This window comes from Mycobacterium sp. IDUB_37 (assembly GCF_055419245.1).
The window spans coordinates 57,374-168,809 of sequence record NZ_JBVAXG010000013.1; the positions used below are offsets into that span (position 1 = coordinate 57,374).

The following is a 111,436-nucleotide window of genomic DNA, read 5'->3' on the forward strand; positions in this document are numbered from 1 at the left end:
CCGCGTCCAGCATCGGTGCTGAACCGGCGCCGGTGAACATGAGTAAGGAATTGATTTCCGGCGGCAGCACCGCGAAATTCACCACGCTTGGTCCTCCTGCGTTCGACCTCGGCGCCCCAGCGGCGACCGGTTTCCACAGTTTTGCCAGAAACGGCATGGTGGGTCGCGAGTAGTCGACTACCTCAATTCGGTGGGCAGCCTAGTTGCGACGGTCGGGACGCGGGCGTTGGAGTGATTGTGAGAGGCCCCGTCAAGCCGCCGACGCGCGCTCAGCGGCCGGTGACCACTTTGGCCGAACGCGCTTTCAGCATTGCGCTTGATCGACATCCCATTCAGTGAATTTCCAACCATCGGTGGGGTTGCCGACCAGCGTTACGTAGCCAACATTGGGCAGTGGTTTGTTGTCGAACAATGACGGGTCGGCATTGCGGGCGTTCATCAATGACCAGAGCATGATTGCTTCGCTGTGTGAGAACGCGATTGGTTTGTGTGCTCCGCTGTCATAGATATGTTTGACGGCATCGCTGATCGTGCGTTGAATTCATTGCCGTCCAATGAGCCGAGAATTCGCGCGGTGCGATCCCCCTGGAGCCACCGGTGTGGGGCCGCCATCATGGCGTCGAAGGCCGTCGAAGACGGTTGGCCCTCGTATTTGCCGGCGCTCAATTGCGCGCAAGCCGGGCAACACGCTGACCTGTTCGCTGAGCGCTAGCGCGATCGGTTTGGCGGTCTGCTGGGTGCGGACCATGGTGGAGGCAAAGATTGCATCGAAGTTGTTGAGACCGAACACCTTTGCGACGGGCGCTGCCTGACACCGGCCCATCGCGTCGAGATCTGGTCCGAGCACCGAGGTGTCGAGCACACCGGACGAGTTGCTCGTGGCTTTGCCGTGCCTAAACAAAGCCAAGGTGATGTTCGGCAGCGGGCTTGCAGTCGCCGGCCCTGAGCCCATTAGGCATGACGCGAGGAGTGCGAGCGCAACGACACCACGGAGTACCGCAAGGGACTTTGTTCGCGGGTACACAGGAGCAGTGTAAAAGTGTCGCCGGTGCGGGGCGAATTGACGTCTGCCCGCCCTGAAGAACGAAATTCAGGGCGCCAATCGCCGAAAATCAAAAGTACGTCAGGCAAAGAGTCAAACCCCTGCGACGGTGATCTCCGGTGCCTCCGCAAGCCAATTCGGCGAATCACCTCGCCCGGCAGGCCAACGCAACTCCGACCATGTAGGAGTTGTCTATGAACAGCCCCTGCATCCCATCTGACCTGCAGTTTTGCTGTTATTTTTTTACTTTGATCGCGGATCGGCAATCAGCGCACCACCCGAGGCGGAACAAATGAAGACCAACGCATTAGCTGCCGTAATTTCCCTCATATCCGGATTGGGGCTTTGCGTAACGCCCCCGACTGCCGGGGCCGAGGCCCCGCCGATGAACGGAACCTATCGCTACGCAGACGAGGACGGCGACTTCGGCACGTGGGTCATCAGTACTTCGTGCACGCCAGGCTGCGTCGCGCATGTGACGACTTCACTAGGCCGAGGGTTCGATGCGGCACTGGTCGATGGTCGCTACACCAACACGCGGACTGTGGCGGAGGGCGTGACGTGCACCGCGTACGGCTGGGAGGGCATTGGGACCCAAACCAGCACCCACGCGGTGACCGTTACCCAGTGGTGGGACCCGGCGACGATGGCGGGCGAAGTGGACTTCTTGGACACCAACGCGCCTTGCGGCGTCCACGAGGACCCGCGTGACAGGTTCACACTTACGAGAATCGGCTAGCGCCTGGCTCGCGGGGAGTTGGACATCTCTCGGCCGGGGCACCAGCCATCCTGGTTAGAGATCGAAGGCGGAACCAATCGGTCACGATGTGACACGTCTGTGCTGATCAAGTGGTGCCCCCGGCAGGATTCGAACCTGCGGCCTTCTGCTCCGGAGGCAGACGCTCTATCCCCTGAGCTACGGGGGCGCACGAAAACCATCTTGCGCCATGGGCATCAAACAGCCTCGCCAGACTAGCGCATCCCGGTGACCGCCCGGGCATCGGTAATGGATTCGAGGCGCAAGCACCCCAGCCAATAGGATGGACGCTCGTGACCCCCGCCGACCTCGCTGAGCTGCTCAGAATCACCGCCACCGCGGTGTTGGCCGAGCACGACCTCGACGTGTCCGCGCTGCCTTCGACGGTCACTGTGGAGCGGCCGCGCATCCCCGAGCACGGCGATTACGCGTCCAACCTGGCCCTGCAATTGGGCAAGAAGGTCGGCGCCAACCCGCGCGAGCTGGCCGGATGGCTCGCCTCGGCGCTGGCGCAGACCGACGGGATCGCTTCAGCCGAAGTGGCCGGCCCGGGCTTCATCAACCTGCGCCTGGAGACCTCGGCTCAGGCCAAGATCGTCAACAGCGTCATCGACGCAGGCGCCGGATTCGGCCACTCGCAGATCCTGGCCCAGAAGGTCAACCTGGAATTCGTCTCAGCCAACCCGACCGGGCCCATTCACATCGGGGGCACCCGCTGGGCGGCCGTGGGCGACGCGCTGGGCCGGTTGCTGACCACGCAGGGCGCCGACGTGGTCAGGGAGTACTACTTCAACGATCACGGCGCGCAGATCGACCGATTCGCCAGCTCCCTGGTGGCCGCGGCGAAGGGCGAAACCGCCCCCGAAGACGGTTACGCGGGCACCTACATCAGCGATATCGCCACCCAGATACTGCAAAAGGCGCCGGACGCCTTGAGCCTGCCTGACGGCCAGATGCACGAGACATTCCGCGAAATCGGCGTCGACCTGATGTTCACCCACATCAAGGAGTCGTTGCACGAGTTCGGCACCGACTTCGACGTCTATACCCACGAAGACTCGATGCACACCAGCGGCCGCGTGGACCAGGCCATCGAAAAGCTGCGCGATAGCGGCAACATCTACGAGAAAGATGGCGCAAGTTGGTTGCGCAGCAGCGCTTTCGGTGACGATAAAGACCGCGTCGTGGTCAAGAGTGACGGCAAACCGGCCTACATCGCCGGCGACCTCGCCTACTACCTTGACAAGCGGGAACGCGGCTTTGACCTCTGCATCTACATGCTGGGGGCCGACCACCACGGCTACATCGCCCGACTCAAGGCCGCGGCCGCCGCATTCGGCGAGGACCCGGCCACCGTCGAGGTGCTGATCGGGCAGATGGTTAACCTGGTACGCGACGGCCAACCGGTCCGGATGAGCAAGCGGGCGGGCACTGTGATCACGCTCGATGACCTCGTCGAGGCGATCGGCGTGGACGCCGCGCGCTACAGCTTGATCCGTTCGTCGGTGGACACCCCTATCGACATCGACCTGGCGCTGTGGTCGTCAGCGTCGAATGAAAACCCGGTCTATTACGTGCAATACGCACACGCGCGGCTTTCGGCGCTGGCCCGCAACGCCGCCGAACTGGGGCTCGTCCCCGACACTGGGCACCTCGAGTTGCTCAGCCACGACAAAGAGGGCACGCTGCTGCGCACCATCGGCGAATTTCCGCGGGTGCTCAAAACCGCTGCGGCACTGCGTGAACCGCACCGGGTATGTCGCTATCTGGAAGACCTTGCCGGCGACTACCACCGGTTCTACGACTCGTGCCGGGTATTGCCGCAAGGCGACGAACATCCCACCGACCTGCATACCGCCCGATTGGCTCTGTGCCAGGCCACCCGGCAGGTCATCGCCAACGGACTGGCCATCCTCGGAGTCACCGCCCCGGAGAGAATGTGAACGTTCATCCCGCCGGACCCCGGCACGCTGAAGACACCCGGCAGGCCAGCAGTCCGCCGCGCCCGCAGTCCGCTGAAGAGTTACTACTGTTGGCGCCGAATGTATGGCCCCGCAACACTACTCGCGACGAAGCCGGAGTGGCCACCATTGCCGGTGTCGCGCTGACCGACCTCGCCCGCGATTACGGGACTCCGCTGTTCGTCATCGACGAGGACGACTTCCGCTCCCGTTGCAAAGAGACCGCGGCGGCGTTCGGCGGCGGCGCCAATGTGCATTACGCGTCGAAGGCATTCCTGTGCAGTGAAGTCGCGCGGTGGATCGAACAAGAAGGCTTGTCGCTCGACGTGTGTTCCGGTGGCGAGTTGGCCGTTGCGCTGCACGCCAATTTTCCGCCAGAGCGAATCGCGTTGCACGGCAACAACAAATCGGTCGCCGAACTGACAGCCGCGGTGAAAGCGGGAGTCGGGCACGTTGTTCTGGACTCGCTGATCGAGATCGAGCGACTGGACGCGATCGCCGGTGCGGCCGGAGTTGTCCAGGATGTCCTCGTGCGCCTGACCGTCGGCGTGGAAGCACACACCCACGAGTTCATCTCCACTGCGCACGAAGATCAGAAGTTCGGACTGTCGGTGGCCAGCGGCGCGGCGATGGCCGCGGTACGACGGGTGTTCGCCGCAGACCACCTGCGACTGGTCGGCCTGCACAGCCACATCGGCTCGCAGATCTTCGATGTCGCCGGATTTGAGATCGCCGCCCAGCGGGTTATCGGCCTGTTGCGCGAGATCGTCGCGGAGTTCGGAGTCGAAAAGACGGCGCAGGTATCCATCGTTGATCTTGGTGGTGGGCTTGGTATTTCGTACCTCGCGCCGGACGATCCGCCGCCGATCGCCGAACTTGCGGAGAAGCTCACCGCCATCGTCAACAGAGAATCTGCGGCCGTCGGCCTGCCGGCCCCGCGACTGGTTGTCGAACCCGGGCGGGCCATCGCCGGGCCGGGCACCATCACGCTCTACGAAGTCGGCACGGTCAAGGACGTCGACGTCAGTGCCACCGCGCACCGTCGCTACGTCAGTGTCGATGGCGGTATGAGCGACAACATCCGGACCGCGCTGTACGACGCGCAATACGACGTGCGGCTGGTATCGCGACTCAGCGATGCACCGGCCACCGGGGCCCGCCTGGTCGGCAAGCATTGCGAGAGCGGCGACATCATCGTCCGCGATGCGTGGGTGCCCGACGACGTAGCGCCGGGTGACCTGGTGGCGGTGGCCGCGACCGGTGCCTACTGCTATTCCCTGTCGAGCCGTTACAACATGATCTGCCGTCCCGCCGTGGTAGCGGTGCGCGCGGGGGAGTCCCGCTTGGTGCTGCGCCGCGAGACGGTCGACGATCTGCTGAGTTTGGAAGTGAGGTGACCCGTGTCCAATAACAACCAGCGCGACAGCGCAATCGGTGTAGCGGTACTCGGTTTTGGCGTGGTCGGCAGCGAAGTCGTCCGCATCATCGAGGAGAGCGCGGAGGATCTGGCGGGCCGTATCGGCGCCCCCCTGGTGCTGCGCGGCATCGGGGTGCGCCGCGTTGCCGCCGACCGTGGTGTGCCAATTGAACTGCTCACCGACAACGTCGATGAGCTCGTTTCACGCGACGACGTCGACATCGTCGTCGAGGTGATGGGACCTGTCGAACCGGCGCGCCAGGCCATCCTTGCCGCACTGAAGCACGGCAAATCTGTTGTCACCGCCAACAAGGCGCTGATGTCCATCGCCAGTGGGGAATTGGCTGCGGCTGCTGAACGCGAGGCCGTCGACCTGTACTTCGAGGCCGCCGTCGCCGGCGCGATCCCGGTCATTCGTCCACTGACCCAGTCGCTGGCCGGCGACAAGGTGCTGCGGGTCGCCGGCATCGTCAACGGCACCACTAACTACATCCTCACCGAAATGGGCAGCACCGGAGCGACTTACGACAGCGCCCTGGCCGACGCGAGCGCGCTTGGCTACGCCGAGGCAGATCCCACCGCGGATGTCGAGGGTTATGACGCCGCCGCGAAGGCCGCGATCCTGGCCTCGATCGCCTTCCACACCCGGGTGACGGCTGACGATGTCTACCGCGAAGGCATCACCAATATCACCCCGGCTGACTTTGAGTCCGCCAGATCCCTGGACTGCACCATCAAACTGCTGTCGATCTGCGAGCGGATCACCACTGACGAAGGGCAGCAACGGGTTTCGGCGCGCGTCTATCCCGCGCTGGTGCCCCTGTCGCATCCGCTGGCCACCGTGAACGGCGCGTTCAACGCCGTGGTGGTCGAGGCCGAGGCGGCCGGTCGGCTGATGTTCTACGGCCAGGGCGCCGGCGGTGCACCCACCGCGTCGGCGGTGACCGGCGATCTGGTCATGGCCGCGCGTAACCGGGTGCTCGGCAGCCGAGGTCCCCGCGAATCCAAATATGCTCAACTTCCGGTGGCGCCAATGGGTTTCATCGAGACGCGGTACTACGTCAGCATGAATGTGGCCGACAGGCCGGGCGTTCTGTCGGCGGTTGCGGCGGAATTCGCCAAGCGCGAGGTGAGCATCGCCGAGGTGCGCCAAGAAGGTGTGGTGGGCGAGGGCGGTCAACGCGTGGGCGCCCGAATCGTCGTGGTCACGCACCGGGCGACCGACGCCGCGCTGTCGGAAACCGTTGAAGCGCTTGCCGACCTGGATGTCGTCGAGAGTGTCGCAAGCGTGTTGCGACTGGAAGGAACCGACGAATGAGCGCCCCTCGGACAGCAGTTCACCAGCCCTGGCCGGGCCTCATAGCGGCATACCGGGACAGGCTGCCGGTCGGCGACGATTGGACGCCGGTCACTCTGCTCGAGGGTGGCACACCGCTCATCGCGGCGCCCCGTCTGTCGGAAAAGACCGGTTGCACAATCCATCTCAAGGTGGAGGGCCTCAATCCCACCGGCTCTTTCAAGGACCGCGGCATGACGATGGCCGTCACCGACGCGCTGGCCCGCGGGCAGCGGGCGGTGTTGTGTGCGTCGACGGGAAACACTTCGGCATCTGCTGCGGCGTATGCGGCGCGCGCCGGCATCACCTGCGCGGTGTTGATCCCGCAGGGCAAGATTGCGATGGGCAAGCTGGCGCAGGCGGTCATGCACGGCGCCAAGATCATCCAAATCGACGGCAATTTCGACGATTGTCTGGAACTCGCTCGCAAGATGACCGCTGATTTTCCGACGATCGCGTTGGTCAACTCGGTTAACCCGGTGCGGATCGAAGGTCAGAAGACGGCAGCGTTCGAGATCGTTGACGCCCTCGGTACCGCGCCTGATGTGCATGCGCTTCCAGTTGGGAACGCCGGCAACATCACGGCGTACTGGAAGGGCTACACCGAATATCACCGCGACGGGCTGATCGAGCAGTTGCCCCGGATGCTGGGCACGCAGGCCGCCGGAGCGGCACCCCTGGTGCTCGGCGAGCCGGTGCCTAACCCGGAGACGATCGCGACGGCGATCCGCATCGGCGCTCCTGCTTCGTGGACCTCGGCGGTCGAGGCTCAGCAGCAGTCGAATGGACGCTTCCTTGCCGCCACCGACGACGAGATCCTGGCGGCATATCACCTGGTCGCCAGCCTCGAAGGGGTCTTCGTCGAGCCGGCGTCGGCGGCCAGCATCGCCGGTCTGCTCAAGTCCGTCGATGACGGGTGGGTACCGCGCGGATCGACGGTGGTGTGCACCGTGACCGGCAATGGACTCAAGGACCCCGACACCGCACTCAAGGACATGCCGAAGGTCGAGGCGCTGCCCGTCGACCCGGTCCTGGTCGTCGAGCAACTGGGGCTCGGGTAACAGTGGCGTTCGCAAGCGCGGCGGAGCCGGGCGCCGCGGGACGCCACGAAACGGGTCCGGCGTTCGCAAGCGCGGCGGAGCCGGGCGCCGCGGGACGCCACCACACGGGTCCGGTGTTCCAGACGCTGCCATCGGGGCTGATCGCTACCGCCGTGGTCGCGGCGTCCAGCGCCAACCTCGGGCCGGGCTTCGACAGCCTCGGCCTTGCCTTGCATCTGTGCGACGAGATCGTCGTCGAGACAACGGATTCCGGCCTGGTGGTAATTGTCGAAGGCGAAGGTGCCGGCCAGGTGCCAGTGGGGCCTGAACATCTCGTCGTGCGCGCCATCCAACGCGGATTACAGGCGGCGGGTGTCAGTGTCGCCGGCCTGGTGGTCCGGTGCCGTAATGACATCCCGCACTCCCGTGGTCTCGGCTCCTCCGCAGCGGCCGTGGTGAGTGGCCTGGCTGCGGTCAATGGTCTTGTTGCGCAAGTGGATTCCACTTTGCTGAGCGAAACTCAGTTGGTTCAACTGGCGTCGGAGTTCGAAGGTCATCCCGACAATGCCGCGGCTGCCGTGCTGGGTGGTGCGGTGGTTTCCTGGGTTGACCGCAGCACCGTTCGTCCCGATTACGGCGCAGTTCAGTTGGACCTGCATCCCGACATCCATCTATTCGCTGCGGTTCCCGAGGAGCGGTCCTCGACTGCGGAGACGCGGGTGTTGTTGCCCGCCCAGGTTAGCCACGAGGACGCGCGGTTCAATCTCAGCAGGTCTGCGTTGCTGGTGGTGGCCCTTACCCAGCGGCCGGACCTGTTGATGGCTGCGACCGAAGATGTACTGCATCAACCCCAGCGTGCACCGGCAATGCCGGCCTCAGCGGAATATTTGCGGCTGCTGCGACGTCATAACGTAGCGGCGACGCTTTCCGGGGCTGGTCCTTCGCTGATTGCGCTGAGTATCGAGCCGGAGTTGCCCGCCGAAGCGGTGGAGTACGGAACCGCAAACGGATTCATCATCAGGAAGATGGCTGTCGGCGAAGGAGTTCGCTGGAGGCCAGGCGTCACCGTCCCCGGCTGATCCACAGCGTGACGGGGGTTTGCTTGCTTCCGGCCAGGAAGCGGGTTATTCTCGGACCCGTCCAGCAATTGCAGCATCTGCATCTGCACAAACTGCGTTGACGCTGGGACAAACACCAATTCTTCTCGTGGACGAGGTTCGCTGTTCCGTCGCCGACACCGGCGATCACCGTTACAGAGTCGATGATTGGGCGCATTCGGCGATTTGCTGATTGCTTGTCCGATGCAGGTACCCCCCGTTTGACGTGATCAGCGGGGCAAGAAAGGAAATCCGTGACTGATACGGACCTCTTCACGGCTGGCGAAAGCACCGACGCCGACAGGCCGTCGGATGCCGTGAACCCAAACACTTCTGGCGCTGCCGGCGCCAAATCCAATGCGCCGGCGACCTCGCTGGCGACCATGGTGCTTCCCGAACTGCGTGCACTGGCCAGCCAAGCCGGCGTCAAGGGCACGTCGGGCATGCGTAAGAGCGAACTGATTGCCGCGATCCAAGAAAGCCGCGGCAAGTCTGTCACCGAGAAGGCCAACGGCGCGGCACCGCAAGACGCCGACAAGGCCGTCCAGAAAGACGACGCTCGCCAGAAAGACGAAGCGCCCCAGAAAGACCCCCAGAACGACCCCCAGAAAGAGAAGGCCGAAGCGCCGGTCCAGAAGGACACAGTCGAGGCGCCCGCGCGGCAGGATGTCGCGAAAGAGCCCCCCGCCGAAGCGCCTTCAGCCCAAGAGGGCGCCGGCCAAGAGGCCAAGAACGGCGTCGCCAGCGAAGAGCGGCCGCGCCGAGAGCGGCGCGGTGCGTCCCGGCAAGCCGGGTCCGCGGCCAACGCCGACGAAACCGACAGCAACGAACAGAAGAACGAGCAGGACCAGAAGAGAGAATCCAGGGCCGAAGAGCGCTCGGCGGACTCGGGTAGCGACCAAGGCGGTGACCAGCAGGGTGGTGGTCAACAGCGTCGCAACAGAGACAACAACAGCAACAACAGCAACAACAGCAACAACAGCAACAACGCCAACGACGACGAGGACGGCGATGGTCGCCAGGGTCGTCGGGGACGCAGGTTCCGCGACCGCAGGCGCCGTGGCGAGCGGACGGGCGAAGGCGGCGGGGGCGGCGGCGAAGCCGAACTGCGCGAAGACGATGTCGTCCAGCCGGTAGCCGGAATCCTGGACGTGCTGGACAACTACGCCTTCGTGCGCACTTCCGGCTACCTGGCCGGCCCGCACGACGTCTACGTGTCCATGAACATGGTGCGTAAGAATGGTTTGCGCCGCGGCGACGCGGTGACCGGAGCCGTCCGGGTGCCCCGAGAAGGGGACGGCGGCGACAAGAACCCGCGGCAGAAATTCAACCCGCTGGTCCGTCTGGACAGCGTCAACGGCGGACCGGTCGAGGATGCCAGGAAGCGTCCCGATTTCCAGAAGTTGACCCCGTTGTACCCCAACCAGCGGCTCCGGCTGGAGACCACGCCGGACCGGCTGACCACCCGCATCATCGACCTGATCATGCCCATCGGTAAGGGTCAGCGCGCGCTGATCGTTTCGCCGCCGAAGGCTGGTAAGACGACGATTCTGCAGGACATCGCCAACGCGATCACCCGCAACAACCCGGAATGCCACCTCATGGTGGTGTTGGTCGATGAGCGGCCCGAAGAAGTGACCGACATGACGCGTTCGGTCAAAGGTGAGGTTATTGCCTCGACCTTCGACCGGCCGCCGACGGACCACACGGCAGTCGCCGAGCTGGCCATCGAGCGTGCCAAGCGGCTTGTGGAGCAGGGTAAAGACGTGGTGGTGCTGCTCGACTCGATCACTCGATTGGGCCGCGCCTACAACAACGCCTCGCCCGCGTCGGGCCGAATCCTGTCCGGTGGTGTCGACTCGACGGCGCTGTACCCGCCCAAGCGTTTCCTGGGCGCCGCCCGCAACATCGAGGAAGGCGGGTCGCTGACCATCATCGCCACCGCGATGGTCGAGACCGGCTCCACCGGTGACACGGTCATCTTCGAGGAGTTCAAGGGCACCGGCAACGCCGAGCTGAAGCTGGACCGCAAGATCTCGGAGCGGCGGGTCTTCCCGGCCGTCGACGTGAACCCTTCGGGCACCCGCAAGGACGAGCTGTTGCTGTCGCCGGACGAGTTCGGCATCGTGCACAAGCTGCGCCGCGTGTTGTCGGGCCTGGATTCTCACCAGGCCATCGATCTGCTGATGTCGCAGCTGCGCAAGACGAAGACGAACTACGAGTTCCTGGTCCAGGTGTCGAAGACGACACCGGGCAACATGGACCACGACTAGTGGCGATCACAAGCGCGGTCAAAGGCCGGGCGCAGCGGGTCGTCACCATCTAGACCATCCAGACCAGCTGGCACAAGGAATACCAGCGCCCAACCCGCTGTTTTGGGTAGGCAGTAGTTGACCTGGCATAATAGGCGCTCGACTTCAGGCCCCGGGGGCACCAGCGGCCACGATCGAAGAGGACATCATGAAAACTGACATTCATCCCGCCTACGACGAGACCACGGTGGTCTGCGGTTGCGGGAACTCCTTCACTACCCGCAGCACCAAGCCGGGCGGCCGCATCGTGGCTGAGGTCTGCTCGCAGTGCCACCCGTTCTACACGGGTAAGCAGAAGATCCTCGACAGCGGCGGCCGGGTCGCCCGCTTCGAGAAGCGCTACGGCAAGCGCAACTCCGGAGCGGACAAAGCCGCAGCTGACAAATAGCTGGCTATCCGACGCCCGAACTGTGCATTAATGGCACAGGCCGGGCGTCGGTTCGCGTTCGGGGCCAAGACCGATAGCGGCGACTCGCAATGAGACTCGCGTAGGAATGAGGTGAGTGACATGACGCAGCCGGCAAAGACGATTGACGTCCTGCTCGCCGAGCACGCAGAGCTCGAGCAGGCGCTGTCCAATCCCGAATTGCACAGCAATCCCGACGAAGCCCGCAGGGTCGGACGGCGGTTCGCCAGGTTGGCCCCGATTGTGTCGACGCATCGAAAGCTGATCTCGGCCAGCGAGGACCTCGCTACCGCCCGTGAGCTGGCAGTCGACGACGCGTCGTTCGCTGACGAGATCGTCGAACTGGAGGCCCGGGTCGCCGAACTGGACACCCAACTCACCGACATGCTGGCGCCACGCGACCCGCACGACGCCGACGACATCCTGCTCGAAGTGAAGTCCGGCGAGGGGGGCGAGGAATCGGCACTGTTCGCCGCCGACCTGGCCAGGATGTATATCCGTTACGCCGAGCGACACGGCTGGACGGTCACGTTGCTTGGTGAAACCACCTCGGATCTCGGTGGCTACAAGGACGCGACGCTGGCCATCGCGTGCAAGGGCGATTCCATCGACGGTGTCTGGTCGCGGATGAAGTTCGAGGGCGGCGTGCACCGCGTGCAGCGCGTTCCGGTGACGGAATCGCAAGGGCGCGTGCATACTTCGGCAGCCGGCGTGCTGGTCTACCCGGAGCCCGAGGAGGTCGGCGAGGTGCAGATCGACGAATCGGATCTGCGCATCGACGTCTACCGGTCATCGGGCAAGGGCGGCCAGGGCGTCAATACCACTGACTCCGCGGTCCGAATCACCCACTTGCCCAGCGGCATCGTCGTCACCTGTCAGAACGAACGCTCGCAGCTGCAGAACAAAGCCCGCGCCATGCAGGTTCTGGCCGCGCGGCTGCAGGTGTTGGCGGAGGAACAAGCGCTTTCCGACGCATCGGCAGATCGCGCTAGCCAGATCCGCACGGTGGACCGCAGCGAACGGATTCGCACCTACAACTTCCCCGAGAATCGGATCACCGATCACCGCATCGGATTCAAATCGCACAACCTCGATCAGGTTCTCGACGGCGACCTGGACGCACTCTTCGACGCGTTGGGCGAAGCCGATAAACAGTCCCGGTTGCAACAAGCGACGTGATGACACTGCGGCAGGCGATCGACTCCGCTGCGGTGCAACTGGCTGAAGCGGGAATCGACTCCGCGCGTTTCGACGCCGAGCAGTTGGCGGCCCACGTGGCGGGCATCGACCGTGGTCGGCTGATCATGATCGAGGCGCCTGGCGAGGAGTTCTTCGGGCGATACCACGACGCCGTCGCCGCGCGTTCGCAGCGGGTGCCGCTGCAGCATTTGATCGGGACGACCGCGTTCGGGCCGGTGCTGCTGAATGTCGGCCCGGGTGTGTTCATTCCGCGTCCGGAAACCGAGGTCATGTTGGAATGGGCCACCGCACAATCACTTACCGGGCAACCGGTGATTGTGGATTTGTGCACCGGGTCGGGCGCGTTGGCCGTCGCACTGGCTCACCATTGGCCGGCCGCGCGGGTGATCGGCGTCGACGACTCGCAGACGGCGCTTGACTACGCGCGCCGTAACGCCCAGAACACCACGGTTGAACTGGTTGAGGCTGACGTCACCGAACTTGCCGGCCGGGCCGGATGGCCCGAACTCGACGGACTGGTGGATCTCGTCGTCGCCAATCCGCCCTACATACCGGCCAGCGCCGTACTGGAACCTGAAGTCGCACAACATGATCCGCATCATGCGTTGTTTGGCGGACCGGATGGCATGGCGGTGATCGTCGACGTGGTCGGACTGGCTGGGCGATGGTTGCGTCCGGGTGGCTATTTCGCTGTCGAGCATGACGACACCACATCCGCGGCGACCGTCGAAATGATCGCCAACACAGGTTTGTTCGACGATATCGTGGCCCGGAAGGATCTGACCGGACGGCCGAGATTCGTGACGGCACAGAGGAGCGAGCGGCGCCAATGACAGACGTATTCGACTGTGCCGACCCGGACCAGCGTGCCCGCGGAATCACCTCCGCGGTCGGAGCGCTCAAGGCCGGCCGGCTGGTTGTGATGCCGACGGACACCGTCTACGGCATCGGTGCCGATGCGTTCGACAGCACCGCGGTGGATGCTCTACTTGCGGCCAAGGGCCGCGGCCGCGACATGCCGGTGGGCGTGCTCGTCGGTTCCTGGCACACGATCGAAGGTCTCGTGTACGGAATGCCCGACGGGGCGCGCGAACTGGTTCGCGCCTTCTGGCCGGGAGCGCTGAGCCTGGTGGTCATGCAGGCGCCGTCGCTGCAATGGGACCTCGGCGATGCGCACGGCACCGTGATGCTGCGGATGCCGCTGCACCCGGTTGCCATCGAGTTGCTGCGCGAGGTCGGACCAATGGCCGTGTCCAGCGCCAACGTCTCCGGTCAGCCCGCCGCGGTCGACGCCGACGAAGCACGCCGCCAGCTGGGCAATCTCGTCGATGTCTACCTCGACGGCGGAACCGCCGCCCAGCAGGCGGCATCAACGATCGTCGACCTGAGTGGAAATTCGCCACGCATCCTGCGTGAGGGTCCGGTGCCCACCGGGCGCATCGCTGAGGTGCTCGGCGTGGATGCGGCCGGCTTGATCGCCTGAGACGAGACTCAGGTTGGTGAAGTACGGTCTCGAGGTGTCTAGCGATGTGGCCAGCCTTGCCGGTGGCTTGCTCGCACTCTCGCCCCGTAGCGCCGGCGTCCCGTTGCGCGAGCTGGCTCTGGTCGGACTGACCGCCGCGATCATCACCTATTTCGCGACCGGACCGGTGCGCGTGCTCGCCACCCGATTGGGTGCCGTCGCGTACCCGCGGGAACGCGATGTGCACGTGACGCCGACCCCACGAATGGGCGGGCTGGCGATGTTCACCGGTGTGGCCGCCGCCGTCTTTCTCGCCTCCCAGCTCCCGGCCCTCACGCGTGGGTTCGTCTACTCCACCGGCATGCCCGCAGTACTGGTAGCGGGCGCGGTGATCATGGGTATCGGCCTGATCGACGACCGATGGGGTTTGGACGCTTTGACCAAGTTCGCTGGTCAGATCACCGCAGCGAGCGTGCTGGTGACCATGGGTGTGGCCTGGAGTGTTCTCTACATCCCGTTCGGCGGCGTGGGCACCATCGTGTTGGACCAGGCTTCCTCGATCCTGCTGACGCTGGCGCTGACCGTATCGATCGTCAACGCGATGAACTTCGTCGACGGCCTGGACGGGCTGGCCGCCGGGCTCGGCCTCATCACCGCGCTCGCGATCTGCATGTTCTCGGTGGGTCTACTTCGCGACCACGGCGGCGACGTGCTGTATTACCCGCCCGCGGTGATCTCGGTGGTCCTTGCGGGCGCCTGTCTGGGCTTCCTGCCGCACAACTTCCACCGGGCCAGGATCTTCATGGGAGATTCCGGTTCGATGCTGATCGGCCTGATGCTGGCCGCTGCGTCCACGACGGCTGCCGGGCCTATTTCGCAGAACGCGTACGGCGCCCGAGACGTGTTTGCTCTGCTGTCGCCCTTCCTGTTGGTGGTAGCGGTCATGTTCGTGCCGATGCTCGACTTATTGCTGGCGATCGTGCGGCGCACCCGTGCGGGCCGCAGTGCCTTCACGCCCGACAAGATGCACCTGCACCATCGACTCCTACAGATCGGTCATTCGCATCGTCGCGTGGTCCTACTGATCTATCTATGGGTGGGCATCGTCGCCTTCGGCGCGGCGAGCACGATCTTTTTCGACCCTCGGCATACGGCGGCGGTGATGCTGGGCGCCATTGCGGTAGCCGGCGTAGCAACCGTGATTCCGCTCTTGCGCCGCGGCGATGACTATGACGACGACGGCTACGACGACGACTAACCGGGGTCTACGACAGTCGGTAGTAGTGGCGTCTACTATATGGTACGGTGCTGGTAGAACCCCGAAATAAACCTCGCGGGTTGCCGGCCCCCCGGCCCGTCGGATGTGTTTTCGAGCGTGCCGACACAAGAGCGACACAGGGAGCTACCCCTTGGGTAAGTCCAGCGCGACGCTTGCGATACGCTCGGCGGGCTACGAATCAGCAAGTGATGTGGTTCACGCTTCATCAACCCGGATTGAGGTGCTGCAGTGACGACACCAGCGCAGGACGCGCCGTTGGTGTTTCCCGCTGTTGCGTTCCGTCCCGTACGCCTGTTCGTCATCAGCCTGGTCTTGACCGCGCTGGCGACTGGGATCGCCGCCTACGCCGGTCGTCCACTCATCGGGGCGTTTTTCGGGATTGGGTTGCTCTTGGGTTTGCTCAACGCTCTGTTGGTGCGGCACTCGGTGGAGTCGATCACCTCGCGTGAGCACCCGATGAAGAGCTCGATGGCCATCAACTCCGCTTCGCGGGTTGCGGTCATCACCATTGTTGCGCTGATCATTGCTTTCGTTTTCAAGCCCGCGGGCTTGGGTGTGCTGTTTGGCTTGGCGCTCTTCCAGGTGGTGCTGGTGTTGTCGACGGCGCTGCCGGTCTGGAAGAAGCTGCGGACGGGCGAGCCGGATGTGGCACCCGTTGAGGGTGAAGGCGCAGGCGCTGTACTGACCGGTTCGGAAGGCACTGAAGGGAGGAGCGCCGGCGATGACTGAGTCGATCCTGGCCGCGGCGATAGAGGTCGGTGAGCACCACAAGGCGACCTGGCTGGGTCTGACCGTTAACACCGACACCATCTACGCGACGGCAATCGCTGCGGCGATCGTGATCGCGCTGGCCTTCTGGCTGAAGTCGAAGGTCACCTCGACCGATGTGCCGGGCGGAGTCCAGCTTTTCTTCGAGGCGATCACCATCCAGATGCGCGATCAGGTGGAGGCTGCCATCGGAATGCGCGTCGCACCTTTCGTGCTGCCGCTCGCGGTGACCATCTTCGTGTTCATCCTGATCTCCAACTGGCTGTCCGTGCTGCCACTGCAGTACACCGAAAAGGACGGCAAGACCACCGAGTTGCTCTCTTCGGCGGCCGCCGACATCAACTATGTGCTCGCGCTCGCGCTGTTCGTGTTCGTCTGCTACCACGCGGCGGGAATCTGGCGCCGGGGCATCATCGGGCACCCGATCAAGGTGCTCAAGGGCCACGTGACGCTCCTCGCCCCGATCAACATCGTCGAGGAAATCGCGAAGCCAATTTCGCTGTCGCTCCGGCTCTTCGGCAACATCTTTGCCGGTGGCATCATGGTGGCGCTCATCGCAATGTTCCCGCCCTACATCTTGTGGGCGCCGAATGCGATCTGGAAAGCGTTCGACTTGTTCGTCGGTGCGATACAGGCCTTCATCTTCGCGCTGCTGACGATCCTGTACTTCAGCCAATCGATGGAACTCGACGAAGACCACCACTAAGAACTTCCCGAACTCGTAAACACAATTATCAAGGAGGATAACGATGGCTCTTGACCCGCAAATCATTCAAGGCGCTCTCATCGGCGGCGGCCTGATCATGGGCGGCGGCGCTATCGGCGCCGGTATCGGCGACGGTATTGCCGGTAACGCGCTGATCTCCGGTGTCGCTCGGCAGCCCGAGGCGCAGGGTCGGCTCTTCACGCCGTTCTTCATCACCGTCGGTCTGGTCGAGGCGGCCTACTTCATCAACCTGGCGTTCATGGCGTTGTTCGTCTTCGCCACGCCGGGCGCGTCCTAACCAGTCGTTATGGGTGACACGACCCTGAGCGTCTTGGCATCCAGCCAGGTAGTCGCTGAAGGCAACAACTTCCTGGTTCCTAACGGCACCTTCTTCTTCGTGCTGGCCATCTTCCTGTTGGTGCTGGGCGTCATCGGCACGTTCGTCGTGCCGCCGATCCTCAAGGTGCTGCGGGAACGTGACGCCATGGTCGCCAAGACGCAGGCTGACAACAAGAAGTCAGCCGAGCAGTTCGCTGCCGCCGAAGCCGACTACGAAGAGGCCATGAAGGAAGCCCGCGTCCAGGCCGGTTCATTCCGTGACAAGGCCCGGACGGAGGGCCGGAAGGTCATCGACGACGCCCGTGCCCACGCTGATCAACAAGTGGCACAGACGCTAGCCGCGGCCAACGAGCAATTGAAGCGGGAGAGGGACTCCGTGGAAATGGATCTGCGTGCCAACGTGGGAAAGATGTCGGCGACTCTGGCCAGTCGGATTCTCGGCGTAGATGTCATCCCCTCAGCTGCGACAAGGTAACTATTAATGTCGACATTTATCGGACAGCTCGTCGGGTTCGCGGCGATCGTGTTGCTGGTCTGGCGGTATGTCATTCCGCCGGTGCGCAATATGATGACCACCCGGCAGGAGACTGTGCGTCAACAGTTGAAAGATTCGGACACGGCAGCCAAACGGCTCACCGAATCGACGACCGCGCACAGCAAGGCCGTGCAAACTGCGAAGGATGAGGCGAAGCGTCTCGTCGAAGAGGCCAAGGCCGACGCCGAGCGCATCGCCGAGCAACTGCAGGCCCAGGCTGAATCCGACGGAGAGCGCATCAAGGCGCAGGGGACTCGCCAGGTGGAGTTGTTGCGGACGCAGCTGACTCGTCAGCTCCGTCTGGAACTCGGCCACGAATCCGTGCGCCAGGCAAGCGAATTGGTGCGCAACTATGTTGCCGACGACGACCAGCAGTCGGCCACGGTCGACCGGTTCCTCGACGAGCTCGATGACATGGCGCCGGAGCCGGCGGACGTCGAGTACCCGGTGCTGGCAAAGATGCGATCGTCGAGCCGGCGGGCACTGAACAATCTGGTCGACCGCTTCGACACCGTGGCCAAGGATCTCGACAACAGTGGTCTGACCAAGGTGGCGGACGAGCTGGTGTCGGTGGCCAAGCTGTTCAACAGTGAGTCCGTCGTGACCCGGTATCTGACGCTGCCGGCCGAAGATTCAGCGCCTCGCGTAAAGCTTCTCGACCGTCTGCTCGAAGGAAAGGTCGGCGATGCGACGCTCGACCTGTTGCGGACCGCCGTCTCGGAGCGGTGGTCGGCGGACTCCGATGTGGTCGACGCGATAGAGCACGTGTCGCGCCAAGCGCTGCTCGCGGTCGCGGAGGGCGATGACCAGATCGATGAGGTCGAAGATCAGCTGTTCCGCTTCTCGCGCGTGATCGATACGCAACCGCGGCTTGCCGTTCTGCTGGGTGACCACACCACCCCCGCCGAAGGGCGGGTGGGGTTGCTGCGCAAGGTGCTGGACGGCTCGAGCGGCCGCGTCAATCCCGTTGCCGCCGCGCTGTTGTCGCACACCATCGAGCTGTTGAGGGGCCAACCGGCCAACGAGGCCGTGCTGTTCCTGGCCGAAGTTGCTGTTGCGCGCCGCGGCGAAGTTGTCGCCCAGGTCAGTGCCGCGGCCGAGCTGCGCGACGCCCAGCGCACCCGTCTCGGCGAGGTGCTGAGTCGTATCTATGGGCATCCGGTGGCGATCCAGCTGCAGATTGATGCCGAACTCCTTGGTGGCCTTCTGATCTCCGTGGCTGACGAGGTAATCGACGGCTCGCTCAAGTCGCGTTTGGCCGCCGCCGAGTCTCAGTTACCTGATTAACAACACGAACTAGTCAGCACAACCTCCGAACTAGGAAGACGAAAAGCCATGGCCGACTTGACAATCTCCGCCGATGACATTCAGAGCGCAATCGAAGAGTACGTAGAGTCCTTCACCGCCGACACCTCCCGCGAGGAGGTCGGCACCGTGATCGACGCCGGGGACGGCATCGCGCACGTCGAAGGTCTGCCGTCGGTGATGACCCAAGAACTGCTCGAGTTCCCGGGCGGAGTGCTCGGCGTCGCCCTCAACCTGGATGAGCACAGCATCGGCGCGGTCATCCTCGGTGACTTTGAGAAGATCGCAGAGGGTCAGCAGGTCAAGCGGACCGGCGACGTGCTGTCGGTGCCGGTCGGCGACGGGTTCCTGGGCCGCGTGGTCAACCCGCTCGGCCAGCCGATCGACGGTGGCGGCGACATCGACACCGACATCCGGCGCGCGCTCGAGTTGCAGGCGCCTTCAGTGGTCGAGCGGCAGAGCGTGAAGGAGCCGCTGCAGACCGGCATCAAGGCCATCGACGCGATGACGCCCATCGGGCGTGGTCAGCGTCAGCTGATCATCGGCGACCGCAAGACCGGCAAGACCGCCGTCTGCGTCGACACCATCCTCAACCAGCGGCAGAACTGGGAAACCGGCGACGAGAAGAAGCAGGTCCGCTGCGTCTACGTGGCGATCGGCCAGAAGGGCACCACCATCGCTTCGGTCCGGCGCGCGCTGGACGAAGGCGGCGCGATGGACTACACCACCATCGTCGCGGCGCCGGCTTCCGACGCCGCCGGCTTCAAATGGCTTGCGCCCTACACGGGTTCGGCGATTGCGCAGCACTGGATGTACGAGGGCAAGCACGTGCTGATCGTCTTCGACGACTTGACCAAGCAGGCCGAGGCGTACCGGGCCATTTCGCTGCTGCTGCGCCGTCCGCCCGGCCGCGAGGCCTACCCCGGCGACGTGTTCTACCTGCACTCCCGGCTGCTGGAGCGCTGCGGAAAACTGTCCGAAGAACTCGGTGGCGGCTCGCTGACCGGCCTGCCGATCATCGAGACCAAGGCCAACGACATCTCGGCCTACATCCCGACCAACGTCATCTCCATCACCGACGGACAGTGCTTCCTGGAGAGCGACCTGTTCAACCAGGGTGTCCGGCCTGCCATCAACGTCGGTGTGTCGGTGTCCCGCGTCGGCGGCGCGGCGCAGATCAAGGCCATGAAAGAGGTGGCCGGATCGCTGCGTCTGGATCTGTCGCAGTATCGCGAGCTGGAATCCTTCGCGGCGTTCGCGTCCGACCTGGACGAGACGTCGAAGAAGCAGCTGCAGCGTGGCGAACGCCTGGTGGAGCTGCTCAAGCAACCGCAGTTCTCGCCGCTGCCCGTTGAGCAACAGGTGGTTTCGATCTTCCTGGGCACCGGCGGACACCTGGACTCGGTGCCGGTCGAGGACATCAAGCGGTTCGAGGCCGAACTGCTGGACCACATGAAGGCCTCTGAGGAGGGCTTCCTCAAGAACATTCGTGAGAGTCAGAAACTCGGCGAAGAGGACGAGGAGAAGCTGGTCGACATCATCGACCACTTCAAGAAGGGCTTCGCGGCCAGCGATGGCGAGTCGGTGGTTCGCGACGAGCACGCCGAGCCCCTCGACGAGGACGATTTGTCCAAGGAATCGGTGAAGGTCAAGAAGGACAAACCCAAGAAGGATTCCAAGGACGACAAGAAGAAGGACAAGAAGTAGCTAACGATGGCTGCCACACTCCGCGAACTACGCGGCCGAATCAAATCGGCGGGGTCGATCAAGAAGATCACCAAAGCGCAGGAACTGATCGCGACGTCGCGTATCGGAAAGGCGCAGACTCGGCTGCAATCGGCCCGACCTTACGCCTTCCAGATCACCTCGATGCTTCTTACCTTGTCTTCCGAAGCGGCGCTGGATCATCCGCTCCTCGTGGAGCGGCCGGAACCGAAGCGGGCCGGCGTCTTGGTGGTGTCCTCCGACCGTGGTCTGTGTGGCGCCTACAACTCGAGCATCTTCCGTCGCTCTGAGGAGCTCTTCGCCCTCTTGCGAGATGAGGGCAAGGAGCCGGTGCTGTACACGGTGGGACGCAAGGCCCAGAACTACTTCTCGTTCCGAAACTGGGACATCAGGGAGTCGTGGACCGGATTCTCCGAGCAGCCGAAGTATGAGAATGCGGCGGAGATCGGGGACGCCTTGGTCGACGCGTTCATGGCGGGTAGCGACGACGACGAGAACAACGCCGACGGCGTGCAGGGCGTCGACGAATTGCACATCGTCTATTCGGAATTCAAGTCGATGATGTCTCAGCAAGCCGCAGCCCACCGAATTGCGCCCCTGGTGGTGGAGTACGTCGAGGAAGACACCGGACCGCACACCTTGTACTCGTTCGAGCCGGATGCAACAACGCTGTTCGACGCGCTGCTGCCGCGGTACCTGACCACCCGTGTGTACGCGGCGCTGCTCGAGTCGGCGGCATCGGAGCTGGCGTCGCGCCAGCGCGCGATGAAGTCGGCCACTGACAATGCCGACGACCTCATCAAGGACCTGACGTTGCAAGCCAACCGTGAGCGGCAGGCCCAGATCACCCAAGAGATCAGCGAAATCGTCGGCGGCGCAAACGCGCTCGCTGACGCCTCCAAATAGGCCCCACGAGGAAGCGAAAGAGTAGATGGCTGCTACATCAGAAACGACTGAGAAGAAGTCGGCAAGCTCCGACACCAACGGCCGAGTGGTTCGGATCACCGGTCCTGTCGTCGACATCGAGTTTCCCCGGGGTTCCGTCCCAGACCTGTTCAACGCGCTGCACGCCGACATCCCGTTCGAGTCACTCAAGAAGACTCTGACGCTGGAGGTCGCGCAGCACCTTGGTGACAACCTGGTCCGGGCGATCTCGATGCAGCCCACCGATGGCCTGGTGCGCGGCACCGAGGTCACCGACACCGGCAACTCGATCTCGGTGCCGGTCGGGGAGAAGGTGAAGGGCCACGTCTTCAACGCACTCGGCGTCTGTCTCGACAAGCCCGGCTACGGAGAAGACTTCGAGCACTGGTCGATTCACCGCAAGCCGCCGAAATTCGAAGACCTCGAACCCCGTACCGAGATGCTGGAGACCGGCCTCAAGGTCGTCGACCTGCTGACTCCCTACGTGCGTGGTGGCAAGATCGCACTGTTCGGTGGTGCCGGCGTCGGCAAGACCGTGCTGATCCAGGAGATGATCAACCGTATTGCCCGAAACTTCGGTGGCACTTCGGTTTTCGCCGGCGTGGGGGAGCGTACCCGTGAGGGCAACGACCTCTGGGTCGAACTGAAGGAAGCCGACGTGCTCAAGGACACCGCTCTGGTGTTCGGTCAGATGGACGAGCCGCCCGGCACCCGTATGCGGGTCGCGCTGTCCGCGCTGACCATGGCGGAGTGGTTCCGCGACGAGGCCGGCCAGGACGTGCTGCTGTTCATCGACAACATCTTCCGGTTCACCCAGGCCGGCTCGGAGGTATCCACGCTGCTCGGACGTATGCCGTCCGCGGTGGGCTACCAGCCCACGCTGGCCGACGAGATGGGTGAACTGCAGGAGCGCATCACCTCGACACGAGGCAAGTCGATTACCTCCATGCAGGCCGTGTATGTGCCCGCCGACGACTACACCGACCCGGCGCCGGCGACCACGTTCGCTCACCTCGACGCCACTACGGAGTTGTCGCGTTCGGTGTTCTCCAAGGGCATCTTCCCCGCGGTGGACCCGCTGGCCTCCAGCTCAACCATCCTCGACCCCAGTGTCGTCGGCGACGAGCACTACCGGGTGGCGCAGGAAGTTATCCGAATCCTGCAGCGCTACAAGGACCTTCAGGACATCATCGCAATTCTGGGTATCGACGAACTGTCCGAAGAGGACAAGCAGTTGGTCAACCGGGCCCGCCGCATCGAGCGTTTCCTGTCCCAGAACATGATGGCGGCCGAGCAGTTCACCGGTCAGCCTGGTTCGACGGTCCCGGTGAAGGAGACCATCGAATCCTTCGACAGGCTTGCCAAGGGCGATTTCGACCACGTGCCCGAGCAGGCGTTCTTCCTGATCGGCGGACTCGACGACTTGGCCAAGAAGGCCGAGACCTTCGGCGTCAAGCTGTGATGCAGTCCGCCCGGGCGGGCTTGAAGAAGCACCGGAAGGTGGGGTGACATGTCCGAACTGAACGTTCAGATTGTCGCCGTCGACCGTGAGATCTGGTCGGGCGAAGCTACATTCCTCTTCACTCGTACCACCGCTGGGGAGATCGGGATTCTGCCCCATCACATCCCACTGGTGGCGCAACTGGTCGACGACGCGATGGTGCGTGTCGAGCGAGAAGGCGAAGACGACCTGCGGATCGCGGTGGATGGTGGCTTTCTGACGGTGACTGAAGAGGGCGTCAGCGTCCTCGCCGAATCTGCGGAGTTCGAGAAGGACATCGACGAAAGCTCCGCCAGGCAGGATTCCGAATCCGACGATCCCAAGATCGCTGCCAAGGGTCGCGCGAGGCTGCGCGCCCTCGGCGCGCTAGATTAGTTCCTAAGATGAGCGCGCCCATGGTCGGCATGGTCGTGCTCATCATCCTGCTGGGGGCAGCCGTCCTCGCCTTGAGTTACCGCCTGTGGAAGCTGCGCCAGGGTGGTACCGCGGCCATCATGCGGGATATCCCGGCTGTCGGTGGCCATGGCTGGCGGCACGGCATGATTCGCTACCGAGGCGGCGAGGCCGAGTACTACCGGCTGTCCAGCCTGCGGCTGTGGCCCGATCGCCGGCTGAGTCGACGCGGCGTGGAGGTCGTTGCCCGGCGTGCGCCACGGGGCGACGAATTCGACATCATGACTCACGAGATCGTGGTGCTGGAACTTCGTGACACCACCCAGGAACGACGGTTGGGCTACGAAATCGCCTTGGACAGAGGCGCTTTGACCGCGTTTCAGTCGTGGCTGGAATCGCGGCCGTCACCGCGGGCCCGACGCCGCAGCGTCTGAACTACTCGGGGCCTTTCTTGGCGCCACCGGGTTGCCAGAGCACGTCCCCGTCGGGATTGGCCACCCGTGACAGGATGAAGAGCAGATCCGAAAGTCGGTTGAGGTACTTGGCCGGCAATACGCTGACGCCGTCCGAATACTCGTCGACCGCGGCCCACGCCGATCGTTCGGCGCGTCGCGCCACCGTGCGGGCGACGTGCAAGAGTGCCGACAACGGCGTACCACCTGGCAGCACAAAGGAATTCAGCGCCGGCAGGCTTTCGTTGAAGTCGTCGCACCATCCCTCGAGACGATCGATGTAGGGCTGGGTGATACGCAACGGGGGATGCTCGGGATTCTCGACGACAGGAGTCGAGAGGTCCGCTCCGGCGTCGAACAAGTCGTTCTGGATCTGGCGGAGCACCTCGGCGATCTGATCACTCGGAGCGCCTAGTGCGACGGCAACGCCGATCGCCGAGTTGGCCTCGTCGCAATCCGCGTAGGCCACCAGTCGGGTGTCGGTCTTTGCGACGCGTGAGAAATCGCTCAAACCGGTAGTGCCGTCGTCGCCGGTCCGGGTATAGATGCGGGTCAGATGGACTGCCATGAGCAAGACGCTACCGGGTCCGATGAGCGGCGCGAGATTCGTTGGGGGTCGGCCGACTGACAAGGCGATACCGCATCACTAGACTGACGCGGGTGGCGGAGCGATTCGTGGTGACTGGTGGTAGCCGGTTGTCGGGTGTAGTCGCCGTTGGAGGCGCCAAGAACAGTGTGCTCAAGCTGATGGCCGCCACTTTGCTGGCCGAGGGCACCAGCACGATCACCAACTGTCCGGACATTCTGGACGTCCCGTTGATGGCCGAGGTGCTGCGTGGTTTGGGTGCCACCGTCGAACTCGACGGTGATGTCGCCCGGATCACCTCGCCCGACGAACCGAAATACGATGCCGACTTCGCGGCGGTGCGCCAATTCCGGGCATCGGTCTGTGTTTTAGGGCCGCTGGTCGGCCGCTGCAAGAAGGCCAGAGTGGCGCTCCCGGGCGGTGACGCGATCGGTTCGCGGCCGCTCGACATGCACCAGGCGGGCCTGCGGCAACTGGGCGCCACCTGCAATATCGAGCACGGTTGCGTGGTGGCCCACGCAGACACGTTGCGCGGCGCGGAGATTCAGTTGGAGTTCCCTTCCGTGGGAGCTACCGAGAACATTCTGATGGCTGCCGTGCTGGCCGAAGGCGTCACCACCATCCACAATGCGGCGCGCGAACCCGACGTGGTCGATCTGTGCACGATGCTGAACCAGATGGGCGCGAAGGTCGAGGGCGCGGGATCCCCGACGATGACCATCACCGGAGTTCCGCGGCTACATCCCACCGAGCATCGCGTCATCGGTGACCGCATCGTTGCGGCTACCTGGGGGATCGCCGCCGCGATGACCCGCGGCGATATCACGGTGACCGGGATAGATCCGTCCCACATGCAGGTGGTGCTGCACAAGTTGCACGATGCGGGTGCCACCGTCACGCAAACCGAGGACAGTTTCCGGATTGCTCAATACGACCGGCCGAAGGCTGTCAACGTAGCCACGTTGCCGTATCCCGGGTTCCCGACCGACCTGCAGCCAATGGCGATCGCGCTGGCGTCCATCGCCGATGGCACCTCGATGATCACCGAGAATGTTTTCGAGGCGAGGTTCCGGTTCGTCGAGGAGATGATCCGGCTCGGGGCCGACGCCCGCACCGACGGACACCACGCTGTATTGCGTGGTCTGCCCCAGTTGTCGAGCGCGCCGGTGTGGTGTTCGGACATCCGGGCCGGCGCCGGCCTGGTGCTCGCGGGGTTGGTCGCGGACGGAGACACCGAGGTCCACGACGTTTTTCACATCGATCGCGGCTATCCGTTGTTCGTTGAGAACCTGGCGATTTTGGGAGCGGAGATCGAGCGGGTACAGTAACCCGAGTCAGAGCCCATCAGGCGCGATCAGACTCCCAGAGAAATCTGGAGCAGATTGAAACCGGAGCTTGACACCAAGCCAGAAATTAAATTATGCTGGTAGGGTTGCCCCAAATTAGGGCAAATCGAAGTAACAAGTGTTGTTTGAGAACTCAATAGTGTGTTTGGTGTTTTTGTTTGTTGTTGTTTTTTCGACTACATTCGTGCACCCCCGTGTGTGGGTGTAGTCATCATTTTTGGATGCCAGTTTTTGGTGTCTTTTTGTTAGATCAGATATTTCTGATTCGAATTCGCCTCGTTTGCGAGGGGTTTTTGTTTGGAGAGTTTGATTCTGGCTCAGGACGAACGCTGGCGGCGTGCTTAACACATGCAAGTCGAACGGTAAGGCCCTTCGGGGTACACGAGTGGCGAACGGGTGAGTAACACGTGGGTAATCTGCCCTGCACATCGGGATAAGCCTGGGAAACTGGGTCTAATACCGAATAGGACCACTTAACGCATGTTTTGTGGTGGAAAGCTTTTGCGGTGTGGGATGGGCCCGCGGCCTATCAGCTTGTTGGTGGGGTGATGGCCTACCAAGGCGACGACGGGTAGCCGGCCTGAGAGGGTGTCCGGCCACACTGGGACTGAGATACGGCCCAGACTCCTACGGGAGGCAGCAGTGGGGAATATTGCACAATGGGCGAAAGCCTGATGCAGCGACGCCGCGTGGGGGATGACGGCCTTCGGGTTGTAAACCTCTTTCAGCAGGGACGAAGCGAAAGTGACGGTACCTGCAGAAGAAGCACCGGCCAACTACGTGCCAGCAGCCGCGGTAATACGTAGGGTGCGAGCGTTGTCCGGAATTACTGGGCGTAAAGAGCTCGTAGGTGGTTTGTCGCGTTGTTCGTGAAATCTCACGGCTTAACTGTGAGCGTGCGGGCGATACGGGCAGACTTGAGTACTGCAGGGGAGACTGGAATTCCTGGTGTAGCGGTGGAATGCGCAGATATCAGGAGGAACACCGGTGGCGAAGGCGGGTCTCTGGGCAGTAACTGACGCTGAGGAGCGAAAGCGTGGGGAGCGAACAGGATTAGATACCCTGGTAGTCCACGCCGTAAACGGTGGGTACTAGGTGTGGGTTTCCTTCCTTGGGATCCGTGCCGTAGCTAACGCATTAAGTACCCCGCCTGGGGAGTACGGCCGCAAGGCTAAAACTCAAAGAAATTGACGGGGGCCCGCACAAGCGGCGGAGCATGTGGATTAATTCGATGCAACGCGAAGAACCTTACCTGGGTTTGACATGCACAGGACGACGGCAGAGATGTCGTTTCCCTTGTGGCCTGTGTGCAGGTGGTGCATGGCTGTCGTCAGCTCGTGTCGTGAGATGTTGGGTTAAGTCCCGCAACGAGCGCAACCCTTGTCTCATGTTGCCAGCGGGTAATGCCGGGGACTCGTGAGAGACTGCCGGGGTCAACTCGGAGGAAGGTGGGGATGACGTCAAGTCATCATGCCCCTTATGTCCAGGGCTTCACACATGCTACAATGGCCGGTACAAAGGGCTGCGATGCCGCGAGGCTTAGCGAATCCTTTTAAAGCCGGTCTCAGTTCGGATCGGGGTCTGCAACTCGACCCCGTGAAGTCGGAGTCGCTAGTAATCGCAGATCAGCAACGCTGCGGTGAATACGTTCCCGGGCCTTGTACACACCGCCCGTCACGTCATGAAAGTCGGTAACACCCGAAGCCAGTGGCCTAACCCCTTGTGGGAGGGAGCTGTCGAAGGTGGGATCGGCGATTGGGACGAAGTCGTAACAAGGTAGCCGTACCGGAAGGTGCGGCTGGATCACCTCCTTTCTAAGGAGCACCACGAAAAGCATCCCAATTGGTGGGGTGCAAGCCGTGCGGGGTTTTCGTCTGTAGTGGACGGGAGCCGGGTGCACAACAACAAGCGAAGCCAGACACACTATTGGGTCCTGAGGCAACACTCGGGATGTCACCGGTTGTTGTCCCACCATCTTGGTGGTGGGGTGTGGTGTTTGAGAACTGGATAGTGGTTGCGAGCATCAAAATGTATGCGTCGCCGTTCGCGGTGGCGTGTTCTTTTTGTGCAATTTTATTCTTTGGTTTTTGTAGTGTTTGTAAGTGTCTAAGGGCGCATGGTGGATGCCTTGGCATCGAGAGCCGATGAAGGACGTGGGAGGCTGCGATATGCCTCGGGGAGCTGTCAACCGAGCGTTGATCCGAGGATTTCCGAATGGGGAAACCCAGCACGAGTGATGTCGTGTTACCCGTACCTGAATATATAGGGTGCGGGGGGGAACGCGGGGAAGTGAAACATCTCAGTACCCGTAGGAAGAGAAAACAATTGTGATTCCGCTAGTAGTGGCGAGCGAACGCGGAAAATGGCTAAACCGCATGCATGCGATACCGGGTAGGGGTTGTGTGTGCGGGGTTGTGGGAATGATCTTCTCAGTTCTACCTGGCTGAGGGGCAGTCAAAAAGTGTCGTAGTTAGCGGAAGTGGCCTGGGATGGTCCGCCATAGACGGTGAGAGCCCGGTACGCGAAAACTCGGCGCCTGCCTTGATCAATCTCCCGAGTAGCAGCGAGCCCGTGGAATTTGCTGTGAATCTGCCGGGACCACCCGGTAAGCCTAAATACTTCTCGATGACCGATAGCGGATTAGTACCGTGAGGGAATGGTGAAAAGTACCCCGGGAGGGGAGTGAAATAGTACCTGAAACCGTGCGCCTACAATCCGTCAGAGCCTCCTTGGTGGGGTGATGGCGTGCCTTTTGAAGAATGAGCCTGCGAGTCAGGGACATGTCGCGAGGTTAACCCGTGAGGGGTAGCCGCAGCGAAAGCGAGTCTGAATAGGGCGTATCCCCGTATGGGGTGTAGTGGCATGTTCTGGACCCGAAGCGGAGTGATCTACCCATGGCCAGGGTGAAGCGCGGGTAAGACCGCGTGGAGGCCCGAACCCACTTAGGTTGAAGACTGAGGGGATGAGCTGTGGGTAGGGGTGAAAGGCCAATCAAACTCCGTGATAGCTGGTTCTCCCCGAAATGCATTTAGGTGCAGCGTTGCGTGGTTCACCACGGAGGTAGAGCTACTGGATGGCCGATGGGCCCTACTAGGTTACTGACGTCAGCCAAACTCCGAATGCCGTGGTGTCAAGCGTGGCAGTGAGACGGCGGGGGATAAGCTCCGTACGTCGAAAGGGAAACAGCCCAGATCGCCGGCTAAGGCCCCCAAGCGTGTGCTAAGTGGAAAAGGATGTGCAGTCGCAGAGACAACCAGGAGGTTGGCTTAGAAGCAGCCACCCTTGAAAGAGTGCGTAATAGCTCACTGGTCAAGTGATTGTGCGCCGATAATGTAGCGGGGCTCAAGCACACCGCCGAAGCCGCGGCACATCTACTTTTGTAGGTGTGGGTAGGGGAGCGTCCCTCATTCAGCGAAGCCATCTGGTAATGGATGGTGGAGGGTGGGGGAGTGAGAATGCAGGCATGAGTAGCGAATAGGCAAGTGAGAACCTTGCCCGCCGAAAGACCAAGGGTTCCTGGGCCAGGCCAGTCCGCCCAGGGTGAGTCGGGACCTAAGGCGAGGCCGACAGGCGTAGTCGATGGACAACGGGTTGATATTCCCGTACCCGTGTGTGCGCGCCCGTGATGAATCAATTGTGCTAACCACCCAAATGGTCGCTGATCAATCCCTTCGGGGTGAGACGGTGATCGGCTGCGTGGGACCCCAGTTGGTAGTAGTCAAGCGACGGGGTGACGCAGGAAGGTAGCCGTACCAGTCAGTGGTAATACTGGGGCAAGCCCGTAGGGAGAGCGATAGGTAAATCCGTCGCTCATTAATCCTGAGAGGTGACGCATAGCCGATTGAGGCGAATTCGGTGATCCTCTGCTGCCAAGAAAAGCCTCTAGCGAGTTCACACACGGCCCGTACCCCAAACCAACACAGGTGGTCAGGTAGAGAATACCAAGGCGTACGAGATAACTATGGTTAAGGAACTCGGCAAAATACCCCCGTAACTTCGGGAGAAGGGGGGCCGGCATGTCGTGAACACCTTTTCGGTGGGAGCGGACGCCGGTCGCAGAAACCAGTGAGAAGCGACTGTTTACTAAAAACACAGGTCCGTGCGAAGTCGCAAGACGATGTATACGGACTGACGCCTGCCCGGTGCTGGAAGGTTAAGAGGACCCGTTAACTCGCAAGGGTGAAGCGGAGAATTTAAGCCCCAGTAAACGGCGGTGGTAACTATAACCATCCTAAGGTAGCGAAATTCCTTGTCGGGTAAGTTCCGACCTGCACGAATGGCGTAACGACTTCTCAACTGTCTCAACCATAGACTCGGCGAAATTGCACTACGAGTAAAGATGCTCGTTACGCGCGGCAGGACGAAAAGACCCCGGGACCTTCACTATAGCTTGGTATTGTTGTTCGGTACGGTTTGTGTAGGATAGGTGGGAGACTGTGAAACCTTAACGCTAGTTAGGGCGGAGTCGTTGTTGAAATACCACTCTGATCGTATTGGACACCTAACGTCGAACCGTATATCCGGTTCACGGACAGTGCCTGGTGGGTAGTTTAACTGGGGCGGTTGCCTCCTAAAATGTAACGGAGGCGCCCAAAGGTTCCCTCAACCTGGACGGCAATCAGGTGTTGAGTGTAAATGCACAAGGGAGCTTGACTGCGAGACTTACAAGTCAAGCAGGGACGAAAGTCGGGATTAGTGATCCGGCACCTCTGAGTGGAAGGGGTGTCGCTCAACGGATAAAAGGTACCCCGGGGATAACAGGCTGATCTTCCCCAAGAGTCCATATCGACGGGATGGTTTGGCACCTCGATGTCGGCTCGTCGCATCCTGGGGCTGGAGCAGGTCCCAAGGGTTGGGCTGTTCGCCCATTAAAGCGGCACGCGAGCTGGGTTTAGAACGTCGTGAGACAGTTCGGTCTCTATCCGCCGCGCGCGTCAGAAACTTGAGGAAACCTGTCCCTAGTACGAGAGGACCGGGACGGACGAACCTCTAGTGCACCAGTTGTCCCACCAGGGGCACCGCTGGATAGCTACGTTCGGACAGGATAACCGCTGAAAGCATCTAAGCGGGAAACCTTCTCCAAGATCAGGTTTCTCACCCTCTAGGAGGGATAAGGCCCCCAGCAGAACACTGGATTGATAGGCCAGACCTGGAAGCTCAGTAATGAGCGCAGGGGACTGGCACTAACCGGCCGAAAACTTACCAACATTCAAAGAAAACGCAACCACTATCTATTCCCGACAAACCCGCAATAGCAGGAATGTCGCGCACCACACCCCCCATCAACACAAATTTAAATAGAGTTACGGCGGCCACAGCGACAGGGAAACGCCCGGTCCCATCCCGAACCCGGAAGCTAAGCCTGTCAGCGCCGATGATACTGCCCTTCTCGGGTGGAAAAGTAGGACACCGCCGAACACACACAAAAACACCCCCACCAACGTGGGGGTGTTTTTGCATTTCACGGTGCGTTTGCATTCACGACTGAAATCACACGGACAAATTGCGCACACGGATTCTCGCAGTGCGGTCATCGAATGAGCAGCAGCGCAGAAGTGACCAACATGACGACCGCGGTGAGGCCGTGCACCCCCAGGGCGATTGACTTGGGGCCGCCGTTGCTGCGCACGATGAGCGCGTCGGCCAGCGGGATGATCGTGGCGGCGAGTACCACCCAGCCGAGTAGGTGGGTCGCACCCGCGGCCATCAGGATGAAGACGATCAGCCCGGAGGCGATATCGCGGACGCCTTTGACGCTCAAGTAGGCGCCGGCGAACGGCTGGCCGAGGTCTGGCTGCACCCCGTAGCCGGCGGCGGCGGCGCGCGGCGCGACGAGAAATCGTGCGCCGATGAAGATGATGCCTGCGGCGATGAGTCCGGCGAGCGTGTAGGCGGTGGCGGTCATGTCGAGCGCTCCTGTGGTTTCAGCGGATGGGTGAGAACGATGCCGGGTCAAGCAATGCCGACTGAACGTCGAGGATCTCGTCGACATCGAAGCCGGCCATATCGGCGGCGAATTCTGGGCTGGTCATGATCTGCCGCGTGAGTTGCTCGGGATCGGCTCCGAACGGGTAGCGGATCAGCGCGAAGAGTCGATTCGCGCCGCTGGTTCGCTCGGTCCAGACACCGAGGGTGGCGACATTGAACGTCGTGAGCGTTTCCAGGTGGCGGACCCAGTGCACCGTCGCATACTGCTGCAGAGCTTCGGGCGATCGCAGGGTGTAGATCCTGAGCTGAAGCATCGAAGGCTCCCTTCCTCGAGGTAGTGATCAGCGCTGGTCTGCATCCGTGGGGAGTGTCAGACCATCAGCACCACGCAGAGGGCGGCCACTGCCAGACCTTGCAGGATCGCGCGGGCGTCGATGATTCGCTCCCACCTAGCCTGCAACGCGCGGCCGTTCGGTAGTGGCTGGCCGGAGTCTGCCGCTGCAGTGAGTTGCCGATTGATTGGTGCGCTCACCGTCAGGTAGAGCACAAGCCAGACCAGCAGCAGAACCAGTGCGGCGACCGCTGCGCCGGCCTGCACCCAATGTGCGGTGACCGTCGCCAGCACTGCGCTCGCCGCGGCGGCGACGATTCCGAGCACTCCGGGTACCGGCATTCGCCGATCTCCGTAGCGATGCACGCTTCCGGTCACCGCGACCAGGGCGCGGTCGTCGACCAACGCCAGAGCCGGCCGCAGCGCGATCGCGCAAAACACATCGGTGCCGTAGACGACCGCGGTGCCTAGCACCCCCGCCACCGCGGCGGCATGTGTGATCTGGTTCAAGCCCATGTCCCCAACTCCCTCCGGTGCAACTGCTAGCAACGCTAACCCTGATTCGCTGGCATGGCAATAGCAGTGCTAGCAGCACTAGCCATGATATCTTCCGGCTATGGCAATAGAGGATCGCCGCGAGCGTGAGCGATCCGCCCGTCGACAGCTGATCATCACGACCGCACGCAAGCTGGCCGAGGCCGAGGGCTGGGATGCGGTAACAACCCGTCGGCTGTCCACCGAGATCGAATACAGCCAGCCCGTCTTGTACAAGCACTTCGCCGGCATGGAACAAATCGCTGATGCCATCGCGATCGACGGGTTCGGTGAACTTGCCGATGTCCTCCGGGCCGTCCGGCCCGGCGCCGGCGAAGCCGGCATGGCAGGGGATGCCCTGGCCGGGATCGCCCGGGCCTATCTCGAGTTCGCCCGCGACAACCCCGCGGTGTACGACGCCATGTTCACCCGCGCCACCAACTTGCGCTTCGCCACCGAGGACACACCGCGCCAGCTGACGACGGCCTTTGCCGAGCTGAACCAAGCCGTCGGTCTCGTCGCCGGCCAGCAGAACGTGGATACGCTCACCGAGGTGTTCTGGGCCGCACTGCACGGACTGGTCACCCTCGACCGGGCCGGCCGGCTGCGCCCCGGCTACGATTCGGACCGTCTTCGGCTGCTTGTCGATCAGTTCATCAGCAGGTCAGAGACACTGCGCTAGGAGTTAAGCGCATCCGAAAAGCCCTGGCGGGCAGGCACTGTCGTTGGACCGAACATTTGCAGGGTATAGTTGTCGAATCCGCAACGTTGCGAGTCGACGACCCGCTTGAACTGGGTCTGAAACTTGAGGATTGACAGTCCAGCCAGAGCAAGACTAGGCTGGCAGGGTTGCCCCAAAACGACCGTCCACAGGACGAGAAAATTGGGACTTGACTTTCAAGCCAAAGCCGTAATAAGCTGGCGAGGTTGCCCGAAAGCAAGGCAACGTGAAGTAACAAGTGTTGTTTGAGAACTCAATAGTGTGTTTGGTGTTTTTGTTTGTTGTTGTTTTTTCGACTACATTCGTGCACCCCCGTGTGTGGGTGTAGTCATCATTTTTGGATGCCAGTTTTTGGTGTCTTTTTGTTAGATCAGATATTTCTGATTCGAATTCGCCTCGTTTGCGAGGGGTTTTTGTTTGGAGAGTTTGATTCTGGCTCAGGACGAACGCTGGCGGCGTGCTTAACACATGCAAGTCGAACGGTAAGGCCCTTCGGGGTACACGAGTGGCGAACGGGTGAGTAACACGTGGGTAATCTGCCCTGCACATCGGGATAAGCCTGGGAAACTGGGTCTAATACCGAATAGGACCACTTAACGCATGTTTTGTGGTGGAAAGCTTTTGCGGTGTGGGATGGGCCCGCGGCCTATCAGCTTGTTGGTGGGGTGATGGCCTACCAAGGCGACGACGGGTAGCCGGCCTGAGAGGGTGTCCGGCCACACTGGGACTGAGATACGGCCCAGACTCCTACGGGAGGCAGCAGTGGGGAATATTGCACAATGGGCGAAAGCCTGATGCAGCGACGCCGCGTGGGGGATGACGGCCTTCGGGTTGTAAACCTCTTTCAGCAGGGACGAAGCGAAAGTGACGGTACCTGCAGAAGAAGCACCGGCCAACTACGTGCCAGCAGCCGCGGTAATACGTAGGGTGCGAGCGTTGTCCGGAATTACTGGGCGTAAAGAGCTCGTAGGTGGTTTGTCGCGTTGTTCGTGAAATCTCACGGCTTAACTGTGAGCGTGCGGGCGATACGGGCAGACTTGAGTACTGCAGGGGAGACTGGAATTCCTGGTGTAGCGGTGGAATGCGCAGATATCAGGAGGAACACCGGTGGCGAAGGCGGGTCTCTGGGCAGTAACTGACGCTGAGGAGCGAAAGCGTGGGGAGCGAACAGGATTAGATACCCTGGTAGTCCACGCCGTAAACGGTGGGTACTAGGTGTGGGTTTCCTTCCTTGGGATCCGTGCCGTAGCTAACGCATTAAGTACCCCGCCTGGGGAGTACGGCCGCAAGGCTAAAACTCAAAGAAATTGACGGGGGCCCGCACAAGCGGCGGAGCATGTGGATTAATTCGATGCAACGCGAAGAACCTTACCTGGGTTTGACATGCACAGGACGACGGCAGAGATGTCGTTTCCCTTGTGGCCTGTGTGCAGGTGGTGCATGGCTGTCGTCAGCTCGTGTCGTGAGATGTTGGGTTAAGTCCCGCAACGAGCGCAACCCTTGTCTCATGTTGCCAGCGGGTAATGCCGGGGACTCGTGAGAGACTGCCGGGGTCAACTCGGAGGAAGGTGGGGATGACGTCAAGTCATCATGCCCCTTATGTCCAGGGCTTCACACATGCTACAATGGCCGGTACAAAGGGCTGCGATGCCGCGAGGCTTAGCGAATCCTTTTAAAGCCGGTCTCAGTTCGGATCGGGGTCTGCAACTCGACCCCGTGAAGTCGGAGTCGCTAGTAATCGCAGATCAGCAACGCTGCGGTGAATACGTTCCCGGGCCTTGTACACACCGCCCGTCACGTCATGAAAGTCGGTAACACCCGAAGCCAGTGGCCTAACCCCTTGTGGGAGGGAGCTGTCGAAGGTGGGATCGGCGATTGGGACGAAGTCGTAACAAGGTAGCCGTACCGGAAGGTGCGGCTGGATCACCTCCTTTCTAAGGAGCACCACGAAAAGCATCCCAATTGGTGGGGTGCAAGCCGTGCGGGGTTTTCGTCTGTAGTGGACGGGAGCCGGGTGCACAACAACAAGCGAAGCCAGACACACTATTGGGTCCTGAGGCAACACTCGGGATGTCACCGGTTGTTGTCCCACCATCTTGGTGGTGGGGTGTGGTGTTTGAGAACTGGATAGTGGTTGCGAGCATCAAAATGTATGCGTCGCCGTTCGCGGTGGCGTGTTCTTTTTGTGCAATTTTATTCTTTGGTTTTTGTAGTGTTTGTAAGTGTCTAAGGGCGCATGGTGGATGCCTTGGCATCGAGAGCCGATGAAGGACGTGGGAGGCTGCGATATGCCTCGGGGAGCTGTCAACCGAGCGTTGATCCGAGGATTTCCGAATGGGGAAACCCAGCACGAGTGATGTCGTGTTACCCGTACCTGAATATATAGGGTGCGGGGGGGAACGCGGGGAAGTGAAACATCTCAGTACCCGTAGGAAGAGAAAACAATTGTGATTCCGCTAGTAGTGGCGAGCGAACGCGGAAAATGGCTAAACCGCATGCATGCGATACCGGGTAGGGGTTGTGTGTGCGGGGTTGTGGGAATGATCTTCTCAGTTCTACCTGGCTGAGGGGCAGTCAAAAAGTGTCGTAGTTAGCGGAAGTGGCCTGGGATGGTCCGCCATAGACGGTGAGAGCCCGGTACGCGAAAACTCGGCGCCTGCCTTGATCAATCTCCCGAGTAGCAGCGAGCCCGTGGAATTTGCTGTGAATCTGCCGGGACCACCCGGTAAGCCTAAATACTTCTCGATGACCGATAGCGGATTAGTACCGTGAGGGAATGGTGAAAAGTACCCCGGGAGGGGAGTGAAATAGTACCTGAAACCGTGCGCCTACAATCCGTCAGAGCCTCCTTGGTGGGGTGATGGCGTGCCTTTTGAAGAATGAGCCTGCGAGTCAGGGACATGTCGCGAGGTTAACCCGTGAGGGGTAGCCGCAGCGAAAGCGAGTCTGAATAGGGCGTATCCCCGTATGGGGTGTAGTGGCATGTTCTGGACCCGAAGCGGAGTGATCTACCCATGGCCAGGGTGAAGCGCGGGTAAGACCGCGTGGAGGCCCGAACCCACTTAGGTTGAAGACTGAGGGGATGAGCTGTGGGTAGGGGTGAAAGGCCAATCAAACTCCGTGATAGCTGGTTCTCCCCGAAATGCATTTAGGTGCAGCGTTGCGTGGTTCACCACGGAGGTAGAGCTACTGGATGGCCGATGGGCCCTACTAGGTTACTGACGTCAGCCAAACTCCGAATGCCGTGGTGTCAAGCGTGGCAGTGAGACGGCGGGGGATAAGCTCCGTACGTCGAAAGGGAAACAGCCCAGATCGCCGGCTAAGGCCCCCAAGCGTGTGCTAAGTGGAAAAGGATGTGCAGTCGCAGAGACAACCAGGAGGTTGGCTTAGAAGCAGCCACCCTTGAAAGAGTGCGTAATAGCTCACTGGTCAAGTGATTGTGCGCCGATAATGTAGCGGGGCTCAAGCACACCGCCGAAGCCGCGGCACATCTACTTTTGTAGGTGTGGGTAGGGGAGCGTCCCTCATTCAGCGAAGCCATCTGGTAATGGATGGTGGAGGGTGGGGGAGTGAGAATGCAGGCATGAGTAGCGAATAGGCAAGTGAGAACCTTGCCCGCCGAAAGACCAAGGGTTCCTGGGCCAGGCCAGTCCGCCCAGGGTGAGTCGGGACCTAAGGCGAGGCCGACAGGCGTAGTCGATGGACAACGGGTTGATATTCCCGTACCCGTGTGTGCGCGCCCGTGATGAATCAATTGTGCTAACCACCCAAATGGTCGCTGATCAATCCCTTCGGGGTGAGACGGTGATCGGCTGCGTGGGACCCCAGTTGGTAGTAGTCAAGCGACGGGGTGACGCAGGAAGGTAGCCGTACCAGTCAGTGGTAATACTGGGGCAAGCCCGTAGGGAGAGCGATAGGTAAATCCGTCGCTCATTAATCCTGAGAGGTGACGCATAGCCGATTGAGGCGAATTCGGTGATCCTCTGCTGCCAAGAAAAGCCTCTAGCGAGTTCACACACGGCCCGTACCCCAAACCAACACAGGTGGTCAGGTAGAGAATACCAAGGCGTACGAGATAACTATGGTTAAGGAACTCGGCAAAATACCCCCGTAACTTCGGGAGAAGGGGGGCCGGCATGTCGTGAACACCTTTTCGGTGGGAGCGGACGCCGGTCGCAGAAACCAGTGAGAAGCGACTGTTTACTAAAAACACAGGTCCGTGCGAAGTCGCAAGACGATGTATACGGACTGACGCCTGCCCGGTGCTGGAAGGTTAAGAGGACCCGTTAACTCGCAAGGGTGAAGCGGAGAATTTAAGCCCCAGTAAACGGCGGTGGTAACTATAACCATCCTAAGGTAGCGAAATTCCTTGTCGGGTAAGTTCCGACCTGCACGAATGGCGTAACGACTTCTCAACTGTCTCAACCATAGACTCGGCGAAATTGCACTACGAGTAAAGATGCTCGTTACGCGCGGCAGGACGAAAAGACCCCGGGACCTTCACTATAGCTTGGTATTGTTGTTCGGTACGGTTTGTGTAGGATAGGTGGGAGACTGTGAAACCTTAACGCTAGTTAGGGCGGAGTCGTTGTTGAAATACCACTCTGATCGTATTGGACACCTAACGTCGAACCGTATATCCGGTTCACGGACAGTGCCTGGTGGGTAGTTTAACTGGGGCGGTTGCCTCCTAAAATGTAACGGAGGCGCCCAAAGGTTCCCTCAACCTGGACGGCAATCAGGTGTTGAGTGTAAATGCACAAGGGAGCTTGACTGCGAGACTTACAAGTCAAGCAGGGACGAAAGTCGGGATTAGTGATCCGGCACCTCTGAGTGGAAGGGGTGTCGCTCAACGGATAAAAGGTACCCCGGGGATAACAGGCTGATCTTCCCCAAGAGTCCATATCGACGGGATGGTTTGGCACCTCGATGTCGGCTCGTCGCATCCTGGGGCTGGAGCAGGTCCCAAGGGTTGGGCTGTTCGCCCATTAAAGCGGCACGCGAGCTGGGTTTAGAACGTCGTGAGACAGTTCGGTCTCTATCCGCCGCGCGCGTCAGAAACTTGAGGAAACCTGTCCCTAGTACGAGAGGACCGGGACGGACGAACCTCTAGTGCACCAGTTGTCCCACCAGGGGCACCGCTGGATAGCTACGTTCGGACAGGATAACCGCTGAAAGCATCTAAGCGGGAAACCTTCTCCAAGATCAGGTTTCTCACCCTCTAGGAGGGATAAGGCCCCCAGCAGAACACTGGATTGATAGGCCAGACCTGGAAGCTCAGTAATGAGCGCAGGGGACTGGCACTAACCGGCCGAAAACTTACCAACATTCAAAGAAAACGCAACCACTATCTATTCCCGACAAACCCGCAATAGCAGGAATGTCGCGCACCACACCCCCCATCAACACAAATTTAAATAGAGTTACGGCGGCCACAGCGACAGGGAAACGCCCGGTCCCATCCCGAACCCGGAAGCTAAGCCTGTCAGCGCCGATGATACTGCCCTTCTCGGGTGGAAAAGTAGGACACCGCCGAACACACACAAAAACACCCCCACCAACGTGGGGGTGTTTTTGCATTCACGGACGGGGCCTAGTCGAACAATGTCAGGTCCGCCGGCATCCGCTTCTTCTCCAAATCCAAGAGCGTTTGTTTGCGGTCCAGTCCGCCGCCGTATCCGGTCAGCTTTCCGCTGGCCCCTATGACCCGATGGCACGGAACGATAATTGCGATGGGATTATGGCCGTTGGCCAATCCGACCGCACGCGCCGAGCCTGGCGATCCGATCTGCTCGGCGATTTCTCCGTAAGAGCGGGTTTCTCCGTAAGGAATGGTCATAAGTGCCTTCCAGACCCGTCTCTGAAAGTCAGTGCCGTGCATTTCCAGCGTCAGGTCGAAGTCGATCAGATCGCCCGCGAAATAAGCGTCCAACTGCTTGACCGCTTCGGCGAATCCACTGCTGTCTTCCATCCAGCCGATGCGACTGGGCTCGTACGTCTGATCGACCATGCGCAAATTCGTCAGCGTTCCAGCTGTGCCGGCCAGGGTCAGCAGTCCGATGGGGCTGTCGATAGTGCGATAACTCGTCATGCGATCTCCTTCGGAGAGTGGGCCGGCGTTCCCGGCGGCCATTGGTTGACCGAATGTTCGAGGGTGGTCCAGAGATGCTGGGTTGCGTACGAGCGCCAGGGGCGCCAGCGGGCGCTGTGCGCGGTGAGCTCTTTCTCTTGCATGGGAAGGCCAAGCTGCTTGGCGGCCAAGCGCAGGCCGAGGTCGCTTGCCGGGAATGCGTCCGGATCGCCCAAGGCGCGCATGGCGATCACCTCAGCGGTCCAGGGACCGATCCCCGGTAGTGCCAACAACTGTTGACGTGCTCGAGCCCAGTCGCATCCGGCATCAAGGGTGACAGAGCCGTCGGCGAGGCCGCTTATCAGCGCGCGCATCGTCCGTTGGCGTGACTTGGGGACGGCCAGATGGATGGGGTCGATCTCGGCGAGCTGCTCGACCGACGGGAAGGTGTGGGTCAACGCACCAGCGGAGTCGGTCACCGGTTGTCCGTAGGCAGCCACCAACCTGGCGGCATGGGTACCCGCGGCCTTGGTCGACACCTGCTGACCGAGGACCGCGCGCACGGCCATCTCGGCCTCGTCGACGGTGCGGGGGATGCGTTGACCGGGGGCCTTGGCGACGATCGGGCACAGATCCGGGTCCGAGCTGAGTGCTTCCACCACCGCCTCCGGATCGGCGTCGAGATCCAGCAGGCGCCGGCAGCGGGCTGTGGCGGCCGCCAGGTCGCGGAAGTCGTCGAGTACCAGCAGGCAGCGGACGTGGTCGGGCGCCGGCGTCAACGTCACGACAGCATTGCCCGACGCGAGGCGCAACGTACGCCGATATGCCCCGTCGCGAACCTCTTCGCAACCCGCTACCGCGGTCGCCGCCAGGTGCCCGAACACGCCTTCGTAGGCGAATGGCATCCGAACGGGCAACCGCAGGGATATCACCCCCGCCACGCCGGGCTCGGATCCGAATCGTGCAGTCGCCCGCTTGCGCAACGCGGTGGGCGTGCTGTCGCACACCAGGCGCACTGTGTCGTTGAACTGACGGATGCTGGAGAACCCGGCGGCAAACGCCACGTCGCCGAATGGCAGGTCGGTGGTCTCGATCAGTACCCGCGCGCTCTGCATCCGCTGCGCCCGAGCCAGGGCAAGCGGGCCGGCGCCGACCTCGGCCTGCAGCAACCGCTCCACTTGTCGGCCCGTATAGCCGAGATGGGCGGCAAGACCGGTGACGCCCTCGCGATCGACCGCCCCGTCGGCGATCAGTCGCATTGCCCGTGCGACCACGTCGCCGCGCACATTCCATTCGGGTGAGCCGGGCGACGCGTCCGGACGGCAACGCTTGCAGGCCCGGAAGCCATCACGCTGCGCGGCTGCTGCCGTGGGGAGAAACCGGACGTTCCGGGCGAAGGGCGGCCGGACCGGGCAACTGGGCCGGCAGTAAATCCGGGTTGTCAGCACCGCGGTGACGAACCAGCCGTCGAACCGGGCGTCCTTGGCCTGGACCGCTCGGTAACAGCGGTCGAAATCCTCATGCACGCTTCAACAGTTACACCTGCTGGCCGACAAGACTGGCGGAAAAGCGACATCAATGTGCGGCGTGCGCCGAACCCCTAGTGGCCGCCGCCGCACCCGCCGCCGCAGCCGCCATGGCCGCCGCCGCATCCACTGTCACCGTCGCCGCCGCTGCAGCCGCCGCCGTCACCTCCGCCGCCGCGCCGGCGGTTGCCGTCGGCATCCCAGTAATCGGAGCGCTGCTTCTTGGCATCGTGCACCCACTCCCAGGTCACGAGCACTAACACCAGAATGCCGCAGAAGATCCACCATCCGCTGCTCATGGGGCAAAGCTACGCGCCTGCAGTTGCTGTGACCAGGCAGAATCGATGAAGTCGCGAGCAGGGCGCGACAACGGTCGCCCGGCGTTCCAGATCAACCCGACGTCACGGTAGGCGTCGGCCTCGGCGAGTGGCAACAAGGTGACTCCGGGTGCGCACTCGCCGTCGTCAATGGGCATCAGGCTGATCCCCAACCCCGCGGCCACCAGTCCCGCCGCGGTGTTCAGGTTCGCCGATTCCAGCACGATCCGTGGCTGGAATTGCGCTGCGGCACTGAGTTCGTCGAGCAGCCTTCGCATGCCGAAGCCGGGGTGCATGGTCACGAAGTGTTCGTCGCGCAGCTCATCCATCGATATCGTTGCGGCGCTTGAGAGTCGATGGCTGTGGGCGACGGCGACGCCGAGGCGCTGACGAAACAGGCTGCGCCAGGCCAACGTAGCTTGCCGCGGCTGGGGTGAGACCACCCCGACGTCGACCATTCCGGATCCCACCAGTTCGCCGATCGCCTCCGCTGCACCCTCCTGCAGCGTGAACGTCACCCGCGGCGACCGTTGCGTGAATTGTTCGATCAAGCGCGGCAGCACGATTGAGCCGAATGAACTCAGAAAGCCAAGTCGGATCTCGCCCGCGGCGGGGTCGGCCAGGTCGTCGATCGCGCGGCGGGCCGCATCGAGTTCCTGCTGAGCCCGGCGTGCGTGCTCGGAAAAAATTCGGCCATATGCGTTGAGCGACAACCGCTTTCCCTGGCGATCGAACAGCGCGACTCCCAGTCGGTGCTCCAAACGGGCCAGCATCCGGGTGAGGGTCGGCTGTGCCAGATGAAGTTGCGCGGCGGCTTCGGTGACGTGCTCGAGTTCCGCGAGTGTGACAAACCACTCATAGTCGTCGTCTCGCACCCCGCCACCTCTACTTATGCGCAGATTGCATCATATCTGCGATATTAATTCATTTCCGTTTCCACGCCGGTGCGAGGAGTGTCGGCATAGTGAATCAGCCGACCCCGCCAGCCAGTGGGCACCGAGCGGGTAGCGCCGAGTACCGGCGAGTCACGTCGGCGCTTTATGGGGCGGGCCTGGCCAGCTTCGCCGCGATGTACTCCACCCAGGCCCTGCTGCCGAGCTTGTCGGCTGCCTTTCGTATTTCCCCTGGCACGGCGGCACTGACGGTTTCGCTGACCACGGGAATGCTTGCGCTGTGCATCATTCCGGCGAGCGTGCTCTCGGAGCGCTACGGACGTATCACCGTAATGCTGAGTTCGGGTGTCGTCTCCAGCGTGATCGGGTTGCTGTTGCCGTTCAGTCCGTCGCTGGGCGTGCTGCTTGCCGGGCGCGCGTTGCTCGGTGTTGCGCTGGCCGGGATACCGGCGGTGGCGATGGCGTATCTGGCCGAGGAGGTGCACTCGTCGTCGCTCGGTTCAGCGATGGGCAACTACATCGCCGGCACCACGATCGGCGGTCTGGTGGGACGGATCATGCCGTCGCTGGTCCTCGATGTCAGCAGTTGGCGTGTGGCAATGCTGGTTTGCTCGCTGATGACGGTGATCGGCACGGTCGGCTTCGCCGTGTTGGTGCCACGGTCCCGGTTCTTCACACCTATGCCCCTGGGGTTGCGGGTCACCGCGCGCAACATCGCCGGTCACCTACGAAACACGTTGCTGCTCAAACTCTTCGGCTTGGGCTTCACGCTGATGGGCGGATTCGTCACGGTGTACAACTACCTCGGCTACCGGCTGACCGCCGCGCCGTTCGGGTTGGCGGCGTCGTCGGTGGGCCTGATCTTCCTGCTGTACATGGCAGGCACCGTGACGTCGACCGTCGCGGGACGACTCGCCGACCGCAGGGGACGCGCAGTCGTGCTGGGCGCCGCACTTCCGGTCGCGGCGACCGGGCTGCTGCTGACCGCGCCGCACTCGCTGATCACCATCATCATCGGGACCGGAGTGTTCACGGCGGGGTTCTTCGCCGCGCACACCGTGGCCAGTGGCTGGGTGGGGGCGGTGGCGAAGCGGAATCGCGCGGAGGCGTCGGCGCTGTATCTGTTCAGCTATTACCTGGGCGGATCCGTCGCCGGTGCAGTCGGTGGCTTGGCCTACAGCGTCGGCGGCTGGTCGGCGACGGTCGCGTTTGTGGGCGCATTGCTGTCGGTGGCCGCGTTACTGGCGGTGTCGTTGGTCGCGCAGCCCGAGCCGCGGCAGCGCTACTCGCTGGGTTCGGCCGGCTCGGCCGGGCTGGCCAGCCGAGTGGGCTCGTCGTAGCCGCGCAGCGTCACTTCGTCTCCCAAAGTCCAACGCTTGCTTTCGGATTCGCTCGCACCCGCCAGCGCGTCCGACGACGCCAGCAAGCGCCCGGGATGATCCTTGGCCAGCTCGCACAGCCGTGCCGCTTCGTTCACCGGACCGCCGATGACGGTGTACTCGAAGCGCTCTTTGGCGCCGACGTTGCCCGCGACAACTTGCCCGGCCGCAACGCCGATGCCGGCCTGACACTCCGGTATCTCGCTGGCCAACCGGTCCGCCATGGCCCGAGCGGCACCCAGCGCCGCGTCTTCGGGGCATTCCAGCCGATTGGGCGCTCCGAAGATGGCCAGCGACGCGTCACCCTCGAACTTGTTGACCAACCCGCGATGGTTGTCCACTTCCTCGACGACGACGGTGAAGAAGCGGTTGAGCAGCTCGACGACCTCGGCGGGTTTGCGGCTGGTCACCAACTTTGTCGAGCCGACGATGTCGATGAACACCACCGCGACGTGGCGTTCTTCGCCGCCCATCTTCGGCTTCTCCCTTTCGGCGGCCAGCGCAACCTCGCGCCCGACGTGCCGACCGAACAAATCGCGGACGCGCTCGCGCTCGCGCAACCCGTCGACCATCTTGTTGAATCCGCGCTGCAACTCACCGAGTTCGGTCCCGTCGAATACCACCAGATCGCCGCGCAGATTGCCCTTTTCCACGCGCTTGAGCGCGGCACGCACCACTCGCACCGGCGTCGCGGTCAGCCAGGACAGAATCCACATCAGGACGAAACCGAAGATCAGCGTTGCGCTTGCCACGATGAGTACCGCAACCGCGAACTGAGTCTCGGTCATGTTGTGCAGCGCAATCTGAAATATCGCGATCAGGGCGATACCTACCACTGGCACTCCTGAGCCCAGCAGCCACACCATCAAGGTGCGTCCCATGATCCCGGGGGCCAGCCGGCGCGGCGGTGGTCCCGCCTCGAGGGCCTGCGCGGCCACCGGGCGCAGCGCGAATTCGGTGAGCAGATAGCTGCCGGTGGCGACGAGCACCCCGCAAATGGTCACCGCGAACAGGAAGCGGGGGATGAATATCCGATCGTCCAAGCCGTAGAGCGTCGTCAACAACGCGGCGCCGACTCCCCAGAGGATGAGGTCGACGATCGCGACTCGCCACGGCGCCACGAACGCGTTGCGCTCGTCTTCTGCGGTTGGCGGGCGTTCCTCGATGGCCCAGCGCAGAGAAAGCACGGTGCTTCGGGTGATCCAATACGTGCCCACCGCCAGAGCGAGCGCGATGTATGCGGGCGCGACGCCGAAGGTCAGCCACAATAAATGGCTGTCGAAAACGCTGGGTTCGGGAATCGCGACCATTACCAGCAGCAGCGCGACGGCGATACCCAACAAGTTTGCGGTGACCACCAGCACGGTCAGGATGATTTGGATGCGTATCCGACGTCGATGCTGGTTCTCCGAGACGCGCCCGAGCAGCCAGGAACCGTAGGCCGGGGTGTCCGGGCGACCGCTCTGGTGGGTGAGTCTCTCCAGCAGCCGGCCCAGGCGCTGCGCAAAGGTCCTTTTGTGCGCCTTCCTCGGCGGCGTCTTGGGAGCCTTATTGGCAGACATGGTGGCGTCAGCCTAATTCGCATTGCACGCTCTAAGGTGGGCCGGGTGCGTTTAGTCATCGCCCAGTGCACCGTCGACTACATCGGCCGCCTCACCGCGCATCTACCGTCCGCACGCAGGCTGTTGCTGTTCAAAGCGGACGGCTCCGTCAGCGTGCATGCCGACGACCGCGCCTACAAGCCGCTCAATTGGATGAGTCCGCCGTGCTGGCTGGCCGAAGAGCCGGGCCCGGTATGGGTCGTGGAGAACAAGACAGGCGAACAGCTGCGCATCACCATCGAGGAGATCGAGCACGATTCCAGCCACGAGCTCGGCATCGACCCGGGCTTGGTCAAGGACGGAGTGGAGGCGCACCTGCAGGCATTACTCGCCGAGCATGTCCAACTGCTCGGTGAGGGATACACATTGGTCCGCCGCGAATACATGACCGCGATCGGGCCGGTAGACCTGATGTGCCGTGACGAACACGGTGGTTCGGTGGCGGTGGAGATCAAGCGGCGCGGCGAAATCGACGGCGTGGAGCAGCTCACCCGCTATCTCGAATTGCTCAATCGCGACACCGTTCTCGCGCCTGTTAAGGGAGTGTTTGCCGCACAGCAGATCAAACCGCAGGCTCGCACCTTGGCCACCGACCGTGGTATCCGTTGTCTGACACTGGATTACGACAAGATGCGGGGGATGGACAGCGACGAGTACCGGCTGTTCTGACGGGCCGGACTAAACTGATTGGATGGCTCGGCGCCGCAGACCGGCACCCCGGAAACAGCCGGCAGCATTGTCATTTCTGCAGCGCAAGCTGGAAACCGGGCCGGATGGCTACGAGTACGAGGTGCGTCCGGTAGCCGCAGCGCGTGCCGTCAAGACCTATCGCTGCCCCGGCTGCGACCACGAAATCCGTTCTGGCACCGCACATGTCGTGGTACTGCCTGCGGAACTACCGGATTCGGCAGGGGATCGGCGGCACTGGCACACGCCATGTTGGACCAATCGCGCAAACCGCGGCCCCACGCGAAAGTGGTACTAGCTGTGGGCCGGCTCGACCAATTCGATCAGCACGCCGCCGGCGTCCTTCGGGTGGATGAAGTTGATCCGTGAGTTCGCTGTCCCGCGCCGCGGGGAGTCGTAGACCAGTCGGACGCCCTGGGCGCGCAGCTGCTCGCACATCGCGTCCAAGTCCCTGATCCGGCAGGCCAGTTGCTGGATGCCCGGTCCGCGCTTGTCGATGAACTTCGCGATCACCGATGTCTCGTCGAGCGGCGCCATCAGCTGGATCTGCGCGCTGGTGCCCGGTACCGCCAGCATCGCTTCGCGAATGCCCTGGTCATCGTTGATTTCTTCGTGGACCAGGATCATGCCGAGGTGGTTGTTGTACCACTCGATGGAGGCGTCCAGGTCAGTGACCGCGATGCCGACGTGGTCGAGCCCGGTCACCATCGAGGTAGCGAGGACGCGACGGGCGTCAACTTGATCGGTCGTCATTACATAACGGTAACCTCAGGAGAAAGAATCCACATCTCCGGGTTGGCCCGACCAGCCGTTCCGGGTGCGCTTAGGAGGATTGATGACGACGTCGGTGATCGTTGCTGGAGCACGGACACCCATTGGCAAACTGATGGGCTCGCTGAAGGATTTCAGCGCCAGCGATCTGGGTGCGATCGCGATCAAAGGCGCCCTGGAGAAGGGCAACGTGCCGGCTTCGCTGGTCGAGTACGTGATCATGGGCCAGGTGCTGACCGCGGGCGCGGGGCAGATGCCCGCGCGCCAGGCGGCGGTCGCTGCCGGCATCGGCTGGGACGTGCCTGCGCTGACCATCAACAAGATGTGTCTGTCCGGAATCGACGCCATTGCGCTGGCTGACCAGCTGATTCGGGCCGGCGAATTCGATGTGGTGGTGGCCGGTGGGCAGGAGTCCATGACCAAGGCGCCGCACCTGCTGATCGACAGCCGATCCGGCTACAAGTACGGCGACGTCACAGTCCTCGACCACATGGCCTACGACGGGCTGCACGACGTTTTCACCGATCAGCCGATGGGAGCGCTGACCGAGCAGCGCAACGACGTGGACAAGTTCACCCGCCTTGAGCAGGACGAATACGCTGCCGGGTCGCACCAGAAGGCGGCCGCGGCGTGGAAAGACGGCGTGTTCGCCGACGAGGTCGTTCCGGTGAACATTCCCCAGCGCAAGGGTGATCCGCTGCAGTTCAGCGAGGACGAGGGTATTCGCGCCAACACCACGGCCGACTCCCTGGCCGGGCTTCGGCCGGCTTTCCGCAAGGACGGCACCATCACCGCCGGCTCGGCGTCGCAGATTTCCGATGGCGCGGCCGCGGTCGTGGTGATGAACAAGGCAAAAGCCGAGGAACTGGGGCTCACCTGGCTGGTGGAGATCGGCGCGCATGGTGTGGTCGCCGGTCCGGATTCGACGCTGCAGTCGCAGCCCGCCAACGCCATCAAGAAAGCGCTTGCCCGCGAGGGCATCTCGGCGGACCAGCTCGATGTCATCGAGATCAATGAGGCGTTCGCGGCGGTCTCCCTGGCGTCCACCAAGGAACTCGGCGTGGACCCGGAGAAAGTCAACGTCAACGGCGGTGCGATTGCGGTCGGCCACCCGATCGGGATGTCGGGAGCGCGTATCACGCTGCACGTGGCGTTGGAGTTGGCGCGCCGCGGATCGGGCTATGGCGTGGCGGCTTTATGCGGGGCCGGCGGCCAGGGCGACGCCCTGATTCTGCGGGCCGGTTAGCGGCCCGCAGGGCGCCGGTGATTTTGCTGACACGGTGTTGAATTTGTGCGACTGCCCAGCATTGTGATTTTGGTCATATGAGCTGTTTGGCAGCCTCTGAGGGCGGTCGGGTCGCCGCTGCGGTCGCGTGACAGACTTGATCACGTGACACGTCCTCGGCCCTCGATCGGGCCAGCGTTGGCCGGTGCGGTCGACCTGTCCGGTCTCAAACAACGCGCTCAGCAAAAAGCCGCACCTCCTCCGTCGGGCCGGGCTCCCTCGGCAGAACCGGGCGAGCCAGGCGGCGCCGAAGTCATCGAAGTCAGCGAAACCAACTTCGAAGATGCGGTGATCAACCGTTCCGACGAGGTGCCGGTAGTGGTCCTGCTGTGGTCGCCACGCAGCGAAGTCTGTGTCGAGCTCCTCGAGTCGTTGTCCGATCTGGTCGCCGAGGACAACGGAACCTGGGCGTTGGCGACGGCCAATGTCGATGCCTCGCCGGCGATGGCCCGGATTTTCGGCGTTCAGGCGGTGCCGACGGTGGTGGCTCTGGCAGCGGCGCAGCCGGTCACGAGCTTCCAGGGTCCCCAACCGCCTGAGCAGTTGCGGCGCTGGGTGGACTCGCTGCTCGATGCGACAGCAGGAAAGCTCACCGGCCCAACGGGTTCGGGCGAGACTCCACAAGTCGACCCGGTGCTGGCCCAAGCGCGCCAGGAACTCGAGGTCGGGGACTTTGAGGCGGCGAAGGCTTCCTATCAGGCGGTCTTGGAGGGCGATCCGGGCAGCGTCGAAGCCAAGGCGGCCATCCGGCAGATCGATTTCCTCACGCGTGCGACGACCCGGAGTCCGGACGCGGTGCAAATCGCCGATGCCGCCCCCGCAGATATCGAGGCTGCGTTCGCCGCCGCCGATCTGCAGATTCTCAACCAGGATGTCGGCCCGGCGTTCGAGCGCCTGATTGCGTTGGTGCGTCGCACATCTGGCGACGAGCGCACCACGGTGCGCACCCGCCTGATCGAGTTGTTCGAACTGTTCGACCCCGCCGACCCAGAGGTGATCGCCGGCCGTCGGGGCCTGGCTAACGCTTTGTACTGACGCCCTGCTCGGGTTCCAGCCAGATCGCCGACATCGGCGGCAACACCAGCACCGCGGAAGCGGACCGGCCGTGCCACGCATCGTCGGTGGCGTCGACACCGCCGAGGTTCCCGATGCCAGAACCGTGGTAGTCGGCGGCATCGGTGTTGAGCACCTCCCGCCAGCGCCCGGCCTGCGGCAGACCGAGACGGTAATTGCTGTGCTCGGTGCCGGAGAAGTTGAAGACGCAGGCCATAACGGACCGGCCGGTGCCGAAGCGCAGGAAGCTCAGCACGTTGTTGCCCGAGTCGTTGGCGTCGATCCACGAGTAGCCCTCGGGAACGGTGTCCTTGCTCCACAGAGCCGGGCGACCTGCGTAGATGCTGTTGATGTCGCGGACCAACCGCTGGACACCGTTGGAGAATCCCTGCTCGTCGAGCTGCCACCAGTCCAGCCCGCGCTCCTCCGACCATTCGGCACGTTGGCCGAATTCCTGGCCCATGAACAGCAGTTGCTTGCCGGGATGGGCCCACTGGTAGGCGAGCAGGCTGCGCAGGCCGGCCGCTTTGACGTGGTTGTCGCCCGGCATCCGGCTCCACAGTGTGCCCTTGCCGTGCACCACCTCGTCATGGCTGATCGGCAGCACGTAGTTCTCGCTGAATGCGTACAACAGCGAGAAGGTCATCTCGTGATGGTGGAAGCTGCGATAGATCGGGTCGCGGCTGAAGTAGTCCAGCGTGTCATGCATCCAGCCCATGTTCCACTTCATCGAAAAGCCAAGACCGCCAAGGCTTGTCGGCCGAGTCACGCCCGGCCATGAGGTGGACTCCTCGGCAATGGTGACGATGCCGGGCGCGGCTTTGTGCGCGGTGGCATTCATCTCCTGCAGGAACTGCACCGCTTCCAGATTCTCGCGACCGCCATGAATATTGGGCGTCCAGCCCCCCTCGGGGCGCGAGTAGTCCAGGTAGAGCATCGACGCGACGGCATCGACGCGGAGGCCGTCGATGTGGAACTCTTCCAGCCAGTACAGGGCATTGGCTACCAGAAAGTTGCGTACCTCTGGCCGGCCGAAGTCGAAAACATAAGTGCCCCAGTCGAGTTGCTCGCCGCGCTTGGGGTCGGAGTGCTCGTAGAGTGGCGTGCCGTCGAAGCGCCCCAGCGCCCAGGCGTCTTTGGGGAAGTGCGCCGGTACCCAGTCGACGATCACGCCGATGCCGGCGTGGTGCAGCGAGTCGACCAGTGTCCGAAACTCATCGGGAGTGCCGAACCGGGACGAGGGTGCATAGTACGACGTGACCTGATACCCCCACGATCCGCCGAACGGATGCTCGGCGACCGGTAGCAGTTCGACGTGGGTAAACCCTTGCTCCACAACATATTCCGTCAACTGCGTGGCGAGATCGAGATAACTCAGGCCGGGCCGCCAGGAGCCGAGATGAACCTCATAGGTGCTCATCGGCTCGAACACGGGATTGCTCCCCGCCCGCTGTGCCATCCAGTCGGCATCAGCCCAGGTGTAGTCGCTCACCGTCACTCGCGAGGCCGTCTGTGGCGGCACCTCGGTGCCGAACGCGAAGGGGTCCGCCCGTTCGGAGACGACGCCGTCGGCGCCGTGCACCCGGAACTTATACAGGCCGTCGACGGGGAAATCGGGCCAGAACAGCTCCCAGACACCGGAGGATCCCAGCGCGCGCATCGGGGCGTCGTAACCGGTCCACCCGTTGAACTCACCAATCAGGCTGACGCCCTTGGCGTTAGGGGCCCATACGGCGAACGACACCCCGGTCACGACGCCGTCCGGCGTGGTGAAAGAGCGGGGATGGGCGCCTAGCACCTCCCACAGACGCTCGTGGCGGCCTTCGGCGAAAAGGTGCAGATCCACATCGCCCAGCGTGGGCAGGAAGCGGTAGGCATCGGCGGCAGTGTGGCTTCCGGCAGAGCCTTCATAGGCCACCTCGAGTCGGTAGTCGACGAGGTCGATGAAGGGCAACGCGACCGCGAATACCCCGGAGTCGACGTGCTGCAGCGGGAATCGGTCGTCACCCACTAAGGCGACGACACTCGATGCGCCGGGTCGGAACGCGCGGATGACGGTTTGGTCGCCGTATTCGTGCGCTCCAAGGAAACCGTGCGGGTTGTGCTGCGCGCCGGCCAGCAGTTTGGCCACGTCGGCGGGGTCAGGCGCCAGATGAGTCTCGGCGACTTGATTGGTTGGATTCACTTTCCCTCACCTCCTGCGCACCAGCGTGCGTCGGGATTCGTCGGAGATATTGGGCATGTTGATGATGTGCGCGACTGCGCGGCCCGGGTCGATACGGATGTAATTGGATTGCCCCCATTGGTATTCCTCGCCGGTGACCTCGTCGCGCACCCAGAACCGCTCGTAGTCCTCCATACCCAACGCCGCCATGTCCAACCACAGCGTCGACTCCTCGGGTCCGTAGGCGTTGAGCGTCACCACCACCAGGACACAGTCGCCGGTGGCCGGGTCGAATTTGCTGAAGGCCATCAGCGCGTCGCTGTCCAGGTGGTGGAAGTGGATCGTGCGCAACTGCTGCAGAGCGGGATGCAGCCGGCGAATTTCGTTCAGCTGGGTGATGAATGGCTCCAGTGATCTGCCCTCGGTCAGCGCGAGCGCGTAGTCGCGAGGACGCAGCTCGTACTTCTCCGAATCCAGGTACTCCTCGCTGCCTTCCCGCACCGCCCGGTGCTCAAACAGCTCGTAACCCGAATACACCCCCCAGGCCGGACTCATCGTGGCCGCCAGCACCGCGCGGATCGCGAACATGCCGGGGCCGTTGTGCTGCAAGACCTCATGCAGGATGTCCGGGGTGTTGACGAAGAGGTTGGGGGTGCGGAAGTCGGCAAATCTGGCGATGTCGTTGCCGAACTCGGTGAGCTCCCACTTGGCGGTGCGCCAGGTGAAGTAGCTGTAGGACTGGGTGAAGCCCAGCTTGGCAAGCCCGTACTGCCGGGCCGGCGGAGTGAACGCCTCGGACAGGAACAGCACGTCCGGGTCGACGGCCTTGATCTGACCAATCAGCCAGGCCCAGAAGTTCGGCGGCTTGGTGTGCGGGTTGTCGACGCGAAACACCTTGACGCCGTGGTCGATCCAATACCGGACCACCCGTAGCACTTCGTCGTACAGGCCGGCCGGATCGTTGTCGAAGTTGATCGGATAGATGTCCTGGTACTTCTTCGGCGGGTTCTCCGCGTAGGCGATGGTGCCGTCGGGCAATTCGGTGAACCAGTTGCGGTGATCGCGCGCCCAGGGATGGTCCGGCGCGCACTGCAGTGCCAGGTCGAGAGCCACCTCAAGGCCCAGATCGCTTGCGGCAGAAACGAAGTCGTCAAAGTCGTCGATGGTGCCCAGGCTGGGATGAACCGCGTCGTGGCCACCGGCGGCGCTGCCGATTGCCCACGGCGAGCCGACGTCCCCGGGAGCGGCGGTGGGATTGTTGTTGGGGCCCTTGCGATGCACCTCACCGATCGGATGGATCGGCGGCAGGTACACGACGTCGAAGCCCATCTCGGCGACCCGCGGCAACGCGGCGGTGGCGGTGGCGAACGTTCCGTGCACGGGGTTGCCGTCGGCATCCCAGCCGCCGGTGGAACGCGGAAAGAACTCGTACCACGAGCTGAAGCGAGCCTGCGTCCGATCCACCCAGACGCTGTGCTCACCGCCGTGGGTGACCAACTCACGCAGCGGAAATTGATCCAGTAACTCGTCGACTTCGGGCGTCAGAGCCAGGGCGGTGCGGGTCACCGGATCGCCCGGAGTGCGCAACGCCGCCGCGGCCTCCAGCAGCGGGTGGCGCTGCTGTCGGGGTACACCGGCGACGGCGCGCTCGAACAGCGACGCGCCGACCAGGAGATCGTTGGAGAGCTCCTTTTCGCCCTGGCCCGCATCGAGTTTGGCGATCACGCCATGTCGCCAGCTGTTAATAGGGTCACCCCAGCCGTCCACGCGGAAACTCCACAAGCCGACCTGGTCCGGCACGAACTGACCGTGGAAGACATACGGTTCCAGGCCCAGCGCCATCGGAAGGTGCAGCGCCGTCGTGTCGGCCGACTCCGATTCGGCCGCCGGGACAACCTGAATGCGGCGGACTTCGGATACCTGTGGGTAGTCCGTCCCGAGGTAGCGCACCACGAGCGTGGCGGCGACCGCCTCGTGGCCTTCGCGCCACACCGCGGCACTGACCGGAATCACTTCGCCGACCACCGCTTTTGCGGGGTAGGTACCGCACGAGACGACCGGCTGAACGTCATCGATCTCGATACGACCGGGCACCAATCACTCCATTCGATTGCTCCGGCGCTTTGCACCGCTGTCGCGGCGCCGCCGGGGACGTTTCGACATGCCCGGCTTCTGCTCGGCACGAACGTTGGGCCGCATCGTCGCCGGGGCGTTCCTGACTTCGTCACCCCTGGCGGCCGTACCGGTCATCGTCCGAGTGCGGCTAGGGGTGTTGTTCGTAGGTCTGCTCTGATAGATCCGTCTGCTCGCCTCTTTGCGCCCCATACCCACCCTAGTGTCCGGCTACACCCGGCACACGGCCCAAACCGCAGTAACGTAGAAATACGTGAAGGCCCTCCGCCGCTTTAACGTCCGCGCTCACCTTCCCGACCGCCTCGCTGCGCTGGAGCAGTTGGCGACGAATCTGCGTTGGTCGTGGGAGAAACCGACCCAGGAACTCTTCGCGTACATCAACCCCGAACTGTGGTCCACCTGCGGCAACGACCCGGTGGCGGTGCTGGGCGCGGTGAAGCCCGCGCGGCTCGACGAGTTGGCGCTCGACGAGGAATTCCTGCGTCGGCTCGATGAACTCGCGGCCGACTTGAACGACTACCTGAGCCGTCCGCTCTGGTATCAGCAGCAGCAGGCCGCCGGTGTCGCGATGCCCACCGGCATCGCATATTTCTCGATGGAGTTCGGCGTCGCCGAGGTGTTGCCCAACTACTCCGGCGGACTCGGAATTCTTGCCGGGGATCATTTGAAGGCGGCATCCGACCTGGGGCTGCCGTTGATCGCCGTGGGCTTGTATTACCGGTCCGGGTACTTCCGGCAGTCCTTGACCGCCGACGGTTGGCAGCAGGAGACCTACCCGTCGCTGGACCCACAGGGGCTGCCGTTGCGGCTGCTCACCGATGCTGCCGGTGATCCTGTTTTGGTTGAGCTTGCTCTGCCGGATTCCGCGCGACTGCGGGCGCGGGTCTGGGTCGCCCAGGTCGGTCGTGTCCCACTGCTGCTGCTCGATTCCGATGTCCCGGAAAACGAGCACGATCTGCGCAGCGTCACCGATCGGCTGTACGGCGGTGACCAGGAGCATCGCATCATGCAGGAGATCCTGGCCGGCGTCGGAGGGGTGCGGGCGATCCGTGCGTTCACCGCAGTCGAGGGCAGGCCCGCGCCCGAGGTGTTCCATATGAACGAGGGCCACGCGGGATTCCTCGGCGTGGAGCGCATTCGTGAATTGGTCAGTGCAGGGCTGGATTTCGACACCTCGTTGACGGTGGTGCGGGCGAGCACTGTGTTCACCACTCACACCCCGGTGCCCGCGGGCATCGATCGCTTCCCGGTGGAGATGGTGCAGCGTTACTTCGAGGACGCCGGGGACGGCGTGTCGACGCTGCTGCCGGGTGTGCGGACCGATCAGGTCTTGGAGCTGGGAGCCGAGGACGATCCGGCCAAGTTCAACATGGCGCACATGGGTCTGCGGTTGGCGCAACGGGCCAACGGGGTGTCATTGCTGCACGGCCGGGTGAGCAGGACCATGTTCAACGAGCTGTGGCCGGGATTCGACCCCGGGGAAGTGCCGATCGGCTCGATCACCAATGGGGTGCACGCGCGCACCTGGGCCGCGCCGCAGTGGCTGCAGCTCGGGCGAGAGCTGGCCGGATCCGATTCGTTCAGCGAACCGGCGGTATGGCTGCGCCTACAGGAGGTCGACCCGGGGCATCTGTGGTGGATCCGGTCGCAGCTGCGCGCCCTGCTGGTCGAGGACGTCCGGCGGCGGTTGCGCCAGTCGTGGCTGGAACGTGGCGCCTCCGATGCTGAGTTAGGTTGGATATCAACGGCATTCGACCCCAATGTGCTGACGGTTGGCTTCGCCCGCCGAGTTCCGACGTACAAGCGGCTGACCCTGATGCTGCGCGACCCGGAGCGGCTGGAACGACTGCTGCTCGATCAGGAACGGCCCATCCAGCTGATCGTCGCCGGTAAATCACACCCGGCCGACGACGGCGGTAAGGCGTTGATCCAGCAAGTTGTCCGGTTCGCCGACCGGCCATTGGTGCGACACCGCATCGCCTTCCTGCCCAACTACGACATGTCGATGGCCCGGTTGCTGTACTGGGGCTGCGATGTCTGGCTGAACAACCCGCTGCGACCGCTCGAGGCCTGCGGCACCTCCGGCATGAAGAGCGCGCTCAACGGCGGCTTGAACCTGTCGATCCGCGACGGCTGGTGGGATGAGTGGTACGACGGCGAAAACGGTTGGGAGATACCGTCTGCCACCGGTGTGGCCGACGAGGACCGGCGCGACGACCTGGAGGCCACCGCGTTGTACAACTTGCTGGAACAGGCGGTCGCACCGAAGTTCTACGAGCGCGACGAACATGGGCTGCCGCCGCGGTGGATCGAGATGGTCAGACACACCCTGCAGACGTTGGGCCCGAAAGTGCTGGCCTCGCGGATGGTCACCGACTACGTCGAGCAGTACTATCTGCCGGCGGCGCAGTCCCTTCGGAACACGGTCGCCGCGCCCGCGGGCGGGGCAGAGTTCGATGCGGCGCGTGAGCTGGCTTCGTACCGCCGTCGCGTGCAGCAGGCGTGGCCCAAGATCGACATCACCGATGTCGACAGCACCGGTCTGCCCGACACCCCGTTGCTGGGGTCGAAGCTGACGCTGACCGCGACCGTTCAGTTGGCCGGGCTGGAGCCCGACGAAGTCACCGTGCAGGCGGTATTGGGTCGCGTCGATATCGGCGACGACCTGATCGATCCGATCACCGTGGAGATGGCCTACGCCGGCAGCGCGGAAGCCGGCAATCAGGTCTTTTCCGCGACGACGCCGTTACCGATGGCCGGGGCGCTGGGATACACGGTCCGGGTGCTGCCGCGGCATCCGATGCTCGCCGACAGCAACGAACTCGGGCTGGTCACCCTCGCCTGAATGCGGTCAGGCCTCCGCCAACCGCCGCAGCGCAGCCCGAACCTGCTCGGCATTGGTGGTCTGCCAGAACGGCGGCAGCGACGCGCGCAGGTAGTCGCCGTAGCGGGCGGTGACCATCCGCGAGTCCAGCACCGCAACCACGCCGCGGTCGGTGACGCGGCGCAGTAGCCGGCCCGATCCCTGCGCCAGCAGCAGGGCAGCGTGGCTGGCCGCGACAGCCATGAAACCGTTGCCGCCGCGGGCCGCCACCGCACGCTGACGTGCGCTCAGCAGCGGGTCATCCGGACGCGGGAACGGGATGCGGTCGATCAGTACCAGCGACAGCGACGGTCCCGGGACGTCGACCCCCTGCCACAACGAGAGAGTGCCGAACAGCGAAGTGGCGGGATCATCGCTGAACTGCTCGACCAGGGCCGAAGTGCTGTCGTCGCCCTGGCATAACACCGGGGTGGACAGTCGCTCGCGCATGGCCTCGGCGGCGGCCCGGGCGGCGCGCATCGACGAGAACAATCCCAGCGTGCGTCCGCCGGCCGCGGTGACAAGTTCGGCGATCTCGGTCAACTGCTCGGCGGAGCCGGCCCCGTCCCGGCCGGGTGGCGGCAAATGCTTAGCCACATAGAGGATTCCGGACTTGGCGTGCTGGAACGGCGATCCGACATCAAGCCCGCGCCAGCCCTGCTTGTCGGCGTCATACTGCTTTTCGGGGTCGTTCAGCTGCAGTCCCCAGGTCGTCGCCATCGCGTCGAAACCGCCGCCGACCGTCAGCGTCGCCGACGTCAGCACCGTCGTCGAACGGGTGAAGACGTGGGTGGCCAGCAGTCCGGCCACCGACAGCGGCGCGACCCGCAGCACCGCGCGCGGTGAGCCGCGGTTCTCCTCGTGATCCAGCCAGACGATATCGGTGCGATCGGGGATCGCCGGCCCGAACGAATCAAGCACTCGCGCAGCCGTATCGGAGATCTCGATCAATGCCGATGCCGCCTCGGCGCGAGCCGCCGCCGCCCGCGTGTCGTTCGTGCCTTCGATTGCCGAACGCGCGGCACCGGCCGCGTCGCGTAGGGCGGTCAGGTACGTCGCCAACTCGTCGTCGAGGTAGTCGATACGGCCGGGTTGGGCGTCATGGATCGCCGAGGAGAACGTGGCCGCGGCCGCTTCCAGGCGATCGACCAATTCTTGGCTCACCAATCGGGCTATCCGTCGTGCGGCGACGCCCAGGGCCGCCGACGTCAACTCCGCGGTGGCCACCGAGGTCACCCGGTCCGCGAGTTCGTGGGCCTCGTCGACGATCAGCAAGTTGTGTTCGGGCAGCACGGCGGAGTCGGAAACGGCGTCGATCGCCAGCAGGGCGTGGTTGGTGACGACGACATCTGCGCCGCCGGCACGTCCTCGGGCCCGTTCCGAGAAACACTCGGATCCAAATGAGCAGCGGGCTACGCCGATGCATTCCCGCGCCGAAACGCTGACCTGCGACCAGGATCGATCTGGCACGCCGGGTTTGAGGTCGTCGCGATCACCGGAATCGGTGGTCGATGCCCATTCGGTGAGACGCTGGACATCGCGGCCGAGCGCGCTGACCGCCATCGGGTTGAACAGTTCTTCCTGTGGCCGGTCGTCGGCGTCGTCCGCGCCGGAACCATTGTGAATCTTGTTCAGGCACAGATAGTTTCGGCGTCCTTTGAGAAGCGCGAACTTCGGCTCGCGAGGCAAGGCGTCGGCAAGCGAATCGGCCAGCCGCGGCAGGTCCCGGTCGACGAGCTGGCGTTGCAGGGCGATGGTCGCCGTCGACACCACGACCGGTGTCTCATCGTTGAGCGCGCGAACCAGCGAAGGAACCAGGTAGGCCAACGACTTTCCGGTTCCGGTGCCGGCCTGCACCACCAGGTGCTCGCCGGTCTCGAAGGCCTGGGTGACCGCGATGGCCATCTCCAGTTGCCCGCTGCGTTCGCTGCCACCGAGCGCGGCGACGGCGATGGCCAGCAGTGCGGGGACAGAGTCGGACATGGGTCAGGCCGAAATGATCTGCGTCGGGATCGCGGGGTCGCCGGGTGACAGTTTCAGGCCTTCCCACGGGAGGCTATGCAGCCCGGACGACACCAGCTCCCGCGCTGCCGCCAGGTCGCCGGCGGAGATGACCTCACCCGCGCGCATCAGCGGCGTCGTCAACACCCGGTGTGACTCGGTGACCGCAGGTGGGCGGCCCACCGGGTGCACGATCTCCTCGATGATGGTGCCGCTCGGCCGTGACAGTCGCAGTGCCGCCTTGCGGCCGCCATGAGATTGCTTGTTGCTGCTGCGCTTTTGGACCGGGATTCCGTCCACCTCGACGAGCTTGTAGACCATGCTCGCGGTTGGCGCGCCGGAACCGGTGACCAGTGAAGTACCCACGCCGTAGCTGTCCACCGGTGCCGCCAACAGGCCCGCGATGGAGAATTCGTCGAGGTCGCCGGAAAGCACGATGCGCGCTTGAGGCGCGCCGAGGTCGTCGAGCTGTCTGCGTACCTGATGGGCCAGCACCGCGAGATCGCCGGAGTCGATGCGGACCGCGCCGAGTTGCGGACCCGCGGCGGCCACGGCGTTGGCCACTCCCATCGTCACGTCGTAGGTGTCTACCAGCAACGTGGTGCCGGGGCCGAGTGCAGCTACTTGCGCGCGGAATGCGGCGAGCTCGGCCGACCGCGGCGTGCTGTCCTTCGTCGTGTGCACCATGGTGAATGCGTGCGCGGCAGTGCCTTCGGTCGGCACTCCATACAGCCGTTGGGCTTCCAGATTCGAGGAACCGTTGAAGCCGGCGATGTAGGCAGCGCGGGCCGCCGCGACGGCGGCGCGCTCGTGGGTGCGCCGCGAGCCCATCTCAATCAGGGGGCGACCGGCGGCCGCGCTGACCATGCGCGCCGCCGCCGATGCGATTGCCGCGTCGTGGTTGAAGATCGACAGCACCAGGGTTTCTAGAAGCACGCATTCGGCGAAGGTGCCGTGCAACGACAACACGGGTGAGTTGGGGAAGTACAGCTCGCCTTCGGCGTAACCGTCGATGTCGCCGGCAAACCGGAAATCCCGCAGATAGTCGACTGTGTCCACATCCAGAAACTGTCCCAGCAATTCGCAGCCGGCCTCGTCAAACCGGAACTGCGGCAGCAGTTCCAGCAGCCGTCCGGTGCCGGCGACCACTCCGTACCGGCGGCCGGGCGGGAGTCGTCGGGCAAACACTTCCCAGGTGGTCCGCCGATGGGCGGTACCGTCGCGCAACGCTGCGGCCAACATGGTCAGCTCATACTTGTCGGTCAGCAGTCCCGCCCAGACCGATTCGTTCACGTCGCAACGGTATCGGCTCGCGGCAATGGCTTACTGGCTCGGTATCGTTAGCGCCATGGTTGTCGCCATAGCCCCGGCCAAGCCGGGCTCCACCGGGCAGCGTGAATCTGCTCCGGTCGAAGCCACGACGAGTCCGTGGGTCACCATCGTCTGGGACGACCCCGTCAATCTGATGACGTATGTGACCTATGTGTTCCAGAAGCTGTTCGGTTACAGCGAACCGCACGCCACGAAGCTGATGCTGCAGGTGCACAACGAAGGCAAGGCAGTAGTGTCAGCGGGTAGCAGAGAGTCCATGGAAGTCGACGTGTCCAAACTGCATGCCGCCGGGTTATGGGCGACCATGCAGCAGGACCGGTGAGATTCGAGGGTATCGAAGATTCATAGTGCGCAAATGGAAGCGCGTCGAGACCCGTAGCGGCCCCCGCTTTCGGTCCTCACTGGCCCCGCATGAGTCCGCTCTACTCAAAAATCTGGTCGGCGCAATGATCGGCCTGCTCGACGAGCGGCAATCCTCCTCGCCGTCCGACGAGCTCGAGGAAATCACCGGAATCAAGACCGGGCACTCGCAGCGCCCGGCGGACCCGACGCTCGGGCGGCTACTGCCGGACTTCTATCGCAGCGATGGCAAGGATGCCGCGGACGCTTTGACGCTCGATGCCTCCGAGGCGCTCAACTCGGCGCTGCGCAGCCTGCACGAACCGGAGATCATCAACGCCAAACGTGTTGCCGCGCAGCACTTATTGGACACCGTGCCGGACAACGGCGGCAGGTTCGAGCTGACGGAGGACAGCGCCAACGCGTGGATCTCGGCCGTCAACGACCTGCGGCTGACGCTGGGCGTGATGCTCGAGATCGGCCCGCAGGGGCCGGAACGGTTGCCGGCTGACCATCCGCTGGCCGCACATTTCGACGTGTACCAATGGCTGACGGTGCTGCAGGAGTATCTCGTTCTGGTGTTGATGGCTCAGAAATGAACGCGATCACCGACGTCGGCGGAATCCGCGTCGGCCACTATCACCGCCTCGACCCGGATGTGTCGCTCGGCGGTGGGTGGGCCAGCGGCGTCACGGTGGTGCTGCCGCCGCCGGGCACAGTGGGTGCGGTCGACTGCCGGGGTGGCGCCCCGGGAACCCGGGAGACCGACCTACTGGACCCGGTCAACAGCGTGCGCTTCGTGGACGCCGTGCTGCTGGCCGGCGGCAGTGCCTTTGGCTTGGCCGCCGCCGACGGCATCATGCGCTGGCTTGAAGAACGGCAACGGGGTGTCCGGATGGGTACCAGCGCGGAATCCGGAGTGGTTCCGATCGTGCCGGGCGCGGTGATCTTCGACTTGCCGGTGGGCGCCTGGGGCTGTCGGCCCACCGCCGAGTTCGGCTATGCGGCGTGCGAAGCGGCCAGCGACAAGGTGGCCGTTGGGACGGTGGGCGCCGGTGTGGGAGCGCGCGCCGGTGTGTTGAAAGGGGGAGTGGGCACGTCTTCGGTCACACTCCCGTCCGGCGTGACCGTCGGGGCGCTCGTCGTGGTTAACGCCGCCGGTGAGGCTGTCGACCCGGCCACGGGTCTGCCCTGGATGGCGGACCTGATCGGGGAGTTCGCGTTGAGGGCACCGCCGTCCGAACAGATCGAGGCGCTGGCGCAACTGCCGTCGCCGCTGAGTTCACTGAATACGACGATCGCCGTGGTGGCGACGGACGCCGTGCTGAGCCCGGCGGGCTGCCGGCGCCTCGCGATCGCCGCGCAGGACGGTCTGGCCAGAACTCTTCGGCCTTCGCACACTCCGCTGGACGGCGACACCGTGTTCGCCCTTGCGACCGGTGCGGTCGAGGTGCCGCCGGCGACGGGAACGCCTGCCGCGCTGTCGCCGGAGACCGGGCTGTTGACCGCGGTGGGCGCGGCTGCTGCCGACTGCCTCGCGCGTGCAGTTCTCGGTGGGGTGATCGCCGCCGAATCCGTGGCCGGCATATCGGCATACCGCGACATCGTGCCCGGGGCATTCGCGTCGTGACCGGTAGCGCGGACGTGTTGGTCATTCGGGCCGACCTCGTCGACGCGATGGTCGCGCATGCCCGCCGCGACCACCCTGATGAAGCCTGTGGCGTCCTGGCCGGCCCGGCGGGCTCCGACCGCCCCGAGCGACACATCCCGATGGCCAACGCCGAGCGTTCGCCGACCTTCTACCGCTTCGATTCGACCGAGCAACTCAAGGTGTGGCGCGCGCTCGACGACGCGGACGAGGTGCCCGTCGTGATCTACCACTCGCACACCTCAACCGAGGCGTATCCGAGTCGCACGGACGTGAATCTGGCGGGCGAACCGGACGCGCACTACGTGCTGGTGTCCACCCGGGACCCCGATCGACACGAGCTGCGCAGCTACCGCATCCGTGACGGGGTTGTCACCGAGGAATGCGTCGATATCGTCGATACGTACTGAACAGTCAGAAGTCGAAGAGAGGCTTGTATGACCGTCACCGTGTCCATCCCGACCATCCTGCGACCCCATACTGGCGGCGAGAAGCGTGTGCCTGCGGACGGTGACACGGTGGGCGAGGTGATCGACTACCTGGAAGCCAACTACTCGGGGATCTCCGATCGGCTCATCGATAACGGCAGGCTGCACCGGTTCGTGAACATCTACGTCAACGACGAGGACGTGCGGTTCTCCGGGGGTCTGGAGGCGGCGGTCTCCGACGGCGACTCCATCACCATCCTCCCCGCGGTCGCGGGCGGGTAAGCCGGCGCGTATGACGCGATACGACTCGCTCTTGCAGTCCCTGGGCAACACGCCACTGATAGGTCTGCAACAGCTGTCGCCGCGCTGGGCTGACGGTTCCGAGGGGCCGCACGTGCGGATGTGGGCCAAGCTGGAAGATCGCAATCCCACCGGGTCGATCAAGGACCGACCTGCGCTGCGGATGATCGAGCTGAGCGGGACGGGTTGCTGTCCGCGGGGACGACGATCCTGGAACCCACCAGGGGCAACACGGGCATTTCGCCGGCGATGGCGGCCCGGCTCAAGGGCTACCGGCTGATCTGCGTGATGCCGGAAAACACCTCAGTGGAGCGCCGTCAGTTGCTGGCGCTCTACGGCGCCGAGGTCATTTTTTTGCCGGCCGAGGGAGGCTCCAACACCGCGGTCGCCACCGCGAAGGAACTCGCCGCGGCAAACCCGTCCTGGGTGATGCTGTACCAGTACGGCAATTCCGCGAACACCGACTCGCACTACCGCGGCACCGGGCCCGAGTTGCTCGCCGACCTGCCTGAGATCACTCACTTCGTCGCCGGTCTGGGCACCACCGGCACCCTGATGGGCACCGGCCGGTTTCTGCGCGAACATGTTCGCGACGTCAAGATCGTGGCGGCCGAACCGCGCTACGGCGAGGGCGTTTACGCGTTGCGCAATATCGACGAGGGATTCGTGCCGGAACTGTATGACCCCGCAGTACTCACCACGCGGTATTCGGTCGGCGCGACGGACGCGGTGCGCCGGACACGTGAGTTGATCGATGCCGAGGGCATCTTCGCCGGTATCTCGAGCGGTGCAGTGCTGCACGCTGCGCTGCGCATCGGTGCCGCGGCGCTCAAGCACGGTGAGCGGGCCGATATTGCTTTCGTTGTTGCCGACGCGGGTTGGAAGTATCTGTCCACCGGCGCGTACGCCGGTAGCCTGGATGATGCTGAGAACGGTCTAGAAGGGCAGCTGTGGGCATGAATAGGTCGGGTGGAAAGTCGCAGTTGCCGGCGACACAAGAGAAGAAGCCGGGGTGGGCGGTCGGCGCGACAACCGTCATCACCTTCGTCGCGCTGCTGTATGTCATCGAACTGATCGACCAATTGAGCGGGGACCGGCTGGACCGGAACGGCATCCGGCCGCTGACCACGGACGGCCTATGGGGAATTGTCTTCGCCCCTTTGCTGCACGCCAATTGGCAGCACCTGATCGCCAATACCGTTCCGATGTTGTTGCTGGGCTTTTTGATGACATTGTCCGGTCTGTCCCGGTTCGTCTGGGCCACCGCGATCGTGTGGATTCTCGGTGGCTTCGGGACCTGGCTGATCGGCAACGTCGGAAGTAGCTGCGGCCCGACGGACCACATCGGTGCTTCCGGGCTGATCTTCGGCTGGTTGGCTTTCCTGCTGGTGTTCGGCATCTTCGTGCGCCGGATGTGGGACATCATCATCGGGTTGGTGGTGCTGTTCGTCTACGGCGGTGTGCTGTTCGGTGCTCTGCCGCGGCTTGGTTTGTGTGGTGGCGTGTCCTGGCAGGGCCACTTGTGTGGCGCGATCGCCGGGGTGGTGGCCGCGTATCTTTTGTCGGCCCCGGAGCGCAAAGCCCGTGAGCGCAAGAAGGCCTTGCGCGCGCCACATCTGAAGTCATGAGTTCGCCACTTTCGCCCGTCGGAATCTTCGACTCCGGCGTCGGTGGTCTGACGGTCGCGCGGGCCATCATCGACCAGTTGCCCGACGAGGACATCATCTACGTCGGCGACACCGGCAACGGCCCATACGGTCCGCTGGCCATATCGGAGATCCGCGCGCACGCGCTGTCGATCGGCGACGATCTGGTCAGCCGGGGCGTCAAGGTGTTGGTGATCGCGTGCAACTCGGCGTCCGCCGCCTGCCTGCGAGATGCGCGCGAACGTTACGACGTGCCCGTCGTCGAGGTGATCCTCCCGGCGGTGCGTCGCGCCGTCGCCACCACCCGCAACGGCCGTATCGGCGTGATCGGCACCCGAGCGACCATCACGTCACACGCCTACCAGGACGCGTTCGCCGCCGCCCGGGACACCGAGATCACCGCGGTGGCGTGCCCGCGCTTCGTCGACTTCGTCGAACGCGGCGTCACCAGCGGTCGGCAGGTGCTCGGGTTGGCCGAGGCATATCTGGAGCCGCTGCAGCACGCCGAGGTCGACACCCTGGTGCTCGGTTGCACGCACTATCCGCTGTTGTCCGGATTGATCCAACTGGTGATGGGCGACAACGTCACGTTGGTCTCCAGCGCCGAGGAGACCGCGAAACAAGTGCTGCGGGTGCTCACCGAGTTGGACTTGCTGCATCCGCATCCGGACGAACCGAGCGCAGCCCGCCCGTCGCGCATTTTTGAAGCCACCGGAGACCCCGACTCGTTCACCAAATTGGCCACCCGATTCCTCGGTCCCGCCGTGACGGGCGTTGAACCGGTTCGTCGTACCCACGTTTAGTTGATATGGCGGTAAATCTGTCTACGCAATGCGGCGATGTTTTCCCCATCGCGGTATCGGGCATGGCACAGTGGTGTCCGTGCGAATAACCGTGCTCGGATGCTCCGGCAGCGTCGTGGGTCCGGGTTCGCCCGCGTCGGGATATCTACTGCGAGCTCCGGACACCCCGCCGCTCGTTATCGACTTCGGCGGGGGCGTTCTCGGTGCCTTGCAGAAGCATGCTGATCCAGGATCGGTGCAGGTGCTGTTGTCGCATTTGCACGCCGACCATTGCCTGGATTTGCCGGGACTGTTCGTCTGGCGCCGATATCACCCGACGGCCCGCCCGACCGGTAAGGCTTTGCTGTACGGCCCGAGCGACACCTGGTCTCGGCTGGGTGCGGCGTCTTCACCGTACGGCGGCGAGATCGACGATTGCTCGGACATCTTCGATGTGCGCCACTGGGTCGACCGCGAGGCGGTGACGATCGGGGCGCTCACCGTGCAGCCTCGATTGGTTGCTCACCCGACGGAATCGTTTGGCATGCGCTTCACCGATCCCGACGGTACGTCGTTCGTATACAGCGGCGACACCGGCGTGTGCGATCAGCTCGTCGAACTGGCGCAGGGCGCGGATGTGTTCCTCTGCGAAGCGTCATGGACGCATTCGCCTAAGCACCCGCCCGCACTGCATCTGTCCGGCACGGAAGCCGGCCGAGCCGCCGCGCAGGCAGGTGTCGGCGAGTTGCTGCTGACGCACATCCCACCGTGGACTTCGCGCGAAGACGTGATCAGCGAGGCCAAGGCCGAGTTCGACGGACCCGTCCACGCTGTGGTGCCCGACGAGACCATCGAGATTCGCCGAGCCAAGTAGGCCGCGCGGCGTTCACTCTGCGTTGAAGGCGAGGGCCACTCGAGCTTTGTCGCCCTCAGCGCAGAGTCAACTGAAGTGTCGGACTCCACCCCGCTAGTGTTGGCATCGTGTCAAAACGAGAAGACGGTCGCCTCGACGACGAGCTTCGCCCAGTGGTCATCACCCGCGGTTTCACCCAGAACCCAGCCGGTTCGGTACTGATCGAATTCGGCGGTACCAAGGTGCTGTGCACCGCGAGCGTCAACGAAGGAGTTCCGCGCTGGCGCAAGGGGTCCGGCCTGGGATGGCTCACCGCGGAGTACGCGATGCTGCCGTCGGCTACGCATAGCCGCTCCGACCGCGAATCGGTGAAGGGTCGGCCGAGTGGGCGCACCCAGGAGATCAGCCGACTGGTCGGACGGTCTCTGCGCGCGTGCATCGATTTGGCCGCGCTGGGGGAGAACACCATCGCCGTCGACTGCGACGTGCTGCAAGCCGACGGTGGTACTCGCACCGCGGCCATCACCGGTGCCTACGTGGCGCTCGCCGATGCGGTGACCTACCTCGCGGCTCACGGCAAATTGAAGGACCCCAGGCCGCTGTCGTGCGCGATCGCGGCGATCAGCGTTGGTGTGGTCGACGGGCGGATCCGCGCGGATCTGCCCTACGAAGAGGACTCACGCGCCGAGGTCGACATGAACGTCGTCGCCACCGACACCGGGACACTGGTCGAGGTGCAAGGCACGGGGGAGGGCGCGACCTTCCCGCGTTCGACGCTGGACAAGCTGCTCGACATGGCGCTGGGCGCGTGCGACAAGCTGTTTGCCGCCCAGCGGGAAGCGCTTGAGCTCCCGTACCCGGGGGTACTGCCCGAGGGGTCGACGCAGACGAAGGCTTTTGGTAGCTGAATCCGCGCGAGTAGCCTCACCATGCCTAGCCGGCTTTCTCTGCTGGGGGTTGCTCAGCGATCGATGGGAAATCTGACTCGATCCGTTGGTGTGCCGTCAGCACGATGTCGTCGTAAACGGACCGCTTATCGGCCAGGCCGAGCCCGACGAAGTCGTTGGCAATCTGCTCGGCCAAGTTTCGCAGCTTGACGTTGTTCGCCTGTGATCGCCATTTGAGCAGAGCGAAGGCGGCTGACTCATCGATCCCGTAGACCAGCATCAACATGCCCTTGGTCTGCTCGATTAATGACCGGTTCTCGGTGAATCTGGCGACCGCCGCGGTCACCTCGTCTCGAACAGCGCCGTCACCGTTGCTGGGCTGGTCAACGGCGGACATTTTTCTCGTACTTTCCCGGACATTTAGGCATCGCATACCCCTTGTGTGGAATACCTCTGCAATGTGTGCTCGGCAACCCGCCTGAGGGGATACGGAGCAGTAGTTCTTCCTACCACCTGACCCAGCACCTAGGTCAAGAACGGTTGACGGGTGATGTGCTGTGATGGACGCGGTCAATGGGGCCGACGAGTGCGGGTGGGAGTGATCGGTGACTCAGCTTTTGGTGGCCAGCCGCAACGGCAAGAAGCTGGCCGAACTACAGCGAGTGCTGGACGGCGCCGGACTGTCCGGAGTGACGCTGGTGTCGCTGAACGATGTGGCTCCCTTCGATGAAGCGCCCGAGACCGGAGCGACCTTCGAGGACAATGCACTGGCCAAGGCGCGCGACGCTTTCGACGCAACCGGTTTTCCCACGGTGGCCGATGACTCCGGTCTCGAGGTTGCCGCGCTCAACGGAATGCCCGGCGTGCTGTCCGCGCGATGGTCCGGAAATCACGGCGAGGACGCTGCCAACACAGCCCTGTTGTTGGCGCAGCTGCGCGATGTGCCCGACGAGCGCCGCGCCGCCGCGTTCGTGTCGGCGTGCGCACTGTTCTCTCAGGACGGCCAGGTTGTGGTGCGCGGCGAGTGGCCGGGCGCCATCGCACGCGAACCGCGGGGCGACAGCGGGTTCGGCTACGACCCGGTCTTCATCCCCGACGGCGAAGACCGGACCGCGGCACAGCTGAGTCCAGCCGAGAAGGATGCGGTGTCGCACCGCGGGAGAGCGTTGGCGTTGTTGCTGCCGGCGCTGCGGGCGCTGTCGGCCTGACTCAGACGGCGAAGCGCGCTTTGACGTCCTTGGTCTGGCGGTGCTCGACCAGGATCCCCAGCAGCGGGACCGTGCCCGCGAGCAGAACCCCGATCGTTTTGCCGATCGGCCACCGGACTTTGATGGCCAGGTTGAACGCGGCCAGCAGATAGACGAAGTACACCCACCCGTGCACGACTTCGATCCACTTGATCTCGTGCTGGAAGACAAAGTGTGAAACTAGTTCGCCGCACAACGCGATGAGCCAGATACCCGTGGCCCACGCCATGACTCGGTAGGCAATCAGCGCTTTGCGGATTTTCTCCGCGGGAAAGACGGACGTGCCGCGCTCTGCCTCGGGAGTCTGGGGTGTGCTCATGCGGTGGTCCTGTTCTGCTTTTCGGCGTCGTTCTTGTCCGCCTCGGCTAGGGCGGCCAGATAAGCGTTGTACTCGGCCAACGCGGGATCGTCGCGCTGCTGGGTAGCCGGTTTCGGTCGTTCCGGCAGCAGTCCGGCAGGTATCTCAGTCTCGGTGTGGCTGTGCCGCGGTTCTGGCGGCGCTTCTTCATACCGCACGAAGCTCCGGTACGCGTAAACGCAGAATCCGGCAAACATCGGCCACTGCAGGGCGTACCCGAGGTTCTGGTAGCTGCCCGACACCGACTGGAAACGGGTCCACTGCCACCAGGCCAACGCCAAGCAGCCGCAGGCCGCGACGATCACCAGAGCGATCGCGGCGGGCCGCCGGCGCTTCACCCGGACCTCGCTGGACACCCCATGACGGTACCGCGTGGCGTTCACGACTTCGGCCCGACGAACTCGTCGAGTCGGGCCACGGCAGCTTTGCGATAGACGGCAATGCAGTGCTGGCTCGGCCGCGTCCATGGAATCCCCAGCCGGTCGAGAGCACCGCTGAAGAGCCCGAGGATGTCCTCGGATCTATTGGAGAAGTGGTAGCGCACGGATCGCACTCCGCGATCGTTTGCGACCACGCGGCAGCCGTCACTGTCGATCAGACCGCGATGAACTCCTCCGTCGCCTTTTGCACGAGCGCCTGCTGCCACGGCTCCAGCCGGATCGGACGCAGGTGCTTCCTGCCGGAGCCGTGTTGAGGGAACATGCACGGCCAATGTTTTGAGTAGAGCGAGACGACGACGCATCCCTTAGGTTGGGGATGAATTGCTGCGTGCTGGCCTGGCATCAAGGTGTCGATGGCCAGGCGACAGCGGTCGATGATTCCCGGATACTGCCGGTCGAGAGTGATCCGTAAGCGCCACACTCTCCCCATCCGTGAGATGCAGCCATCACCCAGGTAGAGGCCGAGTAGGTAGCAGTACGGGCCCGCTAAGAGCGCGGAAGGGTCGTGACTGAGGCCGCAAACCGGGCCGTCTGCTGGCATTCTGGCCCGGACCTGAGGCCGTCGTCGCCAGTCCTGAACAGTCGGCCGAGGCAGGCCGAGTTTTCTGGCGATAGCGGAGTCGCTCATGCCGGCTGCGATGAGCCGATTCGCTGCGTCAAACTCCTCCGCTGATCGCACGTACCTACCCCTCTCGCCCGGATGACTCCAAGCTAAAAGGGGCCGCCGACAAGTTTCGTGGCTGACAGAGCGGTACGATCGGCAGCGCTGCGGGCGTGGTGAAATTGGCATACACGATGGCTTTAGGTGCCATTGCTCGGAAGAGCGTGGGGGTTCGAGTCCCCCCGCCCGCACCATCCAAACCTTCAGATGTGCACCGACCGGCCGATAAGTTGCCAGCGGTTTCGGCAAGCTGGATATCAACCAAAACCCCACCTAAAGGCCATGTTTGGTGTTGAATCCGATCCCCCAAGCCTGCCGCACAGCCCATTCTCAGCGAACAAGTGTTTATCGAAACTGTGTACTGGGAAGCCACTAGAGACCGTGCTTCAGCCGACTCGCGGTAAATCCCAACAGACCACGAGGAACAGCCATGGGCTCTACCCTTCGCAGCCTCGCCCGATGGAGCAAGGCGCCCGCGAAAGGCGTTCAGACTGCTACGACCCCCTGGGTCAACGTCCCGCGGGGGCTTGCTGCTCGGGCCACCACTCCGCTGCTGCCCGACGACTATCTCAAACTACTCAACCCGCTGTGGTCCGCGCGAGAGTTGCGCGGCCTCATCGTTGACGTCAAACCCGAGACCTCGGATTCCGCGACGGTGACGATCAAACCGGGGTGGGGATTTTCTGGGAAATACCAGCCCGGTCAGTACGTGGGCATCGGATTGCGTGTGGAAGGCCGCTGGCATTGGCGCTCGTATTCGCTGACGTCGGTTCCGCAGCGAGACGACAAAAACATCACGATCACCGTCAAGGCCACTCCCGAAGGCTTCCTGTCGACGCACTTGGTAAACGGCGTCGAGCCAGGCACCATCGTTCGATTAGCCACCCCCAAAGGCGATTTCGCGCTGCCTGATCCGCCGCCGAAGAAGATCCTTTTCATGACTGCCGGCAGCGGCATCACGCCGGTCATGGCCATGCTGCGTATGTTCAAGGCTCGCGAAGCAGAAGCCGACATCGTGCACATTCACTCCGCACCCAGTGAGGAGGACGTGATCTTCCATGACGAACTACGCGAGCTCGAGAAAACCCAGCCCAACTATCGACTTCATTTGCAGCTCACCAAAACTCAGGGCCATCTGGATTTCGAGAGGCTCGCCGACATCGTCGACGACTGGAATGAGCGGCCGGCCTGGGTCTGTGGGCCGACTGCCTTGCTCGACAGTGCAGAAGAGCTTTGGAAGGACAACGACTGCAGCGATCAGCTGCACCTGGAACGCTTCACCATCGCCGCCACGGACAAGGGCGGTGAGGGTGGCACGGTTCACTTTTCGGTGTCCGACAAGTCAGTCGAAATAGACGGTGCCACTTCACTTCTGGAGGCCGGCGAAGAGGTCGGCATCCAGATGCCGTTCGGCTGCCGGATGGGAATCTGCCAGACCTGTGTGCTGCCACTGGAATCGGGGCATGTCCGCGACTTCCGGTCTGGAGCCGAACACGGCGAAGGCGACCGAATCAATACCTGCATCTCCACCGCATCCGGCGACTGCACCATCAAGATCTGAGGAGAACCAATGGCTATCACCGATGTAAAGCAATACGCACATCTCAGTGCAGAAGACGTCGAAGCGCTGGGCCGTGAGCTCGACGCGATCCGCGCGGACATCGAGGAGTCCCGCGGCGAGCACGATTCCCGGTACATCCGCCGGGCGATCCAGCTGCAGCGCGCGCTCGCTGCCGGCGGCCGAATTACCTTGTTCGGCAGCCGAAACAAGTACGCCTGGCTGGCCGGAACCGGGATGCTCGGCATGGCCAAGATCATCGAGAACATGGAACTCGGGCACAACATCACCCACGGTCAGTGGGACTGGATGAACGACCCGGAAATCCACTCCACCGAATGGGAATGGGACACCACCTCGCCGAGTGTGCACTGGAAGAAGTCGCACAACTTCATCCACCACAAGTACACCAACATCGTCGGGATGGACGACGACGTCGGCTACGGCATCATGCGCGTCACCCGCGACGAGCCGTGGGCACCGTGGATGCTCGGCAACCCGATCTACAACATGCTGCTGGGCACACTCTTCGAATGGGGTGTTGCCGCACACGGATTGGAGCTTTCGGCAGTCCGCAGACACGACAAGAGCTGGGCTGAGGTACGCAAAGACCTCAAGATCATCGGTAAAAAGGTCGGCAAGCAGGTCGGCAAGGACTACATCGTCTTTCCGGCCCTCACCGGCCGAAGCTGGAAGCGCACCCTGCAGGCCAATGCGGTCGCCAACCTCATCCGCAACTACTGGTCCTACATGGTGATTTTCTGCGGCCATTTCCCCGACGGGGCTGAGAAGTTCACCAAAGAGGAATACGAAAACGAGTCGCAGGGCGAGTGGTACCTACGCGAGATGCTGGGATCGGCGAACTTCAACGCCGGGCCGGTATTGGCGTTCATCAGTGGGAACCTCTGCTACCAAATCGAGCACCACCTGTTTCCGGACCTGCCGAGCAATCGCTACCGGGAGATCTCGGTCCGGGTGCGCGAGCTCTGCGAGAAGTACGACCTGCCCTACACCACCGGATCGCTCGCGCGGCAATACTGGCAGTCGTTCTGGACGATCTTCAAGCTCGCCCTGCCCGACAAGCTGCTCAAAGGGACGCCCGACAACGCTCCGGAGACCAATTCCGAGTTGAAGTTTCGGGTCCGGGGCGGGCTTAAGGACAGCTTTGTCGATCCCGACACGGGGCGCCGCCGTGGATTGCGCACTGCCCTGCGCGAGTTGCGGGCCGCCTGAGGCACCATAGTTGAGGTATAGGTCTCCTAAGACCTTCAGATTGGAGTCGACGTGTCCGTTGCGCGACGCGAGCGTGCCGCCCTCGTAGAGACCCTCCTCGGTGCGGGACCCGAGGCACCTACTCTCTGCGAAGGGTGGACCACTCGCGACCTCGCCGCCCATCTGGTGATCAGGGAGTACCGCATCGACGCCGGTCCGGGCATTCTCATTCCAGCCTTCGCCGACCACACCGAAAAGCTGCAGAGCAAGGTCGCGCAGAAGAACGAATGGGAGGAGTTGGTAGGCAAGGTCGCGTCCGGTCCGCCCGCCTACTCGCTGTTCAAGCTGCTCGACCCGGTGGTCAACGTGGCCGAGATGTTCATCCACCACGAGGACGTGCGCCGCGCCAAGCCGGGCTGGGAGCCGAGGGAACTCGAACCCAAACTGGTTGAAGGACTTCGCAAGACCGTGTCCCTACTCGGCCGGTTGACGCTGGCCAGCCTCCCCGCGCGGGTCGCACTGCGCACCGCTGACGGCAAGACTTTGCTCTTCGCCGGCAGTGGGCCGGCCGTCACGGTCACCGGTAGGCCCGAAGAATTGCTGCTGTTCGCTGTCAATCGGGAGGCCAGGGTGGATTACCAGGGCGACGAGTCGGCGATCCGGCAGGTGCGTGAGGCGCCGAAGAGCTTGTAGCGGAGCGGGATTCAGCGCGGCACGCTGGGAGCCACCCGTACCTTGATGTTCTTCATCAGCGGCTGGTGGCTCTGACTGCTGTAGTCGCTCGCGGCGATCAACACATTCATCTCCGGCATGTAGCCCGCCGCACAGCCTTTCGGCATGTCGTAAGCGAAGGCCCGATACTCCTTGAGGAAGCGCTGGCTGCCGTCGCGCGCGGTGGCCGTGATGTCCACCAGGTCGCCCGGTTCGATGTGCCGGGCGCGCATGTCGTCGGCGTTCATCAAAATCAGCGTGCGCACATTTTTGACCCCCCGGTAACGGTCGTTGTCGGAGTAGATCGTCGTGTTCCACTGATCGTGACTGCGCATGGTCTGCAGGATGAGCACATCACCCAACGGCACCTCGTCCGGTAGGGGAGCGGCCGAGAATTCGGCTTTGCCCGATGGCGTGAAGAAGACTAGTTCACGCGCTGGCTGCCGAATGCGGAATCCCAGCGGCAGCCGCACCCGGCGGTTGAAGTCCTCGAAGCCGTCGAGGACTTCGGCCATGGTGTCACGGATCCGGTCGTAGTCCTCGATGTAGCTCTGCCAGGGTGTTTTGCTCTGCGGGAGGGTGGCGCGCGCCATGCCGGCGATGATGGCCGGCTCGGAGAGCAGGTTTGGTGATGCCGGTTTCTTCATTCCTACGGACAGGTGCACCATGCTCATCGCGTCTTCGACCGAGGTGGACTGAAGGCCGCCGCGCTGGTGGTCCTTCTCGGTGCGGCCCAGGCAGGGCAGAATCAACGCCTTCTTACCGTGCACGAGGTGACCCCGGTTGAGTTTGGTGCTCACCTGCACCGTCAGCGAACAACGTCGCAGACCCGCGGCGGTGAGTTCGGTGTCGGGCGCGGCCAGGACGAAATTGCCGCCCAAGCCGACGAAGACCTTCACCTGGTCCTCGTTCATCGCCTTGATGGTGGCGACTGTGTCCATACCGTGCTCGCGTGGTGGGTCGATGTGGCAGACCTGGGCGAGCCGGTCCAGGAACTTCTCGCTCGGACGGTGGTCGATGCCGCAGGTGCGGTTGCCCTGGACATTGCTGTGGCCGCGCACGGGCGACGGACCCGCGCCTTCCCTGCCGAGGTTGCCGCGCATCAGAAGCAGGTTGACGATCTCGCGGACCGTGTCGACGCCGTGTTCGTGTTGGGTGATGCCCAGACACCAACTAATCAGTGTTCGGTCGGAGCGCGAATAGATTTCAGCGGCTTTGACCATGTCTGTGCGAGTCAGTCCGGACTGCGTCTCCAGCTCAGCCCAAGAGGTGGCCTCGCACAGCGCACGGTATTCCTCGAACCCCTGCGTGTATCGCTCGATGAACTCATGGTCCAACGCCTTGTGATCGGTCCGGCTCTGCTCCAACACCGCCTTGGCGATTCCGCGCAGTAGTGCCATGTCGCCACCTACCCGCACCTGCAGGTTGAGGGTGCTGGTACGCGTCGTCTTGAACATGGCCATGTGCATCAGGTCATGCGGCACGATCGTCCGGGTGGCCGCTGCCTCCACCATCGGGTTGATATGCACGACCTGTGCACCGCGGCGGTAGGCCTCGGCGAGCGCAGTGAGCATGCGCGGCGCGTTGGAAGCCGCGTTGACACCGAAGATGAACAAGGCGTCGGCCACTTCCCAATCCTTGAGATCAGCCGTGCCTTTGCCGGTGCCCAGGGCCGCGAAGAGGGCGCGTCCGGAAGCTTCGTGGCACATGTTGGAGCAGTCGGGCAGATTGTTGGTGCCATACTCGCGTGCCATCAGTTGATAGAGGAAAGTTCCCTCGTTACCTAGCCGCCCCGACGTGTAAAAGGCGGCCTGGTTGGGGCTGTCCAGCCCGCGCAGTTCGCGGCCGATCAGGTCGAATGCGTCCTGCCAGGAGATGGGCTTGTAACGGTCGGTGCCGGCGTCATAGACCATCGGCTCGGTGAGACGGCCCTGGTCTTCCAACGCGAAGTCGGACCAGCCCAGCAATTCCGAAACCGTGTGCTGGGCGAAAAAGTCGGCGCCGACCCGCTTATGCGTCATCTCCCACGTGACGTGCTTGATGCCGTTCTCGCAGATGTCGAGCTTGAGGCCTTTGGTGTCGTCCGGCCACGCGCACCCCGGGCAGTCGAACCCGCCGTCCTCGTGGTTCATCTTATGAATAGCGCGCGCCCCTTTGACCAGGGCGTGCTCCTGCACCAGCACTTTGGAGACGCTCATGGCCGCACCCCAACCTGCGGCGGGGTGGTGATAGTCGTGCTGGGAAGGGATTGCGTCGGTCGGGGGCCCGTCCCCGCCGGCCGATGTCAGGTTGGTTGCGTTCACATCAGATGTGGTCATCGTCAACACCTTTGGCTCAGCGGGACGCGAAGCCGTCCGGGAGGGCAGCCTGAAACAGTCTGGGTACAGTCTGCACCCACTTCGGGCCCAGCGAAAACAGAGGCGACGCCGCCGGTGTCCAACGACTTGCATTGAGATAAGGTCACCCTTAGTTTGAGGGGGTAACTTACTGCAGTCGAAGGGGCCGGGCAGGTGAAAACCGTCGCGTCGCGAGCAGGCGGACGTCCCGCGCTCATCGCGGTGGACGACGTCCTGCGCGTGGGTCGCGAGCTGGGTATGCGACGGCTGAGTGTCAATGCGGTCGCCGCTCAGTTGGGTGTGTCGGCGACTGCCCTGTATCGGCACGTCGAAAGCCGTTGGGCACTGGAGCGATTGGTCGGTGAGAGTCTGCTCGCCGAACTCGAGCTTCGTGACGACCCCACGGACGATATCGAAGCCCACCTGCTTTCGTTCGGACTTCAGTTGTGGCGCTTCACCGTTGAACACCCCGGGCTGGCCGCCTACCTGCAGATCCTGTTTCCGCGCGGCGACGCCGGCGTGCGGTTGTTGGTCACCGAAGTCGACGCGGTGAGCCGGCGCGGATACGCCGAGGACGCCGCGATCATGTTGAGCAGTGCCGTCGCCACGCTGGCGATCAGTCTCGCCGCCCGAGAAGAGAGTAATGCCAACGCAACCGGGGGCGATCAGGCCAATCGGTTCGCAGCGGAGCGCGACGCGGTAGCCCGACGGCTGGCAGGTGATGCTCGCCTGGGTGCGGCCCATGTCGGCTGGCCCGAGATGGCGAATTCGGAGTATGTGCGGCTGTTATTGGCCGCTTCGATCCGGGGGTTGGTCGGGGAGATCCCGCCGGGCCGTCCGGTCAAGGAAGTCGTGGCGCGCTACACCGCCACGGGAGAGGATCTTTGATGGCACGGGGCTTTCAGGGCGTGATGATGAAGGGCTTCGGCGCCCGCGACCACATCGCGACGGTGCTCGAAATCGTCACGATCGCACCACATTTCGTGCGGATCTGGATGGAGTCGCCGACGCTGTTCGATGAGGTCGAGGCCGAACCGGCCGCGTGGCTGCGGTTCTGGTTCCCTGACCCGAAGGGGTCCAGCACCGAATTCCAGCGCGGCTACACGATCGCCGAAGCTGACCCGGCCAGCGGCCGTTTCGCGATCGACGTGGTGCTGCACGACCCCGCCGGTCCCGGATCGATGTGGGCGCGCACCGTTGCGCCCGGCGCCACCATCGCCGTCATGTCGTTGATGGGATCGTCGCGCTACGACACCCCTGATGAGCAGCCGGCCGGCTATCTGCTGATCGGCGACTCCGCGTCGATTCCGGGGATCAACGGCATCATCGGAACCATCCCCGACGACGTCCCGGTCGAGTTGTACCTCGAACAACATGACGACAACGACACGCTGATTCCGCTGGCGGAGCATCCCCGGCTGCGGACGCACTGGGTCAGGCGTCACGACGAGAAGTCACTGGCCGAGGCGATCGAAAGCCGTGACTGGTCGAACTGGTATGCCTGGGCCACGCCGGAAGCCAACACGCTGAAGGTCATCCGCAAACGCCTGCGTGACGCGTTCGGCTTCCCCAAGTCCGAGGTGCATGCACAGGCTTACTGGAGCGCCGGCCGCGAGATGGGCACCAGTCGCGGCGACGAGCCAAGCACCGCTGCGCCGATCGACGAGACGCTGGAAGTGGTTGCAGCACAAGCGGAACCGGTCGAAGTTGCCCCGGCGAGCCGGGGCAGTTGGCGGGCCCAGGCCGCAGGGGAGTTGCTGGCGCCACTGCGCACCGCGCTCATTGTCTCCGGCGTGCTGCAGGCAATCGTCACGCTGGTGCAGCTGGCGCCGTACGTGCTACTGGTCGAGCTGGCCCGGCTGCTGGTTGCGGGCGCCGACGAGTCCCGATTGTGGGATGTGGGAATCGCAGCCGTTTCGTTGTTGGGGCTGGGCACCGTTCTGGGGGCCGCGCTGACGCTGTGGCTGCACATCGTCGATGCGCGGTTCTCCCGCGAATTGCGTTCGCGGTTGCTGGGCAAGCTGTCCCGGTTGCCGCTGGGCTGGTTCACCGCCCGCGGTTCGGGTTCGATCAAGCAGTTGGTGCAGGACGACACCCTGTCGCTGCACTATCTGGTCACGCATGCCATCCCGGATGCGGTCAACGCAGTGGTGGCGCCGGTGGCGGTGCTGCTCTACCTGTTCGTCGTCGACTGGCGGGTGGGGCTGGTGCTGTTCGGGCCGGTGCTGGTCTACCTGATGATGTCGTCGGCGCTGATGGTGCAGTCCGGTCCGCGCATCGCTCAATCGCAGCGGTGGGTCGAGACGATGAACAGCGAGGCCGGTGCGTACTTGGAGGGCCAGCCGGTCGTCCGGGTGTTCGGCGGAGCCGCTGCTTCGAACTTCCGGCGTCGACTGGACGAGTACATCGGATTCCTTGTCGCCTGGCAGCGTCCGCTGACGGGCAAGAAGACGATGATGGATCTGGCTACTCGGCCGTCGACGTTCCTATGGCTCATCGCGGTCACCGGCACCCTGTTGGTGGTCACGCACCGGATGGATCCGGTGAACCTGCTGCCATTCTTGTTGCTGGGCACCACCTTCGGCGCCCGACTGCTCGGTATCGGGTACGGCGTCGGTGGCGTTAGCGCAGGCAGACTCGCCGCGCGGCGCCTGCAGATCGCGCTGGCCGAGGGCGAACTCGCCGTCGAGGATCGACCACAGGCAGGATCGGACCCGGCACCGGCCGTGGTATTCGACAACGTCGGCTTCAGTTACCGACCCGGTGTGCCGGTGATCCAGGACGTGTCGCTGGAGCTGCGGCGTGGGACGGTGACCGCCCTGGTTGGCCCGTCGGGCTCAGGCAAGTCCACGCTGGCCGCGCTGCTGGCCCGGTTCCACGACATTGCGCAGGGTTCAATACGTGTTGAGGGCAGAGACATTCGGTCGCTGACGGCCGACGAGCTCTACTCGAACGTCGGGTTCGTCCTGCAGGAAACGCAACTCGTGCACGGTACGGTCGCCGAGAACATCGCGCTGGCGGTCCCCGATGCCACCTTGGAACAGATCCAGGCCGCGGCCCGGGAGGCGCAGATTCACGACCGCATCCTGCGCTTGCCGAGCGGTTACGACACGATGCTCGGCGCGAGCACCGCGCTGTCGGGTGGGGAGCGGCAACGGCTCACCATCGCCCGCGCGATTCTGGCAGACGCTGCCGTCCTCATCCTCGACGAGGCCACCGCCTACGCCGACCCGGAATCGGAATACCTTGTGCAGCAAGCACTTAATCGACTCACCCGAGATCGAACCGTGCTGGTGATCGCGCATCGGCTGCACACCATCACCGGGGCCGACCAGATCGTGGTGCTCGACCACGGCCGGATCGCGGAGCGCGGCACCCATGACGAGCTACTCGCCGCCGACGGCCGCTACCGCCGATTGTGGGAGTCGGGGCAACCCGCGCCCCAGGAGGTGGCACGATGATCCGCACCTGGATCCGGCTGGTGCCGGCTGATCGTCGCGGCAAGGTGCTCGCCTACGCCGTGCTCGCATTCGTCTCCGTAGTGGTGCGCGCCGTCGGCGCGGTGTTGTTGGTCCCCTTGGTGGGAGCGCTGTTCAGCGACGCCCCGCAGCGCGCGTTGACGTGGCTCGGTTGGCTCACCGCGGCGACGGTGCTCGGTTGGTTCATCGACTTCACTACCGCACGAATCGGTTTCGATCTCGGTTTCGCCGTGCTCGACCGCACCCAGCACGATGTGGCAGACCGCCTCCCCGAGGTTCGGCTGGACTGGTTCACCTCCGACAACACCGCAACGGCACGGCAGGCGATCGCCTCGACCGGGCCGGAACTTGTCGGCCTGGTGGTCAATCTGCTGACTCCGCTCATCGGCGGCATCGCGCTGCCGGCGGTCATCGCGTTGGCCCTGGTGCCCATCTCCTGGCAGCTCGGCGTGGCCGCGCTGGCCGGTGTGCCCTTGTTACTCGGCGCATTGTGGGCGTCGGTGCGCTTGACGCGCCGGGCCGACGCCGCCGCGGGTGAAGCCAACACCGCGCTGACCGAACGCATCATCGAGTTCGCCCGAACCCAGCAGGCGCTGCGGGCCGCGCGACGGGTGGAGCCCGCCCGCAGCGTGGTCGGCACTGCGCTGACCGCCCAGCACAGCGCCACGATGCGGTTGCTGGGCAAGCAGATTCCGGGGCAGCTGTTGTTCAGCATCGCCAGCCAGTTGGCGCTCATCCTGTTGGCCGGAGTCACGACGGCGCTGACCGTGGGTGGAAAGCTCACCGTGCCCGAGGCGATCGCGTTGATCGTCGTGATGGCCCGATATCTGGAGCCGTTCACCACCGTCAGCGAATTGGCGCCGGCCCTGGAGAGCACCCGCGCCACCCTCGAGCACATCCGTTCGGTGCTGACCGCTCCCGCGATAGGAGCGGGGACCGCCGCGCTCGGTGACCATGCCGGGGCGCCCCGCATCGACTTCGACGGTGTCACTTTCAGTTACGACGGTTCTGACGATCAACTGGCGCTCGACGGCGTCAGCTTCTCGCTGCAGCCGGGAACGGCGACGGCGATCGTCGGGCCGTCCGGTTCCGGCAAGAGCACGGTCCTGGCACTGATTGCCGGACTGCACCAGCCGACTCGGGGCCGCGTGCTAATCGACGGCGTTGACACCGCGACGTTGGCGGCAGCTGCCCGTCGCGACGCCAGCAGCGTCGTCTTCCAGCATCCCTATCTCTTCCACGGAACGATCCGCGAGAACGTGTTCGCCGGTGGTCCGGGAGCCGACGACAGCCGGTTCGCGCGGGCCATCCGGCTGGCACGGGTCGACGAGCTCACCGCCAGGCTTCCCGACGGTGAGGAGACCGTCGTCGGGGAGGCCGGTTCGGCGCTTTCCGGTGGTGAGCGCCAACGGGTCAGCATCGCGCGTGCCCTGCTCAAAGGTGCGCCCATCCTGTTGGTGGACGAGGCGACCAGTGCCCTGGACAACGAGAACGAGGTTGCGGTGGTCGAGGCGCTGACCGCTGACCCGCATTCGCACACCCGGGTGATAGTCGCCCACCGGTTGGCGAGCATCCGGCACGCCGACCGCGTGCTGTTCGTGGAGAACGGCCGGGTGATCGAAGACGGCAGTATCGACGAATTGCTTGCTGCAGGTGGGCGTTTCAGCGAATTCTGGCGTCAGCAGCACGAAGCCGCGGAATGGCGGATCCTCGCCGAGTAGGCAAGGGGAGCTCCCGAGGTACATGCGGTATGGCTTACAGTCCATAACATGAGTGCCTTGTTGTCGATCCCGCGGTACCCCACCGATGTGACTGCCGAGTGGCTGTCCGCGGTGCTGAGTGGGCGGGGCGCGCCCGTCGAGGTGTCACAGGCCGACGTCGTAGCGATAGGCACCGGGCAGACCGGTGCCACCTACCGGGTGAGCGCCAGTTACGGCGGTGACCCGGGTGGTCTGCCGCAGACGTTCGTGATCAAGTTGCCCGCCCAGGACGACGCCGTCCGCGACCGGGTGGTCATCGGCTATCGCAGCGAGTGCGCGTTCTACGCTTCGGTCGCTGAGCGCGTGCAGGTGCCCATCCCGGAGTGCTTCTACTGCGAGATCACCGACGATGCAATGGAATACGCGCTGTTGCTGGCCGACCAGGCGCCCGCGGTCCAGGGCGACCAGATTGCCGGCTGTGGCCCGCAAGAGGCTCGGTTGGCGGTGACCGCGTTGGCGGGTCTGCACGCGCCCAGTTGGTGCGATCCGGTGTGGCTGGATTTTCCGGGCATCGCGTTCGCGCGCCCGGACGAAGCAGGCGCTGCGGGCATGGGCGAGGTGGCGAAGATGGCTACCGACATCACCCTGGACAAGCTGGGCGGCCGAATGACTGCCGAAGACCGCGAAACTTTCGCTGCGACAATGAATTTAGTAGCGCCGTGGCTGCTTGCCGAGCACGACCGGTTCGCCTTGCTGCACGGAGACTATCGCCTCGACAACATGCTGTTCGACCCGGAGCGAACCAGGATCACTGTGGTCGACTGGCAGACGCTCGGTGTGGGTCTGCCGGCCAGGGATCTGGCCTATTTCACCGCCACCAGCCTCGATTCCCAGCTGCGTGCGGAGATCGAAGGCGACCTCGTCGACGAATACCACCGGGCGCTACTGGATCTCGGCGTCACCGACTACGACCGTGACACCTGCTGGCGCGACTACCGCCTCGGCGTGGTGCAGGCGCCGCTGATCTCAGCGCTCGGGTTCGCCTTCGCCACCTCGACCGAGCGCGGCGACGACATGATGCTCGCCATGCTGAGCCGGGGCTCCCGGGCGATTCGAGAGCTGGGCACTCTGGACCTGCTCAGCTGATTCGCGCTAGTACTGCGTGGACCCCTGGTCCACCGGGATCTTCGCGGCGGTGATGTTGCGCGACTCGTCGCTGGCCAGCCAGCACACGGTGTCGGCGATGTCCTCGGGTTCGGCGGCCCAGCGCGGGAGAAACGGGGTCAGCATGTGCGACAACTGCGGGTACGTCTTCATCACCCGGCGCGTCTCGGCGATCATCTGGCCGCCACCCATCGGGGAGTTCACCGCACCCGGGTGAACGCTGTTGACCCGGATTTTGTGTTGACCCAATTCGGCGGCGAACGCCCGGGCCATCCCGGTGATGGCGTGCTTACTGGCGGTGTAGTGCACCATGAACGGTTGCATCTTGGCGCCGGCCGCGGAACTGATCAGGATGACCGAGCCACCTCGCCCGCCCTCGATGATCTTGTCGGCCCCGGCCATCACGGTGTTCCAGGTGCCAGTCACGTTGATGTCCATGACATCGCGGAAGTTCTCCGGGGTGATCTCATTCCAGATTTGTGGGGCCGCGATGCCGGCGTTGGCCACGATGATGTCGAGCCGACCAAGTTCGGCGACGCCATCGTCGACGACTTTGCGCAGTGCTTCGAAGTTGCGGATATCTACCTCGGCGGCAATGATGCGCCGGCCTGTTTGTCCCACTAGCCGAACGGTTTCGGCGAGATCCTCCGGCGTGGCCGAATCGTAGGGCACGAAGTCGGGAAGTTTGCCGGCGATGTCGACCGCGATGATGTCCGCACCCTCGCTCGCCATCCGCACGGCGTGGGCGCGACCCTGGCCCCGCGCCGCCCCGGTGATGAAGGCGACCCGGCCTGCCAGTCGCCGGCTCATCTCTGCGCGGCCTTGATCAGATTGGAGCCGATGATCAACTGCTGAATCTCGCTGGTGCCCTCATACAGTCGAAGCAGGCGGACATCCCGGTAGATGCGTTCGACCGGAACACCACGCATGTACCCGCTGCCACCGTGGACCTGCACCGCGAGATCGGCTACCTTGCCCGCCATTTCGGTGCAGAAGAGCTTGGCCGCCGACGGCGCGATCCGTCGATCCTCGCCATTGACCCACCGCCGTGCGGTGTCGCGGACCAGAGCACGCCCGGCCAGCACACCGGTTTGCTGCTCAGCGAGCATCGCCTGGACCAACTGGAATGTGCCGATCTGCGTGCCGCCCTGGGTTGCCTTCGCCGCGTAGGACACGGATTCGTCGAGTGCGCGCTGGGCGGCGCCGACCGCGACCGCGGCGATGTGCACGCGTCCGCGGGCCAGCGAGGTCATGGCGGCGCGATAGCCGATGTCCTCGTTGCCGCCGATCAGCGCGGTGTCATCGAGGCGGACGTCGTCGAAGCGGACATCGGCCGTCCAGGCGCCTTCCTGGCCCATCTTGGCGTCCTTGGTGCCGATTTGGACGCCCGTTGCGTCGGCCGGCACCAGGAAGACGGCGATGCCCGGGCCCTTGTCGTCGGCGGGCCTGGTCCGGGCGAAGACGATGAACAGATTGGCGTTGGGGGCATTGGTGATGAACTGTTTCTGTCCGGAGATCACCCAATCACCGTTGTCCCGAACGGCTTTGGTTTTCAGGCCGGCCGGGTTGGATCCGGCGCCGGGTTCGGTCAGTGCAAACGAGGCGACAACATCGCCGGAGGCGATTCCCTCGAGCCACCGAGTCTTCTGCTCATCGGTGCCGAACCCGACGAGCACCTGTCCGGCGATGCCGTTGTTGGTGCCGAACATCGATCGGACGGCCAATGATGTGTAGCCCAACTCCATCGCCAGCTCGACATCCTGCACCAGGTTCAGGCCGAGACCGCCCCATTCCTGCGGGATCGCATAGCCGAACAGGCCCATCTTCTTGGCTTGGTCGCGCAGATCGTCCGGAACCCGGTCGTCGTCGAGAATCTCCTGCTCACGCGGCACGACCACGGTCCGCACGAAGTGGCGGGTCTGCGCCAGGATCTCCTGAAAGTCCTCGTCAGATACCTCGGGAGCGTCAGCAGTCATGGGTATATCGTATATGAAATACGATATTGGCTTGACGAGCGCCCCGTCGAGGGCCAGGACAACTAGGGATGCGTGATACAGGTGTCGTTGCTGAATGGACAGACCGCGGTCATCACGGGCGGTGCACAGGGTCTCGGTTATGCGATCGCGGAGCGCTTCGTCGCCGAGGGCGCGCGTGTGGTGCTCGGTGACGTGAATCTGGAAGCGACCGAGGTCGCGGCAAAGCAACTCGGTGGCGATGATGTCGCGATCGCCGTGCAGTGCGATGTGACTCAGGCGGCCGACATCGAAACCCTGATCCAGACCGCCGTCGAACGTTTCGGCGGCCTCGACATCATGGTCAACAACGCCGGCATCACCCGTGACGCCACCATGCGCAAGATGACCGAGGAGCAGTTCGATCAGGTCATCAACGTGCACCTGAAGGGGACCTGGAACGGCACCCGGTTGGCCGCTGCGGTCATGCGGGAGAACAAGCGGGGCGCGATCATCAACATGTCGTCGGTATCGGGCAAGGTCGGCATGATCGGCCAGACGAACTATTCGGCGGCGAAGGCGGGAATCGTCGGGATGACTAAGGCGGCCGCCAAAGAGCTTGCCTATCTTGGTGTTCGGGTCAATGCGATTGCCCCGGGGCTGATTCGCTCGGCCATGACCGAGGCCATGCCACAACGGATCTGGGACTCCAAGGTCGCCGAGGTGCCGATGGGCCGGGCCGGTGAACCCAGCGAGGTCGCCAGCGTCGCGTTGTTCCTCGCTTCCGACCTGTCGTCGTACATGACCGGCACCGTCATGGAGATCACCGGCGGCAGGCACCTGTGAGGCAGGCTTTCATTTGCGAGCCGGTACGAACGCCGATCGGCCGCTACGGCGGAATGTTCAAGTCGCAGAGCGCCGTTGACCTCGGTGTCGCCGCGCTGAAGGGGCTGCTCGAGCGAACCGGCCTCGCCCCGGAAGCGATCGAGGACGTCATCCTCGGCCACTGCTATCCCAGCAGCGAGGCGCCCGCGATCGGGCGGGTGGTTGCTCTGGATGCCGGTCTGCCCGTGACGGTTCCGGGGATGCAGGTTGACCGCCGCTGCGGGTCGGGGCTGCAGGCGGTGATCCAGGCGTGCCTACAGGTGAGCACCGGCAATAACGACATTGTCTTAGCCGGTGGCGCCGAGAGTATGAGCAACGTCGCGTTCTATTCGACCGACATGCGTTGGGGTGGAGCACGGTCCGGTGTGAACGTGCACGACGGATTGGCTCGCGGACGCACCACCGCGGGCGGCCGGGACTACCCGGTCCCGGGAGGGATGCTGGAGACTGCCGAGAACCTGCGCCGGCAATACGGCATATCCCGTCAGGAGCAGGACGAGCTTGCGGTGCGGTCACACCAGCGTGCGGTGGCCGCGCAGAAGAACGGAATCCTCGCCTCGGAAATAGTTCCAGTGATTGTTCCGGTATCGTCGCGCACCCGTCAGGGCGAGGATGTGATCGACACCGACGAGCATCCGCGCGCCGACACCACGGTGGAATCGCTGAGCAAGCTCAAACCCGTTCTGGTAAAAGGTGATCCGGAATCCACCGTCACCGCGGGCAACGCGAGTGGACAGAACGACGCGGCATCGATGTGCGTGGTCACCACCCCGGAAACGGCGGCTCGGTACGGCCTGACGCCGCTGGTGCGCCTGGTGTCGTGGGGCCAGGCGGGCGTTGCTCCCAACATCATGGGCATCGGGCCGGTCCCAGCGACCGAAGTCGCCCTGGCAAAAGCCGGATTGCAACTCAAAGACATCGATCTCATCGAACTCAACGAAGCATTCGCAGCCCAGGCCCTGGCTGTGATGCGGGAGTGGAACTTCGGGGAAGCCGACCACGACCGAACCAACGTGCACGGCTCGGGCATCTCGCTGGGACACCCGGTCGGCGCGACCGGGGGGCGGATGCTCGCCACTCTGGCGCGCGAACTCGGCCGCCGCCAGGCGCGCTATGGCCTGGAGACCATGTGCATCGGTGGCGGCCAGGGTCTGGCCGCGGTCTTCGAGCGGGTCGATACCGCATGACTGCGTTGCCCCTGAGCGGCATTCGCGTCATCGAGGTGTCGAGCTTCGTCGCCGCGCCACTGTGTGGCATGACGCTGAGCCAGCTGGGGGCCGAGGTGATCCGCGTCGACCCGATCGGCGGCGCCGCCGACGCGCAACGATGGCCGCTGACCGCCGACGGCACCTCGATCTACTGGACCGGCCTCAACAAGGGAAAGCGTTCGGCCACAATCAATTTACGCTCGCCCGAAGGTCAGGAGCTAATCCAGCGACTGATCGTCGAAGGAGACGGCATCGTCGTCACCAATGCGGTGCTGCCGTGGCTGAGCTACGAACTATTGGCAGCCAGTCGATCCGACGCCATCCATGTGCAGCTACTTGGTCGCCATGACGGATCCACCGGCGTGGACTACACCGTGAACGCGGCGATCGGCTACCCATTGGTGACCGGCCCGGCCGATCACGCGGGTCCGATCAACCACGTGTTGCCCGCCTGGGACGTCACCTGCGGTTTATACGCCGCGCTCGCGGTGGTGTCCGCCGTGCACCGTCGTGACCAATCCCGAGTAGGCGCGCAGGTGAGCATCGCGCTCGAAGACGTCGCATTGGCGACGGCGGGCAACCTGAGCCTGCTCACCGAGCCTCAGGTGCTCGGAACCCAACGCGAGCGCCTGGGCAACTCCATCTACGGCCAATACGGTCAGGACTTCGTCAGTCGCGACGCAGCCAGGTTCATGGTCGTTCTGTTGACCCGGCGCCACGTTCGCGACTTGGTCGAGGTGACCGGCACCGGTCGGGCGGTCGCGGCGCTGGCGGCGGCGCTGGACGCCGACTTCGAAACCGAGGGGGATCGCTACCGCTACCGCGACGTGCTCTCCGGCCTGTTCGGCACCTGGTTCGCCGGCCACGACGCCGACGAGATCATCGAGGCATTGTCTGGCACCACGGTGCTGTGGGAGCGCTACCGCACTTTTGCCGAGGTGGCCAGTGGCCCGAAAGTGACTGCGAATCCGCTGTTTTCCTCGCTGCATCAACCGGGTGTCGGTGATTATCTTGCACCGGCTATGCCCGCCGCATTCGACGGCGTGCACCCGGCGAGCACTGCCGCGCCCGTACTCGGTGCCGACACCGCCGACATCCTCAACGAATACCTGGCAATGACGACCGAAGACATCGCGCGTCTGTTGAGCGCAGAGACGATAGGGGACTAGCCCCATGACCAGACTGGCCCAGACCCTTGGCCTCACCGAGATCCAGACTGAAATCGTCACGACGGTAAGGCGATTCGTCGACAAGGAAGTCATTCCCAACGCGCCGGAACTCGAACGTAGCGACACCTACCCGCAGGCGATCGTCGACGGATTGCGTGAAATGGGATTGTTCGGCCTGATGATCCCGGAGGAGTACGGCGGGCTGGGGGAGTCACTGCTGACCTATGCGCTCTGCGTCGAAGAACTGGCGCGGGGCTGGATGAGCGTATCCGGCGTACTCAATACCCATTTCATCGTCGCGTACATGCTGCGCCAGCACGGCACCGACGAGCAGAAGGAACGCTTCCTGCCGCGGATGGCGGTCGGCGAGACGCGCGGCGCCTTCTCGATGTCAGAACCCGAACTGGGCTCCGACGTCGCAGCTATCCGCACCCGGGCCACCCGCAACTCCGACGGCACCTACACCATCGACGGCCAGAAGATGTGGCTCACCAACGGCGGCAGTTCGACGCTGGTGGCTGTGCTGGTGCGCACCGACGAAGGCGCCGACAAGCCGCACCGCAATCTGACCGCGTTCCTGGTCGAGAAGCCAACGGGATTCGGCGAAGTACTGCCGGGCCTGATCATCCCGGGCAAGATCGACAAGCTGGGTTACAAGGGCATCGACACCACCGAGCTCATCTTCGACGGCTACAGGGCCAGCGCCGACGACATCCTCGGCGGCAAGCCTGGGCAGGGCTTCTTCCAGATGATGGACGGCATCGAAGTCGGCCGGGTCAACGTGTCGGCGCGGGCCTGCGGCATCGGCATCCGGGCTTTTGAACTGGCGGTGAAGTATGCCCAGCAGCGCGAGACCTTCGGCAAGCCGATCGCGGAGCACCAGGCCATCGCGTTCCAGCTGGCCGAGATGGCCACCAAGGTCGAAGCGGCACATCTGATGATGGTCAATGCGGCTCGGCTGAAGGACTCCGGCGAACGCAATGATGTCGCAGCGGGTATGGCGAAGTACCTGGCCAGTGAATTCTGTTCGGAGGTAACCCAACAGAGCTTCCGGATTCACGGCGGCTACGGCTACTCCAAGGAGTACGAGATCGAGCGGTTGATGCGCGACGCACCTTTCCTGCTCATCGGTGAGGGAACCAGCGAGATCCAGAAGCAGATCATCAGCAAGCGTCTACTGGACGAGTACCGGGTGTGACGCCATGACGGTCCCCGATTTCGTTGCGAGGCCTCAGCTTTCGGAGGATGTCGCGAGCTTCATCCGGAAGCGGATCTTCGAGGGCACCTATGCGGCCGGGCAGTACGTACGACTGGATCAACTGGCCGTGGAGCTGGGGATCAGCGTCACCCCGGTGCGTGAGGCGTTGTTCGCGCTGCGTGCCGAAGGGTTGGTGGCTCAGCAGCCGCGCCGGGGATTTGTGGTGCTGCCGCTGACTCAGCGTGATCTGGCCGACGTCGCCAACGTGCAGGCGCACGTCGGCGGCGAGTTGGCGGCGCGCGCGGCTCTCCATATCACCGACGACCAGCTACGCGAACTCAGCGCGATCCAGGCACAACTCGAGGCGGCCTATGCCGCGGACGACGACGAACAGAAGGTGCGCCTCAACCACGAATTCCACCGCGCGATCAACATCGCCGCGGATTCGCCGAAGTTGGCTCAGCTGATGTCGCAGATCACCCGCTATGCCCCCGAGTCGGTGTTTCCGATGATCGAGCACTGGTCCGACCAGGCTGTCAAAGACCATCGGCGGGTGCTCGATGCGCTGGGCGGACACGATGAGGAGTTGGCCCGCGCCGCAATGTCGGAACACCTTGCCGCCAGCGCAATTCCGTTGATCGACCACCTCATTGAGCGTGGCGTGGTAGTGCAGGCAGTGCCCAGCGACCACAGCTGAGATTTCGACCTGAATGACACAAGGCTTCTTGTTGCTGAACGCGGCCGGGCCTACGCTGCCGTCATGCGCCCAACACGTGTATCTCGGGTATTCGTCGGAGCGCTGGCCTGCGGGTCAGCACTCGCGCTCGCGCCATCCGCGGCCGCCGACCCGGTGGACCCGATTCCCGGCAACGGCATCTTCCTGGTCGGCCCCGACATCGCGCCGGGAACTTACCGCACCCAAGGCCCGTCGGGGCCGCTTATCTTGGTGTTCGGCAAGGTATCCGAGCTTTCGACGTGCATGTGGCTGCTGCACAGCACACCGGATGCCAGCGACGGTGACATCGTGAATTCGGGCTCCGGTATGACCCCGATGTTCGCGACGATCCCGTCGAACGTCAAGGCCTTCGAGACCAAGAACTGCCAACCCTGGTTCAGGGCCTAGCCGAGCATCGGCCGCAGCAGCTCGATCAGGTGGCCGCTGGCCCGGTCCCAACGTTTACGCGCCCGCTCTGGATCCCTGTCGACGAAGCTGGTCAGCAGGATGCCACGCAACGCATCCATCGCGGTGTAGACGATGTCGCGTAGTTGTTTCTGCTCGGCGGGGCCGGGCCACAACTGAGCAATTCCGTCCGCCAAGGCGGCGTTGACAAGCGGCTCCACGCGTTCGATCTGTCCCGCGAGTACCGGATCGGTGCGTGCGGCCACCCACAACTCGACAGTCGCGGTGAACATCGGACCCTGGTGGGCCTCCCACAGGTAATTCAGCAGTGTGACAACGGGATCCGGCCCGAGAGTTGCCAGGCCCAGGTCCCGCATCATCGCCTGCGCCCGTTGCTGAGCCGGTGTTCGATGGCCGCAACCACCAGATCTTCCTTCGACCCGAAGTGGTGCACCTGGGCGCCGCGGGTCACGCCGGCCACCGCGGCTACCCGTTGGGTGGTGGTGCCCGCGTACCCGGCGACCCGATGCCGATTCACCTCGATCAGGAAGTCGCCAAGGACGCCGGGCTGCCCGGCATCATCGCGCACGGGTTGTGCACGATGGCATTCACTTCCTGGGCAGTACTCACCGAGGTGGCCGATTCCGACGTCACCCGACTCAAGCGACTGGCGGTGCGGTTCTCCAAGATGGTGTTGCCCGGCGACGAACTGAGCACCCGGATCTGGCGGACCGGCAGTGCCGAGGGCATCACCAGCTACGCATTCGAGACCGCACGCGGCGACGATCTTGCCATCACCGACGGGCTGGTCGAAATAGCGGACAGCACAAACAATTAACTAGAAAGGCTGGGAATATGGGCGAATTGGACGGTCGCGTTGCAGTCATCACGGGGGCAGGGCGCGGAATCGGACGTGAACACGCACTGCTGTTCGCGAGCCAGGGCGCTTCGGTCGTCGTCAACGATCTCGGCGGCAGCAATGCCGGGGAGGGTGCCGACGGCGGGCCCGCTCAGCAGGTAGTCGACGAGGTCATCGCCAACGGTGGTCGCGCCGTCGCCAACACCGAAAACGTCGCAACCTGGGCGGGTGCCCAGAGCATGGTGGAACAGGCAATCGACGAGTTCGGGCGCCTCGACGTCGTCGTCAACAATGCCGGCATCCTGCGGGACGGATTCATCGCGACGCTCGAGGAGGAGGCGTGGGACGCGGTGGTCGCAGTGCATCTCAAGGGTCACTTCGCGGTGCTGCGACACGCGGCGGCGTACTGGAAGGCTCAGTCCAAGGCCGGCGAGCAGCCCACCGCGGCGGTGATCAACACCGCATCGGGATCGGGTGTGACACTGCCGAATCCAGGACAGATCAACTACGGCGCGGCGAAGGCGGGGATTGCCGCGATGACGTTGATCGCCGCGGAGGAACTCGAGCGTTACGGGGTGCGGGTCAACGCGATCGCGCCGATCGCGCGAACCCGACTGACCCTGGCAACACCCGGCATGGGCGCGCTGATGAGCGAGCCCGAGGACGGTGAGCACGACCTGTTCAGCCCGGCCAACATCTCGCCGTTGGTCGCCTACCTGGCAACCGAGAAGTGCCCTGTCACCGGTCACGTCTACGCCGTCCAAGGCGGCGCCATCTCGCTGCTCAGAGGGTGGCACGACGTTGCGACCATCGAAACCGACGGCCTCTGGCAGATCGACGACATCGCCGCCCGCCTACCTGGTTAGGAGATCCCGTGATCGAGTGGTCCGAGACTGACCTGATGATGCGCGACAGCATGCGCGCGTTCATCGACAAAGAGATCCGCCCGCATCTGGACGGCCTGGAAACCGGAGCGGTGTCCCCATACCCGTTGGTGCGCAGGCTGTTAAGTGAGTTCGGTCTCGACGTGCTGGCCGCCGAGGCGGTCAAGACGATGCTCGACAAGCAGCGCGTCACGCAAGATGCGGGCGAATTTCGCAGTGCGGGACCAGGTTTCGGCGCGGTGGGCGAACAGGTGTCGATGGCGGCCGCATTGGTGATCGAGCTGGCCGGGGTGAGCATCGGGCTGCTCAGCACCGTGGGAGTGAGTCTGGGCCTGGGTGCGGCGACGATCATGAGCCGCGGCACCCTGGCGCAGAAGGAGCGCTGGCTGCCCGACCTGATGACCTTGGACAAGATCGCCGCATGGGCCATCACCGAGCCGGACGCGGGCTCGGATGCGTTCGGCGGCATGAAGACCTATGTGCGACGTGACGATGCGGATTACGTTCTCAACGGGCAGAAGACCTTCATCACCAACGGGCCCGACGCCGACGTCGTCATCGTGTACGCCAAGCTCGACGAAGGCGACCCCATCAACAAGCGCGACCGACCGGTGCTGACTTTCGTGCTGGAAAAGGGGATGCCCGGGTTCACTCAAGGCAGGCCGTTCAAGAAGATGGGCATGATGTCCTCTCCCGCCGGAGAGTTGTTCTTCGACAACGTGCGGCTGACCCCTGACCGGCTGCTGGGCGAAACCGAACAGCACACCAGCGGAGACGGCCGCGACAGCGCGCGCGCCAGCTTCGTCGTCGAACGCATCGGTATCGCACTGCTGTCGCTGGGCATCATCAACGAATGTCACCGGCGCTGCCTGGACTACGCGCGTACCCGCACGTTGTGGGGCAAGGAGATCGGCCGGCTTCAGCTGATCCAGCTCAAGCTGGCCAAGATGGAAGTGGCACGGCTCAACGTGCAGAACATGGTGTTCTCCTCCCTGGAGCGGCTAAGAGCCGGCAAGTTACCGTCGCTGGCAGAGGCCTCGGCCATCAAGTGGTATTCCTCCGAGGCTGCCACCGACGTCGCCATGGATGCCGTGCAGCTTTTCGGCGGCAACGGATACATGGCTGAGTACACCGTCGAGCGGCTGGCCCGGGACGCCAAATCGCTGATGATCTAAGCTGGCAGCAACGAAGTCCAGATCACGCACGTGGCCAAAGGTCTGCTTGCCGGGTGAACTGTGCGTGACCGGTTGTTGCCGGACCACCTATGGGCATACGCTGCAGAAATGCGCCCTTCGCTTGCGTCCCGTGCGACCGCCGTTCTTGTAGCCTGCGTGTCAACGATCGTGCTGGCGGCGCCGGCCGCTGCCGACCCGCTGGACCCGATCCCGGGTACCGGAGTCTTTGTTGTCGGGCCAGACATCGCGCCCGGGCTCTACCGCTCGGCCGGGTCGGCGTCGACCTTCGGGGTCTGGATCAACAATGTGCCTACCCAGGACTCGATGTGCGCGTGGTTCACCTACAGCACGCCGGATGCGAACAAGGAGCACGTCCTGCAGACGAACATCTCGGTCGGACCGATGTTCGCCAATATCAACACGTCCGTGAAGGCCTTCGAGTCCCAGAACTGCCAACCCTGGGCGCGGGTTCCCTAAACGCGACTCGCTTGCGCCAGCATCTGGCGAAGCACCCGGACGTCCACCTTGCCGGTACCGCCGCGCGGAACGTCGTCATCGGACCCCAACAGCACCCACACCGTCGGAACCTTGAAAGAGCTCAGCAGTCCGCGCGCGGCGCTGCGCAATTGGTCGACGCTCATTGAGCGGCTGATCACCGCCGCGCCTACTTCTCCGGAAACTTCTGTCACGAATGCACTTTCGACGTCATCGATACTGCGCAGAGCGCGCTCGACCTCGCTGGGATAGACGGTGGCGCCGCTGACCTTGAACATGTCATCGGACCGTCCGTGGTAGAAGAGAAATCCGTCCTCGTCGAGCCTGCCGAGGTCGCCGGTGGGGTAGAACCCGTCGGGGGTGAACAGCTCTTCTCGGGCGCGGCGGCAGATTCCGCGCAACGTGTGCGGCCCTCGCAGTTGGATCATGCCGATAGTCCCGGCTGGCACGGGTTCGCCGCTATCGACGTCGACGATGCGAACATCCATGCCCGGGAACGGTTTTCCGCAGCTGCCCCAGGCGCAGGCCGGCATATCGGTGTCGGCGGCGTAGCCGCAGTACGGCCCGAACGCCTCGGTCATGCCGAACAGTGTGGCACGCGCGCCCGGTTGCGCTCGCTGCTCGACCGGCAGCAGGGCTTCCAGGCTGCCCGCACGCAGCGCGGTCAGATCCGTTCGGGCCCGGTCCGGGTGTCGGGCCAGCGTCTCGGCTTGGTCGGGCCAACCGCGGAACAGTGTGACGCGTTCATTTGCCAGCAATCGCAGGGTCGTATCGGGTTGCGGCCGCTCCTCGGTGACCAAGGTGGCACCGGCCAGCAAAGCGGACAGGATGCCGCTGCCGAAGCCGCCGACCCAGAAGAACGGCATCGGCAGGTACAGCCGGGTCTCGGCGGTGATGCAGCGAGCGGCCAAGCCGGAACGTACTGCCCCCAAGGCGCTTCCGTGGGAATGTATGACGCCCTTGGGTGGACCGCTGCTCCCAGAGGTGAACATGATGACGAGCGGATCGGCAGCCGTGACTGTGTTGGCCATGGCGTCGACGATGCCGGGGGCCCCCTCGCCTGCTTCGCAGAGTCGGTCCGCGGGCCAAACCTGTTGTAGTGCTGGGAGTTCAGCGCGTGGCACGGATCGCAGGGCGTCCAGGTACCGGTTTCCCCGGAATTCCTCGACGCTGACCAGGAACTGCACCGCGGCCATCCGCAACTGCGCGGTGAGCTCGCCAGGCTTTAGCAGGGTGCTCATTGGCACGAGCACCGCGCCGATGCGAGTCAGCGCGATCGCGATCTGCACCCAGCGGGTGCAGTTGGGCATGATCAAACCCACCCTGGTGCCCTTGCTCACCCCGGCCTCGACGAATGCAGCCGCTAAAGCGCTTGTGGTGGTGTCGAGTTCGCGATAACTCAGGCGCGACGTCGGATCGATCACCATGGCTTTAGCGTCGTGACGAGCGGCTTGCGCGACGATCAACTCGTTGATCGTGTCACTCATCGAACAACTTCTTCAGCTGTTGGCTATCGACCTTGCCGCTGGACAGCAACGGGATCTCGGCGCGGGGTAGGGCGATGAACCGCCTGGGGATCTTGTACGACGACAACTCGGCCTTGAGGCGCTCACGCAGCACAGCTTCGTCGAATTCGACGGGATCTTCGGAGACAATGACCACGGCGGCCACCAGTTGTCCGCGGGTCTCGTCCGGCAGCCCGATGACGTGAGCAGCGAAACCGGCTTTGGCAATCGCCTTTTCGACCTCCACGGCGGAAACATTGGCGCCGGCCGTCTTGATCGTTCCGGACAACCGGCCGGTGAAGTACATGAAGCCGTCGTCGTCGGCGCGAATCAGGTCGCCGGTATGAAACCAGCCGTCGGCGTCGAAACAGTCCTCGCGACTGCGCTGGTAATAGCCCTGCATCACAAACGGTCCGCGAATGCAGAGTTCGCCGACGTCCCCGACGCCGACCTGCTTCCCGGTGTCCGGGTCGACGATCATGGTCTGGAATCCCGGCGCCGGCCTGCCGTATGACCCGCGTCGCCGCTCGGGCTGGTCGGATTCGTCTTCGCTGATCAGCAAGACGCTGCCGGCTTCGGTCAATCCCAGCATGTTGTGTCGCAGCTCCGGGTCGGGCGGCCGGTTGCGCATGATCGGATAGAGATTGCCGCGCCGCATCGACGACAGGTCACGTTCGGCGAAGCTGGGGTGGTCGGCCAGGTGCGCGATTCCAGCTGCGAAACCGTTGGTCATGGTGGGCTTTTCGGCCTCGAGCAAGTCGAGCACTGCCCCGGCGTCAATAGCGTTGGAACACAACAGTGTGGAGCCGGCCAGCAGCGTGGCCAGCAGGCCGAAGGCGAGCCCGCCGATCCAGAAGAACGGCGAGTTGCAGAACAGTTTGTCCGCCGGCCCCAGACCGCGGATCTGGTTGAGGTTGCGTTGGTGGCTCAGCAACGCAGCGTGGGTGTGCACCACCCCCTTGGGGGCACTGGTTGAGCCCGACGTGTAGACGATCGCCAGCACGTCTGAACCGCCGACGTCGTCTTCCGTTGCGCGCAATAACTCGGGGTTGTCATCGCTTCGGGACGATGAGCCGATGCGCACGTGACGTAATTGCGGCGCGGCCTCGCAGAACAGCGGGCCGTCATCGTCGAACTGGCCGAGTATCTCGGTCAGCCGCTGCCGGTAGTCATGGGAGCGGAAAGTGGCTGCGCCCAACAGGATCGACACATCACTGCCGACCAACTGCTCGTGTAGTTCGCGGGCGGTGGCGAAGGTGGAGAACGGCACCACCACCGCGCCGATGCGGGCGGTCGCCAGCATTGCGACGACGAAGTCGCTGCCGTTGGGATACAGCAATCCCACATGCGTGCCCTTGCCCGCACCCAGCGCGATCAGGCCTTGGGCGAGCGCGGCCGAGCGACGATCGGCCTGGGCGTAACTGATCCGGTCACTGTCGCACACCAGCAGTGGATGGTCGGCTCGCTCGCGAGCCCGGTGTCGCAGCACCGCGGCCACCGTGACCGAGTCAGCGGGCATGACTGAAGAAGGCGCGGACCGCGCTCAGATCGGCCTTGCCGGACGGCGTGCGTGGGATCAGATCGACAATCGCGACATCGGTGGGAATCTCATAGCGCGCCAGCCGCTTCCGCAGATGCTCCACCAGCTCCTCGGTGGTGGCGGCACTGCGCAACTCCACCATGGCCGCCGGCGTTTCGCCGAGGCGATCATCCGGTCGCCCGACGACGGCCGCGCCAGCCACCGCGGGGTGACTTTCCAGCGCGTTGCGGACTTCGTCGGGCATCACTTTGAACCCGCCACGGATGATGGCCTGATCGGCTCGCCCCACGACCCAGACAAAGCCGTCCGTATCGATCCGCGCCATATCCGTCGTCCGCATCCAGTCCGCCGACGAACCCAGTTGCGGCGGTTTGACTTCCAGGCGACCGACTTGGTCGGGCTCCAGCGGTTTGCCGTCGTCATCCACCACGCGTAGTTGCGCGCCGGGATTGGCTCGGCCCACGCTGCCGCGCTTGGCTTTCCAGTACCGCTGGTGGTCGGCGAGCGTCCAGCCGGCCACTCCGCCACCGAATTCGGTTGCGGCATAAGAGGTCAGGACGGGAATTCCGTACTTGTCGTGGAACGCATCGGCGTCTTCGGCCGATAGCGGCGCGGTGCCGCAGTTGACAGCCCGGATGCTGGCCAGGTCGTCGCGGGTCAGGTCCGAGTGCAACACGGTCCGCAGCGCTGCCGGTACCAGCGACACGGTACGAGGCTGGTGCCTGCGCACGGCGGCCGTCCAGCGGACCAGCTCAAAACGCTCCAACAGCACAAAGGGTCTCGCCTCGGCGACGCACTGCAGCACCCGGAACACGCCGCCGATATGCACCAGCGGCGAGTTGACGATCGCCACACCGGTGCGCAGCTCGGCCGGTGCCGGCGCACTGCGATAGCCGCGACCCATCACGCTGTGCGCCAGCATGTCGTAGCTGAGGTCGATCCGCTTCGGGGGACCGGTGGTGCCGCTGGTCAGCATCCGTACCGCGATGTCACCGCCGGAACCTGACGGTGCCGGAGCCGGGCCGGTCCGATCGAAGATGTCCGAGAGGGAGGCGGTTTCGACATCCGGCGCCACCAGGGCTGTCAGATCGTCGGTTTCCCCGACGATCAACGGCAGCCCCAACGCGGCGATATCGGCCCGGGTTCGGTCGTCGCCGCGAGAAGGGTTGATGGTGACTACCGTTCCGCCGGCCATCAGCACGCCGAGAAACGCCGCCACTGCGGCGGGCCGGTTGCGCAACAACATCCCGACGTCGCTGTCGTGCGTGAGCGATCCGATCCGCCGCGCAGCCCCGGCGATCTGCCCCCAGGAATGCCACTGACCGTCGTACTCGACCGCTGGTGCTTCCGGCTGCAGATCCAGCACATCGGTGATGCGCTGACGGAGCGGGTGGATCGTCACTACCGGACCTTGGGTTCGCCGGCGCCCCCGGACTTCTGCTGGGCCGCCAATTCGGCCTTGCCGATCGGGTTGCCGAGGCGGGTGTAGATCAGGCCCTGCTCCATGGCGGCGCGGTAGGGCTTGTCCAGAGATTCCCAGATCGCTTTGACGGTGCCCTGCGTCGCCGAGGGGGGCTTCGCCGCGATAGTTGCGGCGATCGCGTGCGCGCGAGACCATAGATGTTCTGGGTCAACAACTTCCGACACCAGGCCGATCCGCAGCGCGGTATCAGCGCAGACTCGCTCGTCGTTGCCCATCAAGGCTATGCGCAGTGTCTCGCCGAGACCGATCCGTCGCATCAACCCGATCGGTTCCAGCGCGCACACCAGACCGGCCGAGACGTGTGAATCGAAAAACGTTGCCTGCGTTGAACAGATGACGACGTCGGACTCGTTGATGAAATAGAAGGCTCCCGCGGTGCAGATACCCTGAACGGCGCAGACGACGGGTTTCCACATCTTCTGCCACTTGGGACTGAGGAATTCGCCGGGATCCTCGTGATTCCAGATGTTTTCGGGTTGCCCGTAAGGCGTCTTCACGTCCAGGCCCGCGCTGAACGCGCGGGTACCCGCTGCCCTTAGCACCACCGCATGCACCGAGTCGTCGAGTTTGATCGTGCGCCAGGCCTCGGCGATCTCCCGGCACATGGTGCGGTTGAAGGCGTTGAGCTGCTCCGGGCGGTTCAGCGTGAGGGTGGCGACGTGGTCGGAGGCGTCGACCTCGAGCAGCAGGGTTTCGAACTCTCGGCTCATCAGCGGCACTGCCAATTCGGTTTGCGCTTCTCGACGAACGCCTTGGGGCCCTCTTGGGCGTCCTCGGTGCGCAGCACCCGCTCGCGGAAGGTCTCGGCGAGTATCTCGGCTTCGTGCAGAGGCACATTCAACCCCTTGAGGATGGCCAACCGGGTGCCCCGGACCGCCAGCGGCGCATTGGAATTCACGATGTTCGCGATCTCTCTCGCCCGGTCTAACAAGCCGTCGTGCTCGACGATTTCGCTGATCAATCCGAGTTCGTAGGCCCGTTGTGCGCCCATCCGCTCGTGCTTGCCCACCAACGCCATCCGCAGCGCAATCGAGCGGGGTAGCACCCTGGACACCCGCACCAACTCGCGTCCGGCTACCAGTCCGATGCTGACGTGCGGATCGAAAAATGTTGCCTGGTCGGAGGCGATGACGATGTCGGACGTCGTAACCCAGTCCATGCCTGCACCGCAGCACAACCCATTCACCGCGGTGAGGACGGGCTTGGCCATGGTGCGGAACGGCGGTGTGCCTTCCTGTGGCGCTTCCCATTGGTCGTAGGTGGACAGGTAGGGCCGCTCGTAGATCACCTTGCCGTCTTCGGGAATGGCTTTGACATCGGCTCCGGTGCAGAACGCGCGACCGGTGCCGGTGACGATGGTCAGCCACACCTGGTCATCGTTCTCGGCCTCGTCGTAGGCCGCCCGAAGCTCGGTGACCATGTGCGGGCTCAGCGCGTTGAGGGCTTCCGGACGGTTGAGCGTGATGGTGGCCGTGTGCCCGTCGACGTCGTAGGTGATGGTGTCAAATGTGGGCATTCGTCGTTCCCTTCATGGCCTGTCACTGACCCCGGAATTCGGGTGTGCGTCGCTGCCGGAAGGCTTCCAGGCCTTCCTTGAAATCGCTTGTTCGACAGGACAATTCCAAGTTGAACAGTTCCTGCATCAATGACTCGCTCAGCGTTGCGTCCTGGCCGAAGGTCAGCGCCTGCTTCGCGAGTCCGATCGCCACCGTCGGTCCACCCGCCAGTCGGGCCACCAGGTCTTCGACCGCTTCGTCGAAGTCAGCGGCAGGCACGGCCTGGTGGATCAGGCCCCAGTCGGCGGCGTCGGTGGCGCTCACCTTCTCGCCGAGCAGCAGCATTCGCCTGGCCCGGGCAACACCGACCAACCGGGGGAGCAGCCAGGTGGAACCCGAGTCCGGGCTGAAGCCGCGATCCACGAACGGCTCCCAGAACACCGCATCGTCGGTCGCCACGGTGAAATCCGCGGCCAGCGCCAAGTTGGCGCCCATGCCGACGGCCCAGCCACGCACGCTGCACAGCACCGGCAACTGGATGGTGTGGACCAGTTCGATCACTCGATGCGCGGCATGCGGAACGCGTCGCACCAGATCGCCGGTGCGCGGGCGTTGTCCGCCAGCGCTATTGGTGGCTACCCAGTCCGCTCCGGTGCAGAAGTTCTCGCCGGCGCCGCTGATGTGGACTGCACGCAGCGATCCATCGGACGCAGCGTCGGTGAGCACGTCAACTAGCGTCCGAATCATGCTGTGCGTCAGAGAATTTCGGTGCGAAGGGCGATCGAGTGTGATCCGCAGTACCGCGTTGTCCCAGGTTGCGGTCACCAAACCCTGGGCCTCGGCCGAGTCGGCCTCGTGACTCACTGTCGAATCCGGCCTTTCCGCCTATGTTCTCCAACCATACGGTTACCCATACAGTAGGCGATACGATTGCTACGGTGTATAAGTTAGCAAGGAAACCCTACCGGGGAAAAGGCGAGGCAACATGGCCGAGGGCGAGCGGGCAAGGTTTGGCGAAATGCCACTGGCCCAAACGGTCGACGCCGCCGCCGCAATCCGGCGGATCACCTCGCTGTTGCTCTCCCTCGAGCAGTCTCATCCGACGGTGGACGCCATGCTCGCCCAGTTCGCCGATTGGGAGCGTGAACTGGCCCCTGCAGTACCTGGGGATCTAGCGCCCAGTATCGGCGAGCACCACGACGGCAGACGCCGGATCTACCTCGACCACGCCACCGACATCGGTACCTACAACCCGTGCTTTCCCGAATACGTCTTTGACTACATCGATGCCGAGCAGGCTTCCGGGAGGGTCACCTTTCCGCTCGTCTACGAAGGCCCTCCGGGCTTGGTGCACGGCGGCTTTCTCGCGGTCTTCTTCGATTCCGTCATGCAGCACCAGAGTTGCGTTGTCGGCCTTGCCGGCAAGACGCGGTCGCTGAACGTCAGATTCCGTCGTCCGACGCCGATACTGACCGAGTTGCGGTTCGACATCACGCGGTCGCAGGTCGAGAGAGGGATCGTTTCGACGGCGCGACTGCTGCTCGGTGACGAGGTGCTCTGCATCGGCGAGGTCAACACCTTGGCGTCGCGGCCCGACCAACTTTCCACCACCCAATTCGGCAGGCGCCGAAAGGAGTTCGACACATGACCGGCTCGGACACGACCGACGATAGGGTGCTTTTCGAGGTGGATGCCGACCACCGCATCGCCACGATCACGTTGAACAACCCCAAGCAGCGCAACAGCTACGATCCCGGCATGCGTGACGCCGTTGCGCGCTACCTGGATCGGGTGGCCGACGACGACGACCTCACCGTGGTGCTATTGCGCGGCGCCGGAGGAACTTTCAGCACCGGGGCGGACATGAACAACGCCTACGGCTGGTACGGCGAGGCCGCCCGCGAGGCCGACTCAGGACGCCCCAGTCGGCCCAGTCAGCGTCGCAGACTCACGGTGGATCGCAAGTCGTTCGGCTTCTATCACAATCTGATGGGCTTTCCGAAGGTGACGGTCGGAGAGATCGCCGGCTACGCCCTGGGCGGCGGATTCGAAATCGCGCTGATGACAGACATTTCGGTGATCGCCCGCGACACCAAGATCGGCATGCCGGCGACGCGGTTCCTCGGGCCAGCGCTCGGCAGCCTGCACATGTTCTTCCACCGGTTGGGCCCGGTGCTCGCTCGCCGGCTATTGCTGACCGGCGACATAGTCGAAGCGGGCGAGTTGGCCCACCTCGGAATCTTCACCGAAACATGTGATCCCGGGGCGGTGACGGCACGCGCCCGGTACTGGGCGGAGAAGGCGGCCAAGATGCCCGCCGATGGTGTTGTCATCGCCAAGGAAGCGTTCCGGCTCGTCGAGCAGAGCCAGGCGTATCAGGGCGAGGAAGTCGCCAGTTATCTGTTTCACGCCTACGGCACCAACCTGCAATTCGCGCCGGGTGAGTTCAACTTCGTCAAGACACGGGCCAAGCACGGCACCAAAGAGGCGTTCCGGCTACGTGACGAGCATTTCCACGTGCCGGAACCTGAACTCTAGTAACTTATTTCGCGCGTGCGCGGGTCGGGGCCTTTCGGGGCGCGGACTTGCCGGAGCCCTTATCGATCAACTGGCCGGCGTGATCGAGGATGCACTCGAGGCCGTATTCGAAGTTCGTCTCGTCGGGAGCGCCGATGCGGTGTCCCTTGCCGGTCACCTGGGCAATGAGCGGGGTGGTTTCCGGGTCGACGGCCACCGCATCCTCGATGGTGCGGGTTCCGGCGTCCGGCGTCTGATTCTTTTCGTAGAGTCGGTGCAGCACTACGGATCCACGGACGTGCAAGGACATCGCGGAGTAGGTGTCGAATGCGTCTTCGGGTGAGAGTCCGGCCTCGACCAGGTTGGCGATCGCCTTCTCCATTTCCTGCGCCCCGACCCGCGCCGCCTTCGGGCTCAGCGCGGCGCGAATCAGAATCAGGTCGCACAAAATCGGGTTCCCCATAAAGGTTTTCCGCATCAGGCGCGCATGATTGCGCAACGTCTCGCGCCAGTCCTTGGCTTCGACGTAAGGGGTGGCGAAGACGTACTTGCTCAGCGCGCGGTCGGTCATCGCATTGAGCAGATCGTCCTTCTTGCGGAAATACCAGTAGATGCTGGTGACGCCGACGCCGAGGTGTTTGCCCAACAGTGGCATGCTCAGGTTGTCGATCGAGACCTGCTCCGCGAGTTCGAATGCGCCACTGATGATGTCATCGGGATTGATGGACCCGCGCTCGCGTCGCACTCGCTTCTCCGCAGTTGCCTGCTTTGCCACTCCCGGGCACCTCCATCACGATCTGTCCTGAACACGCTGTTTCGAGCCCTCTTGGCCGACCGTCAACCTTACGGTAGCTCTCGTTTCGTCGCACTTACCTCTATTACTGTAATCCCTATCGTAGGCATTTTGGTATAGCTTGCTGGGTGACGAACATGACTGGTCGCAGGCCTTCGGACGCCGAGAACCTGGTGCGGCCTGAGAGGGGCCCCGATGGCGACGGCCGGTGAGGCGCGGGCCTGGGCGCGCGGTGCATTGCAAGGGATCGGCGACTCGCTGTATACGCCGTTTGCCGGTCCAGATGGTGACGACATCGACTGGGACGCTTACCGAACATTGGTGCGCTACTGCGTCGGCGATCTTGGGCACCCGATGTTGTGGTGCACCAGCGGCCTGGCGGAATTCTGGGCGCTGACGCTCGAGGAGCGGAAACGGTTGCTGGAGGTAGCGATCGAGGAGGGGCGCCGCGCGAACCCCGACATCGTCATCCAAGCGTGCACGGCGGCGACGGCGGCGAAGGACTGCGTGGAGCTGACCTTGCACGCCCAACAGGCGGGCGCTGACATCGCTTACATCCAAACGCCGATGATGGAAGCGCACGGCGGCGAAGGTGTGCTGAGCTTTTTCAAGTACGTCGCGTCCCGCACCGATATCGCGCTGGGCATGTTCAACTCACCCTCGTCCGGCTACGTCCTGACGGCGGCCGAAGGTGCGCGCATCTACGACGAAGTCCCCGCTGTGTGTGCCACCAAGGAGGGTGCATTCCGTCCGGAAAGCAGCCGACGACTCCACGAATTGGCGCCCGGTCTGGTGCTCTGGGAATGCGACCGGACGGTGTACCGCGCCGGATGGCTACGCGCCGGGATCGTCTGCCCGGCACAACTGGGCACCGCCGGCTACTTGTTCGAGACTCCCGAGCGCCGGTTGTTCTCGGAATACTGGGATTTGGTGATGTCCGACAAACTGCTCGAGGCGATGGACTACGGGCGTGAGTCGGGCTTGGACCAGTTCGACCTCGACCTCGGCGGGTGGTTCACCTGCTATCCAGGCCGGGCGGACTATTTCACCCACTGGGCCGGGGCATTCAAATACGCGGCATCGGTGCTGGGATTGCCCATCGGATCGTATCCACATTCGCGGCCGCCGCAGGCGGAGTTGCCGCCCGAGGCCAAGGTGCAGATCGAGACTGCATACCGACGCCTCGGGCTCATCTGAAGATGCAAAAGACCCGGCCAGTTTTGGCCGGGCCTTCCGCGGGCAATATGGCTTGTTACTGGCTGGCTTCCTGGCGCGCCTCTTGGACCTTGGCCTCGGCCCGAGCCTTTTCGGCTTCTGCCTCGTACTTGGCCGCGTCGCGTTGTGCGTCGGCCTTGTCCTGCTGGGCCTCGCCCTCTTTGGCCAGCTCGTCGGAGCCTGTCACCACGCCGATGACCTCCTTGGCCTTGCCTTTGACGCCTTCCACGACGCCCTTGACGGCCTCGGCCGGCCCGCTGTTGCTGTCAGCCATGTTGGCTTCCTTTCCGGTAGCTGTTGTCCTGCAAGCCTTTTCCCACCTCGGGTGTCAGGGCAAACCTGGGGGTGGGGTGGCGCTCGTCACGGTTTGAGGCGCCGCGGCGTACTGCTGACCGGAGGTGATGCGACGTCGTGCCCACAGTGCGATCGCGACCACCCCGCCAATCAGCGACACCCACAACAGGAGCTGCGCGATCGTGAGGGCCAGTTGGGCGCGTAGTGCCACAGAACGCGCCTGCCGCGCCCGGTGGGCAACTGCTCTCGTCGTAGTCACCTGCTACCGGTACCCCGGCTTCGCTCAGTCAAACCACGGATTGCCCGGCTGGGAAGCGGGCATACCCGGAATAGTGCGCCTCGCGCAGCCGCGCGGCGCCATCGAAGGGATCGGACATGCTCACACTGGGTGTAATCGGCTGGATCATCATCGGCGGCCTTGCCGGATGGATCGGCAGCAAGATCATGGGAACAGACGCGCGAATGGGTCTTTTCCTCAATGTTGTGGTCGGGATCGTTGGCGGCCTGATCGGCGGCTTTTTGTTGCGAGGCTTCGGCGTCAACGTCGCCGGCGGCGGGATGTTGTTCTCGTTTCTGACGTGCCTGCTGGGAGCGGTAATTCTGCTGGCGATCGTCAAACTCGTCACCAGGAGGCGAGTGTCCCGCTAGGGTCCTGAGTGTCCTACCGTTAGGTATACGGTATGGGTGAATCCGTCGGCCCCGAAGTCGCGAGGAGTCACCCATGAGTGCAGCAGACGCCGAAGGCGCAGTGCTCTACGAGGCCACGCCCAGCGGCGTCGCGATCGTCACGCTCAATCGCCCGGACCGGTTGAACGCCTGGGGCCCCGACATGGCGGCTCCGTTCTATGCCGCCGTCGACTGCGCTGAGCAAGATCCCGCAATCAAAGTGATCGTGGTGACAGGGCGGGGCCGGGCGTTTTGCGCGGGTGCCCATCTGGGCTCGCCGGGTTCCTCGGGCGGTGTCGGCGAATCCCTGGAAAGCGCGGGCGGCAAGAGTGTTGCGGACTTGGTGGGGGAGCGGCCACCACATTTCGTGACTGAATTGCGCAAGCCCGTCATCGCGGCGATCAACGGACCATGCGTCGGCATCGGCTTGACCCAGGCGCTGATGTGCGACGTCCGATTCGCCGCCGCCGGAGCCAAATTCGGCGCGGTGTTCGCCCGCCGCGGACTGATCGCCGAATTCGGTATCTCCTGGATATTGCCGCGACTGGTGGGTTGGGGTGTCGCGCTCGACCTGTTGTTCAGTGGTCGCACCTTCTTGGCCGACGAGGCACTGCAGTTGGGCTTGGTCAAGGAAGTGGTGGCGCCCGACGACCTGATGTCGCGCGTCCTGGCGTACGCCGAGGAGATCGCTCAGTACTGTTCGCCGATCGCGATGGCGGTCATCAAACGCCAGGCATATGGCGACGCCACCGGCGATGTCGCCGCCGCGACGGCGGGCGCCGAGGCATTGATGTGGGAGGCACTGCCGCGACCCGACGTCATCGAGGGGATCGTGAGCTTCCTGCAGAAGCGCCCTCCGCAATTCCCTACGCTCGCTTCGTCTTAACCGCGCCAACCTTGTTGGGTCAGTGAAGTTAGGGACCTAAGTTCACATGACCTACGAGGAGGCTTCGATGTCGACATTTCTGGGCGTGCTGATCAACCCTGCTGCCGCGCGTGGACTGGCACAGCACACGCGAACGGCGGGCCAAGGGGCGCGCTTAGCCCAGATCCACCAGTTGGCTTACCAGCTTCTTGTCGAGTCCCTATCAGATCCCGAGTTCGGCCTCCACCCCGTGGGGCGAGAATGACGAATTGGCGACGATTTCGACCATATTTCATAAATCGCTTGACATAGCCGCCGCTATCTTGACCTACCAATCAACACAACACACCGGCTGCTTAATACCGAAACATCACGACTTAATATCCAATAAGTCATTTTTTCTCGAAATTCAGCTGTGCCGCACTGCGATTGCCGATGCCTGGTGTGGTGCCCATGTTTGTACGAAAGGCATTGATTAGCAATCATTTTGAGGCGTTCGGAGCGTCAGGAGAGGTGCCGAGCGGTGCGAGCGCGCGCGACCTTTGGGAAAAAGGGGGTGGTTTTGTGAGGGCGGGGGTGGAACGGGTGGGTTAAATTCGGCGGACGCCTGGTTTATCGATCTAAGTTTCTGGGGAGTTTGCTATGTCTTTTGTGGTGGCAGTTAATGAGGTGCTGGCACGGGCGGCGGATGAGGTAGCCGGTATTGGACAGGGGTTGGGTGCGGCGCGGTTGGCGGTAGCGGGGGCCACTACGGGAATTGCGCCGGCGGCTGGTGATGAGGTGTCGGCAGCTATTGCTGCGTTGTTTTCCGATTACGGACACGATCTGCAGGTGGCCAGTCGGCAAGTGGGGCTGTTCGAAGAGCAGTTCGCGGGGTTATTGACGGTGGCGGCGGGGACGTATGGGAGTGCGGAGGCGGCCAATGTTGTCGGGATGGGATGGGTGGAGCAGCTTGCGGGCTTGGTGACCAGTCCACCGCGGGTGGCGGCGAACCTATTGGCTGACCCGCTGGCGTTGTTCAGGGATCCGGTGCGCGCGTTGACGGGGCGGCCGTTGGTCGGTGACGGGTTTGATGCGGTCGCGGGCACGGGTGGTCGAGGTGGTGACGGGGGCTGGTTGATCGGCAGCGGTGGCGCGGGTGCTTCGGGTGCCTCCTCGGTGGTGAGTGCGGGTCAGGCCGGCGGCGCCGGCGGCGCGGCAGGATTGTTGGCCGGGGTCGGCGGCGCTGGCGGTTCCGGCGGTGCCGGAGTGGTGCCGGGTGCGGGTGGCACTGGTGGTGCGGGGGGCTGGCTGTTGGGTGCCGGTGGTGCGGGAGGGATAGGTGGGACCAACACTGCCGGCGGGATCGGAGGCACCGGGGGTGCCGGGGGTGCGGGCGGTGTGTGGTCGTCGGGCGGAATTGGCGGGTTGGGTGGATTCGGGGTAACCGGTGGCACCGGTGGTGCTGGCGGCCCCGGGGGCCTGCTGTTCAGCACGGGTGGTGACGGTGGCGCCGGCGGTCCAGGCTCAGTTACCGGCGGCGCGGGTGGTGCGGGTGGGGCGCAGGGATTTATCAAGAGCGCCGGCGGTACCGGCGGCAGCGGCGGGTACGGGCCAGTGGCCGGTGGCGCCGGCGGCACTGGCGGTGGGGGTTGGAGTTTGTTCGGTTTGGGTGGTGTCGGCGGAATCGGTGGATACAGCGACACATTGGGTGGGCACGGCGGTGACGGCGGCGTCGGTGGATGGTTGATCGGGAGTGGCGGTGATGGCGGCGCGGGCGGCGGCGGCGGCGCGGGTACCGGCGGTGGCGGCGGCACCGGGGGCATGGCCTGGTTGTTGGGGTCCGGTGGGGCCGGTGGGGCCGGGGGTAGCGGTTTGTTGGCCTCCGGCAGCCAAGGTGGCGGCGGTCTACGAGTCTGGCTCTCACCTCTAGGCGCAGGCTTGCCGACGCTGCCCCTGGGCGCGGCCAGCAGCCCATGGGCCCTAGCCGCCGCAGTGGGCGGAGTGTCTCCCGAACAAGCGGTGTGGCACTTCACCCAGCAGGTACTGGCCCCGGTCAACACGGTGTTCACCGATGTCACCGGGCGCCCGTTGATCGGGGACGGAGTCAACGGCGCCCCCGGATCAGGTGCCGCGGGTGGGCCGGGTGGCTGGTTGATCGGCAGCGGCGGTAACGGCGGATCCGGGGCCTCCTCCATCACCGGTGCCGGTGGTGATGGGGGTGCCGGCGGTGCCGGCGGATTGTTGTTGGGCCGAGGAGGCCTCGGAGGAGCTGGCGGCGCCGGTGTTACCGGCGCCGGACGGGGTGGTGACGGCGGTGCCGGAGGGTTGTTGCTGGGCGCTGGCGGGTCCGGCGGGGCCGGCGGGTTCCACACCGGCGGGGCCGGGGGGGTCGGAGGCAGCGGCGGTAACGGCGGGGTCGGCGGAATCTGGGCCACCGGCGGGATCGGAGGTATGGGCGGGGCCGGCGATATCGGTGGGGCCGGCGGTAACGGTGGCGGTGGCAACGTGTGGGAAACCACCGGCGGGATCGGAGGTACCGGCGGGCACGGCACTACCCAAGGCGGTAGCGGCGGCGCAGGCGGTTCCGCCACGGGCTGGCTGTTGGCGGCCGGCGGGTCTGGTGGGTCCGGCGGCGTAGGCGGCCTCACCGGCGGGCACGGCGGCAGCGGCGGTAACGGTGGGGGGCTGCTCAGTATCGGTGGGGCCGGCGGTGCCGGCGGCTACGGGGCCGCCACGGGTGGTACTGGCGGTGACGGCGGCACCGGGGGCCTAATAATCGGGAGCGGCGGAGCCGGCGGCGTCGGCGGCCTGGGTGGGACGAATTCTGGTGACGGGGGTAACGGCGGCCAGGCAGGCTCACTGTTCGGTACGGGCGGGGCCGGAGGCGCCGGACATTCCGGGGCCGCGGGTAGTACCGGGGCCGGCGGCAAGGCCTACACCACAGGCCCGGCACCGGTCGGTGTCGACGGTGGCACTGGGGGTAACGCCGGTAACGGCGGCGCCGGCGGGCGCTCGGGAATCCTCTTCGGATGGGGAGGGGCCGGCGGGGCCGGCGGTGACGGCGGTATCGGTGGTGGCGGCGGTGACGGCGCCGCTGGCACCAACACCCATGTCAACGGTGGCAACGCCAGCGCCGGTGGCGGCGGTGGCAACGCCGGGAACGGTGGTGCCGGCGGCGCTGGCTCACCCTTACTGGGTCTTGGCGGCGGCGGTGGCGGCGGCGGCGCCGGCGGAAACTCCGGTGCCGGTGGAAACGGTGGACACGGCTACGACGCCACGACCGACAGTGTCGTGGTCAACGGCGGCAACGGTGGCAAGGGCGCAAACCCCGGTGGCACCGCCGGCGCCGGAGGGATCGGCGGTGCCGCGGGCGGGCTCGGCGCGCTTGCTGGAACCAACGGGGCCACCGGCACCACCACCCCGACTGGGGGAGGCAATGGCGGAGACGGCGGAAACGGTTACAACGCGGCCGCCGCCCCCGGTAGCAGTGCTGTCGGCGGCAACGGCGGCAGGGGCGGTAACGCCGGGTCCGTTGGTAACGGCGGCGACGGCGGCACCGGCGGCAACGGCGCGACCGGCGGCAACGGCGCGGACGCGTCCGGAGGCACAACCGGCGGTGGTAGCGGTGTCGCCGGCGGAGCCGGCGGCAACGGCGGCGCCGGCGGAAACGGCGGCACCACCTCAGGCAATGCCGGCAACGGTGGTAACGGTGGCGGCGGCGGCCAGGGCGGACACGCAGGCAAAGCCGCCAACGGTGCCAAGGGTGTTGCCGACTTCGACGCTTACGGAAACGGAGTCAACGGCGGGCAGAACGGAGGCAATGCCGGTAACGGCGGTGACGGCGGCGACGGCGGCAACGGCGGCAAGGCAGGCGCCGTCCTGGGCAGCAGCGGCAACGCGGGCAGCGCGGGCAGCAATGGCAGCGGCGGTAACGGTGGCAACGCAGGCATAGCCGGCGACGGCGGCGACGGCACTACCGGTACCGCCAACAACATCCACGGCGGCAACGGCGGCAACGGCGGCACCACGGGCAAAGCAGGCACCGGCGGCAACCCTGGCACCGGCGGCAAGGGCGGAATCGTCGGCAGCAGCGGCGCCGCGGCCAGCTCGGGCGGCAACGGCGGTGACGGCGGCAACGGCTACAACGCCACCGCCCCGGGGACCGTCGGCGGCAACGGCGGCAAGGGCGGTAACGCCGGGTCCATTGGTAACGGCGGCGACGGCGGCACCGGCGGTACCGGCGCGACCGGCGGCAACGGTGCGGATGCATCCGGAGGCACAACCAGCGGTGGTAAGGGTCTCACCGGCGGAACCGGCGGCAACGGCGGTGCCGGCGGAAACGGCGGCACCACCTCAGGCAATGCCGGCAACGGTGGTAACGGTGGCGGCGGCGGCCAAGGCGGACGCGGAGGCAACGCCGCCAACGGCGCAAAGGGTATCGCCGACTTCGACGCCTACGGGAACGGAGTCAACGGCGGGCAAAACGGAGGCAATGCCGGTAACGGCGGTGACGGCGGTGACGGCGGCAATGCCGGCAAGGCAGGCGCCGTCCTGGGCAGCAGCGGCAATGCGGGCAGCGCAGGCAACAATGGCAGCGGCGGTAACGGTGGCAACGCAGGCATAGCCGGCGACGGCGGCGACGGCGCTGCCGGTACCGCCAACAACATCCACGGCGGCAACGGCGGCAAGGGGGGCACCGGCGGTAAAGCAGGGACCGGCGGCAACCCTGGTACCGGCGGCAAGGGCGGAACGGCCGGCAGCAGCATCGGTGCCGCGGGCACCGGCTCGGGCGGCAACGGCGGTGACGGCGGCAACGGCTTCCACGCCACCGCCCCGGGGACCGTCAGCGGCAACGGCGGCAACGGCGGCGTGGGTGGCAATGGCAGCAGTACCGGCAATGGCGGCCTAGGCGGCGATGGCGGCGATGGCGGCGACATCACCCCCGTCCAAGGAACCTCCGCTGTCGCAGGCAACGGCGGCACCGGCGGCAATGGCGGCACCGGCGGTGGCAACGGCGGTAGCGGCGGCACCGGCGGCAACGGCGGCGTTGGTCACGGCGCAATTACGCCCAACAACAGCGCAAGCGCTGGTGGTGGTGGCGGGGGCGGCGGCGCGGGTGGCGACAGCACCGGCGGTGGCAGCGGCGGTATAGGCGGCGCGGGAGGCGACGGCGGGAACAGTGACCCCGGCAAGTACCTCGGTGGTAAAGGCGGACAGGGCGGCGGGAATGCCGGCGCGATCGGTGGTCCCGGTGGCGGTGGCGGCGGCGGGTCCGCCGACGACTACAAGGCTCCTGCCGGTGGCACGGTAATCGGCGGTAGTGGCAGCAATGGCGCGAATAGCAGCACCGGTAGCGGCGGCGGCAAGGGCGGCAGCGGCGGCAGCGTCTTAACCAACACCTCGGGTGGTTCTGGGGGTGGTGGTGGCGGCGGCGGCGGCATCGTCGGTGGCATCGGTGGGAAGGGCGGCAACGGCGGAATGGACTTCAACGGAAATCCCGGAAGTGCTGGCGGCGGTCCCGGTGCTACCGGTTCCGTTGGTACAGGCACCGCCGGAGGAATCGGCGGATCCGGGGGATTCGGAAGTATCGGTGGTGGTGGCGGTGGCGGTGGCGCCACCGTAGGCGGCACTGGCGGCCAGGGCGGTAACAGCGGCTAACGATAGCTGGGCAAGCGGCCGACGGACTTCCGTTCCCGGACAAGTCTTTTGACGTCGCATTCCTGGCTGCAGTCATCGGTGAGGGCTCAAACCCGGCGGCCGACTGGTTTTCGCTGAGATGCTAGGCGACCCTGACCGGCTCAAAGTGCGCCAGTTGCGCGATCTCGCTGAACCCGAGGGCTTTGAGTTCGTCGAAGCAACGGGCAACCGGTAGGAGGACCTCGTCCGGTTCCGCAGTATTGCGGCTGGTTAGAAGGACGGAGTTATCCTCCGACAATGAAGGCGAGCGTGGCAGGCAAGGTCGCATTCGTGACCGGAGGGGCGTCGGGCATCGGGGCTGCTCTAGCCACCCGGCTAGCCAACCAAGGTGCAGAGGTCTGGATCGCCGATCGTCAGATCGACGCGGCGCGGGACCTAGCGCAACGACTCAGCAGCAGCGGGGCTACGGCGCACGCGGTCGAGCTAGATGTACGCAGCTTCCCCGACTTCGAACGCGCTGTGGCTGAGGCGGTTCGGCAATCCGGACAGATCGACTATCTGTTCAACAACGCGGGTATCGCCATCGCGGGGGAGATCGACTCGTACACGCTCGCTGACTGGAACGACGTCTTGGACGTGAACCTGCGCGGAGTGATCCACGGAATTCAGGCGGTCTACCCGATCATGATTCGGCAGCACGCCGGTCACATCGTGAACACCGCGTCCCTGGCAGGACTCGTTGCCACCGCGGGGCAGGCTGCGTACACCGCGTCCAAGCACGCCGTCGTCGGGATCTCGAAGACGTTGCGCGTCGAGGGCGAGCGTCACGGTGTGCAGGTATCGGTGTTGTGTCCAGGCGCGATTCGGACGCCGATCCTGACTGGCGGCAAGTATGGACGGCTGCCGGCCAATATCAGCGCGGCGGATTACATGAGAACACTCTGGGATCCCCTTCGTCCGATGGCGCCCGAAGCGTTCGCCGAGCGTGCCCTGCGCGCGGTGGCGCGCGGGGACGCAATCATCGTGCTGCCGGCCTGGTACAGGGCGGTTTGGTACATGGAACGAGTCTCGCCGGCCTTGGCCATGCGGGGTACCAAGAGCATGCTCGAGCGGGTGCGCGAATTGGGTTTTACCCCACCTTGATTCGATACTTGCCGAACCCCTTAGAAGGGTGGGGGTTCGTCGTCGGTGGGTGGTGGTGGTGGGGTGTGTGCCATCCGGGCGGCGCGATTGTGGCGGCGTTCGGTGGCGATGCGGTGGGCGCGGTCTTG

The 111,436-nt window shown here is 64.1% G+C and carries 98 protein-coding genes, 2 tRNA genes, 6 rRNA genes and 4 pseudogenes (1 of these 110 only partly in view); 74 read left to right on the forward strand and 36 right to left on the reverse strand.

What is annotated here, in order from left to right; genetic code table 11:
- The 3 genes from ACZY1I_RS29235 to ACZY1I_RS29245 all read right to left on the reverse strand — a co-directional run.
- Window positions 1-85, reverse strand: the beginning of a protein-coding gene (locus tag ACZY1I_RS29235) for a PPE domain-containing protein (RefSeq protein ID WP_463760908.1). It extends 1,574 nt beyond the left edge of the window; the window shows 85 of its 1,659 coding nt (coding positions 1-85); it begins with the start codon at window positions 83-85; the stop codon falls past the left edge of the window.
- Between the two features lie 219 nt (window positions 86-304).
- On the reverse strand, window positions 305-454 hold the full coding sequence (locus tag ACZY1I_RS29240; RefSeq protein WP_463760912.1) for a hypothetical protein: 150 nt from the start codon (window positions 452-454) through the stop codon (window positions 305-307).
- A gap of 87 nt (window positions 455-541) precedes the next feature.
- On the reverse strand, window positions 542-952 hold the full coding sequence (locus ACZY1I_RS29245) for a histidine phosphatase family protein (protein ID WP_463760914.1): 411 nt from the start codon (window positions 950-952) through the stop codon (window positions 542-544).
- A gap of 475 nt (window positions 953-1,427) precedes the next feature.
- Between ACZY1I_RS29245 and ACZY1I_RS29250 the strand changes: the two genes are divergently transcribed.
- Window positions 1,428-1,781 (forward strand): hypothetical protein, encoded by a 354-nt coding sequence (locus tag ACZY1I_RS29250; RefSeq protein WP_463760915.1) that lies wholly within the window; start codon window positions 1,428-1,430, stop codon window positions 1,779-1,781.
- Window positions 1,782-1,892: 111 nt separating this feature from the next.
- On the opposite strand, the gene ACZY1I_RS29255 is transcribed toward ACZY1I_RS29250, so the two are convergent.
- Window positions 1,893-1,968: transfer RNA gene (locus ACZY1I_RS29255), tRNA-Arg, on the reverse strand.
- A gap of 124 nt (window positions 1,969-2,092) precedes the next feature.
- Between ACZY1I_RS29255 and argS the strand changes: the two genes are divergently transcribed.
- From argS to ACZY1I_RS29360, 21 genes are all read left to right on the forward strand, one after another.
- A complete protein-coding gene (gene argS, locus ACZY1I_RS29260; RefSeq protein ID WP_463760916.1) occupies window positions 2,093-3,742 on the forward strand; it encodes an arginine--tRNA ligase in 1,650 nt (549 codons plus the stop codon).
- Entirely contained in the window at window positions 3,739-5,157 is a 1,419-nt protein-coding gene (gene lysA / locus ACZY1I_RS29265) for a diaminopimelate decarboxylase (protein WP_463760917.1), read from the forward strand. The genes argS and lysA overlap by 4 nt, the downstream gene beginning before the upstream one ends.
- A 3-nt stretch (window positions 5,158-5,160) precedes the next feature.
- The gene (locus tag ACZY1I_RS29270) at window positions 5,161-6,495 is read left to right on the forward strand and encodes a homoserine dehydrogenase (protein WP_463760918.1); all 1,335 of its coding nucleotides are present in this window, start codon (window positions 5,161-5,163) and stop codon (window positions 6,493-6,495) included.
- Window positions 6,492-7,574, forward strand: a complete 1,083-nt coding sequence (thrC, locus tag ACZY1I_RS29275; protein ID WP_463760919.1) for a threonine synthase — start codon at window positions 6,492-6,494, stop codon at window positions 7,572-7,574. Before ACZY1I_RS29270 ends, thrC begins: the two co-directional genes overlap by 4 nt.
- 113 nt (window positions 7,575-7,687) lie before the next feature.
- Window positions 7,688-8,632: a homoserine kinase gene (gene thrB / locus ACZY1I_RS29280; protein WP_463761012.1), complete on the forward strand. Its 945-nt coding sequence runs from the start codon at window positions 7,688-7,690 to the stop codon at window positions 8,630-8,632.
- A 272-nt stretch (window positions 8,633-8,904) separates the two neighbouring features.
- Window positions 8,905-10,923 carry a transcription termination factor Rho gene (gene rho, locus ACZY1I_RS29285; protein ID WP_463760920.1) on the forward strand — a complete coding sequence of 673 codons (2,019 nt, stop codon included), beginning with the start codon at window positions 8,905-8,907 and terminating at the stop codon, window positions 10,921-10,923.
- A gap of 187 nt (window positions 10,924-11,110) precedes the next feature.
- Window positions 11,111-11,350 (forward strand): 50S ribosomal protein L31, encoded by a 240-nt coding sequence (gene rpmE / locus ACZY1I_RS29290; RefSeq protein WP_463760921.1) that lies wholly within the window; start codon window positions 11,111-11,113, stop codon window positions 11,348-11,350.
- 120 nt (window positions 11,351-11,470) lie between these two features.
- On the forward strand, window positions 11,471-12,547 hold the full coding sequence (gene prfA, locus ACZY1I_RS29295) for a peptide chain release factor 1 (RefSeq protein WP_463760922.1): 1,077 nt from the start codon (window positions 11,471-11,473) through the stop codon (window positions 12,545-12,547).
- A complete protein-coding gene (gene prmC, locus ACZY1I_RS29300; RefSeq protein WP_463760923.1) occupies window positions 12,547-13,401 on the forward strand; it encodes a peptide chain release factor N(5)-glutamine methyltransferase in 855 nt (284 codons plus the stop codon). Before prfA ends, prmC begins: the two co-directional genes overlap by 1 nt.
- The gene (locus tag ACZY1I_RS29305) at window positions 13,398-14,051 is read left to right on the forward strand and encodes an L-threonylcarbamoyladenylate synthase (RefSeq protein ID WP_463760924.1); all 654 of its coding nucleotides are present in this window, start codon (window positions 13,398-13,400) and stop codon (window positions 14,049-14,051) included. The genes prmC and ACZY1I_RS29305 overlap by 4 nt, the downstream gene beginning before the upstream one ends.
- A gap of 16 nt (window positions 14,052-14,067) precedes the next feature.
- Window positions 14,068-15,288 carry a UDP-N-acetylglucosamine--decaprenyl-phosphate N-acetylglucosaminephosphotransferase gene (gene rfe / locus ACZY1I_RS29310; RefSeq protein WP_463760925.1) on the forward strand — a complete coding sequence of 407 codons (1,221 nt, stop codon included), beginning with the start codon at window positions 14,068-14,070 and terminating at the stop codon, window positions 15,286-15,288.
- A gap of 249 nt (window positions 15,289-15,537) precedes the next feature.
- Window positions 15,538-16,038 (forward strand): ATP synthase subunit I, encoded by a 501-nt coding sequence (locus ACZY1I_RS29315; RefSeq protein ID WP_463760926.1) that lies wholly within the window; start codon window positions 15,538-15,540, stop codon window positions 16,036-16,038.
- Complete coding sequence (gene atpB / locus ACZY1I_RS29320) at window positions 16,031-16,783, forward strand: F0F1 ATP synthase subunit A (protein WP_463760927.1); 753 nt, start codon at window positions 16,031-16,033, stop codon at window positions 16,781-16,783. Before ACZY1I_RS29315 ends, atpB begins: the two co-directional genes overlap by 8 nt.
- A gap of 43 nt (window positions 16,784-16,826) precedes the next feature.
- The gene (locus ACZY1I_RS29325; RefSeq protein WP_463760928.1) at window positions 16,827-17,081 is read left to right on the forward strand and encodes a F0F1 ATP synthase subunit C; all 255 of its coding nucleotides are present in this window, start codon (window positions 16,827-16,829) and stop codon (window positions 17,079-17,081) included.
- A 9-nt stretch (window positions 17,082-17,090) separates the two neighbouring features.
- A complete protein-coding gene (locus ACZY1I_RS29330) occupies window positions 17,091-17,597 on the forward strand; it encodes a F0F1 ATP synthase subunit B (protein ID WP_463760929.1) in 507 nt (168 codons plus the stop codon).
- 6 nt (window positions 17,598-17,603) lie between these two features.
- Window positions 17,604-18,944 carry a F0F1 ATP synthase subunit B/delta gene (locus ACZY1I_RS29335; RefSeq protein WP_463760930.1) on the forward strand — a complete coding sequence of 447 codons (1,341 nt, stop codon included), beginning with the start codon at window positions 17,604-17,606 and terminating at the stop codon, window positions 18,942-18,944.
- A gap of 48 nt (window positions 18,945-18,992) precedes the next feature.
- Window positions 18,993-20,669, forward strand: coding sequence for a F0F1 ATP synthase subunit alpha (gene atpA / locus ACZY1I_RS29340; protein ID WP_463760932.1), 1,677 nt, complete (start codon window positions 18,993-18,995; stop codon window positions 20,667-20,669).
- Between the two features lie 6 nt (window positions 20,670-20,675).
- Window positions 20,676-21,593, forward strand: a complete 918-nt coding sequence (locus ACZY1I_RS29345) for a F0F1 ATP synthase subunit gamma (protein ID WP_463760933.1) — start codon at window positions 20,676-20,678, stop codon at window positions 21,591-21,593.
- 25 nt (window positions 21,594-21,618) lie between these two features.
- Window positions 21,619-23,073, forward strand: coding sequence for a F0F1 ATP synthase subunit beta (gene atpD, locus ACZY1I_RS29350; protein WP_463760934.1), 1,455 nt, complete (start codon window positions 21,619-21,621; stop codon window positions 23,071-23,073).
- Between the two features lie 48 nt (window positions 23,074-23,121).
- Entirely contained in the window at window positions 23,122-23,487 is a 366-nt protein-coding gene (locus ACZY1I_RS29355; RefSeq protein WP_463760935.1) for a F0F1 ATP synthase subunit epsilon, read from the forward strand.
- 8 nt (window positions 23,488-23,495) lie between these two features.
- Window positions 23,496-23,939: a DUF2550 domain-containing protein gene (locus ACZY1I_RS29360; protein ID WP_463760936.1), complete on the forward strand. Its 444-nt coding sequence runs from the start codon at window positions 23,496-23,498 to the stop codon at window positions 23,937-23,939.
- Window position 23,940: 1 nt separating this feature from the next.
- On the opposite strand, the gene ACZY1I_RS29365 is transcribed toward ACZY1I_RS29360, so the two are convergent.
- On the reverse strand, window positions 23,941-24,525 hold the full coding sequence (locus ACZY1I_RS29365) for a cob(I)yrinic acid a,c-diamide adenosyltransferase (RefSeq protein ID WP_463760937.1): 585 nt from the start codon (window positions 24,523-24,525) through the stop codon (window positions 23,941-23,943).
- Between the two features lie 92 nt (window positions 24,526-24,617).
- Here ACZY1I_RS29365 and murA point away from each other — a divergent pair, with 92 nt between their 5' ends.
- From murA to rrf (ACZY1I_RS29385), 4 genes are all read left to right on the forward strand, one after another.
- Window positions 24,618-25,871: a UDP-N-acetylglucosamine 1-carboxyvinyltransferase gene (gene murA, locus ACZY1I_RS29370; protein ID WP_463760938.1), complete on the forward strand. Its 1,254-nt coding sequence runs from the start codon at window positions 24,618-24,620 to the stop codon at window positions 25,869-25,871.
- 312 nt (window positions 25,872-26,183) lie between these two features.
- Window positions 26,184-27,703: ribosomal RNA gene (locus tag ACZY1I_RS29375) — 16S ribosomal RNA — on the forward strand.
- A 282-nt stretch (window positions 27,704-27,985) separates the two neighbouring features.
- Window positions 27,986-31,096, forward strand: a 23S ribosomal RNA gene (locus ACZY1I_RS29380).
- 97 nt (window positions 31,097-31,193) lie between these two features.
- Window positions 31,194-31,307, forward strand: a 5S ribosomal RNA gene (rrf, locus tag ACZY1I_RS29385).
- The 16S, 23S and 5S rRNA genes sit together here, the layout of an rRNA operon.
- 112 nt (window positions 31,308-31,419) lie before the next feature.
- On the opposite strand, the gene ACZY1I_RS29390 is transcribed toward rrf (ACZY1I_RS29385), so the two are convergent.
- From ACZY1I_RS29390 to ACZY1I_RS29400, 3 genes are read right to left on the reverse strand one after another with little or no spacing between them, the layout of a single operon-like run.
- Window positions 31,420-31,794: a DUF4267 domain-containing protein gene (locus tag ACZY1I_RS29390; RefSeq protein WP_463760939.1), complete on the reverse strand. Its 375-nt coding sequence runs from the start codon at window positions 31,792-31,794 to the stop codon at window positions 31,420-31,422.
- A 19-nt stretch (window positions 31,795-31,813) separates the two neighbouring features.
- Window positions 31,814-32,131, reverse strand: a complete 318-nt coding sequence (locus tag ACZY1I_RS29395; protein WP_463760940.1) for an NIPSNAP family protein — start codon at window positions 32,129-32,131, stop codon at window positions 31,814-31,816.
- Window positions 32,132-32,187: 56 nt separating this feature from the next.
- Window positions 32,188-32,664 (reverse strand): DUF1772 domain-containing protein, encoded by a 477-nt coding sequence (locus ACZY1I_RS29400; RefSeq protein WP_463760941.1) that lies wholly within the window; start codon window positions 32,662-32,664, stop codon window positions 32,188-32,190.
- Between the two features lie 100 nt (window positions 32,665-32,764).
- Between ACZY1I_RS29400 and ACZY1I_RS29405 the strand changes: the two genes are divergently transcribed.
- From ACZY1I_RS29405 to rrf (ACZY1I_RS29420), 4 genes are all read left to right on the forward strand, one after another.
- Window positions 32,765-33,364 carry a TetR/AcrR family transcriptional regulator gene (locus tag ACZY1I_RS29405; RefSeq protein WP_463760942.1) on the forward strand — a complete coding sequence of 200 codons (600 nt, stop codon included), beginning with the start codon at window positions 32,765-32,767 and terminating at the stop codon, window positions 33,362-33,364.
- A gap of 453 nt (window positions 33,365-33,817) precedes the next feature.
- Window positions 33,818-35,337 (forward strand): 16S ribosomal RNA (locus ACZY1I_RS29410).
- A gap of 282 nt (window positions 35,338-35,619) precedes the next feature.
- Window positions 35,620-38,730: ribosomal RNA gene (locus tag ACZY1I_RS29415) — 23S ribosomal RNA — on the forward strand.
- 97 nt (window positions 38,731-38,827) lie between these two features.
- Window positions 38,828-38,941 (forward strand): 5S ribosomal RNA (gene rrf, locus ACZY1I_RS29420).
- A gap of 55 nt (window positions 38,942-38,996) precedes the next feature.
- Here the strand turns inward: rrf (ACZY1I_RS29420) and ACZY1I_RS29425 are convergent.
- The 4 genes from ACZY1I_RS29425 to ACZY1I_RS29440 form a co-directional block, all read right to left on the reverse strand.
- Window positions 38,997-39,494 (reverse strand): methylated-DNA--[protein]-cysteine S-methyltransferase, encoded by a 498-nt coding sequence (locus ACZY1I_RS29425; protein ID WP_463760943.1) that lies wholly within the window; start codon window positions 39,492-39,494, stop codon window positions 38,997-38,999.
- Window positions 39,491-40,999, reverse strand: coding sequence for an AlkA N-terminal domain-containing protein (locus ACZY1I_RS29430; protein WP_463760944.1), 1,509 nt, complete (start codon window positions 40,997-40,999; stop codon window positions 39,491-39,493). Before ACZY1I_RS29430 ends, ACZY1I_RS29425 begins: the two co-directional genes overlap by 4 nt.
- 74 nt (window positions 41,000-41,073) lie before the next feature.
- Window positions 41,074-41,298 carry a hypothetical protein gene (locus ACZY1I_RS29435; protein ID WP_463760945.1) on the reverse strand — a complete coding sequence of 75 codons (225 nt, stop codon included), beginning with the start codon at window positions 41,296-41,298 and terminating at the stop codon, window positions 41,074-41,076.
- A complete protein-coding gene (locus ACZY1I_RS29440; protein ID WP_463760946.1) occupies window positions 41,295-42,191 on the reverse strand; it encodes a LysR family transcriptional regulator in 897 nt (298 codons plus the stop codon). The genes ACZY1I_RS29435 and ACZY1I_RS29440 overlap by 4 nt, the downstream gene beginning before the upstream one ends.
- A gap of 89 nt (window positions 42,192-42,280) precedes the next feature.
- Here ACZY1I_RS29440 and ACZY1I_RS29445 point away from each other — a divergent pair, with 89 nt between their 5' ends.
- Window positions 42,281-43,549, forward strand: a complete 1,269-nt coding sequence (locus tag ACZY1I_RS29445; protein WP_463760947.1) for an MFS transporter — start codon at window positions 42,281-42,283, stop codon at window positions 43,547-43,549.
- On the opposite strand, the gene ACZY1I_RS29450 is transcribed toward ACZY1I_RS29445, so the two are convergent.
- Entirely contained in the window at window positions 43,492-45,150 is a 1,659-nt protein-coding gene (locus ACZY1I_RS29450; RefSeq protein WP_463760948.1) for an adenylate/guanylate cyclase domain-containing protein, read from the reverse strand. The two genes, ACZY1I_RS29445 and ACZY1I_RS29450, sit on opposite strands and share 58 nt — an antisense overlap.
- A 45-nt stretch (window positions 45,151-45,195) precedes the next feature.
- Between ACZY1I_RS29450 and nucS the strand changes: the two genes are divergently transcribed.
- Together nucS and ACZY1I_RS29460 are read left to right on the forward strand one after the other, a co-directional pair.
- Complete coding sequence (nucS, locus tag ACZY1I_RS29455; protein WP_463760949.1) at window positions 45,196-45,858, forward strand: endonuclease NucS; 663 nt, start codon at window positions 45,196-45,198, stop codon at window positions 45,856-45,858.
- Window positions 45,859-45,880: 22 nt separating this feature from the next.
- The gene (locus ACZY1I_RS29460; RefSeq protein ID WP_463760950.1) at window positions 45,881-46,174 is read left to right on the forward strand and encodes a hypothetical protein; all 294 of its coding nucleotides are present in this window, start codon (window positions 45,881-45,883) and stop codon (window positions 46,172-46,174) included.
- Here the strand turns inward: ACZY1I_RS29460 and mce are convergent.
- Entirely contained in the window at window positions 46,171-46,629 is a 459-nt protein-coding gene (gene mce, locus ACZY1I_RS29465) for a methylmalonyl-CoA epimerase (RefSeq protein ID WP_463760951.1), read from the reverse strand. The genes ACZY1I_RS29460 and mce overlap by 4 nt on opposite strands.
- Before the next feature lie 82 nt (window positions 46,630-46,711).
- Between mce and ACZY1I_RS29470 the strand changes: the two genes are divergently transcribed.
- The gene (locus tag ACZY1I_RS29470) at window positions 46,712-47,893 is read left to right on the forward strand and encodes an acetyl-CoA C-acetyltransferase (RefSeq protein WP_463760952.1); all 1,182 of its coding nucleotides are present in this window, start codon (window positions 46,712-46,714) and stop codon (window positions 47,891-47,893) included.
- 144 nt (window positions 47,894-48,037) lie between these two features.
- Window positions 48,038-48,967, forward strand: coding sequence for a co-chaperone YbbN (locus ACZY1I_RS29475; protein WP_463760953.1), 930 nt, complete (start codon window positions 48,038-48,040; stop codon window positions 48,965-48,967).
- Here the strand turns inward: ACZY1I_RS29475 and glgB are convergent.
- Together glgB and ACZY1I_RS29485 are read right to left on the reverse strand one after the other, a co-directional pair.
- Complete coding sequence (gene glgB / locus ACZY1I_RS29480; protein ID WP_463760954.1) at window positions 48,951-51,170, reverse strand: 1,4-alpha-glucan branching protein GlgB; 2,220 nt, start codon at window positions 51,168-51,170, stop codon at window positions 48,951-48,953. The two genes, ACZY1I_RS29475 and glgB, sit on opposite strands and share 17 nt — an antisense overlap.
- A gap of 6 nt (window positions 51,171-51,176) precedes the next feature.
- Window positions 51,177-53,243 carry an alpha-1,4-glucan--maltose-1-phosphate maltosyltransferase gene (locus ACZY1I_RS29485; protein ID WP_463760955.1) on the reverse strand — a complete coding sequence of 689 codons (2,067 nt, stop codon included), beginning with the start codon at window positions 53,241-53,243 and terminating at the stop codon, window positions 51,177-51,179.
- Between the two features lie 67 nt (window positions 53,244-53,310).
- On the opposite strand from ACZY1I_RS29485, the gene ACZY1I_RS29490 reads away from it, so the two are divergent.
- Complete coding sequence (locus tag ACZY1I_RS29490) at window positions 53,311-53,442, forward strand: hypothetical protein (protein WP_463760956.1); 132 nt, start codon at window positions 53,311-53,313, stop codon at window positions 53,440-53,442.
- A 93-nt stretch (window positions 53,443-53,535) separates the two neighbouring features.
- Window positions 53,536-56,127, forward strand: coding sequence for an alpha-glucan family phosphorylase (gene glgP, locus ACZY1I_RS29495; protein ID WP_463760957.1), 2,592 nt, complete (start codon window positions 53,536-53,538; stop codon window positions 56,125-56,127).
- A 6-nt stretch (window positions 56,128-56,133) separates the two neighbouring features.
- Here glgP and ACZY1I_RS29500 read toward each other — a convergent pair whose 3' ends face one another.
- Both ACZY1I_RS29500 and ACZY1I_RS29505 read right to left on the reverse strand, forming a co-directional pair.
- Window positions 56,134-58,128 carry an ATP-dependent DNA helicase gene (locus tag ACZY1I_RS29500; protein WP_463760958.1) on the reverse strand — a complete coding sequence of 665 codons (1,995 nt, stop codon included), beginning with the start codon at window positions 58,126-58,128 and terminating at the stop codon, window positions 56,134-56,136.
- 3 nt (window positions 58,129-58,131) lie between these two features.
- On the reverse strand, window positions 58,132-59,439 hold the full coding sequence (locus ACZY1I_RS29505; RefSeq protein ID WP_463760959.1) for a nicotinate phosphoribosyltransferase: 1,308 nt from the start codon (window positions 59,437-59,439) through the stop codon (window positions 58,132-58,134).
- A gap of 55 nt (window positions 59,440-59,494) precedes the next feature.
- On the opposite strand from ACZY1I_RS29505, the gene clpS reads away from it, so the two are divergent.
- The 10 genes and pseudogenes from clpS (at window position 59,495) to rph (ending at window position 66,382) form a co-directional block, all read left to right on the forward strand.
- Window positions 59,495-59,800, forward strand: coding sequence for an ATP-dependent Clp protease adapter ClpS (gene clpS, locus ACZY1I_RS29510; protein WP_065144354.1), 306 nt, complete (start codon window positions 59,495-59,497; stop codon window positions 59,798-59,800).
- Between the two features lie 25 nt (window positions 59,801-59,825).
- Window positions 59,826-60,416, forward strand: a complete 591-nt coding sequence (gene aosR, locus ACZY1I_RS29515; protein ID WP_463760960.1) for an oxidative stress transcriptional regulator AosR — start codon at window positions 59,826-59,828, stop codon at window positions 60,414-60,416.
- A complete protein-coding gene (locus ACZY1I_RS29520) occupies window positions 60,413-61,447 on the forward strand; it encodes a P1 family peptidase (RefSeq protein ID WP_463760961.1) in 1,035 nt (344 codons plus the stop codon). The genes aosR and ACZY1I_RS29520 overlap by 4 nt, the downstream gene beginning before the upstream one ends.
- Entirely contained in the window at window positions 61,444-61,875 is a 432-nt protein-coding gene (locus tag ACZY1I_RS29525) for a M67 family metallopeptidase (protein ID WP_463760962.1), read from the forward strand. Before ACZY1I_RS29520 ends, ACZY1I_RS29525 begins: the two co-directional genes overlap by 4 nt.
- Window positions 61,876-61,902: 27 nt before the next feature.
- Window positions 61,903-62,175, forward strand: coding sequence for a MoaD/ThiS family protein (locus ACZY1I_RS29530; RefSeq protein WP_463760963.1), 273 nt, complete (start codon window positions 61,903-61,905; stop codon window positions 62,173-62,175).
- Window positions 62,176-62,185: 10 nt separating this feature from the next.
- Window positions 62,186-63,153: pseudogene (locus ACZY1I_RS29535) on the forward strand (pyridoxal-phosphate dependent enzyme).
- Window positions 63,150-63,821, forward strand: a complete 672-nt coding sequence (locus tag ACZY1I_RS29540; RefSeq protein WP_463760964.1) for a rhomboid family intramembrane serine protease — start codon at window positions 63,150-63,152, stop codon at window positions 63,819-63,821. The pseudogene ACZY1I_RS29535 and the gene ACZY1I_RS29540 overlap by 4 nt, the downstream one beginning before the upstream one ends.
- On the forward strand, window positions 63,818-64,642 hold the full coding sequence (gene murI / locus ACZY1I_RS29545) for a glutamate racemase (protein ID WP_463760965.1): 825 nt from the start codon (window positions 63,818-63,820) through the stop codon (window positions 64,640-64,642). The genes ACZY1I_RS29540 and murI overlap by 4 nt, the downstream gene beginning before the upstream one ends.
- Before the next feature lie 73 nt (window positions 64,643-64,715).
- Window positions 64,716-65,495, forward strand: a complete 780-nt coding sequence (locus tag ACZY1I_RS29550) for a cyclic nucleotide-degrading phosphodiesterase (RefSeq protein WP_463760966.1) — start codon at window positions 64,716-64,718, stop codon at window positions 65,493-65,495.
- 107 nt (window positions 65,496-65,602) lie between these two features.
- Entirely contained in the window at window positions 65,603-66,382 is a 780-nt protein-coding gene (gene rph / locus ACZY1I_RS29555; protein ID WP_463760967.1) for a ribonuclease PH, read from the forward strand.
- Window positions 66,383-66,407: 25 nt separating this feature from the next.
- Here rph and ACZY1I_RS29560 read toward each other — a convergent pair whose 3' ends face one another.
- Window positions 66,408-66,758 carry an ANTAR domain-containing protein gene (locus tag ACZY1I_RS29560; protein ID WP_463760968.1) on the reverse strand — a complete coding sequence of 117 codons (351 nt, stop codon included), beginning with the start codon at window positions 66,756-66,758 and terminating at the stop codon, window positions 66,408-66,410.
- Between the two features lie 208 nt (window positions 66,759-66,966).
- On the opposite strand from ACZY1I_RS29560, the gene rdgB reads away from it, so the two are divergent.
- Window positions 66,967-67,569 carry an RdgB/HAM1 family non-canonical purine NTP pyrophosphatase gene (gene rdgB, locus ACZY1I_RS29565; RefSeq protein ID WP_463760969.1) on the forward strand — a complete coding sequence of 201 codons (603 nt, stop codon included), beginning with the start codon at window positions 66,967-66,969 and terminating at the stop codon, window positions 67,567-67,569.
- Between the two features lies 1 nt (window position 67,570).
- Here the strand turns inward: rdgB and ACZY1I_RS29570 are convergent, their stop codons facing one another.
- The 4 genes from ACZY1I_RS29570 to ACZY1I_RS29585 are packed head-to-tail and all read right to left on the reverse strand — an operon-like array spanning window position 67,571 to window position 69,196.
- Window positions 67,571-67,927: a DUF3817 domain-containing protein gene (locus ACZY1I_RS29570; RefSeq protein ID WP_463760970.1), complete on the reverse strand. Its 357-nt coding sequence runs from the start codon at window positions 67,925-67,927 to the stop codon at window positions 67,571-67,573.
- Window positions 67,924-68,304 carry a hypothetical protein gene (locus ACZY1I_RS29575; protein WP_463761013.1) on the reverse strand — a complete coding sequence of 127 codons (381 nt, stop codon included), beginning with the start codon at window positions 68,302-68,304 and terminating at the stop codon, window positions 67,924-67,926. The genes ACZY1I_RS29570 and ACZY1I_RS29575 overlap by 4 nt, the downstream gene beginning before the upstream one ends.
- 41 nt (window positions 68,305-68,345) lie before the next feature.
- Window positions 68,346-68,519: a hypothetical protein gene (locus ACZY1I_RS29580; protein ID WP_463760971.1), complete on the reverse strand. Its 174-nt coding sequence runs from the start codon at window positions 68,517-68,519 to the stop codon at window positions 68,346-68,348.
- A 41-nt stretch (window positions 68,520-68,560) separates the two neighbouring features.
- Window positions 68,561-69,196: a helix-turn-helix domain-containing protein gene (locus tag ACZY1I_RS29585; RefSeq protein ID WP_463760972.1), complete on the reverse strand. Its 636-nt coding sequence runs from the start codon at window positions 69,194-69,196 to the stop codon at window positions 68,561-68,563.
- Between ACZY1I_RS29585 and ACZY1I_RS29590 the strand changes: the two genes are divergently transcribed.
- From ACZY1I_RS29590 to ACZY1I_RS29605, 4 genes are all read left to right on the forward strand, one after another.
- A tRNA-Leu gene (locus ACZY1I_RS29590) sits at window positions 69,175-69,261 on the forward strand. The two genes, ACZY1I_RS29585 and ACZY1I_RS29590, sit on opposite strands and share 22 nt — an antisense overlap.
- A gap of 236 nt (window positions 69,262-69,497) precedes the next feature.
- Window positions 69,498-70,628, forward strand: a complete 1,131-nt coding sequence (locus tag ACZY1I_RS29595; protein ID WP_463760973.1) for a ferredoxin reductase — start codon at window positions 69,498-69,500, stop codon at window positions 70,626-70,628.
- A 9-nt stretch (window positions 70,629-70,637) separates the two neighbouring features.
- Window positions 70,638-71,858, forward strand: coding sequence for a fatty acid desaturase family protein (locus ACZY1I_RS29600; protein ID WP_463760974.1), 1,221 nt, complete (start codon window positions 70,638-70,640; stop codon window positions 71,856-71,858).
- Between the two features lie 51 nt (window positions 71,859-71,909).
- The gene (locus ACZY1I_RS29605; protein ID WP_463760975.1) at window positions 71,910-72,530 is read left to right on the forward strand and encodes a TIGR03085 family metal-binding protein; all 621 of its coding nucleotides are present in this window, start codon (window positions 71,910-71,912) and stop codon (window positions 72,528-72,530) included.
- Between the two features lie 11 nt (window positions 72,531-72,541).
- On the opposite strand, the gene ACZY1I_RS29610 is transcribed toward ACZY1I_RS29605, so the two are convergent.
- Window positions 72,542-74,866 carry an FdhF/YdeP family oxidoreductase gene (locus tag ACZY1I_RS29610; RefSeq protein WP_463760976.1) on the reverse strand — a complete coding sequence of 775 codons (2,325 nt, stop codon included), beginning with the start codon at window positions 74,864-74,866 and terminating at the stop codon, window positions 72,542-72,544.
- A gap of 192 nt (window positions 74,867-75,058) precedes the next feature.
- On the opposite strand from ACZY1I_RS29610, the gene ACZY1I_RS29615 reads away from it, so the two are divergent.
- From ACZY1I_RS29615 to ACZY1I_RS29630, 4 genes are read left to right on the forward strand one after another with little or no spacing between them, the layout of a single operon-like run.
- On the forward strand, window positions 75,059-75,772 hold the full coding sequence (locus ACZY1I_RS29615) for a TetR/AcrR family transcriptional regulator (protein WP_463760977.1): 714 nt from the start codon (window positions 75,059-75,061) through the stop codon (window positions 75,770-75,772).
- Window positions 75,772-78,345, forward strand: coding sequence for an ABC transporter ATP-binding protein/permease (locus ACZY1I_RS29620; protein ID WP_463760978.1), 2,574 nt, complete (start codon window positions 75,772-75,774; stop codon window positions 78,343-78,345). The genes ACZY1I_RS29615 and ACZY1I_RS29620 overlap by 1 nt, the downstream gene beginning before the upstream one ends.
- Window positions 78,342-80,084, forward strand: coding sequence for an ABC transporter ATP-binding protein (locus ACZY1I_RS29625; RefSeq protein ID WP_463760979.1), 1,743 nt, complete (start codon window positions 78,342-78,344; stop codon window positions 80,082-80,084). Before ACZY1I_RS29620 ends, ACZY1I_RS29625 begins: the two co-directional genes overlap by 4 nt.
- 48 nt (window positions 80,085-80,132) lie before the next feature.
- Window positions 80,133-81,209 carry a phosphotransferase family protein gene (locus tag ACZY1I_RS29630; RefSeq protein WP_463760980.1) on the forward strand — a complete coding sequence of 359 codons (1,077 nt, stop codon included), beginning with the start codon at window positions 80,133-80,135 and terminating at the stop codon, window positions 81,207-81,209.
- Between the two features lie 6 nt (window positions 81,210-81,215).
- Here the strand turns inward: ACZY1I_RS29630 and ACZY1I_RS29635 are convergent, their stop codons facing one another.
- Both ACZY1I_RS29635 and ACZY1I_RS29640 read right to left on the reverse strand, forming a co-directional pair.
- Window positions 81,216-82,037 (reverse strand): mycofactocin-coupled SDR family oxidoreductase, encoded by an 822-nt coding sequence (locus ACZY1I_RS29635; RefSeq protein ID WP_463760981.1) that lies wholly within the window; start codon window positions 82,035-82,037, stop codon window positions 81,216-81,218.
- Complete coding sequence (locus ACZY1I_RS29640; RefSeq protein ID WP_463760982.1) at window positions 82,034-83,203, reverse strand: acyl-CoA dehydrogenase family protein; 1,170 nt, start codon at window positions 83,201-83,203, stop codon at window positions 82,034-82,036. The genes ACZY1I_RS29635 and ACZY1I_RS29640 overlap by 4 nt, the downstream gene beginning before the upstream one ends.
- 72 nt (window positions 83,204-83,275) lie before the next feature.
- Here ACZY1I_RS29640 and fabG point away from each other — a divergent pair, with 72 nt between their 5' ends.
- The 6 genes from fabG to ACZY1I_RS29670 all read left to right on the forward strand — a co-directional run bounded on the left by fabG (window position 83,276) and on the right by ACZY1I_RS29670 (window position 88,762).
- A complete protein-coding gene (gene fabG, locus ACZY1I_RS29645) occupies window positions 83,276-84,025 on the forward strand; it encodes a 3-oxoacyl-ACP reductase FabG (protein WP_463760983.1) in 750 nt (249 codons plus the stop codon).
- Complete coding sequence (locus tag ACZY1I_RS29650; protein WP_463760984.1) at window positions 84,022-85,251, forward strand: acetyl-CoA C-acetyltransferase; 1,230 nt, start codon at window positions 84,022-84,024, stop codon at window positions 85,249-85,251. The genes fabG and ACZY1I_RS29650 overlap by 4 nt, the downstream gene beginning before the upstream one ends.
- Window positions 85,248-86,441 (forward strand): CoA transferase, encoded by a 1,194-nt coding sequence (locus ACZY1I_RS29655; protein WP_463760985.1) that lies wholly within the window; start codon window positions 85,248-85,250, stop codon window positions 86,439-86,441. The genes ACZY1I_RS29650 and ACZY1I_RS29655 overlap by 4 nt, the downstream gene beginning before the upstream one ends.
- A 4-nt stretch (window positions 86,442-86,445) precedes the next feature.
- On the forward strand, window positions 86,446-87,639 hold the full coding sequence (locus tag ACZY1I_RS29660) for an acyl-CoA dehydrogenase family protein (protein WP_463760986.1): 1,194 nt from the start codon (window positions 86,446-86,448) through the stop codon (window positions 87,637-87,639).
- 4 nt (window positions 87,640-87,643) lie between these two features.
- Window positions 87,644-88,336 carry a GntR family transcriptional regulator gene (locus ACZY1I_RS29665; RefSeq protein ID WP_463760987.1) on the forward strand — a complete coding sequence of 231 codons (693 nt, stop codon included), beginning with the start codon at window positions 87,644-87,646 and terminating at the stop codon, window positions 88,334-88,336.
- Between the two features lie 63 nt (window positions 88,337-88,399).
- Window positions 88,400-88,762, forward strand: coding sequence for a hypothetical protein (locus ACZY1I_RS29670; protein ID WP_463760988.1), 363 nt, complete (start codon window positions 88,400-88,402; stop codon window positions 88,760-88,762).
- On the opposite strand, the pseudogene ACZY1I_RS29675 reads toward ACZY1I_RS29670, so the two are convergent.
- A pseudogene (locus tag ACZY1I_RS29675) lies at window positions 88,759-89,276 on the reverse strand (TetR/AcrR family transcriptional regulator); the annotation flags it as partial. The gene ACZY1I_RS29670 and the pseudogene ACZY1I_RS29675 sit on opposite strands and share 4 nt — an antisense overlap.
- Here ACZY1I_RS29675 and ACZY1I_RS29680 point away from each other — a divergent pair.
- From ACZY1I_RS29680 to ACZY1I_RS29695, 4 genes and pseudogenes are all read left to right on the forward strand, one after another.
- Window positions 89,277-89,597 (forward strand): annotated as a pseudogene (locus tag ACZY1I_RS29680) (MaoC/PaaZ C-terminal domain-containing protein); the annotation flags it as partial.
- Between the two features lie 17 nt (window positions 89,598-89,614).
- On the forward strand, window positions 89,615-90,484 hold the full coding sequence (locus tag ACZY1I_RS29685) for an SDR family oxidoreductase (RefSeq protein ID WP_463760989.1): 870 nt from the start codon (window positions 89,615-89,617) through the stop codon (window positions 90,482-90,484).
- A gap of 8 nt (window positions 90,485-90,492) precedes the next feature.
- The gene (locus tag ACZY1I_RS29690; RefSeq protein WP_463760990.1) at window positions 90,493-91,677 is read left to right on the forward strand and encodes an acyl-CoA dehydrogenase family protein; all 1,185 of its coding nucleotides are present in this window, start codon (window positions 90,493-90,495) and stop codon (window positions 91,675-91,677) included.
- Between the two features lie 108 nt (window positions 91,678-91,785).
- Window positions 91,786-92,154 carry a hypothetical protein gene (locus ACZY1I_RS29695; RefSeq protein WP_463760991.1) on the forward strand — a complete coding sequence of 123 codons (369 nt, stop codon included), beginning with the start codon at window positions 91,786-91,788 and terminating at the stop codon, window positions 92,152-92,154.
- Here the strand turns inward: ACZY1I_RS29695 and ACZY1I_RS29700 are convergent.
- The 6 genes from ACZY1I_RS29700 to ACZY1I_RS29725 are packed head-to-tail and all read right to left on the reverse strand — an operon-like array spanning window position 92,151 to window position 99,060.
- Window positions 92,151-93,659 (reverse strand): class I adenylate-forming enzyme family protein, encoded by a 1,509-nt coding sequence (locus tag ACZY1I_RS29700; protein ID WP_463760992.1) that lies wholly within the window; start codon window positions 93,657-93,659, stop codon window positions 92,151-92,153. The two genes, ACZY1I_RS29695 and ACZY1I_RS29700, sit on opposite strands and share 4 nt — an antisense overlap.
- Window positions 93,652-95,196: a class I adenylate-forming enzyme family protein gene (locus tag ACZY1I_RS29705; protein ID WP_463760993.1), complete on the reverse strand. Its 1,545-nt coding sequence runs from the start codon at window positions 95,194-95,196 to the stop codon at window positions 93,652-93,654. The genes ACZY1I_RS29700 and ACZY1I_RS29705 overlap by 8 nt, the downstream gene beginning before the upstream one ends.
- Complete coding sequence (locus ACZY1I_RS29710; RefSeq protein ID WP_463760994.1) at window positions 95,186-96,619, reverse strand: class I adenylate-forming enzyme family protein; 1,434 nt, start codon at window positions 96,617-96,619, stop codon at window positions 95,186-95,188. Before ACZY1I_RS29710 ends, ACZY1I_RS29705 begins: the two co-directional genes overlap by 11 nt.
- Entirely contained in the window at window positions 96,619-97,410 is a 792-nt protein-coding gene (locus ACZY1I_RS29715) for an enoyl-CoA hydratase/isomerase family protein (RefSeq protein WP_463760995.1), read from the reverse strand. The genes ACZY1I_RS29710 and ACZY1I_RS29715 overlap by 1 nt, the downstream gene beginning before the upstream one ends.
- Complete coding sequence (locus ACZY1I_RS29720; RefSeq protein ID WP_463760996.1) at window positions 97,410-98,216, reverse strand: enoyl-CoA hydratase/isomerase family protein; 807 nt, start codon at window positions 98,214-98,216, stop codon at window positions 97,410-97,412. The genes ACZY1I_RS29715 and ACZY1I_RS29720 overlap by 1 nt, the downstream gene beginning before the upstream one ends.
- A gap of 22 nt (window positions 98,217-98,238) precedes the next feature.
- Entirely contained in the window at window positions 98,239-99,060 is an 822-nt protein-coding gene (locus tag ACZY1I_RS29725) for an enoyl-CoA hydratase/isomerase family protein (RefSeq protein WP_463760997.1), read from the reverse strand.
- Window positions 99,061-99,181: 121 nt separating this feature from the next.
- On the opposite strand from ACZY1I_RS29725, the gene ACZY1I_RS29730 reads away from it, so the two are divergent.
- Window positions 99,182-99,844 (forward strand): hotdog family protein, encoded by a 663-nt coding sequence (locus ACZY1I_RS29730; RefSeq protein ID WP_463760998.1) that lies wholly within the window; start codon window positions 99,182-99,184, stop codon window positions 99,842-99,844.
- Complete coding sequence (locus ACZY1I_RS29735; protein ID WP_463760999.1) at window positions 99,841-100,734, forward strand: enoyl-CoA hydratase/isomerase family protein; 894 nt, start codon at window positions 99,841-99,843, stop codon at window positions 100,732-100,734. Before ACZY1I_RS29730 ends, ACZY1I_RS29735 begins: the two co-directional genes overlap by 4 nt.
- Window positions 100,735-100,738: 4 nt before the next feature.
- Here ACZY1I_RS29735 and ACZY1I_RS29740 read toward each other — a convergent pair whose 3' ends face one another.
- Window positions 100,739-101,488 (reverse strand): TetR/AcrR family transcriptional regulator, encoded by a 750-nt coding sequence (locus ACZY1I_RS29740; RefSeq protein ID WP_463761000.1) that lies wholly within the window; start codon window positions 101,486-101,488, stop codon window positions 100,739-100,741.
- Window positions 101,489-101,701: 213 nt separating this feature from the next.
- Here ACZY1I_RS29740 and ACZY1I_RS29745 point away from each other — a divergent pair, with 213 nt between their 5' ends.
- A complete protein-coding gene (locus tag ACZY1I_RS29745; protein WP_463761001.1) occupies window positions 101,702-102,703 on the forward strand; it encodes a dihydrodipicolinate synthase family protein in 1,002 nt (333 codons plus the stop codon).
- Between the two features lie 55 nt (window positions 102,704-102,758).
- Here the strand turns inward: ACZY1I_RS29745 and mbp1 are convergent, their stop codons facing one another.
- A complete protein-coding gene (mbp1, locus tag ACZY1I_RS29750) occupies window positions 102,759-102,995 on the reverse strand; it encodes a microaggregate-binding protein 1 (protein WP_463761002.1) in 237 nt (78 codons plus the stop codon).
- Between the two features lie 54 nt (window positions 102,996-103,049).
- Window positions 103,050-103,274 carry a hypothetical protein gene (locus ACZY1I_RS29755; RefSeq protein WP_463761003.1) on the reverse strand — a complete coding sequence of 75 codons (225 nt, stop codon included), beginning with the start codon at window positions 103,272-103,274 and terminating at the stop codon, window positions 103,050-103,052.
- A 116-nt stretch (window positions 103,275-103,390) separates the two neighbouring features.
- Between ACZY1I_RS29755 and ACZY1I_RS29760 the strand changes: the two genes are divergently transcribed.
- The 5 genes and pseudogenes from ACZY1I_RS29760 (at window position 103,391) to ACZY1I_RS29780 (ending at window position 111,308) form a co-directional block, all read left to right on the forward strand.
- Entirely contained in the window at window positions 103,391-103,663 is a 273-nt protein-coding gene (locus ACZY1I_RS29760; RefSeq protein ID WP_463761004.1) for a GlsB/YeaQ/YmgE family stress response membrane protein, read from the forward strand.
- Between the two features lie 73 nt (window positions 103,664-103,736).
- Window positions 103,737-104,567 (forward strand): enoyl-CoA hydratase, encoded by an 831-nt coding sequence (locus tag ACZY1I_RS29765; RefSeq protein WP_463761005.1) that lies wholly within the window; start codon window positions 103,737-103,739, stop codon window positions 104,565-104,567.
- 621 nt (window positions 104,568-105,188) lie between these two features.
- Window positions 105,189-110,186, forward strand: a complete 4,998-nt coding sequence (locus ACZY1I_RS29770) for a PE family protein (protein ID WP_463761006.1) — start codon at window positions 105,189-105,191, stop codon at window positions 110,184-110,186.
- Between the two features lie 5 nt (window positions 110,187-110,191).
- Window positions 110,192-110,400, forward strand: a pseudogene (locus ACZY1I_RS29775) (class I SAM-dependent methyltransferase); the annotation flags it as partial.
- Between the two features lie 62 nt (window positions 110,401-110,462).
- Window positions 110,463-111,308 (forward strand): SDR family NAD(P)-dependent oxidoreductase, encoded by an 846-nt coding sequence (locus ACZY1I_RS29780; RefSeq protein ID WP_463761007.1) that lies wholly within the window; start codon window positions 110,463-110,465, stop codon window positions 111,306-111,308.
- Window positions 111,309-111,436: the final 128 nt, after the last annotated feature.

What these genes read in the sequence shown, in the direction of transcription:
- ACZY1I_RS29670 (WP_463760988.1), top strand. Translation starts at nt 88,400, where the DNA reads ATGCGCCCAACACGTGTATCTCGGGTATTCGTCGGAGCGCTGGCCTGC.
- ACZY1I_RS29530 (WP_463760963.1), top strand. Translation starts at nt 61,903, where the DNA reads ATGACCGTCACCGTGTCCATCCCGACCATCCTGCGACCCCATACTGGC.
- ACZY1I_RS29400 (WP_463760941.1), bottom strand. Translation starts at nt 32,664, where the DNA reads ATGGGCTTGAACCAGATCACACATGCCGCCGCGGTGGCGGGGGTGCTA.
- ACZY1I_RS29635 (WP_463760981.1), bottom strand. Translation starts at nt 82,037, where the DNA reads ATGAGCCGGCGACTGGCAGGCCGGGTCGCCTTCATCACCGGGGCGGCG.
- ACZY1I_RS29355 (WP_463760935.1), top strand. Translation starts at nt 23,122, where the DNA reads ATGTCCGAACTGAACGTTCAGATTGTCGCCGTCGACCGTGAGATCTGG.
- ACZY1I_RS29620 (WP_463760978.1), top strand. Translation starts at nt 75,772, where the DNA reads ATGGCACGGGGCTTTCAGGGCGTGATGATGAAGGGCTTCGGCGCCCGC.
- ACZY1I_RS29735 (WP_463760999.1), top strand. Translation starts at nt 99,841, where the DNA reads ATGACCGGCTCGGACACGACCGACGATAGGGTGCTTTTCGAGGTGGAT.
- ACZY1I_RS29305 (WP_463760924.1), top strand. Translation starts at nt 13,398, where the DNA reads ATGACAGACGTATTCGACTGTGCCGACCCGGACCAGCGTGCCCGCGGA.
- prmC (WP_463760923.1), top strand. Translation starts at nt 12,547, where the DNA reads ATGACACTGCGGCAGGCGATCGACTCCGCTGCGGTGCAACTGGCTGAA.
- ACZY1I_RS29665 (WP_463760987.1), top strand. Translation starts at nt 87,644, where the DNA reads ATGACGGTCCCCGATTTCGTTGCGAGGCCTCAGCTTTCGGAGGATGTC.
- ACZY1I_RS29685 (WP_463760989.1), top strand. Translation starts at nt 89,615, where the DNA reads ATGGGCGAATTGGACGGTCGCGTTGCAGTCATCACGGGGGCAGGGCGC.
- ACZY1I_RS29730 (WP_463760998.1), top strand. Translation starts at nt 99,182, where the DNA reads ATGGCCGAGGGCGAGCGGGCAAGGTTTGGCGAAATGCCACTGGCCCAA.
- ACZY1I_RS29625 (WP_463760979.1), top strand. Translation starts at nt 78,342, where the DNA reads ATGATCCGCACCTGGATCCGGCTGGTGCCGGCTGATCGTCGCGGCAAG.
- ACZY1I_RS29655 (WP_463760985.1), top strand. Translation starts at nt 85,248, where the DNA reads ATGACTGCGTTGCCCCTGAGCGGCATTCGCGTCATCGAGGTGTCGAGC.
- ACZY1I_RS29490 (WP_463760956.1), top strand. Translation starts at nt 53,311, where the DNA reads ATGCCCGGCTTCTGCTCGGCACGAACGTTGGGCCGCATCGTCGCCGGG.
- ACZY1I_RS29520 (WP_463760961.1), top strand. Translation starts at nt 60,413, where the DNA reads ATGAACGCGATCACCGACGTCGGCGGAATCCGCGTCGGCCACTATCAC.
- ACZY1I_RS29345 (WP_463760933.1), top strand. Translation starts at nt 20,676, where the DNA reads ATGGCTGCCACACTCCGCGAACTACGCGGCCGAATCAAATCGGCGGGG.
- ACZY1I_RS29640 (WP_463760982.1), bottom strand. Translation starts at nt 83,203, where the DNA reads ATGACTGCTGACGCTCCCGAGGTATCTGACGAGGACTTTCAGGAGATC.
- ACZY1I_RS29765 (WP_463761005.1), top strand. Translation starts at nt 103,737, where the DNA reads ATGAGTGCAGCAGACGCCGAAGGCGCAGTGCTCTACGAGGCCACGCCC.
- ACZY1I_RS29425 (WP_463760943.1), bottom strand. Translation starts at nt 39,494, where the DNA reads ATGACGAGTTATCGCACTATCGACAGCCCCATCGGACTGCTGACCCTG.
- mbp1 (WP_463761002.1), bottom strand. Translation starts at nt 102,995, where the DNA reads ATGGCTGACAGCAACAGCGGGCCGGCCGAGGCCGTCAAGGGCGTCGTG.
- ACZY1I_RS29365 (WP_463760937.1), bottom strand. Translation starts at nt 24,525, where the DNA reads ATGGCAGTCCATCTGACCCGCATCTATACCCGGACCGGCGACGACGGC.
- ACZY1I_RS29570 (WP_463760970.1), bottom strand. Translation starts at nt 67,927, where the DNA reads ATGAGCACACCCCAGACTCCCGAGGCAGAGCGCGGCACGTCCGTCTTT.
- ACZY1I_RS29585 (WP_463760972.1), bottom strand. Translation starts at nt 69,196, where the DNA reads ATGCCAATTTCACCACGCCCGCAGCGCTGCCGATCGTACCGCTCTGTC.
- atpA (WP_463760932.1), top strand. Translation starts at nt 18,993, where the DNA reads ATGGCCGACTTGACAATCTCCGCCGATGACATTCAGAGCGCAATCGAA.
- murI (WP_463760965.1), top strand. Translation starts at nt 63,818, where the DNA reads ATGAGTTCGCCACTTTCGCCCGTCGGAATCTTCGACTCCGGCGTCGGT.
- ACZY1I_RS29770 (WP_463761006.1), top strand. Translation starts at nt 105,189, where the DNA reads ATGTCTTTTGTGGTGGCAGTTAATGAGGTGCTGGCACGGGCGGCGGAT.
- ACZY1I_RS29695 (WP_463760991.1), top strand. Translation starts at nt 91,786, where the DNA reads ATGCGCCCTTCGCTTGCGTCCCGTGCGACCGCCGTTCTTGTAGCCTGC.
- ACZY1I_RS29245 (WP_463760914.1), bottom strand. Translation starts at nt 952, where the DNA reads ATGGGCTCAGGGCCGGCGACTGCAAGCCCGCTGCCGAACATCACCTTG.
- mce (WP_463760951.1), bottom strand. Translation starts at nt 46,629, where the DNA reads ATGACGACCGATCAAGTTGACGCCCGTCGCGTCCTCGCTACCTCGATG.
- ACZY1I_RS29600 (WP_463760974.1), top strand. Translation starts at nt 70,638, where the DNA reads ATGGCTATCACCGATGTAAAGCAATACGCACATCTCAGTGCAGAAGAC.
- ACZY1I_RS29390 (WP_463760939.1), bottom strand. Translation starts at nt 31,794, where the DNA reads ATGACCGCCACCGCCTACACGCTCGCCGGACTCATCGCCGCAGGCATC.
- ACZY1I_RS29715 (WP_463760995.1), bottom strand. Translation starts at nt 97,410, where the DNA reads ATGAGCCGAGAGTTCGAAACCCTGCTGCTCGAGGTCGACGCCTCCGAC.
- ACZY1I_RS29500 (WP_463760958.1), bottom strand. Translation starts at nt 58,128, where the DNA reads ATGTCCGACTCTGTCCCCGCACTGCTGGCCATCGCCGTCGCCGCGCTC.
- ACZY1I_RS29560 (WP_463760968.1), bottom strand. Translation starts at nt 66,758, where the DNA reads ATGTCCGCCGTTGACCAGCCCAGCAACGGTGACGGCGCTGTTCGAGAC.
- ACZY1I_RS29450 (WP_463760948.1), bottom strand. Translation starts at nt 45,150, where the DNA reads ATGTCTGCCAATAAGGCTCCCAAGACGCCGCCGAGGAAGGCGCACAAA.
- ACZY1I_RS29700 (WP_463760992.1), bottom strand. Translation starts at nt 93,659, where the DNA reads ATGAGTGACACGATCAACGAGTTGATCGTCGCGCAAGCCGCTCGTCAC.
- thrC (WP_463760919.1), top strand. Translation starts at nt 6,492, where the DNA reads ATGAGCGCCCCTCGGACAGCAGTTCACCAGCCCTGGCCGGGCCTCATA.
- rpmE (WP_463760921.1), top strand. Translation starts at nt 11,111, where the DNA reads ATGAAAACTGACATTCATCCCGCCTACGACGAGACCACGGTGGTCTGC.
- ACZY1I_RS29250 (WP_463760915.1), top strand. Translation starts at nt 1,428, where the DNA reads ATGAACGGAACCTATCGCTACGCAGACGAGGACGGCGACTTCGGCACG.
- ACZY1I_RS29360 (WP_463760936.1), top strand. Translation starts at nt 23,496, where the DNA reads ATGAGCGCGCCCATGGTCGGCATGGTCGTGCTCATCATCCTGCTGGGG.
- ACZY1I_RS29335 (WP_463760930.1), top strand. Translation starts at nt 17,604, where the DNA reads ATGTCGACATTTATCGGACAGCTCGTCGGGTTCGCGGCGATCGTGTTG.
- ACZY1I_RS29325 (WP_463760928.1), top strand. Translation starts at nt 16,827, where the DNA reads ATGGCTCTTGACCCGCAAATCATTCAAGGCGCTCTCATCGGCGGCGGC.
- ACZY1I_RS29540 (WP_463760964.1), top strand. Translation starts at nt 63,150, where the DNA reads ATGAATAGGTCGGGTGGAAAGTCGCAGTTGCCGGCGACACAAGAGAAG.
- atpD (WP_463760934.1), top strand. Translation starts at nt 21,619, where the DNA reads ATGGCTGCTACATCAGAAACGACTGAGAAGAAGTCGGCAAGCTCCGAC.
- ACZY1I_RS29240 (WP_463760912.1), bottom strand. Translation starts at nt 454, where the DNA reads ATGCTCTGGTCATTGATGAACGCCCGCAATGCCGACCCGTCATTGTTC.
- ACZY1I_RS29405 (WP_463760942.1), top strand. Translation starts at nt 32,765, where the DNA reads ATGGCAATAGAGGATCGCCGCGAGCGTGAGCGATCCGCCCGTCGACAG.
- ACZY1I_RS29660 (WP_463760986.1), top strand. Translation starts at nt 86,446, where the DNA reads ATGACCAGACTGGCCCAGACCCTTGGCCTCACCGAGATCCAGACTGAA.
- ACZY1I_RS29705 (WP_463760993.1), bottom strand. Translation starts at nt 95,196, where the DNA reads ATGCCCGCTGACTCGGTCACGGTGGCCGCGGTGCTGCGACACCGGGCT.
- clpS (WP_065144354.1), top strand. Translation starts at nt 59,495, where the DNA reads ATGGTTGTCGCCATAGCCCCGGCCAAGCCGGGCTCCACCGGGCAGCGT.
- ACZY1I_RS29720 (WP_463760996.1), bottom strand. Translation starts at nt 98,216, where the DNA reads ATGCCCACATTTGACACCATCACCTACGACGTCGACGGGCACACGGCC.
- ACZY1I_RS29760 (WP_463761004.1), top strand. Translation starts at nt 103,391, where the DNA reads ATGCTCACACTGGGTGTAATCGGCTGGATCATCATCGGCGGCCTTGCC.
- prfA (WP_463760922.1), top strand. Translation starts at nt 11,471, where the DNA reads ATGACGCAGCCGGCAAAGACGATTGACGTCCTGCTCGCCGAGCACGCA.
- ACZY1I_RS29435 (WP_463760945.1), bottom strand. Translation starts at nt 41,298, where the DNA reads ATGAGCAGCGGATGGTGGATCTTCTGCGGCATTCTGGTGTTAGTGCTC.
- ACZY1I_RS29610 (WP_463760976.1), bottom strand. Translation starts at nt 74,866, where the DNA reads ATGACCACATCTGATGTGAACGCAACCAACCTGACATCGGCCGGCGGG.
- ACZY1I_RS29630 (WP_463760980.1), top strand. Translation starts at nt 80,133, where the DNA reads ATGAGTGCCTTGTTGTCGATCCCGCGGTACCCCACCGATGTGACTGCC.
- ACZY1I_RS29330 (WP_463760929.1), top strand. Translation starts at nt 17,091, where the DNA reads ATGGGTGACACGACCCTGAGCGTCTTGGCATCCAGCCAGGTAGTCGCT.
- ACZY1I_RS29395 (WP_463760940.1), bottom strand. Translation starts at nt 32,131, where the DNA reads ATGCTTCAGCTCAGGATCTACACCCTGCGATCGCCCGAAGCTCTGCAG.
- ACZY1I_RS29460 (WP_463760950.1), top strand. Translation starts at nt 45,881, where the DNA reads ATGGCTCGGCGCCGCAGACCGGCACCCCGGAAACAGCCGGCAGCATTG.
- ACZY1I_RS29470 (WP_463760952.1), top strand. Translation starts at nt 46,712, where the DNA reads ATGACGACGTCGGTGATCGTTGCTGGAGCACGGACACCCATTGGCAAA.
- ACZY1I_RS29745 (WP_463761001.1), top strand. Translation starts at nt 101,702, where the DNA reads ATGGCGACGGCCGGTGAGGCGCGGGCCTGGGCGCGCGGTGCATTGCAA.
- ACZY1I_RS29780 (WP_463761007.1), top strand. Translation starts at nt 110,463, where the DNA reads ATGAAGGCGAGCGTGGCAGGCAAGGTCGCATTCGTGACCGGAGGGGCG.
- atpB (WP_463760927.1), top strand. Translation starts at nt 16,031, where the DNA reads ATGACTGAGTCGATCCTGGCCGCGGCGATAGAGGTCGGTGAGCACCAC.
- ACZY1I_RS29595 (WP_463760973.1), top strand. Translation starts at nt 69,498, where the DNA reads ATGGGCTCTACCCTTCGCAGCCTCGCCCGATGGAGCAAGGCGCCCGCG.